Source organism: Bradyrhizobium sp. U531, from assembly GCF_051710265.1.
Classification (GTDB): domain Bacteria; phylum Pseudomonadota; class Alphaproteobacteria; order Rhizobiales; family Xanthobacteraceae; genus Bradyrhizobium.
The window spans coordinates 720,408-829,826 of record NZ_JASVEN010000001.1; the positions used below are offsets into that span (position 1 = coordinate 720,408).

The window sequence follows — 109,419 nt, forward strand, 5'->3', positions numbered from 1 at the left end:
ATCGAGGACACGCTGCTGCCGGCTGCGTTCGGCGAAGCGAAGACGCAACTGATCTCGCTGGAGGAGGGCGTCGGCAAGATGAAGGCCGCGCTCGACGGCCGCAGCGATCCCTCGCTGGTCATCATGGGCCGCACCGGGGCTGCTTCGATCACCTCGATCGAGGACGCGGTGCGCCGCGCCAGGGCTTATGAAGCCGTCGGCGTCGATGCGCTGTTCTTCACCGGCATCAAGTCGCGCGCCGAGCTCGAGGCGATCGTTGCCGCGACGCGCCTGCCGATCGTGCTCGGCGGGGCGCCGGAGGAGCTAAGCGCGAACGATTACCTGGCGAGCCAGCGCGTCCGCATCGCGCTGCAGGGCCATGCACCGATCGCAGCCGCCACGCAGGCGGTTTACGAGACGCTGAAGGCGCTGCGCGAAGGTGCGCCGCCGAAAAGCCTCAAGGGGCTCGCATCTTCGGAGCTGACGGCCCGAATCATGCGCGAGGCCGACGTCAAGGCGCGCGGCGCCGACATGCTCGGGCTGAAAAAATGAGTCGGGCGATCCTCCAGGTCATGATCCGCGGGCGCGTGCAGGGCGTCGGCTATCGGGCCTGGGTCGAGTACCAGGCGACCGCGAGCGGCCTCGAGGGGTGGGTCCGCAACCGCCGCGACGGCAGCGTGGAAGCGCTGTTCGCGGGTGCGCCCAAGCACGTCGCCGACATGGTCGCGCTCTGCCGTCACGGTCCGCCGTCCGCGCGCGTCGACAACGTCACGAGCGAGACGGCGAGCGTGGATGAGCTGAATTTGCGGCGGGCAGGGGAAGCGTTTTCGGTATTGCCGACGGTGTAGCTTTGCAGGATATCGTCATGCCAGAGCTTGTCCCGGGCATCCACGTTCTTGTTGCCGTGCTGTTACGCGTGGATGGCCGGGGCGAGCCCGGCCATGACGCCGTGGAATAATTGGAGGTGAGAAATCACCTCGGCAGCTTGGCGATCGCCTCGCTCAGCTCGTGGATTTCGTACGGCTTGCGCAGGATCGGGAAGTCGCCGCGCACGTCGGCGGCGACTTCGCTGTAGCCGGTGGCGAGCAGGATCGGCAGGCCGGGGCGGATCTGGCGGAGATGATGGGCGAGGGTGAGGCCGTCCATCTTGCCGGGCATCACGATGTCCGAGAACACGAAGTCGACGCCGGCGGATTCGATCTCGCGCAAGGCGGCTTCGGCGTCGGCGACGCGGCGCACCTGGTAGCCGAGCTGCTCGAGCAGGCCGATGCTGACCAGGGCGACGTCCGGATTGTCCTCCACCAGCAGCACCGTGCCGCTGCCGTGGAATGCAGGTTCTGACGGCGCCTCGGTGATCGGCACCGCTTCTCCGCGCGGCAGGAGGATCGTGAAGGTCGTGCCCTTGCCGAGATCGCTGGCGACCCGCACCGTGCCGCCGGCCTGATGCGCGAAGCCGTGCACCTGGGACAGGCCGAGGCCCGTGCCCTTGCCGATCGGCTTGGTCGTGAAGAACGGCTCGAAGATCTTGTCGAGAACGTCGGAGGGAATGCCGAACCCGGTATCGGCGACGTCGATCGCGACGAAATCGCCGGCAAGCGGGGGCTCGTCCAGCGCGACGTTGCGCGCGCCGATCGTCACCGTGCCGCCGTCGGGCATCGCGTCACGGGCGTTGATCACGAGGTTGAGCAGCGCGGTCTCGAGCTCGGAGACGTCGGTCCTGATCGGCCAGACGTCGCGGCCGACGTCGAGGATCAGACGTACGGAGCTGCCGACGCCGGCGTCGAGCACCTCGCGGATCGCGGTGATGCGTTCGGCAAAGTCGATCGCCTGCGGATTGACACTCTGTCGCCGCGCGAAGGTGAGGAGCTGGTTGGTCAGCGCCGCGCCGCGCCTGGCGGCGGTCTCGATCGCCGAGATCGCGCGCTGAAGCTTGGCCGGGTCTTCGGCGCCTCGCTTCAGCATGTGCAGGCTGCCGCTGATGATCATCAGGAGGTTGTTGAAGTCGTGCGCGACCCCGCCGGTGAGTTGCCCGAGCGCGTCGAACTTCTGGGACTCGGCGAGCTGCTTGTGCATCGCCTCGAGCTTGACCTGCGCATTGCGGCGTTCGGTGATGTCGCGCGTGATCTTGGCGAATCCGACCAGCTGGCCGTCCTCATAGATCGGGTCGATCACGACGCTCGCCCAGAAGAAGGTGCCGTCCTTGCGGACCCGCCAGCCTTCCTCCTCATATCGGCCCTTTTCCCGGGCGATGCCGAGGGCACGGGCCGGCTTGCCGTTGGCGCGGTCGGTGTCGGTGTAGAACCGGGAAAAATGCTGTCCCAGGATCTCCTGCGGCGAGTAACCCTTGATGCGCTCGCCGCCGATGTTCCAGCTGGTGATGATCCCCGTGGGATCCAGCATGTAGAGCGCGTAGTCCGCGACTCCCTCAACCAACAGGCGGAAACTGCGTTCGCTTTCGAACAAGTCTCTCTGTTGACTGAACTTTTCGACCATTCCGGACCCCGCCTCAACGGGACAAACGCAAAGAGGGCGAATTGGTTCCCGGCGGCTGGGACATTTTTAGGCAGATTTTCCATCTCGTATGCCGGGCGCGCTACCGCTTGACAGCAGGCCATTAGTGTCAGATATTTCTGTCATGACAGAAATGACCGGAAAGAAGAAACTCCCAGCCGCCGTCGAGCGCTTCATCCTGCATTGGGGCGACATGGGGGACGAGTGGGGCGTCAATCGCTCGGTCAGCCAGATCCACGGACTGCTCTATCTCGCCGAAGCGCCGATGACGGCGGAGGACATCGCCGAGGTGCTCGGCATGGCGCGCTCCAACGTCTCCAATTCGCTCAAGGAGCTGCTCGCCTGGAACCTGATCCGGCGCGTCCCGATCCTGGGCGACCGCCGCGACCATTACGAGGCCGAGACCGACATCTGGGAGGTAGCCGCCAGGATCGCGGCCCGGCGCAAGGAGCGGGAGCTCGATCCGGCGATCACGGCGCTGCGGGCCTGCGTGTCCGACGCCGCCGGTGATCCCACCATCAATCCGGTCGCGAGCAAGCGGCTGAAGGAGATGCTCGCCTTCACCGAGCTCGCCGACCACTGGTTCATGCAGATGCTGAAAGTGCCGCGGCCGCGGCTGGTTGCCTTGATGCGGCTTGGCGAGAAGATCGTGAGCCTGCTGCCGCTGGGCAAGGTCAAATAGTGTCGAGGAGGGTGCGATGACGTCGGCTCGATTATCAGGCTCCAGCGCATCGACATCCGCTCACGTCAAACTGCTCGACGACCGCCGCTTCCGAGCCTTGCTGTCGGACGAGGATTGGGGCCGCCTGCCGCTCGCGACCTGGCGGCGCTTCTCCAAGCGCGTCGCCGACGGCGACAGCGTGGTCTATGTCGGCGTGGTCGACGAGATCTTCTTCAGCGAGATCGGCTGGTGGTTCGCGCAAGCCGTCCGCATGATCGGCGGGCCGCTGCCGACCGGCCGCGACATCGGCGTGCCCATGATCGTCAGCGTGACCGAGGACGCGGCGAGCGGCGGCCAGACCTGGACCCGCATCTGCGCGCGCAAGCGCGGCTTTCCGCAAGTGATCCATTCCGCCAAACGCTTCGCCGGCCCGACCGGGCTCGAGGAATATGTCGGCTTCGGCATTTCCATGGCGCTGCGCATCGCGGTCGAGGGCGAGGCGCTGACCTTCCGCAGTGCCGGCTATGGGCTCCAGCTCGGACGTCTCTGGGTCCCGCTGCCGCATTGGCTGACGCCGGGCGATCTCACCGTGACGCATGGCGACCTTGGCGCGGGCGCCTTCCGCTTCACCCTCGATGTCATTCATCCGCGTTACGGCGCGCTGCTCCACCAGTCTGCCGTGTTCAGGGAGGCCGTATCATGACCCCGCTGTTGTGGACGCTCATCGCCATCCAGATCGTGATGGGCGTGTTCGACACCTTCTATCACCATGAATTCACCGAGCGCCTGGCCTGGCGTCCGTCGCAGCGCTTCGAGCTGAAGCTGCACGGCATCCGCAACATGCTCTATGCGCTCTTGTTCCTGGTGCTCGGCTGGCTCGAGGTCTATGGACTGCTGGCGCTGCTGATCGTCGCGGTGCTGGTCGCCGAGATCGTCATCACCCTGATGGATTTCGTCGAGGAGGATCTGAGCCGGAAACTGCCGCCGAGCGAGCGCATCAACCACACGCTGCTCGCGATCAATTACGGTGCCATTCTCGTGCTGCTGCTGCCGGTGCTGATCGACTGGGCGATGCAGCCATTCGGCGTGACGGTCGTCTATCAGGGCCTGCTCAGCATCGCCGCAACCGCTTGCGCGGTTGGCGCGGCGCTGTGCGGCGTCAGGGATTTTGCCGCGATGCGCCGGCTCGGTCGCATGCGAAGCGTGCCGGCGGCCGGGCTCGTCGAAAAGCTGCCGGGCCGCAAGACCGTGCTGATCACGGGTGCCACCGGCTTCATCGGCAGCCGCCTTGCGGCAAGCCTCAGCGGAGCAGGGCACAACGTCATCGCGCTGATCCGCAATCCCGCCAAGGCCGAGATGCTGCCGCCGCCGGTCACGCTGATCACGGGCCTCGATCAGCTCGCCGCGAACACCCCGATTGACGCCATCGTCAATCTCGCGGGCGAGCCGATCGGCAACGGCCTTTGGACCGAGGCGAAGCGCGCGAAGATCATCGGCTCGCGCGTCGACATGACCGGCGAGGTGGTCAAGCTGATCGCGCGGCTCGACCGCAAGCCCGAGGTGCTGGTCAGCAACTCCGCGATCGGCTGGTACGGGTTGTGGGCCGACCAAGTGCTGACGGAATCGGCGAAGTCGCATGCCTGCTTCAGCCACGAGCTCTGCGCAGCCTGGGAGACGGCGGCGCGGCCGGCGGAGGAGCTTGGTGTCCGCGTGGTCAATTTGCGCATCGGCCTCGTGCTGGGCACCGAGGGCGGCTTCATCACGCGCCTACTGACGCCGTTCGAATTCGGCCTCGGCGGTCCCATCGGCACCGGCCGGCAGTGGATGTCCTGGATCGAGCGCGACGATCTCATTCGCCTGATCGCCTATGTGATGGCGACGCCTGATCTCATAGGGCCGGTCAACGCTACCGCGCCGATCCCCGTCACCAACGCAAAGTTTACCGAGGAGCTGGGCCGCCGCCTGCACCGGCCGGCAGTGTTCCGCATTCCCGGAGGCCTGTTGCGCCGGATCGGCGGCGGGTTTGCCGACGAGCTGCTGCTCGGCGGTCAGCGCGTGCTGCCCAACAAGGCGCTGAGCCGCGGCTTTGTGTTCCGGCACGAGACGCTGCGCAGCGCGTTCGAGGCGATTTTGTGAGACCTCACTTGGCGGCGACACTTCTGAACGTCGCCGCCACCGCACGCAGCGCCGCGAGCTTGGCGGGATCGCTGACCTTCGAATGCAGCATCACCTTCGAGCTGCCGAGCTTCGGCAGCTTGTGCGTCGGCCCGACGTCGACCAGTCCGGGCGGCGCGATCCGCCGCGCGAGCGGCGCGATCGCAAGCCCTGCGAGCGCGGCAGCGACAACCGCCGTGACGCCGCCGCCGACAAAGCGCTCGCGCCAGGAGATGTCGGCCTTGTCCAGCGCGCGCACGGCGACGGCGCGGACGCCGCAGGGCGGGGCGAGGGTCGCAAGCGGCAGCGCTTCGCCCTTCGGCAGCGTGAAGCGGCGCGATGCGAACCAGCAAAATTCGTCCTCGGCCAGCTTCTCGCCGCCGCGGCGGCTGCCTTCCTGACGGACGATCACGGCATCCAGATCGCCGGCATCATAGGCGTCCTGCATCTCGCGCGAGAAGCCGATGGTGACGGCGAGGGTGAGATTCGCCGACATCGCGTGCAGCCGTTCGAGCAAAGGCACCAGTTCGGGGCCTGCGGCGTGATCGGAAATGCCGAGCGAGAGCGACTGCGCGGTCGCCGTTTCGCCCGACAGCGCGCGATCATGCGCTGCCATCAGCGCGCGGGCGCGTTCGAGGAAGCTGGCGCCGTCGCTGGTGAGTCGGACCGCGCGCGGCGAGCGCTCGACGAGACGTTTTCCGAGGAGCGTCTCCAGCCGTTGCAGCTTGAGGCTGACCGCCGCCTGCGTGGTGCCGAGCGCCTCGGCCGCGCGCGTAAAGCTCTGGAGGTCGGCGACCAGAAGGAAGGCCTGGACGGTCGCGATGTCGAGGGTGGCTTTCATTATGGATCATTATCACTGGTATCAATATAGATAAGATACCAAAATGAGCAGGGAAGGTCTAGCTTCTCACCAACGCCGCGCAAACAGCGCGACATCCTGAGGAGAACCACCATGCCCCTGATCACCGTGTCCTACACCACCTCCCGCCAGTCACCGTCGCTGAAGGCCGACATCGCGCATGCCGTGTCCGAGCTGACCGCAAAGATTCTGCACAAGGATCCCAAGGTGACCGCCATCATCGTCAAGTCCGTCGATGCCGATGACTGGTTCGCCGGCGGCAAGTCGCTCGCCGAGCAGAAGCTCGCCAGCTACTGGATCGACATCCACGTCAGCGAAGGCACCAACACCAAGGACGAGAAGGCGGCCTATCTCGCCGCGATGTTCAAGCGCATGGCCGAGATTTTGGGCCCGCTGCATCCCGAGACCTATCTCCATGTCGACGAGGTCAAGAGTGATGCCTACGGTTTTGGCGGCCTCACGCAGGAGCGCCGCTACATCGCCGGCAAGCTCGAGGTGTCGCTGAAGGCGGCTTGAAGCTGCAAGCCGCGGGCGAGCCAGCTCGCCCGCGGCCAGGTCGTCAGCTCGCCGCGCGGAACTGCACTTCGGAATTGTTGATGAAGCAGGTCTTGTCGAACAGCTTCAGGTCCAGCGGGTTCGGCAACCTGATATCGCTGAGATCGGGGCAGGGCTTGAGGGCGGGATCATAGGATCGATCGATCTGCGAGATGAAGACGACGATCAGCCCCTTGTCGCGCGCGAACGATTTCAGCGCGCGTACCTGAACGGAGAGATCGGGGTTTTCGCGCCTCTGGTCCAGCAGTTGCAGATAGTCGATCACCACGAGCGTGCCGTGGGGCGCTGTGGCCATCTGCTTGACGACGTAATCGGCGCTGATGGCGTCGGAGCAATCGACCTCGAAGATTTCATCGAATTGCGCCGGCTCCACGCCGATGGCGCGCAAGCGATCCAGAACGTCTTTCTGGGTATATTCCAGCGAGAAGAACGCCGCGCGACGGCCCGACCGCATGGCTTCCACCGCAAGCTCGAGGCTCATCAGCGTCTTGCCCTGGCCGGGGCGTGCGCCGACCAGCACGAGATCGCCCGGCTGGAATTGCGGGAACAGCCTGCTGGCGGGCGTCAACGCGGCAGCTTTCGCTGCGAGCATGCTCCAGGCGGAAAACCCTTCCGTCGTGGCGATGCGGTCAAGCGCGTCGTGCAGGGGAATGCCCGCTTCGCGGGACAGGCGCTTCGCTTGTCGTTTCAGATGATAGATGGGCGCAGAGAGTCTCATCGTCCAAACCTCCCGTTGCGAGCTGAAACGCAATCCCTCCTTATGCCCAGCGCTCGAACAGTCGGTCCGATGGTTAGTCGCCCGGCATGAGGTGTGCTTTCCCGGCGGAGGGGGGAGGCGTGGGCGACGCCGGGATGGAGACTAGCCGATTCCGTATCGGTGGAGAACGCTGACGGCGCGTCTCCAACAACCATGTGTCAGGCGGCCGCTTCCGGCACCAGGGCTTTGGTTGGCCCGAACAGCTCTTCGAATGCCTGCCGAAGCGCGACGTCGACATCGGTCATGGTCACGAGCTGGCCGAGATCGACCAGCGAGGTGACGCCGTAGCGGGGATCGACGACGCCGCACGGCACGATGCCGGCGAAATGCGACAGCTCCGGCTCGACATTGATCGCGATGCCGTGGAACGAGACCCAGCGCTTCAGCCGCACGCCGATCGCCGCGATCTTGTCCTCGAAGCCTTCGCCCTTGTCGGGCCGCTTGACCCAGACGCCGACCCGGTCCTCGCGCCGCTCGCCGCGGACGTTGAAGGCGGCGAGCGTCTTCAGGATCAGCTCCTCCAGGCTTGCGACATAGGCCCGGACGTCCGGCCGGCGTCGCTTCAGGTCGAGCATGACGTAGGCTACGCGCTGGCCGGGCCCGTGATAGGTGAGCTGGCCGCCGCGCCCCGTGGCGAAGATCGGGAAGCGGGGATCGCGCAGGTCGTCTTCCTTGCCCGACGTGCCCGAGGTGTAGAGCGGGGGGTGTTCGAGCAGCCAGACCAGCTCGGGGGCCTCGCCCGCCGAGATCGCCGCGACCCGGGCCTCCATGGCAGCCACCGCCTCCGGATAAGGCACCGGCGAGTCCGAGATTCGCCACTCGACCGGCGCGCCGTGTCGGGCGGAAAACGACGTCAAATCGAGCTGATGACGGGGGTTTTGAGGCGAATTAACCATTGGCTAACCATAACGTGGTGATCATCTCCGGAGCAAATGCCAAGTACCCTTGGTTCAAGTCCCAAGTTGCGGCGGTCCTGACAGTGCCCACCCTCGATAAAGTCACCGTGGATCTCATGGTCGTCCTCGGGACGACCACCATGCCGATCCATCAAGTATTACGTCTTTCCCGCGGCGCCATCATCGAGCTCGACGCAACCGAGGCCGACGAGGTCAAGGTGCTCGCCAACAACCTGCCGGTTGCCTCCGGCGTCGTGCTGGTCGACCGCAACCGGATCGCGGTCGAGGTCAAGCAGATGCTGCCGCGCTCGCCGGGGACGCGGTAAGCGCCCAGGTACGCGGTAGGCATCTCTGGCACCGGGCTGGGTCGATTCGGGCGAGGGGCCCGAACTTTCGTGCAAAGCTTGTGGAATTCAGGGCCTTTGCAGGCTTGTACCCCTCTGATGGATTTGTTAGATCGGCGCCGTTGATCCGGTCGGCCTTCAAGCCTCAAGCCGGCATCCCCAAAAGCGCTCGTGGCGGAATTGGTAGACGCGCTGCCTTGAGGTGGCAGTGAGTAAAATCGTGGGGGTTCGAGTCCCTCCGAGCGCACCAAAATCTCCCTTTACCATTGAAATAGCTGGCCTTTTCATCGGGTCCCATCGGGCTTGCCCATGTGCCGCACGGCAGTCGTCCGCGGCGGTCTCAGGCGCCCGCCCGGAGGTCTGGCATCGTGAACCCTGACCAAGCGGGCTCGAGGCAGCCTCGTTTCCACTGACGTCATGTCGGCCCTCGATTCGCCTGTAAGGCTGCTGTCGGCGAAAGAGCTAGGGCGATCCACGCCGCGAAGGCTGCACGCGCCGGGAACGGGTTAGATGTCGGCGCGTACCGATGCGCTGATGTCGTGGGCAGAAACCGGAAAAATGCGCGCCACGTCCATCGTCCCCGTTGCGTCCGGTTGTCACCCGGCGGTGCGGATCGTCAACCCCGCTTCGCGGCTTTGGTTCGGCCTCGCGTGTCACGCGGCGCAAAACCGCGCGGCGTTAACTTATTGAAATGCTGGAACCGTCGGTTGCGACGGAAGCTGCGAGCATCGTGGACGATGCCGTCCGCTCGAACCGCTGTGAAAGTCCAGATGACCGCCAAACGTAGCCGCAGGAAACAGACCCAGTCGCTTCAGGAGCGGCTGGCCGCCTTCGCCGAAAACGCCCGCGAGCGTGCGAGCAGCCTGCCGCCCGGCAGGGAGCGCGAGATGCTGCTGCAGCGTGCCAAGCAGAACGAAGTGACGTCGAACCTGACGGACTGGCTGAGCGTGCCGGTTGTTCCGAAACGAGGACCGTCAACGGCAGAATAGATTTCAGTACGCTGGTCAGGTGATCGCGGGATCGGTTGCGGGCGGGTCTCAGGTTGCCGCCTCAGCCATATTCCTCGCCGATGCCGTATTCCCGGTAGATCTCCAGCGGATCGAGATCGGGAAACAGCCGGCATTTGGCCTGGGCGAGGTGCAGGCTCACCGCCGCCGGCTCCTTGCCGCTCGAGAGCATCTTGCGGATGTCGTCCATATGCGCGTTCGGCTGATGCCTGGGTTCGAGCTGCTCCAGCGCGACCAGGGCGGTCGCCAGCGCTTCGGTCAGAACCCATTCGTCGTGGCCGGTGATTCCCTTCTTCGGCATCGGCAGACCCCGGATGTGGCGGCAGGACGATAGTCTATCGTGACTTCCGCCAAATCGCCATTGAGCCGTGGCGGGCGGAAGTGTCCTTGCATTATGTCGGCGCGTGGCTAAAAGGCGGCAAGTTGCGGGGCCGTGGTATCCTTATTGAAATAATGTTGGCGTAGACGGACGCCCGAAGAGATCCGGCCCGGCAGTTCCGGTCCCTGATCGCCTGATCCCGCATGTGGCAACACGATCCCGGTTGCGCCCGCTCAAGGCTCCAGACAGCATGGTTTTTCTCAGCTTCGTCTACCGCTTCATCACCAATTTCGTGTTCATGGCGGTGGTCTATTTCAGCCTGAACTTCCTGGAGAAATATCCGAACCGGGCGATCCTTGCGATCCTGGTGCTGGTCTATGCCGCGATGCGCGCGGTCTCCACGCTGCGTGCCTTCTACTTCTTCCAGAAGATCGAGAAGCTCGAAGGCGAGACGCGGCGTCTTCAGGGCCCGATCAATGACGGCTCCGGAGGAACGAATGCGCGGAAGCAGGTCGTTGCCGACGTCGCCCGGCTGCGGCGCGACGGCGAGCTCAAATCCTATATGGACCTGTTCTTCCTCGCGCTGATCGTGCTGCTCTGCGTCGCCGCCATCCTGCGGCAGTGACGGCCCGCGACCCGAGCGCGCTTTAAGCGCGCTTCTTCACGCTGGTCGCAACGCGGGTCGGGTGGGGGGCCGCGCCCTTGGGCGTAGCACTCTTCGCCTGCGCCGTATGCTTGGGGGCACCAGGCGCCGCATGAGCGGTCCGGTGAGCATGTGCTTTGCCGGCCTTGCCCTTTGCGACCTTGTCCTTGGCCGCGCGAGGCGTTTGAGCCGCCATCGCCAGCCGTGTCGCGGCGCGCCGCGACAATGTCGTCGACAGCAACACCTCGATCGAGCCTTCCGGGATCGCAAACAGCGCGGGGCCGGGCACGGGCAGGGTGGATGCGAGATCCATCTGGCCCCTGGTCCGGCGCGGCAGCAGCGATTGATGCGAAGCTTCCGCATTGAGGTCGGCGAGCGAGGGCGCCGGGAGCGTCTTGGTCTCGGTGAACACGAAGTGCGGGACTGCCGGCCAGCGCGCGATCGGCACGGTCTCGGTCGGCGGATGCAGCAGCCATTCCACCGGCGTGGTCGGCGTCGCCGGCCGGTCGGGGGTCGCCGGCACCACATGCACGATGCGATAACCCTTAGCCTTGAGGTCGCGGATGATCTTCGGCAGCGCCGCCACCGTCCGCGCCTGGATGTCGTGCAGCAGCAAGATACCCTTGCCCTTGGCTTCCAGCCGCTGCATCGCGAGCTGGTAGACGCGGTCTGACGACACGTGGCGCCAGTCGTCGGCCGGGAAGTCGGCGCTCCAGACCTGGATGCCGCGCGAGGTCAGATAGTTCTCGACGGCTTCGGCGCGCATCAGGCCGGGAATGCGGAAGAAGGGCGCGAGCTTGGTCGGATCGGTCATGGCCGCCGAGGTCCACTCGATGCCGCCGTTGATCTGGGGCTCGAATTTCTCGACCGGCATCCGGTCGAAGGTCAGCGGATGGTTCATGCTGTGCGTGCCGACGGTGTGGCCCGCGGCAATCAGCTTGCGCACGCCTTCAGGGTTCGCCTTGGCCTGCTCGCCGATGATGAAGAAGGTCGCCTTGATGCACTCGTCGTCGAGCATCTTGAGGACCTGATACGAATATTTCGGCAACGGACCATCGTCGAAGGTGAGGACGACCTCATGGTCTTTCAGCGGCAGCGTCTCGCGATACTGCATCGTGCCGATCAGCGGATGCTCGCGCGGATCGACCACGAGGGTGCGGGAGGTGCCGAGCGCGTCGGGATGGCCCGGGCAGTCGGCCGCAAGCGCCGCGGGCGATCCGATGGACGAGACTCCAAGGAACCCACCGAGGCAAAGGACGATCCACGATCGCGTCCGCGAAACAACGCTACTTCCGATCATGAACCCCGTCTGCCCTCATACGCGATTGCCGCCATAGTAGGTCGGAGACGCCAGGAAACGGTTCAGGCGCAATCAGCCTTTCCCGTCGCCAGGTCCCCATCCATTTGCAGGGCGTAGCATGAACAGAGTGTTAATAGGACCCAAATCACCCCATTTTGCGCTGGCGTGACATTCCGGCATCAGCGCGCATCGGCGTTCTTCTGCACGCCCGCCGGTACGATGTGGACCACGCGAAAACCGTTCTCCCTCAGATACCTCAGGAAGGCCGGCATGATCGCGGCGGTGCGCGCCTTGGGGTCGTGGAACAGGATGATGCCCTTGCCGCTGGCTGCGAGGCGCTCGGTGACGAGCTTCAATTCCTGCTCCGGCGTCATCTCGTTCCAGTCGCTGGCCCAGAGGTCGGCCCCGAACACGACGATGCCGCGCGACTGCAGCAGGTCGAGCTCGGCCTGGGTGGCCTCGAAATAAGGGAAGCGGAAGAACGGCGTCGAGGGCGTCGTCGTCGCCGTGCCATGCAGCGCCGTCTCGACGGCCGCGATGCCGCGGTCGATCTCGCCCTTCGCCTTCTCGAACGGGATCCGCGCCATGAACGGATGCGAGAAGGTGTGGTGGGCGATGGTGTGGCCTTCGCGGGCGATGCGCTTGACCATATCGGGATGCTGGGAGGCGTGCAGGCCGATCAGGAAGAAGGTCGCGCGCACGCATTCCTGCGCCAGCGCCGCCAGCACCTTCGACGTCGTCGGCGGGTTCGGTCCGTCGTCGAAGGTCAGCACGACCTCGCGATCGGCGAGCGCCAGCGTCTGCGGGAAGCTCTTCAGGCCGACGCGCGGCGTGGTCTTCGCATCGACGCTCAGGATGCGCGAAGTGCCGAGCGCATCCTTGCGCGGGCATTCGGCAGCCTCGGTTGAGGCGATGCCGATGAGGCCCGCGAGCACAGCGCCCAGCGAGATCGAGGTCCATTTCAACCGAAGCATCTTTGTCATTGCGCTCGGAGTTGCCTTGTGGGTATTGCCTGAACCATCGGCTTCAGGCGCCGCTCATTCCAACCTGTCAAACGGCGAGGCACACCATGGATGAACATATGGACGGTGCCCAGCTTGCTGCGGATTCGGTACTCGACCACGTGCCGATGCGCAATGAAGACGGCGAAATTCGTCACGAATTCGTCGAGGAAATCGCGCATGCGATCGAGGCCGGCGACAGCGCGTCCCTGCGTGCCTGCGTCGCCGAGCTGCACGAGGCCGACCTCGGCGATCTCATCGGCGCGCTCGCGCCCGACGACCGCGTCCGCCTGGTCGAGCTGACCGGGGCCGATTTCGACTTCTCCGCGCTGAACGAGGTCGACGAGACCGTCCGCGAGGAGATCCTGGAGGAACTGCTGCCGGAGACGGTCGCGGAGGGTGTCCGCGAGCTGGAATCCGACGACGCGGTCGAGCTGCTCGAGACCCTCGACGAGGCCGAGCAGGAGGAGATCCTCGAGAAGCTGCCGCTGAAGGAGCGCGTCGCGCTGGAGCGCAGCCTGCTGTATCCGGAGAATTCCGCCGGACGCCGCATGCAGACCGAGTTCATCGCGGTGCCCCAGGATTTCACCGTGGGGCAGGCGATCGACTACATGCGAGAGACGCCGGATCTGCCCGACCGCTTCTACGAGATCTACGTCGTCGACAAGGACCAGCACTGGCAGGGCGCGGTTCCCCTCGACGTGCTGCTCCGCGCGCGCCGTCCGGTTGCGCTGACCGAGCTGACCGACGAGGATCGCCGCCGCGTCTCCGTCCTGGAGGACCAGGAGGAGGTGGCGCGCATGTTCGGCAAGTACAATCTCGTCGCGGCCCCCGTGCTCGACACCCAGGACCGCCTCGTCGGCGTCATCACCGTCGACGACGTCGTCGACGTCATCGAGGAAGAGGCGGACGAGGACCTCAAGGCGCTCGGCGGCGTCACCAGCGACGAAGAGCTGTCGGACACCTTCCTGACGATTGCGCGTGGCCGCTTCAACTGGCTGCTCGTGAACCTCGCCACAGCCTTCCTCGCGTCCTCCGTGCTCGGCCTGTTCGAGGGCCAGCTCGAGAAGATGGTCGCGCTCGCCGTGCTGGCGCCGATCGTGGCGAGCCAGGGCGGCAATGCCGCGACCCAGACCATGACGGTGGCGGTGCGGGCGCTGGCGACGCGCGAGCTCGGCTCCTCAAATGCCTGGCGCGTGGTGATGCGCGAATTGCTGGTCGGCATGATCAACGGTCTCGCCTTCGCGGTGATCACCGGCATCGCGGCGGTGGCCTGGTTCAGGATTCCAGGCCTTGGCATCGTCATCGGTCTCGCCATGATCTGCAATCTCATCGCCGGCGCGCTCGGCGGGATCCTGATCCCGATGGCACTGGAGCGCGTCAGGGCCGATCCGGCGGTGGCGTCAGGGACGTTCGTGACGACGGTGACCGACGTGGTCGGGTTCTTCTCCTTCCTCGGCATTGCGACCTTGTGGTTCGGGCTGAGGTAGGGGGGCGAGGCCAAGCTCCCTCCACGTCATTGCGAGCGCAGCGAAGCAATCCAGAAATCCTTCCGCGGTGGCAGTCCTGGATTGCTTCGTCGCAAGAGCTCCGCGCAATGACGGGGTAGGCAGCGGGCGCACCCTCACTCTCGTGTCCCGGGCGCGCTGCAACGCCCTTCGCGTTGCTGCGCAGAACCGGGACCCAGCAGGCGGCATGCTCCGGCGAGATGCGCCCGGCTCAGCAGCGCATCGCACCGGACGATGCTTCGCATCGCCGGGCGTGATGCGCAGCGTCCGGGGCACGAGACTATCTTTAATCCCACCTTAAGCGACCTGCCGCATCATCGCCCGCGCTTGGGGGAATGGGCATGCGTGTGCGATTAAAGGCGGACGGACGGATCGTCGAAGTGCGGGACGGGCAGGAGTTTCCGGTCCAGCCGTCTGCGATCGAGACCACGGCCACTGCCGCGCCTGGCGAGACCTCGTCGCTCGCGGTGCGCGATCTGCGCCGCCGCGCCTGCCTGACCCAGATGGAGTTCGCCGCCAAGCTCGGCGTTCCCGTCGAGACCATCCGCAACTGGGAGCAGGGCAAGCGGGCTCCGCGGGGGCCGGCACGCGCGCTGCTCGCGGTGATCGCGCATGCGCCCGATACCGTCTTCCAGGCGCTCGCCAAGGCCTGATACCCGAGCCTGATACCAAGGCCTGACCTCGAGGCCTGAACCTACCGTTGGCATTGCGCCAATTATCCCGGCCGAACGGACGCTGCCTCCGTTGGCAGCGTCATGGACCGGGTCCATAATGACGGCCTGATGACGTCAGGGGCTGCCGTAACGGAAGAGGACTCCTCATGCTGTTCGTCGAGGCCAATGGCGCAAGAATTCCGGCGATCGGGCTCGGGACCTGGGAGCTGAGCGGAAGACCTGCCGCGCGGGTGGTCGAGCAGGCGCTGCGGCTCGGCTACCGCCACATCGACACCGCGCAGGTCTACGAGAACGAGCGCGAGGTCGGCGACGGTATGCGCTCCTCGGGCGTGCGCCGCGACGACGTCTTCCTCACCACCAAGGTCTGGACCAACCATTTCGCGCCCCATGATCTGGAGCGCTCGGTCAAGGAGAGCCTGGCGCGCTTGCGGCTTCCCTCCGTCGATCTGTTGCTGCTGCACTGGCCCAATCCGCATGTGCCGCTGGCGGAGACGCTGGGCGCGCTGTCGCATGCGAAGACGATGGGGCTGACCCGCCACATCGGCGTTTCCAATTTCACCGTGGCGCTGCTCGAGCAGGCGGTGGCGCTGTCGCCGGAGCCGCTCGTCTGCAACCAGGTCGAGTATCACCCTTATCTCGACCAGGCGAAGGTGAGGGCAGCCTGCGACCAGCATGGCCTTGCCCTCGTCGCCTACAGCCCGATCGCCAAGGGGCGCATCAAGACCGATCAGACGCTGGCCGAGATAGGGCGCGCCCACCACAAATCGCCGGCCCAAATCTGTCTGCGCTGGCTGGTGCAGCAGAATGTCGCTGCGATCCCGCGCACCTCACGCATCGAGCGCCTGTCTGAAAACATCGAGATCTTCGATTTCGAGCTGTCAGCCGACGAGATGAGCCAGATCGCCGCGCTTGCCAATCCGAAGGGTCGCCTGACCGATTTCGGCTTCGCCCCGAAATGGGATTGAGGGGAGACCGCGGTATGCTAACAGCAGGGCGGCAATCCAAGATCGGGCGATGGAACTGCGGACTTTCATACGGACGGACATTGCAGCCTCAGTGCTCGCGCATCTGACGCTGGTCGCGCTGATCGTCGTGATCAGCGAAGTCCATCCGTTTCGCACCCAGCAGCCGGAGACGGTGACGGTCGACATCGTCACGCCGGAGCAGGTGAAGCAGGAAGAGGAGAAGGCGGAGGAGGCCAAGGAAAAGCCCAAGGAGAAACCGCCGGAACCCGACTTCAAGCTGCCGAAGCTCGATATCACCGACAAGGCCGACCCGGCGGCGAAGCCCGCGGACAAGTCGCAGACCTCGCCGCAATCGTCACAGCCGCCTGCGCAGCAGAAGCAATCCCCGCAGGCGCCGAAGCCGCGCGAGGCCAACGCGCAGCCGCAGCAGCCCCCGCCGCAACAACAGCCGCCGGAGCAACCCCAACCTCAGCCGACGCAGCCAACGTCGCCTCAGGCGATGCCCCAGCCACCGCAGTCTCAGCCACCGCAGCCGCAGGCACAGCAACCGCCACCACAGGCACAGCAACCGCCGCCACAGGTCGCGCCGCCGCCGGCCTATCCGGCTCCGCAACCTGATGTCACCGTCAAATACGGCGTCATGCTCGGCCTGCCGCCTGAACTGCCGGCGCCGCTGCCGAAGGACGCCCCCAAGGACGATGGCGGCGATGCCAAGGATTCGATCGGAGCCAAGCTGCCGCCCGAAATCGTCGCCGAGCTGCGCCGCCATTTGCGGGCTTGCGCGAAATTGCCGGCCGGACTGAGCCCTACCGACAACGTTCACATCAAGCTGCGCACGGTGTTCGCGACCGACGGCACGCTGGCGCGTGAGCCGATCCTCATCGAGGCCCCGCCGTCGGCGAAGGGCGTGGCGCTCATGAAGTCCGCGATGAGCGCGATCCAGAACTGCCAGCCCTACAAGATGCTGCCGCCCAATCTGTACGAGGAATGGAAGGTGCTGGACCTGCCGTTCAGCCCGCGGGATCTGGGCGGGTAGTTCGTAGCCCGGATGAGCAGCCGCGAGGTTGCGAAGGTCTGTCTGCAAGCGGGATGGTGCCGGAAGAGCGATGCCGTCGCGCCATACTCCGTCATTGCGAGCGCAGCGAAGCAATCCAGAATCCCTCCGCGGAAAGATTCTGGATTGCTTCGCTGCGCTCGCAATGACGTGGAGAGGGCGTGCCCTACACTCCGCTCTCGTGCCCGGGACGCAGCGCAGCGTCCCTTCGACGGTGCGCTGCAGAGCGGGGGCCCATCTCTCCGCATTGTACCTTGTCGCCCTGGGTCCCGGCTCTGTGCAGCAGCGTTTCACGCTGCAGCGCGTCCGGGACACGCACCTCAATGACCGCGCCTGATCCCCTCGTCACCTTCCACCACCTCCGGCGCCATCGCGCTCCAGGCACTCGACGCGAACTGCCGTCGCCAGGTCACGATCACCACGGCCGCGGTGGTCACGAACAGCACCCAGGGACTGACGAACCAGCCGAGATAGCCGAGCGCGAAGAAGAAGGCGCGCTGGCCGCGGTTGAAATGGCGGCCGGCGGATTCGAACAGGCGCGAGGTGCGGATGACATGGGCTTCCGCCTCCGGCGTGTCGCGCCGGTCGGCGGGCGGCATGCCGCCGAACAGGATCGCGACATAGTTGAACAGCCGATAGGCCCAGGCGAATTTGAAGAACGCATAGACGCAGATCAGCACGAGGCCGACGCATTTCAGCTCCCACATCGCGGGCGAGGTGGAGAGGTCGATCGGCAGCTTGCTCAGGATCGTGATGGCGTCGTTGGTAGCGTGCAGCAGCGCCAGCGCGCCGCCGAGCGCGATCAGGCTGGTGGAGGCGAAGAAGGCCGTGCCGTTCTGCAGCGACGTCATGATCTGCATGTCCACCATGCGCGCATCGCGGTCGAGCAGCCGGCGCACCCAGACCTCGCGATAGCGGTTCATGCGCGCCGACAGGCTGTCGCGGCCGTAGGCCGACCGCTCCAGCGTCAGGGCATAGACCAGCCATTCGACGATGAAGAAGCCGACCGCGGTGATGTCGACCCAATGCCTGCTCATGTCTGTCTCCTCGGAAGCCGCCACGATTGCCACGCGTGGCAGGATGCGGCAACGATTGATTGGCGGCAGGCGATGGCGTTAAAAGCGGCTCGCTCGAGGGCGTCTCGGAAGGACTGGTAACATGGCTGCGCTGAAACTCGCGATCGGCAACAAGAACTACTCGTCATGGTCGATGCGGCCCTGGCTCGCGCTTCGCGCCAACGACATCCCGTTCGTGGAGACGCTGATCCCGCTCTACACCGACAACCCCGCGGACAAGGAGCAGATCCTGTCCTTCAGCCGCGCCGGCAAGGTGCCGGTGCTGGTCGACGGCGATGTCACGGTGTGGGATTCGCTCGCCATCATCGAATACATCGCCGACCGCTATCCGGAAGTGAAGCTGTGGCCCGACGATGTCGCCGCGCGCGCACATGCCCGCTCGGTGTGCGCCGAGATGCATTCCGGCTTCGTGGCGCTGCGCAACGAATGCGGCATGAACCTGCATCGGCCCGTGCGCGCAATCGCGCTGTCGGCGGATGCCAAGGCTAATGTCGCGCGCATCGAGGAGATCTGGCGCGGGTGCCGCACGCGTTACGGCGCGCAGGGGCCGTTCCTGTTCGGCCGCTTCGGCGCGGCGGACGCGATGTACGCGCCGGTCGTGCACCGCTTCCGCACCTACGCGATCGACGTCGCTGCGGACACCAAGGTCTATATGGAGACGATGATGGCGCTGCCCGCGTTCCAGGAATGGACCCGCGACGGGCTGGCCGAAACGCTCCTCATCGCCAAGTTCGAGGACGCCTGATCGCCTGGTCGGAACGAGGCCGCTTGCATTGTGCCGGCCGGCGGCCTCGCAACCGGGGCCATGGACCCGCCCCAGGCTGCGACCGGGCCTGCGACATGCTGCCCAAAAATGCGGCGCCCGACGGTATCATCGGCCGCCGGTTCCATCTCTATCGTTATGAAAAGACTGCAGGATTTGCGCGTTTGCCATGTTGGCATGGCGCTGGCCAAAATGGCCGGTCGCGTGCTATACAGCACGCGGGTTTCCGGCCGGCCGTCGCAGTGGGACCATGGGCGACGCAGGCGCTGTTTGAGTGATGGAGAGGGTGTTGAAGCACAAATTCCCGATTGGAACGCGCGTATTGTTCACGGCCAGCAACGTTGCGCGTCCGGCTGCCAGCGGCTCGTACGAGGTCATCCGTCTGCTGCCGACCGACGGCGACGACTGCCAATACCGGATCAAGAGTTCGACTGAAGCCTTCGAGCGCGTCGCCAAGGAAAGCCAGCTCGCGCTGTCTTGAAGACTGCCGCGCCAATGCATTGGCGCTCCACGCGGAATTGTGTCCTGCCGCCGTCAAAAGGCCCGCATCACCTTCACAAGGTGGGCCGGGGGCAGTTTCCGACTCGCGGTGCTCGCTTGACCATTCGCTCTTTGCTCGCGTGAGGGGACGTCGCGCATGAACTGGGCATGGGCCACTTCGCTCGACCAAATCTGGCGCTCGCCGGCCTTTCCGATGTGGATGACGTTGGCCGCGGCCGGATTCTTCGGATTGATCCTGCTGATCACGCTGCTGCGTGCCGATCGATCGGTCGCCAACGGCGCGCTGACGGTGATCACGCTGCTGTCCATCGCGATCGCAGGGGCCGCGACCGTGCGCGTCTATGGGCCGGCGGGGCTGGAGGCGCCGACCGAGACGCGCGCACAAGCTTCCGTCGTCGCGAGCCTGCCTGCGCTGTCCTGCCTCGACGATTTCGCCGGTGATGCCGTGGCCGCCGGCTGCGAGAAGGCGTTGTTCGGCTCGCCCGACGCTGCCGCTGCGGCCGTGTCCTACACCGCGGCGCGGATCGACCGCCTGACGGCGCTCGGTGACGTCGCGACCGCCGAGAAGAGCCTGACGGTGGACATCAAGGCGCTGCGCAAGGCGCTCGAGCGCGATCGCTACGGCCTGGTGGCGCAGGTGCTGGTCGCGCGCGACGGCTGCACCCAGTTCGACTGCGCCGCGTTCCGCTCGCTGACCGACCAGCAGCAGGTCGCCGCCAACATGGATTCCCATCTCTACGACATGCTGGTCGCGCGCCATGCGCCGAGCTGGAACGTGCCCGCGACCGCGATGGCGACGACAGCTCTGCCGCCGACTGCGGCGCTCGTTGGCCTGCCGCCCGCGATGCCCACGGGCAAGCCGACCAGCGCCGAGTTCCCGAGCGCGTCGTCGACCCCGCCGGTGAGCATCATGAGTCCGGAGCCGACGGCGACGACGCGGCAGGCCGCGCCGGCCGCGAACCCTGCGGCAGCGCCGCGCGCGCCAGCCTCGGGACAGGCCGCAGCTCCTGCGGCGCCACCGGCCGCGAAGAAGCAGCCGGCGCCGAAAGCGGCCGCTCGCGCTCCGGCGGCGGCACCGGTTCCGCTCGCGCCTCCGCCGGCGTCGGTGGCTGCTCCCGCGGCTGCGGATAACGAGTAGATCGGCATTTCAAATGCGGTGCTGCCCGGCTAATGCTGGGCCATGCCCCTCCATTTGATCAAGCTCGCCGTCGGCTGCGACTCCGTCAAGGAATTGAAGGGTTGGGTCGCCGAACGGATGCAGACCGCCAAGAAGAAGGGTCTGCCGCAACACCACATCCACATCACCCGCATGGTGCCCAAGCGCGATGCCGAGATCCTCGCGGGCGGGTCGCTCTATTGGGTGATCAAGGGCGAGGTCGCCGCGCGGGAAAAGATCATCGGCATCGAGCCGTTCCGCGACAAGGACGGTATCGGGCGCTGCCGCATCGTGATGCAGCCGAAGGTGATCTCGGTGTCGCCGCGGCCGATGCGCCCGTTCCAGGGCTGGCGCTATCTCGCCGATGATTCCGTGCCGCCCGATCTCGGCAAGTCCGCCGCCGGCTCGATCGCGGCGATGCCGGAGCCGATGCGGCGCGAATTGCGCGATCTCGGGCTGCTCTAAACCGCGATGTTGTCGATCAGCCGGGTGTTGCCGAGCTTGGCCGCGACCAGGATCCGCAGCGGGCCGTCCTTGCGTGAGGTGACCTCCGCAAGCGTCTCGGCGTGGCGGGCCTCGAAATAGTCGAGCGCAAAACCGGCTGCCTTGATCGTCGCCGCGCCGCGCGCCATCGCCGGTGCGATGGCTTCTCCCGAGCGGATGCGTCCGGCGCTGTCCTTCATGGCGCGGTAGAGGACGGTGGCGGTCTGACGCTCCTCGGCCGAGAGGTAGACGTTGCGCGAGGACATCGCGAGCCCGTCGCGTTCGCGCACGGTGCGCGAGCCGATCACCTTGACGCCGAGGTCGAGATCGCGCGCCATCCGCGTCACCACCCGCAATTGCTGAAAGTCCTTTTCGCCAAAGATCGCAAAGTCCGGCCGGCATTGCGTGAACAGCTTGCCGACGACGGTGGCGACGCCGCCGAAGAAATGCGGGCGGAAGCGATCCTCGAGGCCGGCGAGCGCCGGTCCCTCCGGCACGATGCGGGTGGCGAAGCCGTCCGGATACATGGCCTTGACGTCGGGATGCCAGACGATGTCGACGTCCTCGGCCGCAAGCTTGGCGATGTCGGCCTTCCAGGTGCGCGGATAGGCGCCAAAGTCCTCGGTCGGGGCGAATTGGGTCGGGTTGACGAAGATCGAGACGACGACACGGCTGGCGCGTCGCTTGGCGAGGCGGACGAGAGACACATGCCCGTCATGGAGGGCCCCCATGGTCGGGACCAGCGCGACCGTGGCCTTTCGCTTGCGGAGATTGTCGACGGCGCGGCGCAGGGCCGGGACCGTGCGGGCGATCAGGGGACTTGAAGACATCGGGACTCGACAGGGTTGGGGATTTGGCGCGGCGTGATCCGTCGCCCGGGGCGACTAACCTTAACAAGCGGCGGGCGTGGACGCCATGCATCCGGATGCGGCACAGCATCCCGCGCAGCGTCGCGCACGACATCGCGACATTGTGGGCTGGATCACAGACGAAGATTGGTGCCGCGATTCATGATGAAGAACGGCGCAGTACGATTTGCATTTCCTGTCACGCATTTCACTTGACCGCAGACGCGGCCAACTCGAAGATATTCATCAGGGGTGTTGAGGATCGCCATGCTTGTGCAGGCTAGCCAAGGCCAATCCGGCGCGGCGCATGTGGTCGTGCTCGGCAACGAGAAGGGCGGCTCCGGCAAGTCGACCACCGCTCTGCACATCGCGGTCGCGCTCCTGAAGGCCGGCCAGCGCGTCGCCACCATCGACCTCGACTGCCGCCAGCAGAGCTTCACCCACTACATCAACAACCGTTCCGCCTGGGCCCGCCGCACCAAGCTCGACCTCGAGCTGCCGGTGCATCGCTGCATCAAGCTCGGCGAGACCATGCAGATCGCCGAGAACGAGAATTCCGAGTTCCAGCAGTTCATGGAGGCGGTCTCGGCGGTCGAGAGCAGCTTCGACTTCATCGTGATCGACACGCCCGGCACCGACAGCTACCTGATGCGGCTCGCGCACTCGATGGCCGACACGCTGGTCACGCCGATCAACGACAGCTTCCTCGACTTCGATGTGCTCGGCACCGTCGATCCCGCCAGCTACGCGGTGACGGGCGAGAGCCATTATGCCGAGATGGTGCGCGACGTTCGCCGCAAGCGCCGCCAGCTCGACGGCTCCTCGACCGACTGGATCGTCGTGCGCAACCGCCTGTCGATGCTCGGCTCCCGCAACAAGCAGCTGGTCGCCGAGGGGCTGAAGGATCTGTCGCTGCGGCTCGGCTTCCGCTACGTCGACGGCTTCGCCGAACGCGTCGTCTATCGCGAATTCTTCCCGCGCGGCCTGACCGCCCTCGACGAGATCGACGAGGCCACGCTCGGCATGCGGCCCAATCTCGGCCATCTCACCGCGCGGGAGGAGGTGACGAGCCTGCTCCGCCAGCTCAAGCTGCCGCTCGACGAGCGCGGCCGTCGCCGCGCCGCCAACCGGGCCGAGTGGTTCAACCAGGTCGACAAGCCGCTCGAAGTCCACGACATCCTAGGCGCCTAAAGGCGGTATATCGCTACTTCCGATCGATCAAAGCGCTGGGTTCCCACGGGAACGCCGGGCGCTTTCGGCCGTTTTCATCCTGCGTTTACCGAGAAATTGAACCCAATCGAGATCGGTTGCGTCGGATGGTGACATGCAGCCTGACGTCGCTACCGAAGTACAGGATGCCCAGAAAACGTGTGCGACGCACAATGAAAGGGCTGCCGGTTCACAATATTTGGCCTTCCTGTCACGCGCCTGTGACATATATTAGCGAATAGGCGACCAGGGGACGAAGAGCCCCGGAAGAACACGATTTTCAACAGGGATTCAGGCCGCAAGAGCCTGAGGCTGAGGACGAAAATGAAGCGTGGAATTGCCGTTCTGGTTTCGGTCAGTGCCCTCTGCGGCATCGCTTATTTCACGGCGAGCAAGTGGGCGATCAAGCACGAGACCATTACCTTCTACGACGCCTCGCGCGACAATCGTCCCGTGCCCGTCCAGATCGCGGTACGCCGCGACAAGGAAATGCAGGCCAATGCCGGCATGATCACGCTGCCGGTCGCCGTGATCAACCACGGCAATACCGTCAAGAACACCGAGTACGGCTTCCTCGCCAACATCTTCGCGGCGCGCGGCTACATGGTCGTGAGCCCGCAGCATGATCTGCCGACCGATCCTCCGATGGTCACCAAGCCGGGCGAACTTTATGTCGGCCGCCTGCCGCAGATTCTGCGCGGCGTCGCCAACATCCATCTCGCGATGCAGGAGATGAAGAGGGTTCAGCCCAACGCCGATTACGAGAAGGTGACGATGGTCGGCCATTCCATGGGCGGCGACATCACCATGTACTTCGCCAAGCAGTATCCGGATGAGGTCAAGAAGGTTGTCACGCTGGACAATCTGCGCGTGCCCTTCGTCACTGCCGGCAAGTTCAAGATCCTGTCGTTCCGCTCGCAGGATCCGCAGTTCAAGACCGATGCCGGCGTGCTCCCGACCGACGAGGAGTGCGAGAAGGCGGGCATTCAGGTCGTGAAGACCGAATTCCAGCATAACGACATGCGCGATACCGGTCCGGATGCCGCCAAGAACTCGATCCAGGGCATGCTCGATAAATTCCTGAGCGCAACCGACAGCGAGATCGCGCCGGTCGACACGCAATCCTCGCCGCCCAACATCCTGGAGCCTGGCCCGGTTGCGCTGATGGCGCCTGCCAAGAGCTGACGTCTAAGAGCTAACGCCCAACAGCCGCCTGTCCTGAATTCCAAAGCCCTCGCCAGCTTCCGCCGGCGGGGGCTTTGCACATTGACCGGGCTGCCTGCGCTGACCACATTAGCCGCTCACGCAAGGGGCAGAGGATGCCGAGCGAACCCATCAAGACGCGTGGCGGCGACGCCGTTACGGCGCAGGCCGGCGGCACCGTGCCACAGGCGGGAACATCGACCGCGGACGACATCGCCGCCTTCGTCGCCAAGGCGCGGTCGCTGTCACCGCATGCGCCGGGCGCGAAGGGGCGGCTGATCTTCGCGCTGGATGCGACGATGAGCCGTCAGCCGACCTGGGACATGGCCTGCGCGCTGCAGGCCGACATGTTTCGCGAGACCGCGTCGCTCGGCAGCCTCGACATCAGGCTGGTCTATTATCGCGGCTTCAACGAATGCCGCGCGACGGGGTGGATCTCCGACAGCGCCAGGCTCGCGACGCTGATGAGCAAGATCGATTGCCGCGGCGGCGATACCCAGATCGGCAAGGTGCTGACGGAGGCGCGGCGCGAAGCGGTCGCATCCGGCGTGCGGGCCGTCGTGTTCGTCGGCGATGCCATGGAGGAGAAGGTCGACGAGCTCTGCGCCAAGGCCGGCGAGCTCGGCATGCTCAAGGTGCCCGTGTTCGTGTTCCAGGAAGGTCATGACGCCGTCGCCGAGCAGGCCTTTCGCGAGATCGCGCGGTTGACCGGCGGAGCCTGGTGCCGGTTCGATCCGGGCGCGGCGGCGCAGTTGCGCGAGCTGCTGCGGGCGGCCGCAGCCTATGCCGCCGGCGGCCGCGAGGCGCTGCTCAAGCTGGCTGGAAGCATGAACGGCGCGGCAACGTTGATCGGCCAGATGAAGTGAGGGATCAGGCCGGCGCAGCTTGCGTTGGCTGTGGCGCTGCGACCGGCAGCAGGCGCCCTTGCAGGATCAGGCGCAGCGTGCCGAGCACGATCAACCCGACGACGATGTTGGCGGCGGCAAACAGCCATGGCGCGATCTGCGCGATCGCACCGGTGTCGCCGTGTCCGGCCATGCGGATCGGTGCAATCGCAAGCGCGGTGGCGCCGAACGTGAAGCTCCAATAGGACACCGAGAACGGCTGCTCCATGATCCAGGGCAGCAGGCGCAGCAGCAGCAACGCCATCATCAGGCCGTAACCGACCATGATGTGCGCGACCATATCGGGCAAACCGCCATTGATGGCGAGATAGGCGACCGCGCCCACCGTGGGCGGTGCAAGCTGGATGCCGAGCGTCGGCCGCAGCGCGACCGGAAGCGTCGCGGCAGTGTAGAGCCGGTGCAGCAGAACGGATTCGATCGCAAGCCAGGAGAACAGCGCGACACCGAAGGCGAGCTGGCCCCAATCGGGATAGCCGAGCGCGGCGGAGACCGCAGCGGTGACGAAGCCGCCGGCAACGGTTGGCAAGTACAGGACCGGCGTCGTCGCGGTGTGATCACGGTCGCCGCGCCACAACAGGCCAGTCCGCCACAGCGCAAAACCCAGCGTGAAGGCAGCACCGGCGCCGAACAGCACGATGGCGGCGAGATGCGAATGGGGCTCCGCGGCAATCGCGATCAGCATGGTGGAGACGCCGGCGAGCCCGATGAAGCAGCACTGCACGGGGTGGTGGGCTTCGCCGAGCGATTCCGTGCGTGCGAAAATCCAGCGCAGGATGAAGAGGACGAGCAGCAAGGCCCAGACGAGCGCCGCGAGCGCGAGCAAGGTCTCGCCGACGATCGCCGGCAGATGCCAGACCTGGTGCGCGGCGCGCCAGGCGTTGCCCAGACCTGCAAGCCCGAGCACGATGCCGAAGAAGGCGGCCGGCACGATCGGCGGCTTGAATCCGTTGCTCATGGTCTCCTCCGAACCCTGACCACACTCCGATGCTGCCGAAGCGGCTTCAATGACCGCGGCGCGTGCTGGAATGATCGGGCCGGTCGCTTATCGGCAAACACAATTCTCGTGTCACCCTTCAATCGGGGATGCACGGAAAGGACGCCATGCTTTTTGACAAGAGGGCGCCTATATTCCGGCCATGACCCTGATTGCCGGCGCCATCGCTGTTATCACGCTTTACCTGCTGCTCCAGATGTTCCGCGCCGCCAATCCGGCGGTGCTGGCGCGCGCCATCAGGTTCGGCGGCGGGGTGCTGGCGCTGGCGGTCGCAGCCTTCACCGGCTTGCGCGGCGAGTTAATGGTGGCGATCCCGCTCGGGTTTTTCGGGGCCGGGCTGCTGGGCTGGACGCCGCTGGCCAACGCCGGCTTGGGCAATATCGGCGGGCTGTTCGGCGGCAAAGGTGCGGCGCCCGCGTCGGGGCAGACCTCGCGCGTGCGTTCGCAATGTCTGGATATGCGGCTCGATCACGATTCCGGCCAGCTCGGCGGGCAGATCGTCGCCGGGCCTCACGCCGGGCGCGATCTCGGCGAATTCGATCTTCCGAGCTTGCTGGCGATGGTCCCGACGTTCGACGCCGAGAGCGTGGCCTTACTTGAAAGCTATCTGGACCGCCGGTTTCCCGCTTGGCGTCAAAACGCGCAGGGCGACGCGGCAGGGGGGCAGCGCCGCACGGCGGCGAGCAGCAAAATGACGGCGGAGGAGGCCTATCAGATCCTTGGCCTGCAGCCGGGAGCGGGGCGTGACGACATCAGCCGGGCGCACAAGTCCCTGATGAAGAAACTCCATCCCGACCAGGGGGGCTCGAACTATCTCGCTGCCCGGGTAAACGAGGCCAAGGATACTCTGCTTCGTACGCATAACGGCTAACTCCGGCACCACGCTACAAACGCCCGTACCGCGTGAGCTCCGCTTGCTCTGTTTGCCGTCGCCCCGATGCCCGCCATTTCCGGCGTGGTCGATCCCTTGAGCAAAGTTTTAACCGTAAATTCTTGACGAGAGGTTGTCGCGGAACAGCCTTGTCGTGACTGTGCCCGCTTCGCCACATCCCCAAAACGAAAATGCCCGCGCAAGGCGCGGGCATTTCGCTTGAGACGGGGAAGGAGATCAGTTGCGGACGGTGATGCAGGAGATCTCGGCGCGCTTCAGGGTGCGGCAGACCGCTTCGGCCTGGTCGCGCTCGAGGCCGGCGAAACGGGCGCGGTAGAGCTTGCGATTGTCCTTGGCGACGACCTCGGTGAACGGATCGGCCTTGCTGAGCAGGCCACGGGCCGAGCTGCGCGCGGCGTCGATGCGCTGCTGGGCTTCGTTCTCGCTCTCGAGCGCGCCGACCTGGACGATCCAGCCGCTGTGGGTGACGGTCGGCCTGGTCGTGGCGCTCATCTGGATCGGGGTCGGATCGGCGGAGGCAAGCTTCGGCGCAGCCGGGGCGGGCGCGGCGGCGGTCGCGGCCGGCAGCACGCCGAGGATGCCGTTGCCGGTGCCGAAGCCCGCGGGCTGCCGCGGCAGCTCGGCGCGGGCCATCTCGGCCCTGGGCGCGTCCGGCTGGCTGGCGATCTCGGGCTTGTTGATGAGATCAGCCCGGGCGACGACGGCGCCGGAGGTTTCCGCGACCTCGGAACGGGACGGAATGGCGTTGGTGACGGGCGGGGCGACCTGCGCGGGAGCGGCGGAGGCGACCCTCACGGCGCCGGCCTTGACCTGAACCGTCTTGACCCGAACCGGCTTCATCGGCTCGGACGAGCCGGGAATGATCGAGAGCGGCTGGCTCGAGATCACGCCATTGGTGAGCGGCGCCGGCTCGATCTTGGACTCCATCGGCCGAACTTCGGGCCTGCTGGCTTCCGGCTTGACCGGGGCCGGCGGCACCGCGGCGGTGGCCGCAGCCAGCGTCGACAGGCGGGCAGCGAGACGCGACGGGGCGGGTTCGGGGGCGGGGGCAGCGGCCTGAACCGGCGCCGCGGGCCGGGCCGGGGTATCCGATGCGTCGGCGACCTCGACATTGGCGTCGGCGCCGTTGCGCTCGGTGACGGCGGCGACGGTGTGCGTGGTCGCGCCCTTCTCGAGATTTTCCGCGAGCAGGTTGCGCATGATGGCATCGCGCGAGCCGCCGCTGCGGCCGCCGAGCACGACGCCGATCAGGTGGCGGTTGCCGCGGCGCATCGAGCTCACGAGGTTGAAGCCGGAGGCGCGGGTATAACCGGTCTTGATGCCGTCCACGCCTTCCACGCTGCCGAGCAGGTGATTGTGGTTGCGGATCGACTGGCCGCGCCAGTTGAACGTCGAGGTCGCGAAATAGCGATAGTAGCGCGGGAAGCGCTCCTGGATGGCGCGGCCGAGGGTGGCCTGGTCGCGCGCGGTCGTGACCTGCTCGTCGTTTGGAAGGCCGTTGGCGTTGCGATACACCGTCCTGGACATGCCGAGCGAGCGCGCCTTGCGCGTCATCATCTGGGCGAAATCGTCCTCGTCGCCGGCGATCGCTTCGGCGATCACGACGGCGGCGTCGTTGGCGGAGCGGGTGACGAGACCCTTGATCGCGTCCTCGACGCGAATGGTCTGGCCGGCACGCAGGTTCAGCTTGGTCGGATCCTGATCGGCAGCGTGCTGGGACACCGGCATCTCGGTGTCGAGCTTCATCTTGCCGGACTCGAGGCGCTCGAACAGAAGATAGAGCGTCATGATCTTGGTGAGCGAGGCGGGGTGGCGGATGCCGTCGGGAGCGTTCGACTGAAGCACCGCGCCCGAATTGCCATCGACGATGATGGACGCGAATTTCGGGCTGGAGCTGTCGGACACATCACGCTGCACGCGGTGGTGCGCGTAATGGCGACGATGGCGCCGCGCCTCGGCGGCATCGGTGGTGAAGATGACCGCGGTGGTGACCGTCAGAAGCCCGAAAACGCCAACCCGCGCCAAGCGCGAGGAAGACAAGCTTTTACGAAGCATGGAACCCCGTCCCCGTTTCTCAACTGATCACCGGCTCGTGAGGCGAAATTGTGCCCAATGGACCCGGGATCATTACCTGCTCAGGCTGTCCCTCCGCTTGTGTTCGCTGCGGGAGACGTTGGGCCTGAGCCGCTATTCTGGCTAAGGTTATGTTCTCAAACGGCTTTTGACCGTCTGCGGAAGCTGAACACGTCCAGGGAATCAGGGTAGGGGGCCGGGGTTTCCAAAAGCTTAAGGAACCCTTGCGGGAAACCCCGGGAATCACCGCGATTTGCGTCCTTTTACGACGTCTTTTGTGCGTCGCACAAGATTCTTGACTTTTTTGTGCGTTGCACTAATTGTGGGCATAGTCAGGGAGCCGGGGCTTCCGACGAGAGCCAGGAAAAGGGATTCCGAAATGTTCAAGGTTGAAGACTTTCAGAGCTACGGGAAAGAGCACTTCGAGCAGTACGTCGCCTCCGCGACCTCGGTGCAGCACGGCCTCCAGGCGATCGCCAGCGCGTATGGCGACTACACGAAGAAGTCGTTCGAAGACACCAAGTCCTTCGTCGAGAAGCTCTCCGGCGTGAAGTCGCTGGACAAGGCCATGGAAGCGCAGACCGATTTCGCCCGCTCCGCCTACGAGACCTTCGTTGCGGAATCGCAGAAGATTGCCGGCCTTTACGGCGACCTCGCCAAGCAGGCGTTCAAGCCGGTCGAGACCATCGTGTCGAAGTTCACCCCGGCTCAGTAATCTCTTCAGGACATCCTGGAATCGAAAAGCCCGGCTGAAACAGCCGGGCTTTTTGTTTGGGGCGGTCGCTGGCTCAGCGCGCCACGCGCAGCTTCGACAGCGAGGTGCCGATGTCCTTGAACACCGAGACGGTCTGACTGGCCGAGGTGACGAGATAGAACTTGTCGGTGCTGCTGGCGCAATATTGCAGCACGCTTGAGGTCGGATCGCTGCCGGTGTTCACCTGCACCGTGTAGATCGTGATGTTCTCGGCCTTGGCGTTGTCGCACAGCTTCTTCTGTCGCGCGTCGATCTGCGCGGCGTTGCTGTACCAGCGGTTCTGGGTGTTCAGGCCGTCGGAGAGCAGAACGATCGCTTCCTTGTAGGTGTAGTTGGTGTCCTTGACCGGCGCGTTCATGGGATTGCCGGTCGACAGCGTCATCCAGCCCCAGGCGAGGCCAATGCCCTGGTTGGTGTTGCCGGTCGGCTTCATGGCGTCGATGCGGGTCTTGAGCGAGCTCCAATCGTAGCTCAGCGGCATGACCGGCTGCAGATAGGACGAGCTGCCGGAGGCGCAGTAGGAATACTGCTCGGCGGGGAAAAGCGTCCCCACATTGCCGCTCGTCGGCGTGGTGTTCTTGGTGTCGTAGTCCTGATCGCGATCGACCACGCAACCGGTCCAGCCGCTGTGATTGGCCGGCACCCATTTCCAGTTGTTGCAATTCCAGTTGTTGCCCGCGGTGCAAGTCCAGTTGCCGTTGACGGCATCCCAATCGCTGAAATCGACCCAGTCCTTGCTGTAGTTGCTGGCGCCGACGTTGACGTCCTTGGCGAATGGGACGATCGAGATGTAGACGTCGCCATCGGCCTTTGCGAGCGTGCTGAGCTGGTCGACGAGGTTCTTCGCCGCCGTCTGCATCGCCTCCATCTTGCCGTCCTGGGCCATGGAGCCGGTGTTGTCGAGCACCATGGCCACGCGCATGCGGACGTTGCCCCAGGCGCTGGTGGACGTGGTGCCGATGCCGAGCTTCGGGAAGCCGGCGATCTTCATGAAGCTCGTCGTGTAGGTGCCGGTGCCCGTGAGCTGGATCGTCGAGCCCATGCTGGTGCTCGCCGTATAGGTGGCGGCGACCGTGACCGAGGGCAGGGTGGAGGTGCCGGTGAACAGCGCGTTGAAATAGGCCTGCGCCTTCGTGCTGATCTGCGACGTCGTGATGGTGCCGGACGACAGATCCTTGGACAGCATCAGGGCGGCGGAATCGAGGGCCGCCTGCATGGAGGTGCGGGCCTGGATGGCGCGGCTGTAATCCACGGCGGCACCGACGAGGCTCAGCACCGGGACCAGCGCGATGGCGAAGATCACGGCGATATTGCCTTGTTCGGCCGCTGCGAAGCGGGCGAGCCGTCGACCGATCAAGCTGACAAGCGGCGAGCGAAACATGACGATCCCCCGAAATCCCAGGATTTGCCCGTTTTCGCGCCATGCCATTGAATGCTTGGTAAATTGGACCGTAGAAGTCCGGGGTATTTCGGGCGAAACGTCGCAATCGCATCAAATGACCGGGTTCCTGGTGAACAGGGCCTCACCGGCGGGGCATAAATTTTTGTCAAATCGGTCCGGATTGATTAACCTTGGCCAGATCGCCCGGACCGGGAATCGGGACCGCCCTGTCGCCGCATAGGCCTGACCTTTGCGCGCTTGCGGCGGGCCGGAGGCAGGCCCATATTGCTGGCGAACAATCCGGCTCTGACCGGATTTGTCGGGAGCGGCGATCCAACGAGGCGGCGCGCCTGCGCCAGGCTCCGAAGGCGGAGTCGCGCGGCGACCGCCATTCGCTTCCGTGGGGAATTTGAACGCCTGAGCCATGCCGCAATTGACTTCCAGACTCGACCTGTCCGCGCCAGCCGCTGCCTACGCTCCTCGCATGAGCAATGACGAGAACCGTTCGGGCAATCCCTCGGGTCCGAACACTTCGGTCATCACCAAGGTCAAGCCCAAGACCAAACGACCGAACCTCTACCGCGTGCTGATCCTGAACGACGACTACACGCCGATGGAATTCGTCGTCCACGTGCTCGAGAAGTTCTTCAACAAGGACATCGAGGCCGCGACCAAGATCATGCTGCACGTCCATCATCACGGCATCGGGGAGTGCGGCGTGTTCACCTACGAGATCGCCGAGACCAAGGTGACGCAGGTGATGGATTTCGCCCGCAAGCACCAGCATCCGTTACAATGCGTGATGGAAAAGAAGTAGTCGCCGTTCGCGTTCTTTAGAGTGGTTCTGTTCGCGTGGTGTGTGGTGGCAGCACATCCTGCCGCATGATTCCGGTGAACATCGGCGCCGGCGTCAACCCTGCCCAGATGGGTAGTTCTGCCCAAATCGGAACGGGTTTTGCATCGAAAATACCGTGGGTGTGTCGCCGCCGAGTCGCGGAACCGGTCTTTTGCCGCGGCTTTGTATAACTATATGTGACAAAGGTTGTTGTTGCCTGACCGGGCGATCACGACCATGATGATGGGGGCCATAGAGGACGCGAATGCCGACTTTTTCTCAAAGCCTTGAACAATCCCTGCATCGTGCGCTGGCGATCGCAAACGAGCGTCATCACCAATACGCGACGCTCGAGCATCTCTTGCTCTCTTTGATCGACGACTCCGACGCAGCCGCCGTGATGCGTGCCTGCAGCGTCGATCTCGACAAGCTCCGCACGAGCCTCGTGAATTATCTTGAGACCGAATTCGAGAATCTGGTGACGGATGGCGCCGACGATGCCAAGCCGACCGCCGGCTTCCAGCGCGTGATCCAGCGCGCGGTGATCCACGTGCAGTCGTCGGGTCGCGAAGAGGTGACCGGCGCCAACGTGCTGATCGCGATCTTCGCCGAGCGCGAGAGCCATGCCGCGTACTTCCTGCAGGAGCAGGATATGACGCGCTATGACGCCGTCAACTACATCAGCCACGGCATCGCCAAGCGGCCGGGCGTCTCCGAGGCGCGGCCCGTGCGCGGCGTCGACGAGGAAACCGAAGCCAAGGGGACCGAGGACGCCAAGAAGAAGGGCGAGGCGCTCGAGACCTATTGCGTCAACCTCAACAAGAAGGCGCGTGACGGCAAGATCGACCCGGTGATCGGACGCAATTCCGAGATCAACCGCGCGATCCAGGTGCTGTGCCGCCGGCAGAAGAACAATCCGCTGTTCGTGGGTGAGGCCGGCGTCGGCAAGACCGCGATCGCGGAGGGCCTCGCCAAGCGCATCGTCGACAGCGAGGTGCCGGAAGTTCTGGCAGCTGCCACCGTGTTCTCGCTGGACATGGGCACGCTGCTCGCCGGCACGCGCTATCGCGGCGACTTCGAAGAGCGCCTCAAGCAGGTGCTCAAGGAGCTCGAGGCGCATCCCAACGCGATCCTGTTCATCGACGAGATCCACACCGTGATCGGTGCGGGCGCGACGTCGGGCGGGGCGATGGATGCCTCGAACCTGCTCAAGCCCGCGCTTGCCTCGGGCACGATCCGCTGCATGGGCTCGACCACCTACAAGGAGTACCGTCAGCACTTCGAGAAGGACCGCGCCCTGGTGCGGCGCTTCCAGAAGATCGACATCAACGAGCCGACGGTCGAGGACGCCATCGCGATCCTCAAGGGCCTCAAGCCGTACTTCGAGGACTACCATCGCCTGAAGTACACCAATGAGGCGATCGAGGCTGCGGTGCAGCTCTCCTCGCGCTACATCCACGACCGCAAGCTGCCGGACAAGGCGATCGACGTGATCGACGAATCCGGTGCGGCGCAGATGCTGGTGGCCGAGAACAAGCGCAAGAAGACCATCGGCATCAAGGAGATCGAGACCACGATCGCCTCGATGGCCCGCATTCCGCCGAAGAGCGTGTCGAAGGACGATGCCGAGGTGCTCAAGCATCTCGAGACGACCCTGAAGCGCACCGTGTTCGGCCAGGACAAGGCGATCGAGTCGCTCGCCGCCTCGATCAAGCTGGCACGTGCCGGCCTGCGCGAGCCGGAGAAGCCGATCGGCTGCTACCTGTTCTCGGGCCCGACCGGCGTCGGCAAGACGGAAGTGGCAAAACAGCTCGCGGCGTCGCTCGGCGTCGAGTTGCTGCGCTTCGACATGTCCGAATACATGGAGCGGCACACCGTGTCGCGCCTGATCGGCGCGCCTCCCGGCTATGTCGGCTTCGACCAGGGCGGTCTGCTGACCGACGGCGTCGATCAGCATCCGCATTGCGTGGTGCTGCTCGACGAAATCGAGAAGGCGCATCCCGATCTCTACAACGTGCTGCTCCAGATCATGGACCACGGCCGGCTCACCGACCACAACGGCAAGCAGGTCAACTTCCGCAACGTGATCCTGATCATGACTACGAATGCGGGTGCTTCGGATCTGGCCAAGCAGGCGTTCGGCTTCACGCGCTCGAAGCGGGAAGGCGACGACCACGAGGCGATCAACCGGCAGTTCGCGCCGGAATTCCGCAACCGTCTCGATGCCATCGTCTCGTTCGGCCATCTCAGCGTCGAGGTGATCGGCACCGTGGTCGAGAAGTTCGTGCTTCAGCTCGAGGCGCAGCTCGGCGACCGCGACGTCACCATCGAGCTATCGGAGCCTGCCAAGACCTGGCTGGTCCAGCACGGTTACGACGAGCAGATGGGCGCGCGTCCCATGGCCCGCGTGATCCAGGAGCACATCAAGAAGCCGCTGGCCGACGAGGTGCTGTTCGGCAAGCTCAAGGGCGGTGGCCACGTTCGCGTCGTTCTCGTCAAGGACGAGGCCGACGAGACCAAGGAGAAGATCGGCTTCGAGTTCGTCGAGGGCCCGGTCACGCCGAAGCAGGAGAAGCTGCCCGGCGCCCGCAAGCGCCCGCCGGGCAAGTCCAAGCCGGGCGGCCCCGGCGGCTCGAAGGGGCCGACCTCCAAGGGTCCGCTGGTCAAGGCTTGATCCAGCGCGCATCATGAATCGAAAGGCCGGCTGAAAAGCCGGCCTTTTTGTTTCGGAGATGGTTGTGATCCTTACGTCCCGGTATCGGGCGGCGGTGCCGCCGGTGCCCGCGGCTTCTTCGGCGCGGCTGGTCGCGCGCTACGAGGAGGGGCCGATGGCTGCATCGTCACGATGACCGGATTGGGCTTGTGATCGGTGGCCGCACCCGTCGCGGCATCGACACCCATGCCGATGACACCGCCGGCGAGGAGATTGCCGGCGAAGCCGGCGGCGCCCGTGCCCGACACTTCCTTGGTGAGTTGCACCGTCTGGGATTGATAGCCTTCCTTTTCGAAGGTGATCGTGATGTCGGCGCTACGCTTGGCGACGATGGCGCAAGGTGTCGTGCAGGTTGTCGGCACCTCAAGCCCGGTGACCACGGCCTCCACACCAGAGGGTGACGATGAGATGCTGATATTCTCGGTCGTGCCGCGCGTGACGGACGCGCAGCCGCCCAGCATGACGCCGAGCGCCAAAATTCCCACTAAACGCATGGATGCCCCTTTATTTCCCCGACGCCAATCAATCGCAACCGGAGCGCGAGGGCAAGTAGTCATTAGTCCGGATAGTTAAGCCACGCAGGGGTTGTGCACGGGAACGGTGGTACCGGAGGGCGGGAGCTTCGTCAGTCGCCGCGCAGGCGCTGATCGTCCTTGACGCGGACGTGCTCGGCGCCGCGCGCGCCGGCCGGAGACAGCCGCAGCATGCTGAGGACGGCGCCGCAGAGCGCAAATCCGACGCCCACGAAAAGTGCCAGCCGGGTCCCCTCAACTGGATACCGTCCGAGCAGCAGCGCCACCAGCGCCGCGCCCGTGGTCTGGCCGAGCAGGCGCGCCGTGCCCAGCATGCCGCTGGCGCCGCCGGCGCGCTCGCGCGGGGCGGCTGCGATCATGGTGCGGTTGTTGGGGGTCTGGAACAGGCCGAAGCCGGCGCCCGCCAGCGCCATGCGCCAGATCACGTCGAACGGCGTCGGGGCCGCCGGCAGCAGGGCGAGCGCGGCAAGGCCGCAGGCGAACAGCGTCAGCCCGATGCCGCCGAGCAGGCCGGCCGGATAATGCTCGACCAGGCGACCCGCCAGCGGCGCGGCGAACGCCACCGCGATCGGCCATGGCGTGATCAGCAGGCCCATATGCACCGCCGAATAGCCGAAGCGGCTCTGCAGGTAGAAGGGGATCGCGACGAAGGCGAGCATCTGCCCGCAGAACGAGGCGATCGAGGTCGCAATCGACAGCGCGAACACCGGGATGCGCAACAGATCGACGGGGAGGAGCGGCGAGGCCATGTGGGTCTCGCGATAGATCAGCATCGCGCCCGCGACGAGCGCGACGGCGAACTGGATCAGGCAGGTGATCGCCGCCTCGCCATGACCGACGCTGTCGACCGCGGCGATGCCGACGCCGAAGGTGATCGCGGACAGCCCCGCGCTCTGCCAGTCGAAGGAATGGCTGGCCGGCTTGGTGTGCGGCAGGCTGCGCAGGCCGACCAGCAGCGTCACCGCGCCGAGCGGCACGTTGATGGCGAACAGCCAGGGCCAGCTTCCGACCGCCAGGATGCCTGCGGCGAGCGTTGGGCCGACGGCGGCGGAGAAAGCGACGACGAGCGCGTTGAGGCCGATGCCGCGGCCGAGCTGGCTGCGCGGATAGGTGAAGCGCACCAGCGCCGAATTGACGCTCATGATGCCGGCGGCGCCAAAGCCCTGCAGGATGCGCGCGACCGTCAGCAGCGGCAGCGTATGCGCCAGCGCGCAGAAGGCCGAGGCCAGCGTGAACAGCACGAGCCCGGCCAGATAGACGCGGCGATAGCCGACGATCTCGCCGAGCGAGGCCAGCGGCAGCAGCGAGATCGTGATCGCGAGCTGGTAGCCGTTGACGATCCAGATCGAGAAAGCAGGGCTCGCGTCGAGGTCGGCCGCGATCGTCGGCAGCGCGACATTGGCGATGGCGCTGTCGACCACGGCCATGACGATGCCGAGCGCGATCGTCAGCACCGCCTGGTTGCGCTGCGGCTGCGGCAGGCCGTCGGCATGTTCGATGGGAGCGGACGACATGATGGAGGCGCGGTTGATTCGGGCCGTGATTGGTCTCCGCATAGGAAATTGCAGGATGGACGGCAACCCGTCAGGATACGTGCAGTTCCCGTAGCAGCGCGGCAAACAGGCGCCTGGACGGCCTCCGAAGGCCTACCAGCGAGCTGTCGACTTTCCGAAGATGTAGAGCGCGACGAGGCCGAACGTCACCGCTGTCGAAGCGATGATGACGATGCGATCCCAATCGATCCGCTCCCGCTCGGCGCGGTTGAAGTTGAGGACCATGAACAGGGCCTTCATGGCAAATCGGCGCATCGGGGGCCTCGCGACGGCCGCAGAATGTCACGGCCGACGCAAGCGGGCTTGATGCAGCTCAAGGGTCCTAGACCGCGGGCGGGTTCCGGTCGGTGAAGGTCGTGCGCTGGTGCCAGTAGGGATAGGGCAGCGTCACCTTGCTCGCCGCATCGAGCTTTGCGATCTGCTCCGGGCTCAGCGACCATCCGACCGCGCCGAGATTTTCGCGCAGCTGCGCCTCGTTGCGCGCGCCGATGATCAGCGTCGACACCGTCGGGCGCTGCAGCAGCCAGTTCAGCGCGATCTGCGTGACGCTCTTGCCGGTGTCCTTCGCGACCTCGTCGATAGCATCGACGACGCGATAGACGTGCTCATCCGGCACCGGCGGGCCGAACTCGGCCGTCTTCGGCAGCCGGCTCACCTCGGGCTTCGGTTGCCCCCGGCGAATCTTGCCGGTGAGGCGGCCCCAACCGAGCGGCGACCAGACCACGGCGCCGAGCCCCTGGTCGAGGCCGAGCGGCATCAGCTCCCATTCATAGTCGCGCCCGATCAGGGAGTAGTAGGTCTGGTTGGCGACGTAGCGCGGAAAGCCGTGCTTGTCGGCGACGGCGAGCGACTTCATCACGTGCCAGCCCGAGAAATTCGAGACGCCGACGTAGCGGATCTTGCCGGCGCGCACGAGCACGTCGAGCGTCGAGAGCACCTCCTCGGGCGGGGTGAAGGCGTCGAAGCCGTGAAGCTGGAACAGATCGATGTAGTCGGTGCCGAGCCGGCTCAACGACGCATCGATAGCCCTGAGCAGATTCTGCCGCGACGATCCGATGTCGTTGGGGCCATCGCCGAGGCGGAATGTGGCCTTGGTCGAGACCAGCACCTTGTCGCGGCGGCCCTTGATGGCCTCGCCGAGCACGCGTTCGGATTCGCCGAGCGAATAGACGTTCGCGGTGTCGAACATCGACACGCCGGCCTCGAGACAGATGTCGAGCAGCCGCCGCGCTTCGGTCGCATCCGTCGTGCCCCACGCCGCGAGGCGGCCGACGCCGCCGAACGTGCCGGTCCCGAGACTCAAGGCGGGCACCATGAGGCCGGACCGGCCCAAGCGTCGGTATTCCATCGATGTGCTCCTCGGCTGGCCGCTGGTTGATGGTTACGGCCTTGGCACCAAGGTTAGCGCAAGCGAGCGCCTTGTCCTATCACGCGGCCACATAGCGGCCTTGCTTGGGAACGCCCTAATCGTGCCGAAGCATATCGTCGAGCGCGGCATCGACGATGCGCGGGCTGGCGGTCTTTTCCGCGCGTGTCGCGCCGTTGCTTGCGACGGACAAGGCAGCGCAGCCGGGCTCACGATTGCGCGCCTGCTGCGGCAGCAAGGTCAAACCCCATCCCACCACGACCAGTACCGCGAGACGGATCGCGATGACGCCCAGCAACAGCTCCGTTCCGCGGATCGTCGTCTCAGTTCTCATGCGCGCCAGCCTGATGCAGGCCGCGCGACTAGACAATCTGGAATTGGCGAGCACAGCCTTCGTCCAGGGCGAAGGCTTGGAGAGATAGCTGCCTCAATGCCGCAGCTGGCTCTGCCGGAAGTCGCGCGGTGACATGCCGAAATGCTCGCGGAAGACGCGGCCGAAATGCGAGAGGTCGTTGAAGCCCCAGGCGAAGGCGATCTCGCTGATATGGCGGTGTGTGAGCAGCGGCGAGGCGAGGTCGCGCCGGCATTGCGCGAGGCGCTCGGCGAGGACGAAGCGCTGGAACGAGGTCTCCTCGTCGGCGAGAAGGTCGTTGACGTAACGCGAGGAGATGCCGAGCGCGGCGGCGGTCTCGGCGAGCGAGAGGTCGGGATCGGCGAGGTGGGCGCGGACGTGCGCCTTGAGCCGGTAGAGCAGCGCCGAGCGGTGGGTCGAGGACGGCAGCGAGGCCTTGCCGAGCCGCTCGCTCAGCGCCATCGCGAGCAGGTCGACGGCCTGCTCCGACAGGGCCGCCGCGTTGTCGGGGGCGAGCCGGTCGGCGCTCTGGCAAAGCCGGAAGATGAAATCATAGGCGAGCCGCTCGAGCGGAGCCTCTGCGCCGAACGACATCGCGGTCAGCGTCTCGGTGGCACCCAACCGGCGCTGCAGCATCTCGCGCGGCACCTTGAAGATGGACTGCGTGAAGGGGTCGTTGAACTTCAGCTCATAGGGACGCGTGGTGTCGTAAAGCGCGAATTCGCCGGGATGGATCACGGTCTCGCGGCCGTCCTGTACCACGCCGCCATCGCCGCGATGACCGAGTGCGACGAGAACAAAATCCTGATCCGAACGAGCGATGCGGGAGGGCGTTCGGAAGACATGCTGGCGATCGGAGCAGACCTCGGAGCAGACGGCCTTGCCGAGCTGCGCCTGCGTCACCGAACCGCGAAAGGCGCTGCCGAGATCGGACTTGCAGTCGAGCCCGACGAAGACGTCGCAGACGATGTCCTGCCACAGCGCCAGCCGGCGATAGCCCGGGCTATCGTCTGTCGTGAACTGGACTGGCATTTGGACAGCCTCCCTTTCACATCCGCAAAGATCGCTAGTCGGCCCAAGGCCAGCCAGAACGCAGGCAAGTTCCGTACCGGGCGGCGATCCCTTCCAGTCGAGTTTTTGTTCCGCCGCGGTCGAGCGCCCGGCCGCCCGCTTTGGCCCAATAGACTGCATCGGAGACGGCTTCCGATCAACCGGCAATGGAGGCGGCAATGGGCATCGAACATCCGAAATACAAGGTTGCGGTGGTGCAGGCGGCGCCCGCCTGGCTCGATCTCGACGCCTCCATCGACAAGTCGATCGCACTGATCAGGGAAGCCGCCGAGAAGGGCGCCAGGCTGATCGCCTTCCCGGAGGCCTTCATCCCCGGCTACCCCTGGCATATCTGGATGGATTCGCCGGCCTGGGCGATCGGGCGCGGCTTCGTGCAGCGCTATTTCGACAATTCGCTGGCCTATGACAGCCCGCAGGCCGAACGGCTGCGCGATGCCGTGCGCAAGGCGAAGCTCACCGCCGTGATCGGCCTGTCCGAGCGCGACGGCGGCAGCCTCTATCTAGCGCAATGGCTGATCGGCCCCGACGGCGAGACCATCGCCAAGCGCCGCAAGCTGCGGCCGACCCATGCCGAGCGCACCGTCTATGGCGAGGGCGACGGCAGCGATCTTGCCGTGCATGCGCGGGCCGACATCGGCCGTCTCGGCGCGCTGTGCTGCTGGGAGCATCTCCAGCCGCTGTCGAAATACGCGATGTACGCCCAGAACGAGCAGGTGCATGTCGCGGCCTGGCCGAGCTTCTCGCTCTATGATCCCTTCGCGCCGGCGCTGGGCGCCGAGGTCAACAACGCCGCCTCGCGGGTCTATGCGGTGGAGGGCTCGTGCTTCGTGCTGGCGCCTTGCGCGACGGTCTCGCAGGCCATGATCGACGAGCTCTGCGACCGGCCGGACAAGCACGCGCTGCTGCATGCCGGCGGCGGCTTCGCCGCGATCTACGGCCCCGACGGCAGCCAGATCGGCGACAAGCTCGCGCCGGACCAGGAGGGTCTGCTGATCGCCGAGATCGATCTCGGCGCCATCGGCGTCGCCAAGAATGCTGCCGACCCGGCCGGACATTATTCGCGTCCCGACGTGACGCGGCTGCTGCTCAACAAGAAGCGATACCAGCGCGTCGAGCAGTTCGCGTTGCCAGTAGACACAGTCGAGCCGGCGGACATTGCCGCGGCGGCGAGTTGATCAGGGTGATCGAGGGGAGGGCATGATCATGGAGTCAGCAATTCCTGTGCATCTCGAAACCCCGCGCACGCGCCACAAGCGGGTGCCGGACGACTACCAGCCGCCATACCCGTCCTTCGTCGCGCGCTATAAGCCCGGCGTGAGCCGCGTCGTGATGGCTTATTTCGGCGTGCAGCATCGCGGCGCGGCGCCGGTGGCGGCGACCGAGGCACTCGTCGACATCGCACGCCTATTCGCGGCGGCGGGCGGGCCTTCGCACTGGGATCGCGCGCACCATGTCGATCAGGCCGGGTACGAGACCATCGTCTCGGTGGGCTATTGGGACGACATCGCGCGCTTTGATGGCTGGTTCGAGGCGGCGCGCGAGGCCTGGACCGGACGGCAGCGCGAGGGCATCGGCACCTTCATCGAGGTGCTGCGCCCCACCGTGGCGCGGCATGAGACGTTGTTCTCATCGGCCGACCGCAGCGAGGGCGTCGCGGCCATCGCCGCGGGCATGAGCGGCGAAGTTCAGGAGCACGCCTATTGGGGCGGCATGCGCGATCGCATCCCGCTGTCGCAGGTCGATCCGATGTCGCCGGGTGGTAATCCCGAGCTGATCCGCGACGGCGCGCGGCTGCGCGTGAAGGCGCACGACAATCTCTGCCTGATCCGGTCCGGGCAGGACTGGAGCGATACCGAGGCAGCAGAGCGGAAGCTTTACCTCGACGATGTCGAGCCGGTGCTGCGGGAGGGCATGGATTTCCTGCGCGACGACGGCCTTGCGATCGGCTGCTATGCCAATCGCTACATGAATGTGCTCGCGGCCGACGGCAGCGCCAGCGAAAAGTCCTACGGTCAGAGCTGGTGGAAAAGCCTTGCGGCGCTGGAGCGCTGGGCGGAGTCACATCCGAGCCATGTCCGGATTTTTGGTGCGGCGATGAAATACCTGTCCACGCTCGGACCGTCAGCGAAGCTGCGGCTCTATCACGAGGTTACGGTGGCGGCCGCGGACGAGCAATTCTTCGAATATCTGAACTGTCACCCGAAGACGGGGATGCTTGCGTCCGTGGAGACCGTCAGCGGCTAGGCTTATTGCTTGAGCGTGATCTTTTCGGAAAACCGCTGCACACTTTTCCGGATCACGCTCTGCAATGGCCGAGCAGCTCGGGATGCGCGGCGCAGATGTGATGCGCGCCGGCGTCCCGCAGCTCGGTCTCGCTGCCATAGCCATAGAGCACGCCGATCGCGGTCATGCCGTTGGTGCGTGCGCCGACCACGTCGTGGCTGCGGTCGCCGATCATGATCGCGCTGCCGGCATCGGCCCCGGTCTCGTCGAGCGCGTAGCGCAGCAGGTCGCGCTTGTCGACGCGGGTGCCGTCGAGCTCGGAGCCGAACACGCGCTCGAAATACGGCTTCAGGCCGAAATGATCGACGATGCGCGTGGCGTAGACCGCGGGCTTGCTGGTCGCGACGAACATCCGCTGGTTGGTCGTGGCGATCGTCGTCAGCGTGTCCACGATGCCGGCATAGGCCTCGTTCTCGAACAGGCCGACATCGCTGAAGCGCTCGCGATAGAGCAGCAGCGCACGGTCGGCGAGCTCGTCGGTTCCGGTGAGCTTCTTCAGGCTGGCATGCAGCGGCGGGCCGATGCACCAGGTCAGCTCGTCCTCGCTCGGGACCGCGACGTCCAGCCGTTCCAGCGCGTACTGGATCGAGCGCGTAATTCCCGGCTTCGGGTTGGTCAGGGTGCCGTCGAGGTCGAAGAAGATCGTCGCCATGCCGCCGGGTCCACGGTTGATACCGCCCGTTGCTAGTTGGATCGGCCTTCAAGTCAAGAGCAGATAGCTCATTGCTGTCGGGTCCACGCGACGATCCCGGCGGCATCCGCGCCGGCCTGCGCCTCCCAGGCGGTCACCGTGGCCGTGGCCGCCTTCCGCAGGGCGGCGAGTAGGGATGGCGGTGCCGGCTCGGCGATGGCGACGCCGTTGTCGCGCATACGCGCATAATTCTCGGAGGTGCGGTGGGCCAGGAGCGCGAATTGGCTTTGCTCGGTCTCGGAAGCGGCGGCCATCACCTCGCGCTGCATCGGCTCGGGCAGTCCGGCAAAGGCGTCGCTGCGGACGAATGCGATCGAGACCGGCATCGCATAGTTGATGGCGGTGAAGTGCGGCAGGAAGTCCCAGAGCTTGCGCCCCGCGCCGCCGTCGCCGGAGGTGAGGAAGGCGTTCAGACGATGCTCCTTCAATCCTGCGAGCGCGGCATCCATCGGCAGGAACTGCGCATTGGCGCCAGCCGAGCGCATCACCTCGCTGGAATTGGCGTCGTAGGCCCGCAAGTTCAGCGTGGGGAGATCGTCGGCGCCCTGCAGCGCACGCTCCGACCAAAGCCCCGTGGCGGGCCAGATCGTGAGATAAAGCAGCTTGAGGCCGCGTGCCGCCAGCGCCTTCTCGTAAAGCGGGCGTGCCCGCAGATTGGTGGCGCGGGCAAGCTCGACCGACTGCACCAGGAAGGGAAGGGTGGACAGGCCGAGCGCCGGATCGACGCCGGAAAGCGCGCCGGCGAAGGCATCGCCGCCGGCGATCCGGCCATCGAGCGCGGCGCGCGGCATCTCGCCGGAATTGATCTTGAGCTTGTTGTCGAAGGCATTGGTCACGGTCACGAAGCCGTGGGTGCGTTCGGACACGCGGCTGGCAAAGGTCGCAAGCCCGATCCCGGAGATGTTATTCTCGGGGTATTCCGTGGTCATCTGCCAGATGATCTGAGAGGTGACTTGAGCGGCCCCCTGAGCGAGGGCCGGTGCGACGTTCAGGACCAGCGCGATCCAGGCGACGACGGCGAGAATGGAGCGGATCCGTTTGGCGGGGGAGCGCATTGGAAAAGGCAGGTCAGGCAACATCAATTGGCAACTCGTCGAACCATGGCACCATGCCCCAGCATGGCAGATCATCTTGTCGCACGCCGCGCCCGCGGGCGCCACCGCCATGCCTGCACGCAATGGCTGCAGATTGCGTCCAGCATCGTCATCATGCTGCTCGTCTTGACGTCACCGGCTATGGCTTCGGACGGCGATCCTCCCAAGGCCGATGCCCCCTTGCCGGGTGCCGAGGGACCTACGAAGCCGCCGGAGAAGCTTGAGGCGCGCGAAAGCGATACGCGGGAGTCGATCTGCCTGATCGTGGAGGCGGCCGCGCGTGACAACAATCTGCCGCTGGAGTTCTTTGCGCGCGTGATCTGGCAGGAGAGCCGTTTCCAGGCCGATGCGGTCGGTCCCACCACGCGCAGCGGCGAGCATGCGCAGGGGATCGCGCAGTTCATGCCGGGCACGGCGAGCGAGCGCGGGCTGCTCGATCCGTTCAATCCGGTGCAGGCGCTGCCGAAATCGGCGGAGTTCTTGAACGAGCTGCGCCAGCAATTCGGCAATCTCGGCCTCGCGGCCGCTGCCTACAACGCCGGGCCACGCCGGGTGCAGGAATGGCTCGCCGGAACCGGCGGAATGCCGGAGCAGACCCGCAACTACGTCTACGCCATCACGGGCACGGGCGTCGATGCCTGGGCCAAGGCGGGAGCGACCGGCAGCGGACCGCCAAGCTCGCCGCCGACGAGCTGCAGCGATCTGATGGCGTTGCTCAAGCGCGCGCCGAATGCGTTCGTCGCCGAGCTCGAGCAGCATGTCGAGCTCGCGGCCGCAAAGGCCTGGGGCGTGCAGCTTGCCGCCGGCTTCGACCGCAACAGGGCGCTGGCGATGTATTCCCGCGCCGTCACGCGTCTCAGCACGGTGATCGGTGACCACGATCCCAGCCTCTTGAGCTCGGTGATGCGCAGCCGCGGCACGCGCGCGTTTTACCAGGTGCGCATCGGCACCGAGACGCGCAGCGAGGCCGATGATCTATGCAACCGGATCCGGAAAGCAGGCGGCGCGTGCTTCGTGCTGAAAAACAAGGGTGTTGCGGGGTAGGTGAGCTGTCATTCCGGGGCGCGCCACTTGGCGCGAGCCCGGAATCCATCTCTCCGCGGTCCGTATCGCTCAATGGATTCCGGGTTCGCGCTTCGCGCGCCCCGGAATGACGGCGGTGGGTGTGCCACGCATGCCAGCCCCGCCGCGCGTTTCCTTGACGGCAGACGCCGCGTCGCCCGTTATGCAGCCACGATTCCTCACCAGCCAAAGCACCCGTGGCGCTTCCTCCGCTCGATTCACCGCAATGGAATAGTTCCTGGCTTGCCTTCGGGTGGGGCCTGCGCTCGGTCACGCAGACGATCCTCACGCTCGTCCTGTTCGCAACCTATCTCGGCATCGGCGCGCTGGCACACGACACCCATTTCAGCCTGCTCTGGGCGCTCTGCTCGACGCTGTTCGTTTGGGCCGGCCCGGCGCAGATCATCCTGATCACCACGCTCGGTTCCGGCGCCACCATCATCCAGTCGGCGATTGCGGTCACGGTCAGCGCGATCCGGCTGTTTCCGATGGTGGTCTCGGTGCTGCCCTTGATGCGCACGCCGACCACCAAGCGGCGTGAACTGTTCTTCGCGGCGCATCTCACGGCCGTGACGCTGTGGGTCGAATGCCATCGCTTCCTGCCGCAGGTGCCGCGCGAGCGGCGGATCGCCTTCGTCAATGGACTCGGCTTCGGTCTGGTCTCGGTGTGCCTCACCGCCAACACCGTGGGCTACTTCCTCGCCGCGAACCTGACGCAGACGCTCGGTGCCGCGATCCTGATGCTGACGCCGCTGTCCTTCCTGTTCTCGACCGCGCGCAACAGCCGCGAGGCCTCCGACGTGGTCGCACTGGCGCTCGGCGTCCTGCTCTATCCGCTCGCCGCGAAGATGAACTCCGGCCTCGACATCCTCGTCAGCGGGCTCGTTGCCGGCACGATCGCCTATGGCGTGCATTGGTGGCGGGAGGTGCGCGCATGAATTACGCGCAGCTCATCGGCGACTGGCAGGCGCTCGTCGTGCTGTTCGTGGCCGGCGTCGTTCCCAACCAGATCTGGCGCATGCTGGGCCTGTGGTTCGGCGGCGGCATCGACGAAGGCTCCGAATTGCTGGTCTGGGTGAGGGCGGTCGCCACCGCGATCCTCGCCGGTGTCATCGCCCAGATCGTGGTCCAGCCGCCGGGCGCACTCGCCAGCGTGCCTGATGGCTTACGCTACGGCGCGGTCGGCGCCGGCCTCGTCGTGTTCCTGCTCGCCCGCCGCTCGATCTTCGCGGGCGTCGTGGCCGGCGAAGTCTTCATGCTGGCCGGCAAGTATTGGTTGGGCTAAAACTCCCGGCGAACAGCCAGGGAATAGGAATTATGGTTCGCGAACAGGAGCTCCGCGAGGGCGAGGTCGCCATCGAGCTGCCGCCGACGCAAGACGCCGGTCTCATCTTCATTGGCCGCATCCGCACGCCCTGGACGTCGCGGCTGGAGACGCCGCGGCAGGGGCGTCAGGACGGCCCGATCTGCCGGCTCGAGATCTTCGAGCCGTTCGTGCCGGCCATCAAGGGGGTCGATTTCTACAGCAACCTCGAAGTGCTCTACTGGCTGGACCAGTCGCGCCGCGACATCATCTTGCAGAGCCCGAAGAACAACGAGAAGACCCGCGGCACCTTTTCGCTGCGCTCGCCGGTGCGGCCCAATCCGATCGGCACGTCGATCGTGAAGCTGGTCGCCATCGAGGCCAGCACCATCCTGGTGCGCGGGCTCGACTGCATCGACAACACGCCGCTGATCGACATCAAGCCGGACCGCTGCGAGTTCACGCCACTGGCCGCGCCGCAGGCCGGGGACTTTCAGACGGAGTAACGTCTCTCCACGTCGTCATTGCGAGCGTAGCGAAGCAATCCAGAGTGCCTCTGCGGAGGCAGCCTGGATTGCTTCGTCGCAAGGGCTCCTCGCAATGACGCGGACAGATTGTAGCCCGCATGGAGCGAAGCGGAATGCGGGAACAGTCCCCCGGATTGCGCTGCGCTCCATCCGGGCTACGGGGCTACCCCGCCTTCAGCGCCGCGATCAGCTTGGTCGCGTTCTCTTCCAGCACCTTGACGTCTTCCTTGCGGCTTGCCGGCGGAAGCATGGCGACGCCGTCGTGGCGCGGCATGACGTGCATGTGCAGGTGAAACACCACCTGTCCGCCGGCCGCCTCGTTGAACTGCTGCACGGTGATGCCGTCGGCCTTGAACGCCGTCATTGCAGCGAGAGCGATCTTCTTCGCGCCGCGTGCGACGTGGGCGTAGTCGTCGGGCGCTATGTCGAGGATGTTGCGGGCAGGGGCCTTCGGGATCACCAGCGTGTGGCCGGGGACGCGCGGCATGATGTCGAGGAAGGCGAAGACGTGCTCGTCCTCGTAGACCTTGTGGCAGGGCAGCTCGCCGCGCAGGATTTTTGCGAAGATGTTGTTGATGTCGTAGGCGGTCATGACGGCGGCTCCCGAGAGTTTGCCCTACTGTCACCAGCCACGGCGGGTCGTCAAGGCGCCTCGTCGGCGCCTTTCCGGAACGGGCCGAGCTCGGCGAGCTCCCGCCCGGCCTCGGCGACATAGGCGCGCTCGCGCTTGAGATAATCGGCGATGGCGCGGCGCAAGCCGGGATCGGCGATGAAGTGCGCGGAATGGGTGGTGCGCGGCAGGTAGCCGCGCGCGATCTTGTGCTCGCCTTGCGCGCCGGCCTCGACATGGCGAAGGCCGCGTTTGATGGCGAAGTCGATCGCCTGGTAGTAGCAGACCTCGAAATGCAGGAACGGGTGATGCTCGACCGCGCCCCAGTTGCGGCCGAACAGCGTGTCCGAGCCGATGAAGTTGATGGCGCCCGCGATCCAGCGATCGTTGCGGCGGGCCATCACCAGCAGCACGTCCTCCGCCATGGTCTCACCGATCAGCGAGAAGAATTCCCGCGTGAGATAAGGCCGGCCCCATTTGCGCGAGCCGGTCTCCATGTAGAACATGAAAAAGGCGTCCCAGGCGTCCTCGGTGATGTCCTTGCCGGTGAGCCAGTGGATGGTGATGCCGGCGGCCAGCGCATCACGCCGCTCGCGCTTGATCGATTTGCGGTGGCGCGAGTTCAGCGTGGCCAGGAAGTCGTCGAAGCCGGTAAAGCCCTCATTGTGCCAGTGGAACTGCTGGTCGGTGCGCTGCAGGAAGCCGTGCTCGCCGAGCAGCTTCCATTCGGTTTCCCGAGCGAAGGTGACGTGGACCGAGGAGGCCTTGCTGACACCGCACAGTGCCATGAGGCCGCTCACCAGCGCCTCCATGATGCGCTCGCGATCGACGCCGTCGCGGACGAGGAGGCGCGGTCCGGTCGCCGGGGTGAAGGGAACCGAGACCTGGAGCTTGGGATAATACCGCCCGCCGGCGCGCTCATAGGCGTCCGCCCAGCCACGGTCGAAGACATATTCGCCCTGGGAATGCGATTTCAGATAGCAGGGCACGATTCCGACGACGCGGCCGTCGAGCTTGGCCACCAGATGCCGCGGGCCCCAGCCGGTGCGGATCGTCGCCGAACCTGATTTCTCAGCCGCCGACAGAAATGCATGGGAGACGAAGGGGTTATAGGCGGGCTTTAACAGGCCGAGGGAATCGCCTGGGAGGGCGGATGAGGTTTCGTGGCCAATCCCAAGGCACCGTCCGCCGGGATTGGCGCAGGCGTCCCAATCCTCCGGTGACACATTGTCGATCGAAGGTACGGCCTCGAGCGTGATTTCGGATGATGCCATCGTGCCCAAGATCGTGCATTGCAGCAGCGACTTCAAGGGGTGGGGAGGGAGTCTGGCGCCCCCACCGCGTCATTGCGAGAAGCCCTTGCGACGAAGCAATCCAGAGTCTCTCCGCTGAGGGATCCTGGATTGCTTCGCTGCGCTCGCAATGACGTGGAGAGAGCGGTGGCCGGCCCCCTACGGCACGAACCCCTCGAAGATCATCTGATCTGCATACTGCGCCACCCGGGTCCGCTGCTCCGCCGTCCGCACGGTCCATCCCAGCAGGGCGCAGCCGAACACATTGCGGGCGATCCAGGGGGCTGGGGCCGGCAGATGGTCGACCTTGAAGGCGACGAAGTGCGGCTGGGTCTGGAGGCCGTGGCGCAGGTACAGCATGCTGTCGCGCTGCGCCTGGGTGAGCTTGGCCCAGTAATCGTCCTCATAGCTGCGCTGCGCGACGATGCCGCGCGGGCGGGTGGGCAACAGCTCGCGCAGCGCCAGCACCTGGTCGGGATCGAAGGACATGCCGACGGCACGCCCCTGATAGGACGAGAGCACCTCGGCCATCCGCTTCACCAGCTTGCGGTCGCCGTCAAAATGGCTCTTCACCTCGATCACCAGCGGAACGCGGCCGGCCACCATGGCGCAGAGGTCGGACAGCGACATCATTCGCTCGTCCGTATCCCTGAAGCTGACGGCCTTCAGCTCCGCCGCCGTCTTCGAGACGACGTCGCCGGTGGCCTCGGTCAGGCGGCCCAGCGCATGGTCGTGATGCACCATGGCTTCGCCGTCGGCGGAGAGCTGGATATCGACCTCGATCGAGAAATTGCCGGCGACCGCAGCTTGCACTGCGCCCGGCATGTTTTCGACGATGCCGCGAGAGATGTCATGCAGGCCGCGATGGGCGACCGGCCGGGCTGTCAGCCAATCCGGAGCGCGCATTGTCCGTCAGGCGACCTCGAACACGCCTTCGACCTCGACCGCCGCATCGGCAGGCAGCGAGGCGACGCCGACGGTGGTGCGGGCATGGCGGCCCTTGTCACCGAAGGCCGCGACCATGAGGTCGGAGGCACCGTTCAGCACCTTCGGCCCGTCGAGGAAGTCCGGCGCCGAATTGATGAAGCCGCCGAGGCGCACCACGCGCACCACCTTGTCGAGGTCGCCGAGCGCTGCCTTGACCTGGGCCAGCAAATTGACCGCACAGCCGCGCGCGGCGGCGGCGCCGTCCTCGATCGACACGCCGGCGCCCAGCTTGCCCTTGGCGATCAGCTTGCCCGCGGGATCGAAGCAGACCTGGCCGGAGACGAACAGCAGATTGCCGGTACGGACGAACGGGACGTAGTTGGCGACGGGGGTGGGGGCCTCGTGCAGCTTGATGCCCTGTTCCGCCAGCTTCTGCTCGACCGTGCCCGCCATGTCCGACCTCGTTGTCCAAAAATCAATCGCCCCGGCGCGTTCGCAAAAGGGCCGGGCGCGCCCTGTTTCGCCCATCGGGCCGCCGCATGCAAGCAATCCGCGCGGCGCCGTCCCATGTCGAGCCGAGGCGGCCGGTTCAATGGCAGGGCCGCAACTTTACGTGAAACGGCCTCAGTTGCGACGCAATGGAACGGTCATTAAAATGTCGAATCTGCGCTTCCCCAAGGAGGCGTCCCCAAGGATGAGACATGGTGCACCTTTTCCGGACTTCGCTCGGTGTGATGGCGCTCGCGGCGGCCGGTTTCGGCCTTGGCGAAAGCGCAAATGCCGCCAACGGTCCGTTCCTGTCGCATCAGGCGCTCTATGACCTCAGCCTCGTGAAATCGCGCTCCAACTCGGTCAACAACGCGCGCGGCCGCATCCTCTACAACTTCGCCGGAAGCTCGTGCGAGGGCTACACCTCCGAATTCCGCCAAGTGTCCGAGCTCGACAGCGGCGAGGGCAAGGTCACGCTCAGCGATCTCCGCTCCAATTCCTGGGAAGACGCCGCGGGAAAAAGCTACCGCTTCAAGATCGAGACGCGGATGAACGAGGCGGATGCCGGCCGGGTCGATGGCACGGCCGAGCGCGACGGCGACCACATCAACGTCAAGCTGAAGCTGCCGTCGCCGAAGAGCTTCACCCTCGACGGCAAGATCGTGTTCCCGACCGAGCAGATCCAGCGCATCATCGCCGCCGCCAAGGACGGCAAGTCGCTGCTTGAGCTCTCGGTCTATGACGGCTCCGACGATGGCCAGAAGGTCTACAATACGCTGACCGTGATCGGCCAGCCGATCTCCGCCGAACGCACCGCCGCGCCGGATGCATCGACCTCCGACGAGCACATGAAATCGCTCAAGCGCTGGCCCGTCACCGTCAGCTATTTCGACCGCGACGCCCAGCAGAAGGAAGGCGAGCAGACGCCGGTCTATGCGATGGCGTTCGAGCTGTATGAGAACGGCGTCTCGCGCCAGCTCGTGCTCGATTACAACGACTTCGTCATCTCCGGCGCGATGGGCAAGTTCGACGTCAAGGACAGCAAGCCCTGTAATTGAGCTCCAGCCGTCGTTCCGGGGCTCGCGGAGCGAGAACTACGGCGCGCAATTGCGCGCCTGAGAATCTCGAGATTCCGGGTTCGGTCCTGCGGACCGCCCCGGAATGACAGCGAAAGTTGTTCTGCCAATCTCCTCCGTCATTGCGAGCGTAGCGAAGCAATCCAGAGTCTTTCCGCGGAAGGATTCTGGATTGCTTCGTCGCAAGAGCTCCTCGCAATGACGGGCTAGCCGTCAGCGCGCTCTCCAGCTACGCTCGCTCCCAACCAAAAACCTAAGGGAGCCGTCCATGCCCAAGCTCGATCATCTCCGCCCCAGCGGCCTGCATCACAATCCCGCTTATTCCCACGTCGTCACCGCCTCGGGCGCGCGCACGATCTACATCTCGGGGCAGGTCTCGACCGACGAGGAGGGGCGGATCGTCGGCGAGGGCGATATCGCCGCGCAGACCACGCAGGTGATGCAAAATCTCGGGCACGCGCTGAAAGCGGCGGGCGCGAGCTATTCCAACATCGTGAAGATCACGACCTTCGTCGTGAACTACAGGCCTGAGCTGCGCCCGATCATCGGCAAGGCCCGCTCGGCCTTCTTCGAAGGCATGGAGCCGCCGGCCTCGACGCTGGTCGGCGTTTCCGCGCTCGCCGCGCCCGAATGGCTGATTGAGATCGAGGCGATCGCAGTCGCGGATTGAGGTTGTGTAAGATGGGTAGAGCGCAGCGAAACCCATCGCTATTGCTGCGCGGAAAGAGCTTGATGGGTTTCGCTGCGCTCTACCCATCCTACTCGGCTGCAGACATTCCGCGCAGAACTGCCATCGCTTCGTCCGCCTTTTCGGCGGGTACGAGGAGATGATCATGATAGAACGCCGACACGGCATTCACGCTGATGCCGGCGTCGGCAAGGCCCGCCGTGATCGCCGCCAGGAAGCCAACCGCATCGAGCGCCGAGTGAACCGTCAGCGTGATCAGGCGCGAGGAGAATGCGTGGCGTAGCCCTGCTGCTTCGGCCTCCTCGCGAGAGACCACGAGCGTCGTGCCTTCCTGCTCGCGAAAAACCATGAGCGGATTGAGCGCCGCGGGAATGGTCTCGCCCGCCGAGATCGTGCAGAACACGAATATGCTTGGCCGCAGTTCCGGCTTCATTTGCCTCAGCAGCGCGGCGAGATCGCGTTCACCCGTCATCACTCCTGCGCCTTCTCCGGGCCTTCATAGGCGATGCCGCGAATGACGGCGGCGCTGCCGAATTTCTTGCGCAGGCTGTCCACCGCGCGCTCGGCATGGGCGGCGCGGCGGTCGAGCATGTCGGTGTCGTCGGCAGGCGAGCCGTCGCGCAGCGCGCTGACGCCGGCGCCCATCAGGCGGAAGGCGGTGCCATCGATCTCCTTCGCCAGCATCTCGCGGCAGATCGCGAAGATTTTTGCGGCGAGCTGTGTCGGCGCGGCGATCGACTGCGAGCGGGTGCGCTGGCGGAAATCGGCGGTCTTCAGCTTCAGCGTCACGGTGGAGCCCGCAAGCTCGCTGCTCTTGAGCCGCGACGAGGTCTTCTCGCACAGCCGCCACAGGATCTTCTCCAGCGTCGCGAAATCGCGGATGTCGGTCTCGAAGGTGGTCTCGCTGGAGATCGTCTTGGCGCCGCGATCGGGTTCGACGCGGCGGTCGTCGATGCCGCGGGCGAGCCGCCACAGCCTGCGGCCGTCGCTCGGAAACTGCCGCATCATCTCGATCTCGTCGGCCTTCTGCAGATCGGCGATGACGCGGAAGCCGCGCTGCACGAGGCGCTCCTGCGTGGCGGGGCCGACGCCGAAGATGAAGCCGACCGGCTTCTCGGCCAGCATCGCGCGCGCTTCCTCCTGGTCGAGCGCGGCAAAGCCGCGCGGCTTGTCGAGATCGGAGGCGATCTTGGCCAGAAACTTGTTGCAGGACAGGCCGACCGAAACGGAGATGCCGATGTCGCGCTCGACCTCGCGGGCAAAGCGCGCCAGCACCTTCGCCGGGATCATGCCGTGCACCCGCTCGGTGCCGGAGAGGTCGAGGAAGGCCTCGTCGATCGAGAGCGGCTCGACCAGCGGCGTCAGCGCCTGCATGGCCTGGCGCACCTCGCGGCCGACGCGGACATATTTCGCCATGTCCGGAGGGATCACGGTCGCATGCGGGCAGGCCTCCAGCGCTTTGAACATCGGCATGGCCGAGCGCACGCCATAGGTGCGCGCGATGTAGCAGGCGGCCGACACCACGCCGCGCTTGCCCCCGCCGATGATGACGGGCTTGTCGGCGATGTCAGGACTGTCCCGCTTCTCGACGGTCGCGTAGAACGCGTCACAATCGATATGGGCGATGGTCAGCGCGGCAAGCGCGCGGTGGAGGACCAGGCGAGGGGAACCGCAGGCAGAGCAGCGCCGCACGCCCATGTCCAGATCGGCCAGACAATCCCGGCAGAAGCAGCGGGGCCCGGCCGGATCGGGGACGGTCACGGCACGTCGCGCTCCCAGGAGCGATCGCCCAGCGCATCGCCGAGGACCTGACGGGCCGCGGCGACATTGGTGGGGTGCAGTTCCGCGGAGCTGGCAAAAGCCTTCACGGTGGCGTCATCGCGCAGCACGAAATCGAGCACGCTGAGCAGGAAATTGGGGTCGGCGGCGGCATTGCGCAGGGTCTCGGGACCGACCCCTGTCTCGGCCAGGAACAGGCCCAGCCGCTCGGGCTCGCCCGCGACGAAGGACAATGCCTGAATCGCAACGATTTCAGCGACTTCGCGGGGGTTGTGAACAGGCTTTTTCACGGGCCCAGTTTGCCTTTCCGTTAACTTTCGGTGTCTACTTTGCATCATGCCCGAGTCTTGGGAGTGAGTCTTGGCCTTGAGTGTTGCGAGCCCGGGGCAAGCAACTGGAAACCACGTCGCAGGAAGTGGCCCCTCGGGTTTAACGAAACTCAAGCGAATCTGAGGCTAGTTTGAATCCAGTTTTCGAAGCGCCGACGAGCGGCGCCTGAGGCGTCACATGTATCCGGCTTCGTGCCAATCAGGAGGGCGGGATGGCTAAGACCGTCCTGATCGTGGAAGACAACGAGCTCAACATGAAGCTCTTCCGCGACCTGTTGGAGGCGCACGGCTACCAGACCTCCGGCACCAGCAACGGATATGAGGCGCTCGACCTGGTTCGCAAGATGCGGCCCGACCTCGTGCTGATGGATATCCAATTGCCGCAGGTCTCGGGCCTCGAGGTGACGCGCTGGATCAAGGACGATCCGGAGCTGCGTTCCATTCCCGTCGTCGCGGTCACGGCGTTCGCGATGAAGGGCGACGAAGAGCGCATCCGCGAGGGCGGCTGCGAGGCCTATTTGTCCAAGCCGATCTCGGTCGGCAAATTCATCGAGACGGTCCGGCGTTTTATCGGATAGGAAGTGAGTTCACAGTGTCCGCGCGTATCCTGGTCGTCGATGACGTTCCCGCCAACGTCAAACTGCTCGAAGCCCGACTGTCCGCCGAATATTTCGACGTGATGACCGCCGCGAACGGCACCGAGGCGCTGGCGATCTGCGCCCGCGCCGAATGCGACATCATCCTGCTCGACGTGATGATGCCCGATATCGACGGCTTCGAAGTCTGCCGTCGCCTCAAGACCGATCCCGCCACGCATCACATTCCCGTCGTCATGGTGACGGCGCTCGACAGCCCGTCCGACCGCAATCGCGGGCTCGAGGCGGGCGCCGACGACTTCCTGACAAAGCCCGTCTCCGACGTCGTGCTGATCGCGCGCGTGCGCTCGCTGACGCGGCTGAAGATGATGACCGACGAGCTGCGCATGCGCGCCATCACCTCGCTCGAGATCGGCATGCAGGCGCCCGAGCGCAGCGCCGTGACCGACACAGGCAAGGGCGGCCGCATCCTGCTGGTCGACGACCGCGAGTCCTCCTATGAGCGGCTGGCGACGATCCTCGCGGCCGAGCACACCATCGACGTCGAGCCGAACCCGACGGAGGCACTGTTCCACGCCGCCGAAGGCAATTACGACCTCCTGATCGTCTCGCTCGACCTCAACAATTTCGACGGCCTCAGGCTCTGCAGCCAGGCGCGCTCGCTGGAGCGGACGCGCCATGTGCCGATCCTGGCGATCGCCGACCCCGAGAACTCGACGCGGCTGCTGCGCGGCCTCGAGATCGGCGTGAACGACTATCTGCTGCGGCCGATCGACAAGAACGAGCTGCTCGCGCGCGCCCGCACGCAGATCCGCCGCCGCCGCTACACCGATCACCTGCGCGACAACGTGCAGAACTCGATCGAGATGGCGATCACCGACGCGCTCACCGGCCTGCACAATCGCCGCTACATGGAGAGCCATCTCGCGACGCTCGCCGATCAGGCCGCGGCCCGCGGCAAACCGCTGGCGCTGATGATCCTGGACATCGACTTCTTCAAGTCGATCAACGACAATTACGGTCACGATGCCGGCGACGACGTGCTGCGCGAGTTCGCGGTGCGGGTCCGCAAGTCGATCCGCGGCATTGATCTCGCCTGCCGCTACGGCGGCGAGGAATTCGTCATCGTGATGCCCGAGACCGATCTCCACGTCGCCGGCATGGTCGCCGAGCGCCTGCGCCGCTCGATCGCGGGCGAGCCGTTCGCGATCCACAAGGGCACCAAGCGCATCGAGGTCACGATCTCGATCGGCCTCACCACGCTGGAGCAGAAGGGCGAGGCGGTCGCCGACGTCCTCAAGCGCGCCGACACCGCGCTCTACCGCGCCAAGCACGACGGCCGCAACCGCGTGGTGTCGCAGGCGGCGTGACGGCCGCCGCGACATAAAAGCTGCAAAACAACCCCATGCACAGTAGCCGGCGTGAGCCGGATCAATGGGTTAGGCGGGTGCAAAAAGGCGTTTTGCTTGCGGTCGCGTCGTTGGACCCGTCGGGCAAAACAGGGGCATGTTGGTCGGATCGCCGCGATCCTCTGAACTCCGCTGTCATTCCCCGCGAAGGCGGGGAATCCAGTACGCCGCGGCTTCTCGGCTAGAACCTCACTGTCTTTGGAATACTGGATGCCCCGCCTCCGCGGGGCATGACACCGAAATTGCGGTGACAGCACTCACTGGGGCGGGCGCTTGCCCTTCACCGGCTTCGCTACTTCATCCCCCACATCCACCCCTGCATTCCGCAACAGCACCTTCGCCGCTTCCTTCGCCGCGCGCGCCATCGCGGGATCGTCGCGCACCAAGTCCTGCGCGATGGAGCCGTCGACCAGCAGCACCAGCTGCGTAGCCAGCGCCTCCGCATCGGCCACGCCGAGCTCGTTGAGCCGATCGCGAAACCAGATGCGGCGGCTTTCCTTGAAGGCGACCGCGATCTTCTTCACGGCGAGGTCGGCCGGGCCGAGCTCGGCGACTGCGTTCACGAAGGGGCAGCCGCGGAAGTCTTTCGCCGCAAAGCGCCGCTCCAGCGAATCGAACGTCGCAAGAATCTGCTCGGCCGGCGGCTTGTCGGAGGGGCGCGCGCTCACGAAGCGGCGCTCCAGATAGGCGGTGATCAGCGCGTCCTTGGACGGGAAATGATTGTACAGCGTGCGCTTGCTGATGCCGATCTCGGCCGCGATGGTGTCGACGCCGATGGCGCGAATTCCCTGCAGATAGAACAACTTGTCAGCGGTCTGAAGGATCCGCTCTTTCATCGTCTGTGGGGCGGGCGGGGGAGCCATGCAGCGGAATGCATCCTGTTCGCTTGACAGCAACAGCCATTCATAGCCTAAGTACACAGATCTGTGTAATCAAAATCAGCGGCAAAAGCAGACGACGGCCTTCGCGCCGTGCCCACGAGGGAGAAGAAAATGCCCCTGTTGCAGGTCCTGCGTCCGACATTGCCCATCCTGATCGGCGCCTCGATCATGCTGACGCTGAGCATGGGGCTGCGGCAGTCGCTCGGCATCTTCATGCAGCCGCTGACGCACGACATCCACTTGTCGATCTCGGATTTCACGCTGGCGCTGGCGGTTCAAAACCTCGCCTGGGGCTTCCTGCAGCCGCTCGCAGGCGCCATGACCGTGCGCTATGGCTTCCGTCCCATCATGATCGTGGGCTCGCTGATGTATATCGCGGGGCTCGTGCTGATGGCGACGGCGAACGGGCTGGTCAGCATCATGATCGGCGCCGGCGTGCTGATCGGGACGTCACTGGCCTGCACCGCGGCCGCGATCGCGATGTCGGTGGCGGCGCGCGCCGTCCCCGCAACGGTGCGCTCCACCGTGCTCGGCATCGTCTCAGGCGCGGGCTCGCTCGGTGCGCTGCTGTCGGCGCCGATCGGGCAGATGCTCAACGAGGGCTTTGGCTGGCGCGTCGGGCTTGCCGGTTTCGTCGTGATGTCGGTGCTGATGATCCCCGCGGCCTGGTATGCGGGCCGCGTCGATCAGGTCCCGCTGCCCAAGCCCGCCGCCGACGACATCGGCGATGCCAGCGCGGCGTCCGTGGCGAAGGCGGCATTCGGCAACGCCTCCTTCATGGTGATGACCTGCGCCTATCTCGTCTGCGGCATGCAGCTGGTGTTCCTCACCACGCATCTGCCGTCTTATCTCGCGATCTGCGGCCTCGACCCGATGCTCAGCGCGCAGACGCTCGGCATGATCGGCGGCTTCAACGTGCTGGGCTCGCTGTTCTTCGGCTGGGCCGGCCAGCGCTGGAACAAGCTGGCGCTTCTTGGAGGCATCTACGTGCTGCGCTCGCTGGCGCTCGCCTGGTACTTCATGCTGCCGGCGACGCCGTTCTCGACCCTGCTGTTCGGCGCGATCATGGGCTTCCTCTGGATGGGCGTCGGCCCGCTCGTTGCGGGCGCAGTCGCAGAGATGTTCGGTCTGCGCTGGCAGGCGATGATCCAGGGCCTCGCCTTCATGAGCCACCAGATCGGCAGCTTCCTCGGCGCATACGGAGGAGGCGTGCTCTACGACGCGCTGGGCTCCTACACCATGGCCTGGCGCATCGGCGTCGCGCTCGGTCTTGCCGGCGGCATCGTCCAGGTCGCGTTCGCGCTCCTCAGGCCCTCGCAGCCGCCAACGCCGGTGCTGCGGACGGCGTAGGGGGCGTGCGGTCGCGGGCCTATAATTCCAGCTCGCCGTCGCGAAGCTTTCTGTCACGCTCCGAAATTTCGGCCTCGCTGGCAGGAAATATCATTGCCATGCCCTCGGTGGCGGCCCGCTTTTGAACGTCATCGACGAAGGTGTGCAGATTGTCGTGATACTCCTGGAACGCGGCAGCGTGGTCGTCGCCGTGCCGCTCCAATGCTTCGGCAAGCCGTCCTGCGCCGATGATCGCCATTGAGCCGCCCATGCCTGCCACCGGGGACACGCAATACGCCGCGTCCCCCACCAGCGCGATCCGTCCTTTCGACCAAATCGGCATCCGAATCTGGTTGATCCTGTCGAAGTAAAAATCTTCGTCGGTGCCCATAAGGTTCAAGGCGGCCGGCACTTTCCAGCCTAGTCCGTCGAAACGGTCGTGAATCATCGCGCGCTGCTGCGCGCGGTTGCGATAGTCGTATTCGATTTCGCTTTCGGTGCGGAAAGCAAAGGCGATGTCGGTACGGTCGTCATAGCCGTTCAACATCGTTGTCAGACCGGGCACGCTGTATACCTGCGATACGTTGGGCGGCAGAAGTCCAGTCTCCGGCACGACCTTCAGGTAGACATAGCCTCCCATGAAGTAAGTGAAATTTTTCTCGTCGCCGAACACCAGCCTTCTGGTGTTGGAGCGGTTGCCATCGCAGCCAAACACGAGCGCAAAGGCATGCTGTGACCCATCGTCGAGTGTGACCATAACGCCGCCATGACTATCCTCCAGGCGCTTGATCGATCGGCCGAACCGAAGCTCGACCGACCCATCGATCCCCGCGAAGAGGATGTCCAACAGATCATCGCGGTGTATTTCGAAACGAGCAGGCGGCGCAGCATCCGGACCAGTCTCTACACCGAAGCCGCCAAGCGTGTGATCTTGGGCGTCCTTACATTCAAACGCGCGCGGGGGAAGCGTCTTGGCCCGAACGGCTTCGAACATGCCCATTCGTTCGAGAATGGTGATGGTCTCGCCTTCGATGTCGACCGGCGTTCCGCCTTTGCGAAGTCCGGGTGCAAGCTCGACAACCGTGACCCGGTAGCCCAAACGGTTGAGCCAGTAAGCTGTCGCCAGGCCCGCGAAACTTGCACCACTCACGAGGACGGGGCTGCCGGCGGGCGGGGTGGGGCTTTGGTCGGCATTGGATTGATTGAGCAAAAGGGCACCACGGAGATGAGAATAGTTATATATACTCAATACCAATATATACTAAGTACAATTAAAGGCAAGGGCTGATGGACGACAAGGACAACCGCCGAACCCGCAAGCGTTTGGCCACGCGTCAGAGCATCTCGGACGCAGCGACCCGACTGTTTATGGAACGGGGGTTCGACGCCGTGACGATCGACGACGTTGCTGCTGTCGCTGACGTCGGGCGCATGACGGTCTTCAATCATTTCCCTCGCAAAGAGGATATGTTCTTCGACCGCGAGGAAGAGATCCAGGCTTTGGCCTTCGGAGCCGTTCGCGGACGCAAGCCCGGCGTTTCGCCGATCGAAGCGGTCCGCATACTGGCGCATGACCTCGTTACGCGGGATCATGAGTTCATGCTGCTGTCCGACGACACGAGGCGGTTCGTCAAGACGGCCATGGACAGTGAAGCGCTCAAGGCGCGAGCGCGGGAAATGCGAGACGATTTTACCCGCGCACTTGCCATTGTGCTGGCCGAGACCAGCAACCAACCGACGGATGATCCGAACGCTCATCTTGCAGCCGGACTGATCGTATCGGTTTGGACCGTAGCCTTTGCCGAAGCGCAGAAGCTTTTTGATCGCACGCGGAACGCAAGCGAGGCCAAGCGCTGCTTCATTACGGTCATCGACCGCGGGATCACAGGCACCGCAGCAGCGCTCGCCGAGACCGCTTACGTTTGATGCGGCAGCAGTGGCAGAATGCCCGCTTCTAGCCCAAGGCGGACATCCGACAGACTGCGTTGAACGTCACCGTCTGCATGGAAAGCGGACTCGGCGAGCGGCAACTACGGCGATGCGGCTTTTGCAGTTCTCGGCGGCCGTGGCCAAGGACGATGCGAACGCTTCACGCCGCGAGCGACCTGGCCCGGCCGGCGGATTGGCCGCCTTAGTCGAAGCCGGTCCGGCAAAGTTCATCCGGTTCTGGAAAATTTCCCGGCTCGCCAGCCTTCGGATGCAAGCATAGGATCGCGCTCTCCGGGCGACGTGCTCCAGCTTCATCGATTCAATTCGAATTCCCGCTTTCTTGCCGAAGGCGGGAGCTGCTCGTCGAACCGCGAATAAAAAACACACGGGGAGGGATAATCATGTCCGAATTGTCGCGCCGCGATTTCCTGGCACTTTCGACATCAGCCGCAGCCGTCGGCCTTGCCTCGCCGGCGCGGGCCGCGATGGGGCCGAACGACAAATACGATCTGGTGATCCGCGGCGGCGAGGTGCTCGACCCCAGCCAGTCGCTGCGCGCGAGGCGCGATATCGGCATTCGCTGGGGCATGATCGAGACGGTGCAGGAGACGATCCCCGCCGAGCGCGCGCTCAAGAGCATCGACGCATCGGGCAAGCTCGTGATGCCCGGTCTCATCGACCTGCATAGTCACGTCTATCCCTATGGATCGGCGATCGGCATTCCCGCCGACGAGCTCGTGCAGTTCCAGAGCACGACGACCGTCGTGTCGGCGGGCGATGCCGGGGTCAACAATCTGGCGGCGTTGCGCCGGTTCATCGTGGCCCAGACGCGGGCGCGGATGTACGCCTTCGTCCATATCGCCAATAACGGCCTGTCGGCATTTCCGGTCGCCGAGCTCTACAACATCGACATCGCGCAGACCGAGGCTTGCGCGATGGCACTGGCCGAGAACCCCGACTTCCTGCTCGGGGTCAAGGTGCGCATGTCGGAGAACGTGATCTTCAAGCACGGGCTCGAGCCGCTCAAGCGGGCCATCCAGGCGTGCGAGATGTGCGGCTGGCCGGCAAAGATGATGGTGCATATCGGCGGCGTCGAGTCCAAGGAGCTGATGTCGCAGATTCTCGACTTGCTCCGCCCGGGTGACGTACTGACCCACGCCTATTCAGGCGCCCCGAACATGTCGAACGTCTTTACCAACATCGTCCAGGACGGCAAGCTGCTGCCCGCGGCCCTGGCAGCCAAGCAGCGTGGCGTCATGTTCGACGTCGGCCATGGCGGCGGCAGCTTCGATTTCACCGTGGCGGAGGTCGCGATCCCCGGCGGTTGCGCGCCGGATACGATCTCCTCCGATATCCATGTCTTCTCCGGCAATTCGCCGGGCATGCCGTTCCTGCCCAATGTGATGAGCAAGTTCATGATTCTGGGCTTTACGCTGGAGCAGGTGGTCGCAATGGCCACCACGGCGCCGGCGAAGATCATCGATCGCGCGCCGAAGATCGGCACCCTGCAGGTCGGCGCGCCCGGCGATGTCGCCATCATGGAGCTGGTGGAGGGGCCGGTCAGCTTCGTCGATACCCGCAACAACAAGCGGGACGGCAAGGCCTATCTCAAGCCGATCCAGACCGTCATCAACGGCGTGCCTTTCGGGCGGCCTTATCAAGCGCCGTTCGCAGTCAGATGAGACGGCCGAGATCGGCTAGGTCACCGCGACGTTCGCCCTGGCCGCGACGGGCCGCGGAAGGCGCAGCCCACGGGCCAACACTGAGCGACGCGGGGCCGGCAACCTCTTCGGGAGCGTTCCGAAATGCGCAAGGGCCTGCGTCAGCGTCAGCCTGACCGCCGGCTCGATCTTCGCGCAGATGAACCAGCAGACCAGGACAAGCAGGCCCAGCGCGATCCACAGGGCCGAGGTCGCATCCAGGCCCGCCTCGACCAGGGCGCGGATGATCGCCGTGCCGATGACGTTGTGGGTGAGATAGAGCGGGTAGGTGATCAGTCCCAGGGTTCGCAGATAGGCCGGCGCTTCGGAGGGCGTGGTGCCCGCCGAGTGCCTGTTTCGTCTCGCGGCAAGAGCGATGAGGAGCACAGCAAACGCCCAGACCATGATCGGCACCAGAGCCGATTGATCCGCGATGGCGGGGATCGAGGTCAGGAAGAACGAGGCGAAGAAATAGATCTCCGCGGCCCCCGAAACACAGGTGACGGCAAAGGCGATCTTTTCGAGCGCCGTCAGTTCCCTGTTCGCGGAGATGAACAGCCAGATGCCGAGCGCAAAGAAACAACCATGGCTCAGCAGGAAGGCCGCGCACGGCACCCGGAACATCAGGATGACGAGATAGGGCAGGTCGGATGGCGTCGTGCAGGCCAGCACCAGCAGCGCAACGGCATTGAAGATCGCGCTGTAGATGGTGAGGCCGAAGGCGAGGTGCCGCAGGGTGATCTTACGCGTCAGCATCGCGCAAAACACGAGGCCATAGAATGCCGTCTCGGCGGCCAGCGTCCAGTAGACCTCGTCGAGCCACTGGCCCGTGACGCCCTTGGGCACCATCAGCATCGCGTGGACGTAGGGCACGATCAGTTCGGACGCCGGGCCGCTGCCGAACAGCAGCAGAACGAGCAGGGTCGCGGTGGCGCAGACCCAGACCGCCGGATAAAGCCTGAGCGCGCGGCCGAGCAGGAACGCGCCCGGCGAAGACAGGGCCGCCGAATTGGCGATGACGAAACCGGAGATGACGAAGAAGATCTCGACGCCGACCCAGCCGAACCAGGTGAAGGGGGCGGCGGAGGGGTAGAGCACATCCGCGGCGACGGTGCGCTCAAAGCCGGGGACGCCGATCGAGGTCCAGGCCCACGACCAAAACATCTGGTGAAAGACGGCAACGCCGAGCGCGGCGGCGAAACGCAAGGGATCCAGCAGGGGCAAATGGCTCTTCACGGCAATGGACCAAGTTCATGCAACGATCCCGCTGGAGATAAAGAAGCCGCCGATGGCACTCTGCGAGGTTGGTCACACTTGGTCCATAGCCGCTCGAATGCTGGGGTATTCGGGGTGGATTACGTCAAGCCGCGCTTTCGTGCCCCAGACACAGGGCAAAGCGCCCGGCGATGCGAAGCATCGGCCGGTGCGCTGCACCGCGTCCAGGACAACAGAGAGCTGGAGCTCATCCGCAACAGACAGCCTGCGGAGAGAAAGAACTAGCGCGCGCGTCCCGACCGCTTGAGATCGGCGACCTTGAACCTGTTGCCGGCAGCCAAGCTGCTGCAGAACCAGTGGGCCCGGTTTCGATTTTCGCCCAGAAACACCTTGGTCTCGACGCAGTTCTCGTAGGATGCATGGGTGATGGTGTCCCGGCACGTCGGCGAGAACGGTCCATAGTTCACATTGCCGCCCGACTCGCTGCATCCGATCCACGGCTCGTTGCCGTGCCGGAAGCTGGATGCACAGCCGCCGTTGCAGCTGCTGGCGACTTTCTCAAGGCTGGCAAGCCGCGCCATGGGCGAGCCCGGCGCGTACGAAGGCGTGCGCGCGGTGACCGTTCGCGTGGTCGGCGTGGTCCGGCGCGGCGCCGTTGTGTTTGCTCCCCGGTCCGACACATTGGGCTTTGCCACCGGCTTCGGCGCATCGACCGTGATCGGGGGAAGCGTGGCGGCGGAGCCGTTCGGGATTTGCGACAACGCCGGGGCGCACAGTAGGGCGGTCGACAGGATGGCGATGGTAGAAGGCACGACAAGGCTAGATGAGATTCTCATGACCATGTCCTTCCAATGCCGGAACGGCAATTCCGCACCGGTAACTTCACGGTAACATACATTTGGAGTCGATCAACCGAAGGTTGAGACGGTCTCTGCCCAATGTTTGGCCTCGTGGTCCGCGGAAAGCGGAGCGCGTCAATTCGTTCTCGTGACACCGCGCAGCAGCGTTGCACGCTGCAGCGTGTCGAGGACACGTGGGGTCTCAAACGAAAACGGGGCCCGTGAGGGCCCCGCAAAACTCTTCAACGCTGATCCGTGATCTTACTTGATCTTGGCTTCGCGGAATTCGACGTGCTTGCGCGCGACCGGATCGTACTTCTTCTTGACCAGCTTGTCGGTCATGGTGCGCGAGTTCTTCTTGGCGACGTAGTAGAAGCCGGTGTCGGCCGAGGACACGAGCTTGACCTTGATGGTGACCGCTTTGGCCATGTTCTGAACCTCAGAATATTGGGGAATCTGGAGCCGGCCAAACGGCCCGCGTTGGCCGGCAACCTAGCCAGAAACCGCCTGATGTCAAGGTTTCGAAGCGTTTTCCAGCGAAGGGAGCACCGGTTCGCGTCAAGAAAACGCGCCAAAAACAACAGCCTAGAGCCCAAACGGGGCTCCAGGGGCGGAAAACCACTCAAATCGGCCCGATTACGCCTCGAAGAACCGGTTTTTCGGCCTGGGAAGGCCGAGATTCTCCCTCAGGGTGGCCCCTTCATACTCTTTCCGGAAGATTCCGCGCCTTTGCAGCTCCGGCACGACCTTGTCGACGAAATCGTCGAGGCCGGCGGGCAGGAACGGGAACATGATGTTGAAGCCGTCGGAGCCGCGCCCGACCAGCCATTCCTCCATCTGGTCGGCGATGGTCTTAGGCGTCCCGACGAAGGACAGACCGCCATAGCCGCCGACGCGCTGGGCGAGCTGGCGCACGGTGAGCTTGTCGCGGGCGGCAAGGTCCACCATGCGCTGGCGGCCGCTCTTGCTGGCATTGGTCTCGGGGATCTCGGGGAGCGGTCCGTCCGGGTCGAAGCCGGAGGCATCGGTGCCGAGGATGACGGAGAGCGAGGCGATGGCGCTCTCGTAGTGCACGCGGCTGTCGAGCAGCGCGCGCTTCTCCTTGGCCTCGTCGACACTGTCGCCGACCACGACGAAGGCGCCGGGCAGGATCTTGAGATGCTCGGGGTCGCGGCCGACCTTTTCCATCCGGCCCTTGATGTCGGCATAGAGCTTCTGTCCGTCGGCGAGGGTGCCGCCGCCGGTGAACACGGCTTCCGCCGTCTCGGCCGCGAGCTGCCTGCCGTCGTCCGACGCGCCGGCCTGCACGATGACGGGCCAGCCCTGCACGGGGCGGGCGATGTTGAGGGGGCCGCGCACTTTCAGATATTTGCCGTTGTGGTCGAGCGTGTGCATCTTGGCGGGATCGAAGAACAGTCCGCTCTCGACGTCGCGCACGAAGGCGTCATCGGCGAAGGAATCCCACAGGCCCGTGACGACGTCGTAGAACTCGCGAGCGCGCTTGTAGCGCTCGGCATGCTCCATGTGATCGTCGAGGCCGAAATTCAGCGCCGCGTCCGGGTTCGAGGTGGTGACGATATTCCACCCCGCGCGCCCGCCGCTGAGATGGTCGAGCGAGGCGAAACGCCGGGCGACGTGATAGGGCTCGTCGAACGTGGTCGAGCCCGTTGCGATCAGGCCGATCCGTTCGGTGACAGCAGAGAGCGCCGACAGCAGCGTGAACGGCTCGAACGAGGTCACGGTGTGGCTGCGCTTGAGCGCATTGACCGGCATGTTCAGCACGGCCAGGTGATCGGCCATGAAGAAGGCGTCGAACTTGCCGGCCTCGAGCTTCTGGATCAGCGTCTTGATATGCCCGAAATTGAAATTGGCGTCGGGCCAGGCTCCGGGATAGCGCCATGCGCCGGTGTGAATGCTGATCGGGCGCATGAACGCGCCGAGCTTGAGTTGCCGTTGTGCCATCGCCCCGTATCCGTTCTGGGTGTCGTTGGGGAAAGACATAGGCATGCCGCGGAGCTGCGCCATTGGGGGAGGCGGGAAGAATCTTTTGTTTTTCGCGGCTCTCTCAGCACAAACGCGTCATTCCGGGGCGCGCGCAGCGCGAGCCCGGAATCCATTGGGCCGCAGGGACGGCCGATGGATGGATTCCGGGCTCGCGCCAAGGGGCGCGCCCCGGAATGACGGGGGGCCTCATCGAACCAACCCGCCGCTCGCACCGACCAAGCCATGACCTTCGCTCCCAAGGAGACGCTTATGGCAGGCGCAATGACCGTGGATGGCGGCACCGTCCGCATCGACCGGTCCATGCCGTGGGTCGGCCGGCTGCTGTCGTTGCCGCTGCTGGCGGCGAGCTTCTATCTGCTGTGGAATGTCGCGCTCGGCCTGCGTCAGGACTTTTTCGGCTTCGGACGGCTTGCCGACGATCTCGTTCCGGTGCTGGTGTTCACGGCACTCGGGCTGCTCGTCGGCATCCCCGGACTGATCCTGCTCACCTTCCGCACCTTCGTCGTGCTCAACGAGACGCTGCGCCAGATCGTCATCACCAGGCAGTTCGGTCCGCTGAACATCCGCTCATTGCGTGATCTCGCCGACTATCACTTCATCAGTGTTACCGACGACTACGACACGGATCTGACGACGTACGACGTCAATCTCTGCGGCAACAAGGGCACAGAACCGATCACGCTCCAGAGCTTCACCAGGCGCGAGGAGGCGGACCAGCTCGCAAACGAGATCGGCCGCGTCCTCAAGCTGCCGGCGCGCGACTATGTCGGCACCGAGCCGGATGCCGCTTGATCAGCCCAAAATATCCTTCTGCATCTTGCCGCCGTAGAAATGGAAGAACGGCACCGGCGCATCGTGGCGCAGCGGGCCGGTGGCAAGGCGCGTGTCGAGCTCGTTGAGCACATTGCGTGTCATCGGATGCAGGTCGGCGAGCGGCTTCGAGCCGAGCTCGACCCAGACCAGTTCGACCAGCTCGGCATCGGCGTGGATCACACCATCGACGCGGTGGGCAATCGCGGAGGCATCGGCGGTGAAGAAGCGCGTGTCGAACCGCTTGACGCGGCCGGGCGGGGTGATCGCGCGGGCAATCAGGAACAGGCTCGAGGGATCGGGCAGCAGGCCTGCATCCGCAAACGGCTTCCAGGGACCTTCCAGCTTCGCCTTGCCCTCGGTCTTGCGGCCGAGACAGAGGCCGGTCTCCTCGCAGGCTTCGCGGATCGCGGCGATGGCGAGCGACTTGGCGCGCGAGGCTGGGGTCTTCGGGCTGCCCTTGGCGAGGTTGGCTTCGAGCTCGGTGGTGATGGGCGCCGCACAGGGCACGCGGTAGTCAGCCTTGTCGACACGTCCGCCCGGGAACACGAACTTGCCGGGCATGAACACCACCTTGTCGTGCCGCTTGCCGACCAAAACTTTTGGAATGGCATCGCTGCGATCGACAAGGATCAGGGTCGCCGCGTCCTTCGGGCGGAAATAGGGATGGTGATCCGCTTCCTTTTCCTCGTGAACCCTGGCTTTCTCCGTGGCCTGCGCCGTATCCGTCATGTCCTCACCCAGATCGTTCTTTTGCTTGCTTACACAGGCGGAATACCATCCGGAGGGTTCTCGTCAAACCCGTGCATGCGCAGAGCCCATTGCAAGCCGACCACAGCTCCCTTCACCGGCTGCAGCAGCGCGAGCGAGGCGACGAAGGTGAAGGGCAGATAGGCCGCGAAGCTGAGCCAGACCGGCGTCGAATAATTGGTCTCGATCCAGAGGATCGTCGGCACCACGATGTGTCCGACGATGACGATGACGAGATAGGCGGGCAGGTCGTCGGCGCGGTGCGGCGTGAAGTCGAGCCCGCATTTGGCGCAATTATCCGCCGTCTTCAGGAAGGCGCGGAACAGCTTTCCCTGGCCGCAGCGCGGGCAGCGGCTGCGAAAGCCGCGCTTCATCGCGGCAAAGACGTCGCGCTTCTCGACCAGACCGGTCTCGCGCGTCCAGGTTTTTGGGGCCGTGCTCATCGTCACCATGCCTTGCCCTTCTTGCCTTTACCCTTGTTCTTTCCCTTGGCCTTCCCTTTGCCAGGCTTTTGCTTCGCCGGCTTGCGTTTTTTGTCCGGGCTGCGTCCGGGATGGGCCTTGATGGAGGGACGGCGCTGCGGATGGGGGCGCCTGCGGTCGCGCGGTGCGGTTTCGCTTGCCGATCCCAGCAGCTCGAAGCGCAGTGCGCCCGCGATGGGAGCAGCTTCGATCAGGCGGACGTCGACGACATCGCCGAGCTGATACATGGTGCGGCTGCGCGTGCCGACGAGGGCGTGCCGGCTCTCGTCATAGTTGAAATATTCCGTGCCGAGGGATCGGATCGGGATCAGGCCGTCGGCACCGGTTTCAGCCAGCTTGACGAAGAGCCCGGCGCGGGTGACGCCGGAGACGCGGCCCTGGAAGCTCGCGCCGATGCGGTCGGCGAGGTGATGCGCGATCAAGCGGTCGACGGTCTCGCGCTCCGCCTTCATCGCGCGCCGTTCGGTGACCGAAATATGCGCGGCGACTTCGCTCAGGGTTTCCGGCGTCTCGCTGTCGGGCAGGGCGCCTTCGCCGAGGCCGAGCGCGCGCACCAGCGCACGGTGCACGACGAGGTCGGCATAGCGGCGGATCGGCGAGGTGAAATGCGCGTAGCGGCGCAGGTTCAGGCCGAAATGCCCGTAGTTCTCGGAGGAATATTCCGCCTGCGCCTGGGCGCGCAGCACGACCTCGCTGACCAGCGGGTAATAGTCGTGGCCTTCGAGCTGGGCCAGCACGCGGTTGAACAACGTCGGGCGCAGCGCGCCAGATTTGGCGAAGGGAACGTCGAGCGTCTCCAGAAACTCCGCGAGTGCGTGGACCTTCTCCAGCGTCGGCTCGTCATGCACGCGGTAGATCAGCGGGAGCGATTTCTTCTCCAGCATCTCGGCCGCCGCGACATTGGCGAGGATCATGAACTCCTCGATCAGCTTGTGCGCATCGAGCCTCTCGGGGACCACGACACGATCGACCGTGCCGTCGCTCTTGAGCAGGATCTTGCGCTCGGGCAGATCGAGATTGAGCGGATCGCGTTCGTCGCGTGCGCGCTTGGCGCAGGCATAGGCCGCATAGAGCGGCTTCAGGATCGGATCGAGCAGGGGGCCGGTGATGTCATCGGGCCGCCCATCGATCGCAGCCTGCGCCTGCGCGTAGCTGAGTTTTGCGGCCGAGCGCATCAGGATGCGGTGGAACGTATGCGAGCGTTTGCGGCCGTCGGGGCCGAGCACCATGCGCACCGCGAGCGCGCCGCGCGGCTCGCCCGGCACCAGCGAGCAGAGATTGTTGGAGATGCGCTCCGGCAGCATCGGCACGACGCGGTCGGGAAAATAGACCGAGTTGCCGCGGTCGAGCGCGTCGCGGTCGAGCGCCGAGCCCGGCCGGACGTAGAAGCTCACATCGGCGATGGCGACGTTGACGATGAAGCCGCCCTTGTTGTTCGGATCGGGGTCGGGCTCGGCGTGCACCGCGTCGTCGTGATCCTTGGCGTCGGGCGGATCGATGGTGAGAAGCGGCACGTCGCGCCAGTCCTCGCGCCCCTTCAGGTTCGCGGGCTCCGCGGCCTCCGCTTCGCGCTCGGCGGCGGGGGAGAATTGCAGCGGGATCTCGTGGGCGTAGATCGCGATCAGGCTGATCGCCTTCTCGGACTTGACCGAGCCGAGCTTTTCTTTGACGCGGCCGGAGGCGAGGCCGAAGCTGCGCGTGCGGACGATGTCGACGCTGATGAGATCGCCGTCCTGTGCGTCCTTGGTGTCGGCAGGGGCGATGTTCAGCTCGCGGTCCGCCATCTTCTTGTCGACGGGCACGAGCCGTCCGCCGCCTTCGGGCAGGCTGCGGAATACGCCGAGGATGCGGCTCTTCGCCTTGTCGAACACCTTGATGACGCGGCCGCGATAGGCCGGCCCTTCGGCCTCGTTGGTCGGCTCGACGCGCAGCAGCGCGCGGTCGCCGACGCCGGCGGCGGTGCCGGGCTTCGGCCGGCGCGGCATCTCGATGATGATCTTGGGCGGTTCGCCGTTCTCGACCTCGTCCCATTCGGTGGGGGAGGCGATCAGCTCGCCGTCGCGGTCGCGGCCGGTGATGTCGGCGACCAGGGTCGGCGGCAGCGCATCGGGCTCGGAGACCTTGTGGCGCTTCTTCTTGATGGTCCCGTCGTCGGCGAGCTCGCGCAGCATGCGCTTGAGCTCGACGCGATCGGCGTTCTTCAGGCCGAACTCGCGTGCAATTTCGCGGGTTCCGACCTTTCCTGGATTTGCCTTGATGAAGGCGACGATGGCTTGCCGGTCGGGAAAGCCACGGTCATTGTTGCGTTTCACTTAACCTCTAATTCTTGATCTCAAGTCTTGCCGGCACTCTTCTTGGCCGGAGCCTTGGTGGCGGCGGCCTTGGTCGGCGACGTCTTTGCGGTCGACGACACGGCGGCGCGCGCCTTGCTGGTGGATTCGGTTTTGGATTTGGCCGCGGCTTTCTTCGCGGCCGGTTTCTTCTTCTTCGGCGCGGCGTCGTCGCCGTCAGCCTTCTCTGAAGTCTTTTTCGCCTTGGCGGGCTTGGCTGCCTTTTTCGGCTTCTTGCCGCCGCCCTTGGCCGCGCGCTCGTCGATCAGTGTGATCGCCTGCGCCAGCGTGATGGCGTCCTTCTCGATGTCGGCCGGGATCGTCGCGTTGATGCCGCCGGCCGTGACATAGGCGCCGTAGCGGCCGCCCTTCACGGTGACGGTTCCGAGCGTCGGATGGTCGCCGATCGCCTTGCCGGGATCGGCGCCGAAGCGACGGCTCGGACCCTTGGCGATCTTTTCCGCAATCAGCGTGACGGCGCGGTTGATGCCGATGTCGAACACCTCGTCGCCGGCCTCCAGGCTGGCATAGGTCTTCTCGTGCTTCACGAACGGCCCGAAGCGGCCGAGGCCCGCCGTGATCGGCTCACCAGTCTCCGGATGTTTTCCAATTTCGCGCGGCAGCGACAACAGCTTCAGCGCAAGCTCAAGCTCGACATCGCCGGGCGAGGTGCCCTTCGGGATGCCCGCACGCTTCGGCTTCTCGCCTTCCTCGTAATCCTTCTGCTCGCCGAGCTGGATATAGGGCCCGAAGCGGCCGGCCTTGACCCAGACATCGCGGCCCGTGTCGGGGTCCTGGCCGAGCGAACGATCGGCCGTCGCCTCGCTGTCGGCTGCGAGCTGACGGGTGTAGCGGCACTCCGGATAGTTCGAGCAGCCGACGAAGGCGCCGAACTTGCCGGCCTTCAAATTGAGCCGGCCGTTGCCGCAACTCGGGCACTGCCTGATGTCGCCGCCATCCGCGCGGGGCGGATAGATGTGCTGGCCCAGCATGTCGTCGAGCACGTCCAGCACCTGCGCCACGCGCAGGTCCTTGATGTCGTCGACGGCGCCGATGAAGCCGGTCCAGAAATCCTTCAGCACCTGCTGCCAGGATATCTCGTTGTTGGAGACGCGGTCGAGCTGCTCTTCCAGATTGGCCGTGAAATCGTACTCGACATAGCGGGCGAAGAAGCTTTCGAGGAACGCGACCACGACGCGGCCCTTGTCCTCGCCGTGCAGACGCTTCTTCTCCAGCTTGACGTAGCCGCGGTCCTTCAGGACCTGAAGGATCGAGGCATAGGTCGAAGGCCGGCCGATGCCGAGCTCTTCCATGCGCTTGACCAGCGATGCTTCCGAGAAGCGCGGCGGCGGCTCGGTGAAATGCTGGGTGACGGAGAGCGACTGCCGCTTGAGCGCATCGTTCGGGCTCATCGCGGGTAGGCGGCGAGAGTCCTCGTCCTCCTCGTCGTCGCGGCCTTCCTGGTAGAGCGCGAGGAAACCGTCGAACTTCACGACCTGGCCGGTGGCGCGCAGCTCCAGCGTCCGGCCGCCGGCTTTCGCCGTGATGTCGACGGTGGTGCGCTCCAGCTCGGCCGATTCCATCTGGCTTGCGATGGTGCGCTTCCAGATCAGCTCATAGAGCCGCGCCTGGTCGGAATCGAGCTTGCGGCTCATGGCGTCGGGACGGCGCGAGAGGTCGGTCGGGCGGATCGCTTCGTGCGCTTCCTGGGCGTTCTTGGCCTTGGCCTGGTACTGGCGCGGGGCGTCCGGCACGTAGGCGTTGCCGTAATCCTCGCCGATCACCTTGCGCGCCTGGGTGATCGCGGACGGGTCGATCTGCACGCCGTCGGTACGCATATAAGTAATGAGTCCGGTGGTCTCGCCGCCGATGTCGATGCCTTCATAGAGGCGCTGCGCGATGCGCATCGTATGCGCCGGCGCAAAGCCGTATTTGCGGCTGGCTTCCTGCTGCAGGGTCGAGGTGGTAAAGGGCGCCTGCGGATTGCGCCGCGCGGGCTTTGCGTCGACCGCGGTCACCGCGTAGTTCGCGAGCTCCAGCGCCTTCTTGAAGTCTTCGGCTTCAGCGCCGCTGCCGACGTCGAGCCGCTGGATCTTCTTGCCGTCGGCGCCGACGAGGCGCGCCTCGAACGCATCGCCGCGCGGGGTGAGCAAGGTCGCGATCAGCGACCAATATTCGCGCGGCACGAACTTTTCGATCTCGAGCTCGCGGTCGCAGACGAGGCGCAGCGCCACCGACTGCACGCGGCCGGCCGAGCGGGCACCCGGCAGCTTGCGCCACAGCACGGGGGAGAGGGTGAAGCCGACGAGATAGTCCAGCGCACGGCGCGCCATATAGGCGTCGACCAGCGCGCCGTCGATCTCGCGCGGGTTCTTCATCGCGTCGGTGACGGCCTGCTTGGTGATGGCGTTGAACACCACGCGCTCGATCTTCTGGTCCTTGAGCGCGCGCTTCTCTTTCATCACCTCCAGCACGTGCCAGGAGATGGCCTCGCCCTCGCGATCAGGGTCGGTCGCCAGAATCAGGCGGTCCGCACCCTTGAGCGACTTGGCGATGTCGTTGAGCCTGGCGGCCGCCTTGGGATCGACCTCCCAGATCATCTTGAAATTGGCGTCGGGATCGACGGAACCGTTCTTCGCGGGGAGGTCGCGGACATGGCCGAACGAGGCCAGAACCTCGTAGGACGAGCCCAAATACTTGTTGATCGTCTTGGCTTTCGCCGGCGACTCCACAATGACGATATTCATGTAGTTCCAGTAACTTACGGGAAAATTTGGGGCCGAAAACGAAAAGATTCGGGTCGGCCGTTTCGACCCGAACATGGGTGGTGAGGCCTCCGCTGTCAAATCGAGGGCTGTTGAAGGCCCAGGGAATGGGAAAAGTTTCATATCGAGAAAGTTGCAAAATACCACCTTGGAGTTGCGGTTGCTATCGGCGTAATGTTTCCGCGGGGCATGGATTCGGGGTGGGCTGGTGACTAGGCCGGGAAAGAAACGGGCGCGCGCCGCATCAGGCGCGCCGGGAGGCTCGCGTCACGACGAACCGGGCGAAGGCGGCGTGGACGAGGCGGTCGCCTTCATCGCCGAGCAGGTCGGCGCGCTGCGCAAGCTCGCCGAGCGCCACAAGCTCGACGTGCTGCATTATCTCCTCGGCATGACCAAGCTCGAGGCCGACGAACATCTGCGGCTGCGGAGCAAGCGCAAGCTGTCGTGAGGTGGCGGTAGCCCGGATGAGCTTGTGGCCCGGATGGAGCGCAGCGAAATCCGGGGTGGTCGTGCCTCGGGGAAGGATTCCCGGATTGCGCTGCGCTCCATCCGGGCTACGACACTCGATGCTTCGGCACCTCGTCATTGCGAGCGGTCAGCCGTTGCGGCCTGCCAATTTCGCCAACCGCCCGCCGAGATATTCGGCCGTGACGAGGTCGCTCTGCGGCAACGCGCCGTCGATCAGGTGCGTCGCCAGTCCAAGCTGGCTGCCCAACCGATTGCGACCGGCTGGATCCTCTCCGCCCGGAATATCCAACCCGCACCAGAGCATGCCGTGCTGAGCGGCCAGAATGGAAAAGTAGGTCAGCGTGTGGAGTTGGTCGCCGCCTGCGCACGCGCCCGTCGTGAAGCCACCCGCGATCTTCTCGGCCCAGTGCTGCTGGCTCCATCGGTCACTTGAAGCGTCTGCAAAGGCTTTGAATTGGGCTGCCGCTCCGCCCATGTAGGTCGGGCTGCCGAATGCAACGGCGCCGGCGCGGTCGATCGTCTCCATCAATCGCTCGTTCTGGAAGCGGCCCGACACGATGTCGTCGCCGACGATCCGGCAAAGCGTGATCTCCGCCAACCCAGCGGCCCCGCGCGCAACCGCATGCGCCAGCTGGTCGGTGGTGCCGGAGATCGAGAAGTAGACGATGGCGAGCAGGGGCATTGTGGCGCCATTTTGGGATCCCTAGCCATCTTTGATGTTGCCAGGATTTTGCACAAGTCCCTCCATGTCGTCATTGCGAGCGCAGCGAAGCAATCCAGAGTCTTTCCGCGGTGGGATTCTGGATTGCTTCGCTGCGCTCGCAATGACGGTGTGGCGGCGTGCGTCCTCACGCCGACCGCCGCCGCGGCGCGGGTCGCGGCTTCAGCATGGTCTCCGCTGGCGAGAGCAGCCGCCCATCTTCAGCGCGCATCTCCAGCTTCTTCACCTGTCGGCCTTTTTCGCGATCCACCAAAATGGTGGCGATCTCCTCGGGGCGGTCGTCGAACTCCTCGCTCCATTGCCGCAGCGCGACCAGGATCGGGAAGGTGCCGCGGCCCTTCGGCGTCAGCACATATTCCTGATAAGAACTCCCGTCGGAAGCGGGGGCGGTTGCCAGAATGCCGTGATCGACCAGCGCGCGCAGCCGCGTCGCCAGGATGTTCTTGGCCATGCCGAGCTTGTTCTGGAACTCGCCGAACCGGCGCAGGCCGAACAGCGCCTCGCGGATGATCAGCAGCGACCACCAATCACCGAGCGCATCCAGCGATCGCGCGATCGGGCAGGCATCGCCCTCGAAGCTCGTCCGTTTCACCATGGTCGTCCGTCCTGTCGCGTTCGCACGGGTCTGTGAGCCGATCACGCGCTTGTGTGGTTGCATCATAAAACCAAATGGCCTAGATGGCAATCTAGTTTCATAATGCAACTACTGGAGGCGAGCGTGAGACTGACGAACAAGACGGCCTTGATCACCGGCGGCAACAGCGGCATCGGGCTTGCGACCGCAAAGCTGTTCGTGGCGGAAGGCGCCAAGGTGGTGATCACCGGGCGCAACAAGGAGACCCTGGCGGCCGCCGCAAGGGAGCTTGGTCCGAACGCGCTGGCGCTCGTCGCTGACGTCACCGACATCGCAGCGACGGACGCCGCGATCAGGCAGGGCGCCGAAAAATTCGGCAAGTACGACATCGTGTTCGCCAATGCCGGCATTCCCGGCGCCGGCGGCACGCCGCTGGGATCTGCGACGCTGGAGGTGTTCGAGAAGGTCATCAGCACCAACCTCACCGGCGTATTCTTCACGGTGCAGTCGGCGCTACCTCATCTCAACGACAATTCCTCGATCATCCTCAACGGTTCGGTGATCTCGGTGCTCGGCATTCCCGGCTATTCGGCCTACGGCGCGGCCAAGGCCGGCGTGCGCGCGATGGCGCGGATCATGGCGTCGGAGCTGTCGCCGCGCGGCATTCGCGTCAACGTGGTCGCGCCCGGAGCGATCCGCACGCCGATCTGGGGCGCGGCGGTCGCAACGCCCGAAGCGGAGAAGGCCTTCGAGAAGCGCATCGGGCTGATGACGCCGCTCGGCCGTCTTGGTGAACCAGATCACATCTCGAAGACGGTACTCTTCCTTGCTTCCGATGATGCCGCGCACATCCAGGGCCAGGAGATCTTCGTCGATGGCGGCGCGGTGGCCTCGCCGAGCGGCGCGCCGATCTATCGTGGTTGAGCGCGTGACGTGAAATTGAATCGGCCGGCGCAACGAGAATGGTTGCGCCGGCCGGTTCCCGCATCTCGGAAGATGTATTTGCTGAACCTTTGCGTGAGGCGTTGAACCTTGGCGCGAGCTGCGCAGACATTTTTACGGGCAGGGGGCACAGAAGACTCATTTTCAAGGGAGTCCGTTATGCCGAAAGCAGCTCGTATTTTTTCGTCGATTTCATCACCACGCGTTTTCACTGAAGACTCCGCCGTTCCCGCGAAGCGTTCCGACACCTCAGAGCTTGCAGCCGTCGCGATATTCTCCGGGATCGGCCTGTTCGTGTCGTTGATTGCCGTGATCCTGGGCATGCAGGGCGTCTGGTTTTAGCGCACCCGCATGCATCAGCCGCCGCGCAAGTCCGGCGGCGGCTGAGTTCACGCACGCCTTCAGGCCGCGCGCAGGCTCGTTGCCGATTGCAACGCGCCGGCGATCGCGTTTTCACGGTGCTCCGGCCCGACCTGGATGCCGTCTGCGAAAATGAATTCGGGGTCGGTGATGCCGATGAAGCCGAACACCCAGCGCAGATAGGTTTCGAGATGCTCGCCAGCGGCCATCGGCGTTTCCGCTGCGTAATAGCCGCCGCGTGAGATAGCCACGATCACGCGCTTGCCGCCGGCAAGCCCCTCGGGCCCGGCCGCGCCATACTTAAATGTCTTTCCCGCCACCATGATGCGGTCGATCCAGGCCTTGAGCTGGCTCGGAATGGTGAAATTGTACATGGGGGCGCCGATCACCACGATATCCGCAGCGAGGAACTCGTCGAGCGCGGCGGCGCTCGCGGCGAGGTCAGGTCCGAGTTCTGCCGGCGCGGGCGCGCCTTGCGCGGCGGCGAGGTGCGAGCCCGACAGGTGGGCGAGCGGCGTTTGCGTGAGGTCGCGATAAACGACCTCGACCGAAGGCGTCGCCTGCCTGAGACGATCGACGATGGCGGCGGAAACCTGCCGGGAGACGGAGTGGGGGCCGAGGACGCTGGAGTCGAGATGGAGGAGCTTCATTTGGGGTCACCCATGGTATAAGTTTGTAACCAGCGCTACATGAGTGACTGTCGAAATCCCCGCAAGAACGCACTTTTTTGAGCCATGGGCACATTCTTGAAACCTGAGAACACCGATTTGCCTGCACCGCCGCGGCCGGCTTCAGGCCCATTGCAGCGGCCTGATCCCATGCCGGACCCCAACCACGCGGACTGCCGCGGGGTCGCCTCCGTGCTGTCGCGCGTCGGCGACAAATGGAGCGTGTTCGTCATCATGATGCTGAGCGACGGGCCGAAGCGCTTCAACGAGCTGAAGCGCATGATCAACGGCATCTCGCAGCGGATGCTGACCCTGACGCTGCGCGGGCTGGAGCGCGACGGCCTCGTCACGCGCACGATCTTCCCGACCATCCCGCCGCGCGTGGACTACGAGCTGACCGATCTCGGCCGCGGGCTGACGCGCCCGGTGGAGGCGCTCGGGAGCTGGGCAAAGGACCATCTGGTGCAGATCGAGGCCGCGCGGACGAAGTTCGACCAGCGCAACGATCGCTAGATCAGCGACACCAATCCGCCGCCGTGACGCTCGAGCTTTCCGGCGAGCTCGAGCTCCAGCAGCACGGTTCGCACGATCGCGGGCGAGGCGCCGGACATCCGCACGAGATCGTCGATCGTGACAGGCGCGGGGCCGAGCAGGCCGGTGATCTGGTCGCGGTCATGGCCTTGCGGATCGCTCTCGAACGGCTCGCTGTCGGGCTCGTTCATCGGGTGCATCAGCGGCCGCTCCATGATCGGCTGAACCGCGTTGATGATGTCGGCAGCTTCGGTGACGAGCGTTGCGCCCTGCTTGATCAGGTCGTTGGCGCCGGCGGCGCGCGGATCGAGCGGCGAGCCGGGAACGGCGAACACCTCGCGGCCCTGTTCGGCCGCCATCCGCGCGGTGATCAGCGAGCCCGAGCGATGCGCCGCCTCGACTACGACGACGCCGAGCGACGCGCCCGAGATCAGGCGGTTGCGGCGGGGGAAGTCGCGGGCGCGCGGCTCGTGGCCGAGCGGCATCTCGGAGATAGCAGCGCCCTCGTGATCGAGGATCGCAGTGAGCAGATCGCCATGCTCGGGCGGATAGATGCAGTCGTGGCCGCCGGCCAGCACGGCGATGGTGCCGCTCGCGACGCTGGTGCGATGCGCGGCCTGATCGACACCGCGCGCCAGCCCGGAGATGACGACGAAGCCGGCCTCGCCGAGTTCGTGCGCGAGCTGGCCTGCGAATTTCAGCCCGGCCCCCGACGCGTTGCGCGAGCCGACGATCGCGATCATCGGCCGCATCAGGGTTTTCGTGTCGCCGCGCACCGCGAGCAAAGGCGGCGCATCGTCGATCATCGCCAGCCGCGACGGATAGCCGTCCTCGCCGGGCGCCAACCAGGCGATGCCGAACTTTCGGCTCGCGGCGAGCTCGGCCTTGGCCTCATCGGCGCTGCAGATGCGGCCCGACCGCTGCGCACCGCCGCGGCGTGCGAGATCAGGCAGCCGCTCCAGCGCGGCGCGCGCGCTGCCGAAATGATCGACCAGCGAGCGGAAGGTGCGCGGTCCAACATTGTCGGAACGGATCAGCCGCAAGCGGTCGATCCGCTCAGCCTCGGTCAGCTCCACGCTTGGATTGATGGCGTCCACGGCGTCTCCTTGTGGGGACAGCATGGAACAACCTGGGAGCGTATGGAAGAGGCTGGACCCGGCTGCGACACCCAAATAAACGGATGAAAGCCAAGTGGATCAGTTTCTGAGGCATTGGAATGCGTGTCGCACCGGTCGAGATTTTCGCCGACACCACGAATGCGGCGGTGATGCGCCACCCGGCACGGCAATTCCCCGGCGTGCTGGTCCAGGGGGATACTCTTCACTCGCTCTGCTGCATGGCAGATGATGTCTGTTCGGCTCTCGACCGCTCGTCGGAAGCGTACGAGAATGCCAATCAGCTCAGAAACCGGCTTTGGTCGTACCTCAATGACTACAAGGCCGTGCTGGATGAGCATGGCTTGCCTCTGCCATTCAGCGACCGTGGCACCTTCACCTAGGAATTCCCATGATCTCACTCGCCGACCTCCAGCGCCGCATCGAAGCCGGCGAGTTGTCGCCTGATGCCGCCATCGCCCAGTCGCATGCGGCGATCGAGGCCAAGGAGAAGGACGTCCGCGCCTTCGTCCGGCACGACAAGGCTGCGAAGGCGCAAGGCGCCGGCCCGCTGCGCGGCATCGCCGTCGGCATCAAGGACATCATCGACACCGCCGACATGCCGACCGAGATGGGCTCGGAGATCTATCGCGGCTGGCAGCCGCGCGCCGATGCGCCTGTCGTGATGATGCTGAAGCGGGCGGGTGCCACCATCATCGGCAAGACCACGACGACGGCGTTCGCCTCGCGTGATCCGACGCCGACGCTCAATCCGCACAATCTCGGCCACTCGCCCGGCGGCTCGTCCTCGGGCTCGGCGGCGGCCGTCGGCGCCGGCATGATTCCGCTGGCGCTGGGCACCCAGACCGGCGGCTCGGTGATCCGGCCCGCCGCCTATTGCGGGACCGCCGCCATCAAGCCGTCGTTCCGGATGCTGCCGACGGTCGGCGTGAAGTGCTATTCGTGGGCGCTCGATACGGTCGGCCTGTTCGGCGCGCGCGCGGAGGATCTCGCGCGCGGTCTCCTCGCCATGACCGGCCGCACCGAATTCTCCGGCATCGTGCCGGCGACGGCGCCGCGCATCGGCGTGGTCAGGCAGGAGTTCGCAGGCAGCGTCGAGCCGGCCGCGGAAGAGGGCCTGCTCGCCGCGGTCAAGGCGGCGGAGCGTGCCGGTGCCAGCGTGCAGACCATTGATCTGCCCGAGGCCGTGCAGGAAGCTTGGCGTATACACCCCATCGTCCAGGAGTTCGAGGCGCATCGCGCGCTCGCCTGGGAGTTTTCGGAACGTCACGACGAGATCGCGCCGATGCTGCGCGCCAGCCTCGATGCGTCGGTCGGACTGACGCCGAAGGACTATGACGAGGCGCGCCGGATCAGCCGCCGCGGCCGCCGCGAGCTCGGCGAGGTGTTCGAGGGCGTCGATGTGCTGCTGACCTATTCGGCGCCGGGCACGCCGCCGGCCAAGGAGCTCGCGACCACGGGCGATCCTCGCTACAACCGGCTGTGGACGCTGATGGGCAACCCGTGCGTCAACGTGCCGGTGTTGAAGGTGGGTGGCCTGCCGATCGGCGTGCAGGTGATCGCCCGTTTCGGCAATGACCCGCGCGCGCTCGCGACGGCGTGGTTCCTCGAGCAGGCGCTGGCGAAGTCAGGCTAGCGCGGGTTCGAAGGCGACGGGCGCGGAGAGCGGCGCGCCTGCTTTTGCATCTTGCCCGAGCCAGCGTTCGGCGGCCGCGCGGCCGCTCCGGTGCAGCAGCCGGATGAAGCCGCGGCCGAGATCGGTCGACGAGCGCTGCGCCAGGCCGTCCACGGAGTCCTCGGCCGCGATCCGGGTGAGCCGCAGCGAATTCGCAGTATGCGACTGCGCCCATGCGATCGCCGCGATCTCGGCATTGAGCGCGGCGTTGGCGGCGATCTGGTCGAGCCGGCGGTCGATTGCGGCAAGCGTGATCGGCACATAGCTGTCGCGCGCCGGCGTGACCTGGACGAGCAGGACGTCGGAGGTCGCCGTCTCCTGCGCCAGCCGCAGCAACGGCGGATTGCCGCCGAAGCCGCCGTCCCAATAGGCCTCGCCCTCGATCTCGACGGCACAATGAACCAGCGGCGGACAGGTCGAGGCCAGCGCGACGTCGGCGGTAAGGGCCTCGTTGTGAAAGATCTGCTGCTGCCCGTCGCGGATCCGCGTCGCGGCGATCAGAAGTCTTGGCGCGCCGGGATCGCTCAGCGCCGCGAAGTTGATGTCGCGCGACAGCGCCTGCCTGAGCGGATCGAGATCGACCGGATCGAACTGGCCGGAGCGCAGCGTTGGACCGAATGCGACCGAGCTTCCCGCCGGCGAGAAACCGCCGACCAGCATCAGCGAGCGGAACGAGGCCTCGTGCAGCAGGCGGAGCCAGAACCGGCTCAACCGGCTGCGCGCGGCCTCGCGGCCGCCTTCGGCAAGGCCGGAGGCGAGGAGGAGCGCATTGATCGCGCCGGCGCTGGCGCCGCTGATCGTGTCGATCTCGATCGGCTCTTCCAGCAGCCGCTCGAGCACGCCCCAGGTGAACGCGGCAAAGGTGCCACCGCCTTGCAGCGCGAGCGACAGCCGTCGGGGAGGCCATTGCTTGGCGCAAGCCGGCGCGGCTGCGGCCGGCGCAGCCTTTGTCATGACCTCGATCGTTGCAGGTGCTTGCGCAACCGGCGCGGCTGCCGGCGACGGAACACGAATGGGATCTGGTGCGGGAGGCGGCGAGGGCGCGTCGGACCAGATGTCGGTGGTCGAGAGCAGCCGGCTTGCCGCGGTGCGGACAGCACCCTGCGAACCAACCCCGTCATGCGCGCCGACAATCTTCTCGCTCATTTTGAGCAACCGCGTAACGCCATCTCGACTGTCAGGATGACAGGCATGGAACCGCTTCGCTACTGCCGGGCACGAACGCGCCGTCAGTTGCGAACAGGATTTGACATATAATGCAGAGAGGGTGCTTCGGTATCCGTAGATGCCCTGGCTTTGGACGCAGCTCGTAACGCGTCTACGCCTTCTCGCCGATTCGGCTTTCCCTGCCGGCTTGCAGCCGCTTGATGTTCTCGCGATGCGCGTAGAACATCAGCAGCGTCAGCACCGCGAACAGTGCTGCAAGCGCGAGATGGCCGAACCACCACAGGAACACCGGCGTGATGAACGCGGCCACCAGCGCAGAGAGCGACGAGTAGCGGGTGGTGAAGGCGGTCGCCAGCCAAAGCAGGCAGAACACCACCATGCCGGGCCAGAACAGGCCGAGCAGGACGCCGATATAGGTCGCGACGCCCTTGCCGCCTCTGAATTTCAGCCAGACCGGGAAGAGATGGCCGAGGAAGGCGCCGAGCCCGGCCACCATGGCGGCGTTGGGACCCGCGATGTAGCCAGCGATCACCACCGCGGCCGTACCCTTGAGCGCATCGAGCAGCAATGTGCCCGCGGCAAGGCCCTTGTTGCCGGTGCGCAGCACGTTGGTCGCGCCGATGCTGCCGGAGCCGATCGAACGGATATCCTGCGTGCCGGCGAGCCGGGTCAGGACCAGGCCGAACGGAATCGAGCCGAAGAGATAGCCGATGACGAAGGCCACCGGCAGAAATGCTTCAAGCCCCATGGCGGCAGCTCCCAAGGCTGGATTTCGCGAGGCTGGATTTCGCGTCAGACATGCTCGTACACCGTGCGGCCGCCGACAATGGTGCGCACCGCGCGGCCTGTAAAGCGGGCCTCGTCGAACGGGGTGTTCTTGCAGGGCGATTTGAGGTCGGCGGGATCGACCACCCAGGGCACATCGGGGTCGATCACGACGAGGTCGGCGGGGCTTCCCACGCGCAGGGTTCCGCCGGGCAGGCCGAGCAGCTCGGCCGGCCGGGTCGACATCGCGCGGATCAGCGTCTTCAGTTCCAGCTCGCCATTGTGCACGAGGCGAAGACCAGCCGGCAGCATGGTCTCCAGGCCCACGGCGCCGGGAGCAGCTTCCGCGAACGGCAGGCGCTTGCCCTCGACGTCCTGCGGGTTGTGGTCGGACATGATGACGTCGACGAGGCCGGAGGCCACCGCGGCCACCAGCGCGCGGCGGTCGTCCTCGGTGCGCAGCGGCGGCGACAGTTTCAGGAACGAGCGATAGGGGCCGATATCGTTCTCGTTCAGCGCCAGATGGTTGATCGAGACCGAGGCGCTGACGGCGAGCCCGGCATCGCGCGAACGCTGGAGGATCTCCAGCGAGTCGATGCAGGTCAGCGAGGCCGCGTGATAGCGGCCGCCGGTGAGCGCCACGAGGCGCATATCGCGTTCGAGGATCACCGCCTCGGCGGCATTGGGGATGCCCATCAGGCCGAGCCGCGAGGCGAACTCGCCTTCGTTCATCACGCCTTCGCCGACGAGATCGGGGTCCTCGGTGTAGTGCACGATCAGCGCGTCGAAATCGCGCGCATAGGTCAGCGCGCGGCGCATCACCTGTGCGTTGGTCACGCTTCTGGCGCCATCGCTGAAGGCGATGGCGCCCGCCGCCTTGAGCAGGCCGAACTCGGTCATCTCCTGGCCGTTCATGCCCTTGGTGAGCGCGGCCATCGGCTGGATGTTGACGATCGCGGTGTCGCGGGCGCGGCGCATCACGAAGTCGACGGTCGCCGAATTGTCGATCACCGGAGAGGTGTCGGGCTGGCAGATGATGGTGGTGATGCCGCCGGTCGCGGCCGCCTGGCTCGCGGTGGCAAAGGTTTCGCGGTGGCTGAAGCCGGGCTCGCCGACGAAGGCGCGCATGTCGATCAGGCCGGGCGCGACGATCTTGCCGGAGCAGTTGACGATGTCGGTCCCCTCGGGGACGCCGGCCGCGCCGATGCCGCGGCGGGTCTCGCGGATGGTGCCGTCGGCGATCAGGACGTCGGCGACCCCGTCGAAATCCCGGGAGGGATCGACGACGCGGGCATTGGCGAGCAGGATGGGGCGGCGATCGGTCAGCATTGGCATCACGCGTTCGGCAGGTTACGGGCGAGCGCTTCCAGCACCGCCATGCGCACGGCCACGCCCATCTCCACCTGTTCGCGGATCAGGGACTGCGCGCCGTCGGCGACCGCGGTGTCGATCTCGACGCCGCGGTTCATGGGGCCGGGATGCATCACGAGCGCGTCCGGCTTGGCGTAACCGAGCTTCTTCTGGTCGAGCCCGAAATAGTTGAAGTACTCGCTGGACGACGGCACGAAGGAGCCGTTCATGCGCTCGCGCTGCAGCCGCAGCATCATGACGATGTCGGCGCCGTTCAATCCCTCGCGCATGTCGCGCGCGACCTCGACGCCCATCCGCTCGATGCCGGGCGGCAGCAGCGTGGAGGGACCGACGACGCGGACGCGGGCGCCCATGGTGTTGAGCAGGATGATGTTGGAGCGGGCGACGCGCGAATGCAGCACGTCGCCGCAGATCGCGACCACGAGCCCTTCGATCCGGCCCTTGTTGCGGCGGATCGTCAGCGCGTCGAGCAGGGCCTGGGTCGGATGCTCGTGCGCGCCGTCGCCGGCATTGATCACGGAACCGTCAACCTTGCGGGCCAGCAGTTCCACCGCGCCCGAGGCGTGATGGCGCATCACCAGGATGTCCGGGTGCATCGCGTTGAGCGTCATCGCGGTGTCGATCAGCGTCTCGCCCTTCTTGATGGACGAGGAGGCGACCGACATGTTCATGACGTCCGCGCCGAGGCGCTTGCCGGCGAGCTCGAACGAGGATTGGGTCCGGGTGGAGGCCTCGAAGAAGAGGTTCACCTGCGTCCGTCCCCGCAGGACGGTGCGCTTCTTGTCAACCTGGCGGTTGAGCTCGACATATTCTTCGGACAGGTCGAGGAGGCCGGTGATGTCGGCCGCGGAAAGGCCCTCGATGCCCAGCAAATGCCGGTGGCCGAGGACGAAGGTCGATTTCGATGTCATTAAAACGAGAGCTATAGGCGTGGACGGCGGGGTGGGCAAGGGTCAAACCGCGGGACGGGAGTTATCCCCTGATCTGTCGGGGTGCTCTCTCCGTCATGCCCGGGCTTGTCCCGGGCATCCACGTTCTTGCACTGTGGCCGCAGAAAGGTCGTGGATGGCCGGGACAAGCCCGGCCATGACGTGTGGATGGATATTGTGAAATCAATTCGAATTGCGATCGTCGTGGTCTTTGCTGCCTCAGCCGCCCACGCCCAATCGCTCCCCGGCGGCTTCGTTTACTTGCGCGACGTCGATCCCGGCATCGTCCAGGACATCCGCTACGCCACCGCGAACAATTTCGTCGGCCGTCCGCTGGCCGGTTACAATGCCGGTGAATGCGTGGTGAAGCAGGAGGTGGGACTGCGGCTCAAGGCGGTCCAGCAGGAACTCGCCGCGCAAAATCTCTCGCTCAAGATGTTCGACTGCTACCGGCCGGCGCGGGCTTCGCTCGACATGGTCAAGTGGTCGCAGAACGGCCGCGAGACCGCGGCGGAGCGGCGCTACAATCCGAAAATTCCCAAGACCGAGCTGTTCCGCCTCGGCTACATCGCGAGCCGTTCGCAGCATTCGACGGGTGCGGCGCTCGACCTCACTTTGGTCGATCTGAAGGCCGACAATTCCGGCAAATACGACCCGGCCAAAACCTATGCCGACTGCACCGCGCCGGTCGAAGCGCGCGCCCCCGAAGGCAGCGTCGACATGGGCACCGGTTACGACTGCACCGACACCAAGGGCCATACTGCAGCACCGTCGATCACCGCGGAGCAGCGCGCCTGGCGCAAGCGGCTGGTTGCTGCGATGGCGAGGCAAGGCTTTGTGAACTATTCGAAGGAGTGGTGGCATTTTTCCCTGCCGGGGGCGGGTGGGGCAGCCTATGATTTCCCGATCCAGCCGCGCCGGAACTGATTCCGCGCCGAGGAAACCTGATGACGCAGCCGAGCTTTGCGACCCACGAGGTCTTCAACCAGTCGCCGCCTTTCGAGGACGTCGACCTGTTCACAGTGGATCTGCCGCTGGTCGATGCGGTGAAGGCCAATGGCGGCGCGGCGGCGGAACGCGAGCTGTCGACGTTCGGCAAGCTTTGGGGTTCGGCCGCGATGGCCGATCGCGGGCGCCTCGCGAACGAGAACACGCCGAAGCTGCGCACCTTCGACGCCAAGGGCAATCGCCGCGACCAGGTCGAGTTTCACCCGGCCTATCACGAGCTGATGGCGCACAGCGCTCAGGCCGGCGTGCACAACTCGACATGGACCGCGAGCGGCAAGCCGGCCGGCGATGCCGCCGAAGTCATTCGCGCGGCAAAATTCTACATGGCCGCCCAGGTCGAGACCGGCCATCTCTGCCCGATCACCATGACGCGCGCCTCCGTCGGTGCGCTGGCGATGCAGCCGGACCTGCAGGCGCGCGTGATGCCGGTATTGTCGACGAGGAGCTACGATTCCACCTTCGCGCCGTGGTGGGAGAAGCGCGGCATGACGCTCGGCATGGGCATGACCGAGAAGCAGGGCGGCACCGACGTGCGCTCCAACATGACGCGCGCCGTGCGCGACGGCGAGGCCTATCGCATCACCGGCCACAAATGGTTCATGTCGGCCCCGATGTGCGACGCGTTTCTGGTGCTGGCGCAGGCCGACGAGGGACTGACCTGCTTCTTCATGCCGCGCTTTGCGCCGGATGGCTCGATCAATGCGATCCAGTTCCAGCGCCTGAAGGACAAACTCGGCAATCGCTCCAATGCCTCGTCCGAGGTTGAGTTCGTCGGCGCCTATGCCGAAAGGATCGGCGAGGAGGGCAAGGGCATCCGCACCATCATCCAGATGGTGCAATTGACGCGGCAGGATTGCGCGATCGCGTCCGTCGGCCTGATGCGCTCGGGGCTTGCGCATGCGCTGCATCACGCCCGTCACCGCAGCGTGTTCCAGAAGCATCTGGCCGACCAGCCCTTGATGCAGGCGGTGCTCTCCGACATGGCGCTGCATGTCGAGGCGAGCACGGCGCTGGTCATGAGACTCTGCCGCGCCTTCGACCGCACGCCGCACGATACGGCGGAGGCTGCCTATATGCGGCTGCTGACGCCAGCGATCAAATACTGGACCTGCAAGAGCGCGCCGCCGTTCCTCTACGAGGCCATGGAGTGCCTCGGCGGCAATGGCTATGTCGAGGACGGCATTTTGGCGCGGCACTATCGGGAGTCGCCGGTCAACGCGATCTGGGAAGGCTCGGGCAACGTGATGTGCCTCGACGTGCTTCGCGCGCTTTCACGCGAGCCGGAGGCCGCCATGGCCGTGCTGCAATCGCTGGCGGCCGAGACGAAGGGCCTGCCGGGCGCAGGCGAGGCGGTCGCATTCATCGGCAAGACGTTCCGCCGCGCCGACGGCGAGCGCGTCGCTAGGCTTGCGGTCGAGAAGCTGGCGCTGCTGGCTGCCGCCGCCGCGCTGAACGGCGTGTCGCCGCGCCAAGCCGAGCTGTTCGCGAGCACGCGTCTTGCGGCCCGCCATGCCAGCATGTACGGCGCCGTCGAGCTCGAGAGCGTCGAGGCGCGCGCGCTGCTGGATCGGGCGCTGCCGTGAGTCTTCCCAACGAAAGCCTCCTGATGGATTCCCTCAATCCCGACAATCCGCCGCTGACCGTCACGCCGGCGACGCCGCGCGTCTGGATGTTCTGGGGCACGGCGCTATGGGGTCTTCTCATCTTCGTCGCGATGTTCGTCGGGCAGATCGGTGCCATCGTTCTGCTGGCGGGCGTGCGCGGCCTTCCCATGGATCTCGCTTCGGTCCAGGCGGTCGGGCACGAGCCGCAGGCGCTGGCGCTGTCGGTGATCATGGGCCTGCCGGCGACGCTTCTGGTGGTGTGGCTCGCGATTGCCATCAAGAAGGCCTCCTTCCTCGACTATCTCGCGCTGCATTGGCCGTCCTGGAAGCAGTTGCTGTTCGGTGCAGTCGGGCTGATCCTGGTGGTGCTGGTCTGGGAGACGATGTCGCGCGCGCTCGGCCGCGAGGCGACGCCGGGCTTCATGACCGATCTCTTGAAGTCGGGCCGCGACAAGGGCGCGGCGCTGTTGCTGCTGTTCGCCTTCAGCGTCGCCGCTCCGATGTCGGAAGAGATTCTGGCGCGCGGCTTCCTCTATCGCGGCTGGTCGGCGAGCTTCCTGCGCGTGCCCGGCGCGATCCTGCTGTCGTCACTGGTCTGGACGATTGTCCACCTGCAATACGACATGTACTTCCTCGCCGAGGTCTTCACCATCGGCCTGTGGTTCGGCTACATGCGCTATCGCGCCAATTCGCTTTGGCTTACCATCATCCTGCACGCGCTGAACAATCTGACGGCGGTGGTGCTGACGATGTGGCTGGGGAGCTAGGCGGACTGCGCCAGCGCGATCGCGATCGGCATCGTGATCGCCGCAAAGATCGTCTGCAGCGTGATGATCTGCGCCAGCAGCGGCGCGTCGCCGCCCATCTGGCGGGCCAGGACATAGGCGCTCGACGAGGTCGGGACCGCGGAACAGATCGCAACGATCGCCAGGCTGTCGCCCGATAGCCCGAACCAGACGGCGAGGGCGAGCGCAAGCGCCGGCATCAGCACCAGCTTGAAGACGACGCCGATGGCGGCGCCGGCACTCGGGCGCAGCAGGCCTTCGAGATGCAGGCCCGCGCCGGTGACGAGCAGGCCGATCGCGAGCGAGGAACGGCTCAGCGCGTCCGCCACCTCGTGCCACAGTTTCGGCAGGGGCAGGTGGGTGACATTGACGAAGAGCCCGATCGCGCAGGCCCAGATCAGGGGATTGCGGATTACCGTCATCACGATGGTCCGCGCCGACTGCTTTTCCGGCGCGGCGTAATGGGCGAGCACCACGACGCTCAGCACGTTGACGAGCGGGATGATCGCGACCATCGCCACCGAGGCGAGCGCCAGCCCGACATCGCCGAACATGTTGGCGCAGACCGACAGTCCGACAAAGGTCTGCCAGCGGGTCGCGCCCTGGAAGATCGAGGTGAAGGCGGGGCCGTCGATCCCAAGCCGCGCCAGGGCAGGGCGCAGCGCGAGGCACAGCAGCGACATCACCAGCGCCGACAGCAGCAGCGCGCCGCCGACGCCGGCGACCGGCACCTTGGAGAGGTCGGCCTTCACCAGCGTCTGGATCAGCAGCATCGGGAACAGCACGAAATAGGTCAGCCGCTCCAGCCCGTGCCACTGCGTGTCGAGCCGCATCAAGCTGCGCTTCAGCACGACGCCGAGCACGATGAGGATGAAGACCGGCAGCAGTGCCGCGATCACGACGGCCATCGGTCAGGTGGTCCCTGAACGGAGATTGGCGAGGCGGTCGAGCGCGCCCTGCAGGATGAAGATCGCGGCATGCTCGTCGATCACCTCGGCGCGCTTGGCGCGGCTGACATCCATGCCGATCAGCTCGCGTTCGACGGCGGCGGTCGAGAGGCGCTCGTCCCACAGGCCGATGGGGAGGGCGGTGAGGCCGGCGAGATTGCGGGCGAAGGCGCGTGTGGATTGCGCGCGCGGGCCCTCGCTGCCGTCCATGTTGATGGGCAGGCCGAGCACGAAGCCGACCACCCTGCGCTCGGCCGCAATCGCGAGCAGCCGGGCGGCATCCTGCTTGAACTGCTTGCGGTGGACCGTCTCGACGCCGGTCGCCAGCCGCCGATCGGGGTCGGACACGGCAACGCCGATGGTCTTGGTGCCGAGGTCAAGCCCGACCAGCGCGCCGCGCGCGGGCCAGTGGGTTGCAGCATCGACGAGAGGCAGGATAAGAGCCGGCATGGCGTAGCGCATATCACGCGTTGCGCTGCGGAGTGAACCCGGAACCATGGATGCGCTGACATTATTCGGCCTGTTCGCCGTCACGGCGATGCTGGTCACCTACGCCCTGGAAGATCGCAGCCATTGGTTCGTGCTGCTGTTCGCCGCCTCCTGCGCGCTCGGCTCGGCCTACGGCTTTCTCCAGGGCGCCTGGCCGTTCGGCGTGGTCGAAGCGATCTGGGCGGTCGTGGCGCTGCGGCGATGGTACCTGAAGCCGTAAACGATCCGGCGGCCGCTACGCGCGCGCGACATCGTGATGCACAAAGTCCCGCGATCATTTGTGGCAAATCTCACACGGGTGACCTCGCAGGCCATGGCATGATGCCGCGTCTGCAGCCCGTGCGCATCGATTGACGCTCTGGTTGCGTCGCCGTAAATTTACAGGCCTAAAGTAGTGGGGCGCTTGGCCCCGGATTTCCAGAACGATCGGCAGCGACCGGCCGTCCGGCCCGCGCTGCAACCTTTGGCGCAAATTTTTGCGGCGCCCCGACCACGTCCAGATTTCGCCCAGTCATTTGAGAGGTCACGATGCTCATCAAGCCAAGCCTGATCGCGGGCTCAGAAAGGCGATTCAAGCAAGCCGAGTTCTCACCCGAAGCCCTGAACCGGAAGCTGGGCGACGGTCCGATCGAGATGACCGTCGAGAAGATGCGCCTGCGCCAGCGCCAGTTGCTGGCCGAGACGCAGGACGTGGAGAAGGCCGAGATCGGCCTGGAGCGGATCATCCAGGGCAATGATCTCGACAGCATCAACTATCTCGCCAAGGGGACCGCCGCATCGCGCTCGGTCTGCCGCATTCAGCTCAGGGATCTCAAGTCGAACCTGCTCGGTTACGGCTCGGGCTTTCTGATCGGGCCGGGCCTGCTGATGACCAACCATCACGTGTTCGGCAAACCGGCCGAGGCGGCCAATTCGATCGCCGATTTCAGCTACGAGCTCGACGTCTCGGGACAGGAGCGCGTGCCGGTGCGGTTCGGCTTCGAGCCGAGCAAGTTCTTCTACACCAATGACAGGCTGGATTTTTCCATCGTCGCGGTGGCGCCGACCTCGCTGTCGGGCGGGGAGGAGCTGGAGGACTTCGGATGGCTGCCGCTCAGCGGCGCGCCGGGCAAGGCGGACCCCGGCGAGTACCTCACCATCATCCAGCATCCCAGCGGGCAGATGAAGCAGGTCTGCGTCCGCGAGAACAAGCTGCTCAAATATGTCGGCGACTTCCTCTGGTACAACACCGACACCACGGCGGGCTCGTCGGGCTCGCCAGTATACAACCGGTTCTGGCAGGTGGTCGCGCTGCATCACAGCGGCGTTCCGCGGAAGGATTCGCAAGGACGCACCCTGACCAAGGACGGCAAGGTGTGGAAGCCGGCGACAGACGAGTCCCAGATCGACTGGATTGCCAATGAAGGCATCCGGGTCAGCGCGATCGTCGCCGATCTCAAGGTTGCCGTCGGCTCGCATCCCATGATCAAGCCGGTGCTGGACGAGGAGGAGCCGCCGACCCGGCAGGAGATCGAGAGGGTCCGCGCGCCGGCCCCGGCGCCTGCCTTCGGCGCCAATGTCTGGGTCGAGCAGTCGCTCGACGGGACCTCGCTGGTGGTCCCGATCCGCGTGCCGCTGCCGATGTTCAGGAAGGACATTCCGTTCGCTCCGCTGCCGCCCGCGCCGGGCCCGGCGGGAGGCAATGGAGGAGCGCCGAACGGCGGCATGTCCAACGGCGGCATACCGAACGGCGGCATACCGCTGATCCCGCCGCCGGGGGGCCTGCTGTCCCACATCAGTGCGAATAACGGCCTGCCCATGGAGGCCGTGCACATCGACCAGACCACGCTGAAATCGCGCCCCGGCTACAAGCCGAATTTCCTCGGCACCGGCAAGTTTGCCGTGCCGCTGCCGAAGATTCCGGCCGCCCTGAAATCCCGGATCGCGACGCTCAAGGGCAGCTCCAAGCAGTCCGAGCTGAAATATTTCAACTACAGCGTGGTCATGAACAAGGAGCGCCGGCTCGCCTTCTTCAGCTGCGTCAATATCGACGGCGGCCAGCAGCAGGACGTCGGCAAGCGCGAGGGCGATTCCTGGCTGCGAGATCCGCGCATCGACGACGATGCCCAGATCGGCGACGAGTTCTACCGCAAGCAGGCGACCCTCGAGGCGGACCGCAGCAAGAATCCGTTCGACCGCGGTCATCTGGTGCGCCGCCTGGATGCGACCTGGGGCGACACCGTCGCCGCGGCCAAGCAGCATGGCGACGATTCCTTCCACTTCACCAACTGCTCGCCGCAATTCTTCTCGTTCAACCAGGGCAAGCAGCTCTGGGCGGGCCTGGAGGATTACACGCGTGACGTCCTGCTCGAAGGCGAGGAGAAGGGCATCGTCATGAACGGTCCGGTGTTCGACGGGCCGGACGCCGATGGTTCCGATTTGCCAAATCCCTCCGGGCGGCCGCACAAGGATCCGAGCTTCGGCGGCGTTCAGATCCCGAAATATTTCTGGAAGATACTGATCCGGCGCAATGAGGACGGCGACGCGCTCAAGGCGGCAGGCTTCCTGATGAGCCAGCGAAACCTGGTCCTGGGGATCGATCGCATCCAGGAGGCGGACCTGCGCGAGAAGATGTCGGAGGAGGACGTCAGCGTCTTCCAGGTCTCGATCGCGGACCTTGCGAAATTGACCAAGCTCGATTTCGGCGATCTCGGCGACGCGGATTCGCACGAGGCGACCTCGGTCGGCCCGCGCCGGATCGAGTCCTACGAGGACATTCGACTCTAGAGCCTCGATCCGGAAAGCGCGTGCCGCGATTTTCGGACCTCGCTTGCCGGAGCCAACGCAGCCTGACGCGGCGTCACCGCGTCAGGCTGCGATGACGTCCTCGTCGGGCTTCAGGCAGGCGGCAAAGCCGCTCAGCGCGCTGTACTGATGTCCGGCGCGGCGCTGGATGAAGAGCGTCTCGACGCGGGCATGCGCGGCGCTGAGCGTGTGGATCGAGACGCTGCCCGTCATCGCACTGCGTTCGACCACCGCGCGCGGCAGCAACGACACGCCCATGTCGGCGGCAACGCAGCCGATCATGCCGTCGAGCGTGCCGAGCTCGAAGCGTGCCGCCGACGGCCAGCCGAATTCGACGAAGATCTGTTCGAGCCGCTGGCGGTAGGTGCAGCCGGTGCGGAACACCAGCGCTGTCGGGCCGGATTCCTCCGTGCCGGCGCGCAGCTCGGCGAGCGAGCTCCAGCGCCGCGCGCTGACCAGCACCAGCTCCTCGCGGAAGGCGCTCGTCGCAACGAGATCGTCATGCATGATGGGGCCTGCCACGAAGGCGCCGTCGAGCGTGCCGTCGAGCACGCCGGCGACGAGGTCGGCGGTGGGCGCGGTCCGCAACGACAACCGCACGGCCGGGAAGCGGCGATGGAAGTTGGCGAGCAGGGGCGGCAGCCGCACCGCCGCCGTGGTCTCCATCGAGCCGATCGCGAGCGGTCCCTTCGGCTCGCCATCGTCACGCGCGGCCAGCACGGCTTCGCGCGAGAGCGCGGCCATCCGTTGCGCATAAGGCAACAGCCGCTTGCCGGCGCCGGTCAGCGTCATGCCGCGGCTGTGGCGTTCGAACAGCGGCGTGCCGATCTCCGCCTCCAGCGCCTTCACGCGCTGGGTGACGTTGGATTGCACGGTATTCAGCTCCTCCGCGGCGCGGGTGATGCCGCCGGTGCGGGCTACGGCGGCAAAGGTCTGGAGATCGCTCAGTTCCATCTCAGTTTCCTTGGCCGTTTCAAATTTATGATGGCTGCGTTCGGAAGAATTCAATTTTGGAGAATGTTATTTGCGCCTAGTCTTCCTGTCCAGAGTGGGAGGATTCATTGCCGATCGTCACGCCGCTGACGGAGCTTCTCGGGATCAGGCATCCGATCCTGTCGGCACCGATGGATACGATCGCCGGCAGCCGGCTGACCCGTGCCGTCAGCGAAGCCGGAGGCTTCGGCATCCTCGGTGGCGGCTATGGCGATCGCGCGCGGCTCGAGACGGAGGCGAGGGAGCTGAAGGGCTTTTCGCCGTTCGGGATCGGCTTCATCACCTGGAGCCTCGCCAGGCAACCCGATCTGCTCGATATCGCGCTCGAGGCGCGTCCGCAGGCGGTGATGCTCTCGTTCGGCGATGTCGCCCCGTTCGCGCCGCGGATCAAGGCCAGCGGCGCGCGATTGATCTGCCAGGTGCAAACCGAGGACATGGGCAAGCAAGCCCTCGATGCCGGCGCGGAGATCCTGATCGCGCAAGGCACGGAGGCGGGCGGTCACGGCGCATCGCGGACCACCGTCGACATCGTGCCCGCGATCGTCGATCTCGCTGCGGGACGTGTGCCCGTCGTCGCGGCAGGCGGTATCGCCGATGGCCGGGGCCTCGCCGCGATGATGATGCTGGGGGCATCGGGTGTGCTGGTCGGCACGCGCTTCTATGCGAGCGTGGAAGCCAACGGCGCGGAGGAGGCCAAGCGCCGCATCCGCGACGCCGGCAGCAACGACACGGTGCGTGGCGTCGTTCCCGACTGGTCGCGAAAACTGTTCTGGCCGGCTCCGTTCACCGCACGCACGCTGGTCAACGACCATATTAAGACCTGGACGGGCCGCGAGGTGGAGCTGATGCAGCGCGCCGACGAGATCGCCAGGGACTATGCCGCGGCCAAAATGGCAGGCGATTTCGAGATCGCGGCCGTTTTCGCCGGTGAGGCGGTCGGCCTGATCCATGATATTCCACCAGCGGCCGAGATCGTCGAACGCATCGCGACCGAAGCCGAGCAACTGCTGGCGGGCCGTCGCAACTCGATTTCTTCTTTTCCTTCTCCCCTTGTGGGAGAAGGTGGCGCGGATGCAATCCGCGCCGGATGAGGGGTATGTCTCCGCGGATACAAACCCCTCACCCGTCTCGCCGCTGCGCGGCGATCCACCCTCTCCCACAAGGGGAGAGGGACAGAGCGAGAGAACAACCATGTGGCCTGACCGTCGACTGATCGACCTCTTCAAGACCGAACTCCCGATCGTGCTGGCGCCGATGGCGGGCGTGATGGATGCGGAACTGGTGATTGCCGCCGCGCAAGGCGGGGCGCTGGGCTCGCTGCCCTGCGCGATGCTATCTCCGGAGAAGATCCGGGAGCAGGTCGCAACCATCCGCAAGGGCGTGACGGCGCCTGTCAATCTGAACTTCTTCTGCCACACCCCGGTCGACCTCACGCAGGAAGCGGAGGCGCGTTGGAAGCAGCGCCTTGCGGACTATTATCAGCAATATGGCCTCGACCCCGCAGCGCCGGTCAACGCGGCCAACCGGGCACCGTTCGATGAGGCGATGTGCGCGGTGGTGGAAGAATTGAAGCCGGAGGTCGTCAGTTTCCACTTCGGCCTACCGGAGAAGGCGCTGCTCGACCGGGTCAGAGCGGCCGGTTGCCTCGTGATCGCGTCGGCCACCACGGTGAAGGAAGCCGTCTGGCTCGATCAACGCGGTGTCGATGCCGTGATCGCGCAAGGTGCGGAGGCCGGTGGCCATCGCGGCATGTTCCTGACCGACAAGATCGCCGAGCAGCCCGGCAATCTTGCACTGGTGCCGCAGATCGTCGACGCCGTGAAGGTGCCTGTGATCGCCGCCGGCGGCATTGGCGACGGACGCGGCATTGCCGCGGCCTTCGCGTTGGGGGCCTCCGGCGTGCAGATCGGAAGCGCCTACCTGCGCTGTCCGGAATCCAAGGTGACCGCGGCGGGGCGCGCCGCGCTGGCCGAAGGACGCGACGATTCCACCGTGATCACCAATGTCATGACGGGGCGGCCGGCGCGGGGCGTCCAGAATCGCCTGATGCGCGAAGCCGGCCCGATCTCGCCGGATGCGCCGCCGTTTCCCCACGCCGCGACGGCTCTGGCGCCGCTCAAGGCGGCCGCCGAGAAGCAGGGGCGCGCGGATTTCACCAATCTCTGGGCCGGTCAGGCCATCGCCCTCGGCCGCGAGGTCCCGGCGGCCGAATTGACCCGGGATCTCGCCAAATCGGCGCTGGCCCGCATGAAAACGCTGGCTGGGTAAGGGGAAAGCGCCGGTTGCGGCGCAAAACCGGCCTCTGCTATACGGCACATAGGTTTTGCCCTGAGAGGCCTTATATAATGTCCGTCGACGCCGCTACCGTCCGCCGCATCGCGCATCTGGCGCGCATTGCGGTTTCCGAGGGCGAGGTTCCGCATCTGCAGGGCGAGCTCAACGCCATGCTCGCTTTTGTCGAGCAGCTCTCTGAGGTCAATGTCGAGGGCGTGGAGGCCATGACCTCGGTTACCCCGATGCAGATGAAGAAGCGGCAGGACGTGGTCAACGACGGCGAGATCGCCGACGATATCGTTGCCAACGCGCCCGCGACCGAAGGTCACTTCTTCCTGGTGCCGAAGGTGGTTGAGTAGCTTTTAGGACCAAGTCCGATGTGCATGCTGTGCGACGATGAGAAGGCCTATCAGGCCTACATGAACTACCTCGACAAGATGGAACGGCAGGGCAAGGCTGCCGATCCCAATGTCGCCGTCAATGCCGTGCTCGACGAAATGCAGGCCGCCGCGAATGCGGCCGACAAGAAAGACGACCCGGCCAACGACAAGACCCTGTCTCCGTTCTTCTGCAGCCCGATCAATAAATGACCGATTTGACATCGCTGACGCTCGCCGAGGCCCGCAAGGGTCTCGCCGACAAGACTTTCACGTCGCTCGAGCTGACCGACGCGCATCTTTCCGCGATCGAGAAAGCGCGCGTGCTCAATGCCTTCGTGATGGAGACGCCCGACCAGGCCCGCGCCATGGCGCGCGAGGCAGATGCGACGATCGCTAGGGGCGATGCCGGTCCGCTCGCCGGCATCCCGCTCGGCATCAAGGATCTGTTCGCAACCAAGGGCGTGCGCACCACGGCGTGCTCGAAGATCCTCGGCAATTTCGTGCCGACCTATGAGTCCACCGTCACCTCGCAGCTCTGGCGCGACGGTGCGGTGATGCTCGGCAAGCTCAACAATGACGAGTTCGCGATGGGCTCGGCCAACGAAACCTCGTGCTTCGGTCCCGTCGGCAATCCCTGGCGTCGCGAGGGCAGCAACACCACGCTGGTGCCGGGCGGCTCGTCCGGCGGGTCGGCCTCGGCCGTGGCGGCGCTCCTGTGCATGGGCGCGACCGCGACCGACACCGGCGGCTCGATCCGCCAGCCGGCGGCGTTCACCGCGACCGTCGGCATCAAGCCGACCTATGGCCGTTGCTCGCGTTGGGGCATCGTCGCCTTTGCGTCCTCGCTCGACCAGGCGGGGCCGATCGCGCGCAGCGTGCGCGATAGCGCGATGCTGTTGCGCTCGATGGCCGGCCACGATCCGAAGGACACCACCTCGGTCGACATCCCCGTGCCGGATTACGAAGCCGCGATCGGCAAGTCCGTGAAGGGCATGAAGATCGGCATCCCCCGGGAATATCGCCTCGACGGCATGCCGGCCGAGATCGAGAAGCTTTGGGAAGCGGGCGCGGCGTGGCTGAAGGCGGCGGGCGCCGAGCTCGTCGAGGTCTCGCTGCCGCATACGAAATACGCGCTGCCGGCCTATTACATCGTGGCGCCGGCGGAGGCGTCCTCCAACCTCGCGCGCTATGACGGCGTCCGCTACGGCCTGCGCGAGCAGGGCAAGAACATCACCGAGCTCTACGAGAACACTCGCGCCGAAGGTTTTGGCGCGGAGGTACGCCGCCGCATCATGATCGGCACCTATGTGCTCTCGGCCGGCTATTACGACGCCTATTATTTGCGCGCGCAGAAGGTGCGCACGCTGATCAAGAAGGATTTCGAGGATTGCTTCGCTAAGGGCGTCGACGCGATCCTCACCCCGGCGACGCCGTCCGCGGCCTTCGGCATCGGCGAGAAGGGCGGTGCCGACCCTGTCGAGATGTATCTCAACGACATCTTCACGGTGACCGTGAACATGGCGGGCCTGCCAGGCATCGCCGTGCCATCAGGCAAGGACAGCCAGGGCCTGCCGCTCGGCCTGCAGCTGATCGGCCGTCCGTTCGAGGAGGAGACGCTGTTCTCGCTTGGCGAGGTGATCGAGCAGGCCGCTGGCCGCTTCACGCCCGCGAGGTGGTGGTGAATGCCCCCGATTTCATCGCCAGCCTCGACGGCGCGGCACCTGCGCCGGGCCTGAGCGCGCCGCTGAGAGGTCTCTGGTGGGCCGCCAAGGGCAACTGGGACCAGGCGCACAAGATCGTCCAGGACGACGAGGGGCGCGAGGCGGCCTGGGTGCACGCCTACCTGCACCGCGTCGAAGGCGATCTCGGCAATGCCGGCTACTGGTACCGCCAGGCCGGCCAGGTCGCCGCGAAGGATTCATTGGAAGCGGAGTGGCAGCGGATCGTTGCCACGCTGCTTGGGAGCAAGACATGAGCACGGCCACGCACAAGCTTCTCAAAGGCGCAACCGGTGACTGGGAAGTGGTCATCGGCATGGAGATCCATGCCCAGGTGACGTCGAAGTCGAAACTGTTCTCCGGCGCGTCCACCGCGTTCGGAGGCGAGCCGAACGCGCAGGTGTCGCTGGTCGATGTCGCGATGCCGGGCATGCTGCCCGTCATCAACGAGGAATGCGTCAGACAGGCTGTCCGGACCGGGCTCGGCCTCAACGCACAGATCCACCTGCGCTCGGTGTTCGACCGCAAGAACTATTTCTATCCGGACCTGGCGCAGGGCTACCAGATCAGCCAGTACAAATCTCCGATCGTCGGCGAGGGCGAGGTGATCGTCGATCTCGACGGCGGCAAGACCGCCACGATCGGGATCGAGCGGCTGCATCTGGAGCAGGATCCCGGCAAGATGCTGCACGACCGGTCGCCGTCGCTGTCCTACATCGATTTCAATCGTAGTGGCGTGGCGCTGATGGAGATTGTCTCGAAACCGGACATCCGCGACGCCGAGCAGGCCAAGGCCTATGTGACCAAGCTGCGCTCGATCATGCGCTACCTCGGCACCTGCGACGGTGACATGGAGAAGGGAAGCCTGCGCGCCGACGTCAACGTGTCCGTGCGCAAGCCGGGGGCGCCGCTCGGCACCCGCTGCGAGATCAAGAACATGAACTCGATCACCTTCATCGGCCAGGCGATCGAGTATGAAGCGCGGCGCCAGATCGAGATCCTGGAGGATGGCGGGCAGATCGAGCAGGAGACGCGCCGGTTCGACCCCAACAAGGGCGAGACACGTTCGATGCGGTCCAAGGAAGAGGCGCACGACTATCGCTACTTCCCCGATCCCGACCTGCTGCCGCTGGAATTCAGCCAGACCTTCGTCGACGAGCTGAAGGCGAAGCTGCCGGAACTGCCCGACCAGAAGAAGACGCGCTTCGTCGCCGATTTCGGCCTGTCCGCCTATGATGCGAGCGTGCTGGTCGCGGAGCGCGAGAGCGCGCTGTTCTACGAGACGGTGCTCGACAAGCTCGGCAACCGCGCGCGCGACGGCAAGATGGCGGCGAACTGGGTGATCAACGAGCTGTTCGGCCGTCTCAACAAGGAAGGCCGGGATATTACGGGCTCTCCGGTGAGCGCGGAGCAGCTCTCGGGGATCGTCGACCTGATCGGCGAGGGCACGATCTCCGGCAAGATCGCCAAGGACCTGTTCGAGATCGTCTGGCAGGAAGGCGGAGACCCCCGCGCGCTGGTCGAAAGCCGCGGCATGAAGCAGGTGACGGATCTTTCGGCGATCGAAAAGGTTGTCGACGACATCATCGCGGCCAATCCCGACAAGGCCGCGCAGGTCAAGGACAAGCCGCAGTCGCTCGGCTGGTTCGTCGGCCAGGTGATGAAGGCGTCCGGTGGCAAAGCCAATCCGCAGAGCGTCAACGACCTGCTCAAGTCCAAGCTCGGCGTCTGACGTCGCGCATTCGAACGAGGTGACGGATACGTTTCGTCACCTCGATTTCGTTCCTCGGTGCGAGCTCGCGCGCATCCTCGGCATCAAACTTCATCCCGATCAGCAGCGACGCGGCGACCGAATCGCCGTCACGCGATTCGCGCAAAACGGCGGCTTGCACACGCTCGGACGAGCGCTCGCGCTGTTAAGCATGAAAATATTTTCGTTGCCAAAAGTCGCGACTCAGAGTCCGCGAAGCGCCTCCGCGAGGCGCTCGCGCGATCGTCGATGCATATTGCCGCGATGGTCGCGCGCGATGCGCGCGCACAGGAAAATACTTGCTGCATAGTGTTTTTGTGCAATCGCATCACTCGCGAACATCATCGATGCGCGCACTCTCCGCGATCGCAGCGACACGTCATGCGGAGCACTTGCATCGCGCTCGCCAAGCGCACGCGCGTTGCGTCGTCAACACTTCTTTAAGCGAGACGCTGTTTTTTTCTCTGTGTTGGTGTATTCGGAATGAGTGTGCACTCGATCCCCGAATGCATGCAGCGATTAAAAGCCATCTCACACATCGGAGGGCAACATGGCCAAGAAAGCTAAGAAGGCGAAGAAGGTAAAGAAGGCGAAGAGCGCAGTGAAGAAGACTGCGAAGAAGACCCGCAAGGTCGCCAAGAAGAAGTAACTTCGCTTCTGAAGTTGCCGGCTCCTCGAGAGCCGGCACGTCATCAGCGCCTCCCAGAGGTTCTGGTCGACGATAGAGGGTGTCGGCGAGACATCAGGTCAACGGTCGGATCGTTCTCTTTGACGGTCCGGCAGAAGAAACAAGTTTTCTTCGTTCGGTGCGGTTCTCCTTATCGAGCTCCGCAATTTCACAAGCGGCCTTCGGGCCAACGTGGAATCTGGTCCTGACGTGTTCGCCGACGCCCTCGTTCTCTTGAGGCCGGGGTATTGCCGGCATTCCCTTTCCCGACATTGCTGATCTGACACGACGCGGTCGCGCCGACTTTGCCGCCGTCGTTTGCCGCCTTGCTGTGGTCGAGGGCCGCAGCTTGCCTTGCGCGCTGTTCGCGGCCGCTGCTCTGGTCGCGGTGTCATCGTCCGGCTCCGACCGGGCGTCCAGCCCGCCGAGACGGCATTGGTTGCGCCGATGGGCCGCAGCGCGCACGTTTTTCCGCATGCGCGGGAAATGACAGGGCCAATTGCGGCCGAGATCGCGGTCCGCTCCGACAAATCGTAGCCACACGACACGCGCCACCGCTCGCGATGGTTATCGATGTCCCAAAATTCCAGGGTAAACCGAATCTGACCAATCGCAAAAGTCCCTGCAAATCGGGGACTTTTCGAAATCCTCGCGCGTGCGGGGTGCGCTCGCGTTTACGTCTGCTTCATCGCGATACTTAAACTGCCATTCAAATTTGACCGGCATCATTCCTCCAACAAGCCGGCAAACGGCAACGGGCCAAGAGCCCAGGGGATGAGTTGAACAGTGCACGATCCGGGGAAGGGTCATGCACATCAGAGTTGGACGGGAGCCGCGCTCGGTGGACCGAGGCGGCATAAGAAAAAAGGGGATGCGTTATGTTTCAGGGTACTTTCGATCTGGAGACCGCAACGCCGATCGACGCGAGCGCGCTGTCGGACGTGCTGTTCGAGCGCGGGATCTATTGGGCGAGCGGCCGCTCCGGGCTCGTCGATCTCGTCGCCGCGCACAAATGGTTCAACCTCGCTGCACTGAAGGGCCGCAAGGACGCCGTGGCGCTGCGCCAGGAAGTCGCCGGGCAGATGTCGGAAGCCGAGATCTCGGTCGCGCAGCGCGAGGCGAGGGCGTGGGTTTCCACCCACTGAACCGAAAAGCGCATCCGCACCCGTGTTCGCACGGGTGGCCCTGGTTGCGCTGAATCAAGTTTCTTCGTCGTGCCGCCACTTAGATCCGAGCGGCATGAGCAATTCCGACACGAACGGACGATGGCTGCCGATTCAGATCGCGCCCGATGAGTGCGACCTGGAACTCGGACGGCACCACAAGACGGGGATTCTGCCCTGGTCCTTCCCGTGCCGGCGCAGGTCAGGCGTCTGGTTCAACGTCTGGGCCGACGAGGCCGTGCTGATTTCGCCCTCGCATTGGCGGATCTGGCGGTTCCACCGCTAGACGTGCACGCACGCATATAAGGGCACGCGCAAACAGGGATGTGCGAATCGGTGGAATTCACCGCGCCGATCCCAACGCCAGGCTTTCGCACCGGCCGAACGATCGCTTTCAGGTGAAAGACCTCGCAGGTCTCGACGATTGATTCTGCCGCTGGGTGGCGGAGAGGGAGGGATTCGAACCCTCGATACAGCTTGAGACCGTATGACGCTTTAGCAAAGCGTTGCCTTCAGCCACTCGGCCACCTCTCCGGTGCGAGCCTTATGCATCTAATTGCTTGGACCGGTCAATTTGGAAGCGCGTGTTTTCGTTCGAATATTCCCAGCGATTTTCGAAACAGGCCCAATTTGCATTCGGCTGCCACCTTTGGGAGCGCTCTCTATATAGAGGCGCCTCTGCCGGGGCGCGGTCCGATGGAGCAGGACCTCTTCGGAGTGTGCGCCTCCGCCGCGAGTCCCGATCTGATTCTACGATTCGAGCTCGTCAGCGCCGCGGCAGCCAGACATCCGTTCCCCCGTGCCTCAAGTGGGAAATTTCGAGGGCAAATGGAACCGGCTCGAAAATTCCTTTAAAAACAATATGTTACAGGCGTCACACGATCACATCTGCGTGTTATTTGTGCAACACCCGTTGGAAAACAAGCTTCATCGGCCCGTTTCGGAGCGTTCTGTTGTTGTGTGTGCAAGGACGTTCGGTAATTGTGACTGCGCGACGGAGGGGGGCATCCCGAGGTCGTCCCGTTCAGGTCATTCGCTTAAGTCCCTCGCGTTCATGCGGGTGTGTCCGAAGACGCGAAGGAGCCCGAAGCGGTGATTTGAAGGGGGTTGGGGAATTGGCCGTCCGGTCAGTGACCTTCCCTGAAGAGCAACTTGGAGGTTTAACATGAAGTTGGTTAAGAGCCTTTTGCTCGGCTCAGCGGCGGGTCTGATCGCCGTGGGCGGAGCTCAAGCAGCCGATCTGCCCGTGAAGGCCAAGGCGGTCGAATACGTGAAGATCTGCTCGCTGTACGGCGCGGGCTTCTACTACATCCCGGGCACCGACACCTGCATCAAGCTGGGTGGTTATCTGCGCGCTGAAGTCGCGCTGAACACCAACTCGGACTTCAGCGGCCAGCTCACGTCGAACAACGGCGCGCGCAACCGTCTGACGAACTACTACACCATGCGCGCTCGTGAAGATCTCAACATCGACACGCGCACCGCGACCGAGTACGGCGTCGTCCGTACCTTCTTCGACGGCGTGTTCTCCTGGACCACCGGCAACTACGCCGGTACGGGCAGCGCGACCGGCACCACTGCCTACAGCAGCACGCTGGCTCTGAACACCTCCGGCGCCACCCCGGCTCTCGTTGGTTCGTCGATCAACGGCACCGACGGTGCGACCTCGGGCGGTTCGCTCGGCGTGTACTACGCCTTCATCCAGTTCGCTGGCTTCACCATGGGTAAGGCCGTGTCGCAGTTCGACGCGCCCTGGACCAACTATCCCGGCAACAACTTCGACAGCCTCGTCGGTGGTTCGGGCACGGTCACTGGTGTCAACCAGTTCACCTACACCGCTGACTTCGGTCAGGGCGTGACGGCGTCGTTCTCGGCTGAAGACGCGACCAACTACTACCAGGCCGGCAACCTGAACATGTCCGGCGCTTCGGCTGCTGGCATGATCGGCGGCTCCTATGGCTCCAACGCCATCGGTGGCTCGCGTTCGCCGAACCTCGTCGGTATGGTCCGTGTCGACCAGGCTTGGGGTCTCTTCCAGGCGTCGGTCGCTGCGCATGACAACCACGTCGCCTACTACGGCGCCACCGAGCCGACCGGTCATCCGGACGACAAGTGGGGTTGGGCTGTTCAGCTCGCTCTGTCGATCAAGAACATCCCGACTGGTGCGGGTGACGTGATCAACATCCAGGGCGTCTACACCGACGGTGCTTCCCGCTACAACTTCCAGAACCTCGCGGGCGGTTCCTACTCGATGTTCGGCAACTCGGGCGTTGCCTACCAGAGCGTCGGCTTCGCCATCGCTCCGGACACCGTGTTCATCACGGGCGGTGCACAGGAGACTGTGAAGACCTGGGGCTTCCGCGGCGCCTACACCCACAACTGGGATCCCTACTGGAACACCGCGATCTACGGTGCCTACGCTCAGGCGCAGTACGGTACGCTGGCTAAGACCACGCTTTGCGGCGCTGGTGGTGCTGGCGGCGTGTTCGGCGGTCTGGCCGGCGTCACGGGTTGTAACCCTGACTTCGCCATCGCCCAGCTGGGTCTCATCACCCGCTGGACGCCCGTCAAGAACCTCACGTTCTCGGCTGACGTGAACTGGACCCACCTCGACCAGAAGTACTCGGGTACGGTTGGTTACGCTGGTGCCGGCACGACTGCCAAGCCGGCCGCTGTGTACGAGCTCAAGGATCAGGACACCATCACCCTGCTCCTCCGCGCTCAGCGCAACTGGTAAGCTCGGTCTAACGACCTGATCTAGAGAGCCCCGGCGGGAAACCGCCGGGGCTTTTCTTTTGTGCGGTCACGAGGCGAGCGATCTTCGCCAGCCTGGCCGAGAGCGGAGAGGGCGGCGGCCACTCACGATACGAAAAAGGCCGCCCCAGGGGCGGCCTTTCGCATTCCGAACCGGACTATCGTTATTTCAGGTCCAAGGCCCGGCAATAATAGGAGCTCTCGACGCTGGTCCAGCCGCGCTCCATCCTGTTGCTCTGGCACTCGAAGAAGGTCTTGAAGCCGAGGACGTTTCTGCAGTTCTGGACTGCAGCGCCGGACAGGGAGCATCCGACCCACGAACCGCTGCCTGATCCATTGCCGGCCTGGGCTGCGACTCTGATCGGGGCGGCGCTTAACGGCACGATCGACATGGAGACGAGAGCAAGAGCAGACATCGTCAACGTCTTCATAGCTTTCCTCCTTTTTCTTCTTGTCCGGGGCGGCAGAGGCCGGTCCCGAACGGAGGATAGCGAAGCGGGTGAGAGATGTCTCGCTCAATCCAGAGATGCAGGGGCGGCATCGCGCGCTCTCGCCCCGGGGGACGAAGGCGCTATTCCACGCTGCCGGCGCCCCGGCGCAAATCGGCCTCGATCTGCAAGCGCGTGCCGCCGCCGAAGCGGGCACGGTAGACCTGAAGGTTCTCCATGATCCGCTGCACGTAATTGCGTGTCTCCGAGAACGGGATCAGCTCGACCCAGTCGACCGCGTCGACCTTGGGATCGCGCGGGTCGCCATAGCGGTCGATCCATTTCTTCACGCTGCCGCGGCCGGCGTTGTAAGCCGCGAAGGTCATGATGTAGGAGCCGCGGTAGTCCTCGAGCAGTCCGCCGAGCTCGGCCGAGCCGAGCGTGGCGTTGTAGACCGAATCGTTCTTCAGCCGGCCGAGGTCGTAGGTCGCGCCGTGCCGCTTGCAGACATAGCGCGCGGCGTCCGGCGTCACCTGCATCAGCCCGTAGGCCTGGGCCGGCGAGACCACCGCAGGGTTGAACGCGCTTTCCTGCCGGGCAATCGCGTAGACGATGCTGCGCTCGACCTCGGGGCCGATCGGCGTGAACTGCGGGATGCCGTTGACGGGGTAGGCGTAGAAGTCGAAGGGCAGGCCACGGTTGAGCGCGGCCTTGCCGAGCAGCAGCATGCCGCGCGCGTCGTTGTAACGCTGGGTGAGCTCGCCGAGGCCGGTTAGCGCCTCGGGATCGCCGTTCTCGCCCATGTCCGCCAGCAGCGGGATCGCCATCTCGCGCTCGTCGAGCTCGTAGAGCAGCTGTGCGGCGCGCACGATCTCGAGCCGTTCGGCGCCGCGCCCCCGCGGCTGGCTGTTCAGCTCGATCTGGGGCAGGCCGAGCTTGGCGCGCGCGAGCTGGCCGTAATAGCTGGTCGACTGTTCGGCTGCGCGCGCATAGGCGTTGCGCGCTTCCTGCTGGCGCCCGGCCGCCTCCGCGGCGCGGCCCTGCCAATAGCCGGCACGCGCCAGCGCGGTCGGATTGACGCTGCCGACGCCGATGCGGGCGAAATGCTGGCTGGCCGCCGCGGGGTCGTTGAGGAAGCGCAGCGCGATCCACCCGGCCGTGAACTCCTGCTCGGTCTTGTAGATGTCGCGCGAAGGCAGCGCGGCGTCGCGCGCGATCAGATAGGCGCTGCGGAATTCCTCGGTGTCGATCATCTTGCGCGCCAGCAGGCGCCGCTCGATCCACCATTCGTCGAGATTGTGGAGGCGGCCCGGATCCTTCGGCGCGGACAGCATCAACTGCGCCGCTTCCGCGAACTTCTCCTCGCGGCGCAAGAGCTGGATCTTGCTGAAGATGAAACCGGGATCGCTGTGCAGCTCGCGCGGCACCGCATCGAGCAGCGCGCGCGCGTTGGGCGCCTTCTTGACGGCGGCGATGCGGGCCTTGGCCAGCGCGACATAGCCGGCGCCGAGGCGCTTTGCAGCGCGCATCGCGGCCTCGTTCTCGCTGCCGTAGAGCAGGGTGTCCATCCGCGCCTTCTGGTCGCCCGCGGTCAGCAGCGCACCGAACTGGTCGAGCGCGTTGTTCTCGGTGTCCTCCGACATCGGATCGCTGCGCCAGGCCTCGCGCACCAGCCGCTCGGCGTTGGCGCGGTCGCCGCGCGCCAGCATCGCCCTGGCAAGCGTGAAGCGGCCCTTGGCGGAGATCGGGGACTCGCTTTCGAACCACGACCACGCGACGGACTCGTCGCGCCTGTCGTCCCACATCGCAGCTTCGAGGCGCCGGCGCAGGAAGGTCTGCGACGGCCAGCTCGGATTGGCGGAGAGGAAGGCGCGGTAGCGCTCCACGGTCGCGCCATTGTCTTCGCTGCGCAGGATGATCCATTCGGCGAGCTTGCGCGCGACCGGATCGGAGATGCCGGCCACTTCACTGCTGGCATCACCGCCCTTGCGCTTGCGCACCAGCTCGATGACGCTCTCCAGGGTCTGCTTGTCGCCTTGCGACGTCGACGACGTCGCGGCGACCGCGGCCGGGACGACCGGCTTGCGCGGCGCGGCATGCTGACGCGTCGCCGGCGCCAGCACGGGGGCTGCGAGGGGTTTCGGAGCAGGAGCGGTGGGTCTGACGGTGGCCGTCACCGCCGGTGCGGGAGCCGCTTTCGGTGGCGAAGCGCTGGCGGCCGGATGCGGCTTTGGCGCGGGCGCGGCGGCAGGCTTCGGCTTGTCCTTGGCGGCGGCGGGCTTGCCAGCCTCCTTGGCCGGCTTCTTCGCGTCCTTGGCCGGCGCGGCGGCCGCGCCCTTGCTCGTTTTGGCTGCGTCCTTGGCGGTGTCCTTGCCAGGCCCTTTGCTGGTTCCCTTGGATGAAGACCCCTTCGCGGCGTCCTTGGGGACGGGCTTGGCCGTGTCCTTGGCGGCCTCTGCGGTCGTTTCGCCGGATTTGGCCAAGGCGGCGCAGCCGATCGACAGCGCTGCCGTCAGGCACACGACGAGACCGGTGGATCGCCAGGCGGCGCGAGGGAATGAGGTCACGGGTTTCGTTGCCCCGAATCAGTCAAGTGGCTCAAGATCTAGCTGTATTTGATTGAATATGCGGACAAAATACCAACAGCCGCTTACCTCGGGCCGATTTGCACCACCACCGCGGCAAAATCGCGGCCTAAACGGTGCGTCACACGGCAGCGGGTCTTTTACCGGCGGGGTAGACCCGATATGAAAGGGGCTTGCTCGAGAGATAGCCGCGTACGGAGGAAGTCCATGGCAGCCAAGACGAAATTCCGGGGATCGTTCACCGCCTTGGTCACCCCTTTCAAGAACGGCTCGCTGGACGAGGCGGCGTTCCGCTCTCTGGTCAATTGGCAGATCTCCGAAGGCACCAACGGGCTCGTCCCGGTCGGCACTACCGGCGAGAGCCCGACGCTCAGCCATGACGAGCACAAGAAGGTCGTCGAATGGTGCATCGAGGAGGCCAAGGGCCGCGTGCCTGTGGTTGCCGGCGCCGGCTCCAACTCGACCAAGGAGGCGATCGAGCTCGCCCAGCACGCCGAGAAGGCGGGCGCGAACGCCGTGCTGGTGGTGACGCCGTACTACAACAAGCCGACCCAGGAAGGCATGTACCAGCACTTCAAGGCGATCAACGATTCCATCGGGATTCCGATCATCATCTACAACATCCCGCCGCGCTCGGTGATCGACATGTCGGTCGACACCATGACGCGGCTGTGGGAGCTGAAGAACATCGCCGGCGTCAAGGACGCCACCGCCAGCATGGTGCGCGTGTCGCAGCAGCGCGCGGCGATGGGCGAGGATTTCAACCAGCTCTCGGGCGAGGACGCGACGATTCTCGGCTACATGGCCCATGGCGGTCATGGCTGCATCTCGGTGACCTCGAACGTCGCCCCGCGCCTTTGCTCGGAGTTCCAGGCGGCCTGGGCCAAGGGCGACACCAAGGCGGCGCTCGCGATCCACGACAAGCTGATGCCGCTGCACAACAACCTCTTCATCGAGAGCAATCCGGCGCCGATCAAGTATGCGATGTCGCTGCTCGGCAAGCTGGACGAGACGCTGCGCCTGCCGATGGTGCCGGTTTCCGAGCCGACCCGTGTTGCGGTCCGCAGCGCCATGGTGCACGCTGGCCTGATCAACTGACGCGTCAGTTTTTCGGGGAGGCCGTTCATGAGCGTCGACGACAAGGGCAGGAAGATGCTCACGGAGTTCCGTGAGTTCGCCATGAAGGGCAACGTCGTCGATCTCGCGGTCGGCGTCATCATCGGCGCGGCCTTCGGCGCCATCGTCACTTCGCTGGTCGGCGACGTCATCATGCCGATCATCGGCGCCGCGACCGGTGGCCTCGACTTCTCGAACTACTTCGTCGCCTTGTCAAAGACGGTCACAGCCACCAACTTAGCGGATGCGAAAAAGCAAGGCGCCGTACTTGCTTACGGTAGCTTCCTGACGCTGACGATCAACTTCATCATCGTCGCTTTCGTGCTGTTCCTGGTGATCCGCGCCATGAACACGCTGAAGCGCAAGGAGGAGGCGGCACCGGCCGCGCCGGCCAAGCCGTCGGCCGAGGTCGTGCTGCTGACCGAGATCCGCGACCTCCTCAAGAAGTGACGCGCGCGCTTCATCCGAACTGTTAGCTTACGCGCGTATCTCGACCGGATTTCTCTCCCATGGCCGATAAAAACGAACGTCCTATCAAGGTCATGGCGGAAAATCGCAAGGCCCGCTTCAACTATGCGATCGAGGATACGATCGAGGCGGGCATTGCGCTGACGGGCACCGAGGTGAAGTCGATCCGCAACGGCAAGAGCACGATTGCGGAATCCTACGCCGATTCCAAGGACGGCGAGATCTGGCTGATCAACGCTACCATTCCCGAATATCTGCAGGGCAACCGCTTCAACCACGAGCCCAAGCGGCCGCGCAAACTGCTGCTGCATCGCCGGCAGATCAACAAGCTGATGGGTGCCGTCGACCGCGAGGGCATGACGCTGATCCCGCTCAAGCTCTATTTCAACGAGCGTGGTCGCGCAAAATTGCAGCTCGCGGTTGCAAAAGGCAAGAAGCTCCACGACAAGCGCGAGACCGAGAAGAAGCGCGACTGGAGCCGGGAGAAGGGCCGCCTGATGCGGGCGAGGGGCTGACGAGATGACCCAGCGAAACCTGCTCGAGGTCGATTGGACCCGGATTCCCGCGCCCGCCGATGACGGTGGGGCCGCGCATCTCGCCGGAATGATGTTGCCGCCGGTCAGCCTGCTCGCGACCAACGACACCTCGGTGATCCTTTCGGCCCTGCGCGGCCGGACCGTGGTGTTCGCCTATCCGCGTACGGGCGAGCCCGGCAAGATCGCGCTGGTGGATGATTGGGACATGATCCCGGGCGCGCGCGGCTGCACCCCGCAGACCTGTGCGTTTCGGGATCTGTTCGCCGAGCTGAAGGCCGCCGGCGCCGCCCAGGTGTTCGGTCTATCGACCCAGAGCAACGACTACCAGACCGAGATGGCCTCACGGCTGCATCTGCCGTTCCCCGTGCTGTCGGACGAGAAGCTGGCGCTGACGCATGCGCTGAAGCTGCCGACCATGGAGGTTGCGGGCCTGACGCTGATCAAGCGCCTCGCGCTCGTCATCGACGACGGCAGGATCACGCACGTGTTCTATCCCGTGTTTCCGCCCGACCGGAACGCCGGCGACGTGCTGGACTGGCTCAAGGCCAATCCGGTTCGCGGCTAATCCAGATCCGCCTTCACCTTCGCGAACACCGAGCGGAACATGTCCGGCGTCAGCACGCCGGTGTTCGTGTTGTAGCGCGAGC

The 109,419-nt window shown here is 65.3% G+C and carries 116 protein-coding genes and 2 tRNA genes (2 of these 118 running past the window's edge); 65 read left to right on the forward strand and 53 right to left on the reverse strand.

Annotated features, from left to right (window positions below; translation table 11 throughout):
* Both QRQ56_RS03620 and QRQ56_RS03625 read left to right on the forward strand, forming a co-directional pair.
* Positions 1-531 carry the 3' portion of an isocitrate lyase/PEP mutase family protein gene (locus QRQ56_RS03620; RefSeq protein ID WP_438737662.1) on the forward strand. 336 nt of this gene lie to the left of the window's left edge, so 531 of the gene's 867 nt are visible here — the last part of the coding sequence; its start codon lies beyond the left edge, outside the window; its stop codon occupies positions 529-531.
* Entirely contained in the window at positions 528-827 is a 300-nt protein-coding gene (locus QRQ56_RS03625; protein ID WP_438737663.1) for an acylphosphatase, read from the forward strand. The genes QRQ56_RS03620 and QRQ56_RS03625 overlap by 4 nt, the downstream gene beginning before the upstream one ends.
* 124 nt (positions 828-951) lie before the next feature.
* On the opposite strand, the gene QRQ56_RS03630 is transcribed toward QRQ56_RS03625, so the two are convergent.
* Entirely contained in the window at positions 952-2,472 is a 1,521-nt protein-coding gene (locus QRQ56_RS03630) for an ATP-binding protein (protein WP_438737664.1), read from the reverse strand.
* A 142-nt stretch (positions 2,473-2,614) separates the two neighbouring features.
* Between QRQ56_RS03630 and QRQ56_RS03635 the strand changes: the two genes are divergently transcribed.
* The 3 genes from QRQ56_RS03635 to QRQ56_RS03645 are packed head-to-tail and all read left to right on the forward strand — an operon-like array spanning position 2,615 to position 5,287.
* On the forward strand, positions 2,615-3,172 hold the full coding sequence (locus tag QRQ56_RS03635; protein ID WP_438737665.1) for a GbsR/MarR family transcriptional regulator: 558 nt from the start codon (positions 2,615-2,617) through the stop codon (positions 3,170-3,172).
* Positions 3,173-3,188: 16 nt separating this feature from the next.
* Positions 3,189-3,854 carry a DUF4166 domain-containing protein gene (locus QRQ56_RS03640; RefSeq protein ID WP_438737666.1) on the forward strand — a complete coding sequence of 222 codons (666 nt, stop codon included), beginning with the start codon at positions 3,189-3,191 and terminating at the stop codon, positions 3,852-3,854.
* On the forward strand, positions 3,851-5,287 hold the full coding sequence (locus tag QRQ56_RS03645) for a TIGR01777 family oxidoreductase (protein ID WP_438737667.1): 1,437 nt from the start codon (positions 3,851-3,853) through the stop codon (positions 5,285-5,287). Before QRQ56_RS03640 ends, QRQ56_RS03645 begins: the two co-directional genes overlap by 4 nt.
* Positions 5,288-5,291: 4 nt before the next feature.
* Here the strand turns inward: QRQ56_RS03645 and QRQ56_RS03650 are convergent, their stop codons facing one another.
* The gene (locus QRQ56_RS03650; RefSeq protein WP_438737668.1) at positions 5,292-6,146 is read right to left on the reverse strand and encodes a LysR family transcriptional regulator; all 855 of its coding nucleotides are present in this window, start codon (positions 6,144-6,146) and stop codon (positions 5,292-5,294) included.
* A gap of 111 nt (positions 6,147-6,257) precedes the next feature.
* Between QRQ56_RS03650 and QRQ56_RS03655 the strand changes: the two genes are divergently transcribed.
* Positions 6,258-6,680: a tautomerase family protein gene (locus QRQ56_RS03655; protein WP_438737669.1), complete on the forward strand. Its 423-nt coding sequence runs from the start codon at positions 6,258-6,260 to the stop codon at positions 6,678-6,680.
* 43 nt (positions 6,681-6,723) lie between these two features.
* On the opposite strand, the gene QRQ56_RS03660 is transcribed toward QRQ56_RS03655, so the two are convergent.
* The gene (locus QRQ56_RS03660; RefSeq protein WP_438737670.1) at positions 6,724-7,437 is read right to left on the reverse strand and encodes a DNA helicase; all 714 of its coding nucleotides are present in this window, start codon (positions 7,435-7,437) and stop codon (positions 6,724-6,726) included.
* 197 nt (positions 7,438-7,634) lie between these two features.
* Positions 7,635-8,372 (reverse strand): lipoyl(octanoyl) transferase LipB, encoded by a 738-nt coding sequence (lipB, locus tag QRQ56_RS03665; RefSeq protein WP_438737671.1) that lies wholly within the window; start codon positions 8,370-8,372, stop codon positions 7,635-7,637.
* A gap of 83 nt (positions 8,373-8,455) precedes the next feature.
* Here lipB and QRQ56_RS03670 point away from each other — a divergent pair, with 83 nt between their 5' ends.
* From QRQ56_RS03670 to QRQ56_RS03685, 4 genes are all read left to right on the forward strand, one after another.
* On the forward strand, positions 8,456-8,698 hold the full coding sequence (locus tag QRQ56_RS03670; protein WP_018647371.1) for a FliM/FliN family flagellar motor switch protein: 243 nt from the start codon (positions 8,456-8,458) through the stop codon (positions 8,696-8,698).
* A 183-nt stretch (positions 8,699-8,881) separates the two neighbouring features.
* Positions 8,882-8,966: transfer RNA gene (locus QRQ56_RS03675), tRNA-Leu, on the forward strand.
* A gap of 260 nt (positions 8,967-9,226) precedes the next feature.
* Entirely contained in the window at positions 9,227-9,406 is a 180-nt protein-coding gene (locus QRQ56_RS03680; protein WP_438737672.1) for a hypothetical protein, read from the forward strand.
* Positions 9,407-9,486: 80 nt separating this feature from the next.
* Positions 9,487-9,705 (forward strand): hypothetical protein, encoded by a 219-nt coding sequence (locus QRQ56_RS03685; protein ID WP_438737673.1) that lies wholly within the window; start codon positions 9,487-9,489, stop codon positions 9,703-9,705.
* A gap of 61 nt (positions 9,706-9,766) precedes the next feature.
* On the opposite strand, the gene QRQ56_RS03690 is transcribed toward QRQ56_RS03685, so the two are convergent.
* Positions 9,767-10,024, reverse strand: a complete 258-nt coding sequence (locus tag QRQ56_RS03690) for a hypothetical protein (protein ID WP_438737674.1) — start codon at positions 10,022-10,024, stop codon at positions 9,767-9,769.
* Between the two features lie 268 nt (positions 10,025-10,292).
* Between QRQ56_RS03690 and QRQ56_RS03695 the strand changes: the two genes are divergently transcribed.
* Entirely contained in the window at positions 10,293-10,667 is a 375-nt protein-coding gene (locus QRQ56_RS03695) for a hypothetical protein (RefSeq protein WP_438737675.1), read from the forward strand.
* Between the two features lie 22 nt (positions 10,668-10,689).
* Here the strand turns inward: QRQ56_RS03695 and QRQ56_RS03700 are convergent, their stop codons facing one another.
* Positions 10,690-11,985 carry a polysaccharide deacetylase family protein gene (locus QRQ56_RS03700; protein WP_438737676.1) on the reverse strand — a complete coding sequence of 432 codons (1,296 nt, stop codon included), beginning with the start codon at positions 11,983-11,985 and terminating at the stop codon, positions 10,690-10,692.
* Positions 11,986-12,164: 179 nt separating this feature from the next.
* A complete protein-coding gene (locus tag QRQ56_RS03705) occupies positions 12,165-12,968 on the reverse strand; it encodes a polysaccharide deacetylase family protein (protein WP_438737677.1) in 804 nt (267 codons plus the stop codon).
* 86 nt (positions 12,969-13,054) lie between these two features.
* Between QRQ56_RS03705 and mgtE the strand changes: the two genes are divergently transcribed.
* The 4 genes from mgtE (at position 13,055) to QRQ56_RS03725 (ending at position 17,169) form a co-directional block, all read left to right on the forward strand.
* Positions 13,055-14,476 carry a magnesium transporter gene (gene mgtE, locus QRQ56_RS03710; protein WP_438737678.1) on the forward strand — a complete coding sequence of 474 codons (1,422 nt, stop codon included), beginning with the start codon at positions 13,055-13,057 and terminating at the stop codon, positions 14,474-14,476.
* A gap of 353 nt (positions 14,477-14,829) precedes the next feature.
* Positions 14,830-15,147: a helix-turn-helix domain-containing protein gene (locus tag QRQ56_RS03715; protein WP_438737679.1), complete on the forward strand. Its 318-nt coding sequence runs from the start codon at positions 14,830-14,832 to the stop codon at positions 15,145-15,147.
* Positions 15,148-15,314: 167 nt separating this feature from the next.
* A complete protein-coding gene (locus QRQ56_RS03720) occupies positions 15,315-16,133 on the forward strand; it encodes an aldo/keto reductase (protein WP_438737680.1) in 819 nt (272 codons plus the stop codon).
* Positions 16,134-16,182: 49 nt separating this feature from the next.
* Positions 16,183-17,169, forward strand: a complete 987-nt coding sequence (locus QRQ56_RS03725; RefSeq protein ID WP_438737681.1) for a hypothetical protein — start codon at positions 16,183-16,185, stop codon at positions 17,167-17,169.
* Between the two features lie 338 nt (positions 17,170-17,507).
* Here QRQ56_RS03725 and QRQ56_RS03730 read toward each other — a convergent pair whose 3' ends face one another.
* Entirely contained in the window at positions 17,508-18,224 is a 717-nt protein-coding gene (locus tag QRQ56_RS03730; protein ID WP_438737682.1) for a DUF599 domain-containing protein, read from the reverse strand.
* Positions 18,225-18,345: 121 nt separating this feature from the next.
* Here QRQ56_RS03730 and QRQ56_RS03735 point away from each other — a divergent pair, with 121 nt between their 5' ends.
* The 4 genes from QRQ56_RS03735 (at position 18,346) to QRQ56_RS03750 (ending at position 21,148) form a co-directional block, all read left to right on the forward strand.
* Positions 18,346-19,008, forward strand: coding sequence for a glutathione S-transferase family protein (locus tag QRQ56_RS03735; RefSeq protein WP_438737683.1), 663 nt, complete (start codon positions 18,346-18,348; stop codon positions 19,006-19,008).
* A 295-nt stretch (positions 19,009-19,303) separates the two neighbouring features.
* The gene (locus tag QRQ56_RS03740) at positions 19,304-19,507 is read left to right on the forward strand and encodes a hypothetical protein (protein WP_018321158.1); all 204 of its coding nucleotides are present in this window, start codon (positions 19,304-19,306) and stop codon (positions 19,505-19,507) included.
* A gap of 156 nt (positions 19,508-19,663) precedes the next feature.
* Positions 19,664-20,665: a hypothetical protein gene (locus QRQ56_RS03745; protein ID WP_438737684.1), complete on the forward strand. Its 1,002-nt coding sequence runs from the start codon at positions 19,664-19,666 to the stop codon at positions 20,663-20,665.
* Between the two features lie 42 nt (positions 20,666-20,707).
* Positions 20,708-21,148, forward strand: coding sequence for a DUF1489 family protein (locus QRQ56_RS03750; RefSeq protein WP_438737685.1), 441 nt, complete (start codon positions 20,708-20,710; stop codon positions 21,146-21,148).
* On the opposite strand, the gene panC is transcribed toward QRQ56_RS03750, so the two are convergent.
* Entirely contained in the window at positions 21,145-21,996 is an 852-nt protein-coding gene (panC, locus tag QRQ56_RS03755) for a pantoate--beta-alanine ligase (RefSeq protein WP_438737686.1), read from the reverse strand. The genes QRQ56_RS03750 and panC overlap by 4 nt on opposite strands.
* 285 nt (positions 21,997-22,281) lie before the next feature.
* Between panC and QRQ56_RS03760 the strand changes: the two genes are divergently transcribed.
* The 3 genes from QRQ56_RS03760 (at position 22,282) to QRQ56_RS03770 (ending at position 25,292) form a co-directional block, all read left to right on the forward strand.
* Complete coding sequence (locus tag QRQ56_RS03760) at positions 22,282-23,205, forward strand: division plane positioning ATPase MipZ (RefSeq protein ID WP_438737687.1); 924 nt, start codon at positions 22,282-22,284, stop codon at positions 23,203-23,205.
* Positions 23,206-23,547: 342 nt separating this feature from the next.
* Entirely contained in the window at positions 23,548-24,408 is an 861-nt protein-coding gene (locus tag QRQ56_RS03765) for an alpha/beta fold hydrolase (protein WP_438737688.1), read from the forward strand.
* Positions 24,409-24,542: 134 nt separating this feature from the next.
* Positions 24,543-25,292, forward strand: coding sequence for a VWA domain-containing protein (locus QRQ56_RS03770; protein WP_438737689.1), 750 nt, complete (start codon positions 24,543-24,545; stop codon positions 25,290-25,292).
* 4 nt (positions 25,293-25,296) lie between these two features.
* Here QRQ56_RS03770 and tehA read toward each other — a convergent pair whose 3' ends face one another.
* A complete protein-coding gene (gene tehA, locus QRQ56_RS03775) occupies positions 25,297-26,286 on the reverse strand; it encodes a dicarboxylate transporter/tellurite-resistance protein TehA (protein ID WP_438737690.1) in 990 nt (329 codons plus the stop codon).
* A 181-nt stretch (positions 26,287-26,467) separates the two neighbouring features.
* On the opposite strand from tehA, the gene QRQ56_RS03780 reads away from it, so the two are divergent.
* Positions 26,468-27,196, forward strand: a complete 729-nt coding sequence (locus tag QRQ56_RS03780) for a DnaJ domain-containing protein (protein WP_438737691.1) — start codon at positions 26,468-26,470, stop codon at positions 27,194-27,196.
* A gap of 237 nt (positions 27,197-27,433) precedes the next feature.
* On the opposite strand, the gene QRQ56_RS03785 is transcribed toward QRQ56_RS03780, so the two are convergent.
* On the reverse strand, positions 27,434-29,272 hold the full coding sequence (locus QRQ56_RS03785; protein WP_438737692.1) for a serine hydrolase: 1,839 nt from the start codon (positions 29,270-29,272) through the stop codon (positions 27,434-27,436).
* Positions 29,273-29,669: 397 nt separating this feature from the next.
* Here QRQ56_RS03785 and QRQ56_RS03790 point away from each other — a divergent pair, with 397 nt between their 5' ends.
* Positions 29,670-30,005, forward strand: a complete 336-nt coding sequence (locus QRQ56_RS03790) for a phasin family protein (RefSeq protein WP_438737693.1) — start codon at positions 29,670-29,672, stop codon at positions 30,003-30,005.
* 73 nt (positions 30,006-30,078) lie between these two features.
* Here the strand turns inward: QRQ56_RS03790 and QRQ56_RS03795 are convergent, their stop codons facing one another.
* The gene (locus QRQ56_RS03795) at positions 30,079-31,425 is read right to left on the reverse strand and encodes a pilus assembly protein TadG-related protein (protein WP_438737694.1); all 1,347 of its coding nucleotides are present in this window, start codon (positions 31,423-31,425) and stop codon (positions 30,079-30,081) included.
* A 484-nt stretch (positions 31,426-31,909) separates the two neighbouring features.
* Between QRQ56_RS03795 and clpS the strand changes: the two genes are divergently transcribed.
* Positions 31,910-32,242: an ATP-dependent Clp protease adapter ClpS gene (gene clpS / locus QRQ56_RS03800; protein WP_026202494.1), complete on the forward strand. Its 333-nt coding sequence runs from the start codon at positions 31,910-31,912 to the stop codon at positions 32,240-32,242.
* A gap of 283 nt (positions 32,243-32,525) precedes the next feature.
* A complete protein-coding gene (clpA, locus tag QRQ56_RS03805; protein WP_438737695.1) occupies positions 32,526-34,934 on the forward strand; it encodes an ATP-dependent Clp protease ATP-binding subunit ClpA in 2,409 nt (802 codons plus the stop codon).
* A gap of 71 nt (positions 34,935-35,005) precedes the next feature.
* Here the strand turns inward: clpA and QRQ56_RS03810 are convergent, their stop codons facing one another.
* From QRQ56_RS03810 to QRQ56_RS03835, 6 genes are all read right to left on the reverse strand, one after another.
* The gene (locus QRQ56_RS03810) at positions 35,006-35,467 is read right to left on the reverse strand and encodes a translation initiation factor 2 (RefSeq protein ID WP_438737696.1); all 462 of its coding nucleotides are present in this window, start codon (positions 35,465-35,467) and stop codon (positions 35,006-35,008) included.
* A gap of 131 nt (positions 35,468-35,598) precedes the next feature.
* On the reverse strand, positions 35,599-37,020 hold the full coding sequence (locus tag QRQ56_RS03815; protein WP_438737697.1) for an MFS transporter: 1,422 nt from the start codon (positions 37,018-37,020) through the stop codon (positions 35,599-35,601).
* Between the two features lie 132 nt (positions 37,021-37,152).
* Positions 37,153-37,314, reverse strand: coding sequence for a hypothetical protein (locus QRQ56_RS03820; RefSeq protein ID WP_438737698.1), 162 nt, complete (start codon positions 37,312-37,314; stop codon positions 37,153-37,155).
* 67 nt (positions 37,315-37,381) lie between these two features.
* Positions 37,382-38,407: an aldo/keto reductase gene (locus QRQ56_RS03825; RefSeq protein ID WP_438737699.1), complete on the reverse strand. Its 1,026-nt coding sequence runs from the start codon at positions 38,405-38,407 to the stop codon at positions 37,382-37,384.
* A 115-nt stretch (positions 38,408-38,522) separates the two neighbouring features.
* Positions 38,523-38,813: a hypothetical protein gene (locus tag QRQ56_RS03830; protein ID WP_438737700.1), complete on the reverse strand. Its 291-nt coding sequence runs from the start codon at positions 38,811-38,813 to the stop codon at positions 38,523-38,525.
* 39 nt (positions 38,814-38,852) lie between these two features.
* Entirely contained in the window at positions 38,853-39,809 is a 957-nt protein-coding gene (locus QRQ56_RS03835) for a helix-turn-helix domain-containing protein (RefSeq protein ID WP_438737701.1), read from the reverse strand.
* Positions 39,810-40,006: 197 nt separating this feature from the next.
* Here QRQ56_RS03835 and QRQ56_RS03840 point away from each other — a divergent pair, with 197 nt between their 5' ends.
* Together QRQ56_RS03840 and QRQ56_RS03845 are read left to right on the forward strand one after the other, a co-directional pair.
* Complete coding sequence (locus QRQ56_RS03840; protein ID WP_438737702.1) at positions 40,007-41,023, forward strand: carbon-nitrogen hydrolase family protein; 1,017 nt, start codon at positions 40,007-40,009, stop codon at positions 41,021-41,023.
* A gap of 28 nt (positions 41,024-41,051) precedes the next feature.
* Positions 41,052-42,092: a phenylacetaldoxime dehydratase family protein gene (locus QRQ56_RS03845; RefSeq protein WP_438737703.1), complete on the forward strand. Its 1,041-nt coding sequence runs from the start codon at positions 41,052-41,054 to the stop codon at positions 42,090-42,092.
* A gap of 52 nt (positions 42,093-42,144) precedes the next feature.
* On the opposite strand, the gene QRQ56_RS03850 is transcribed toward QRQ56_RS03845, so the two are convergent.
* Together QRQ56_RS03850 and QRQ56_RS03855 are read right to left on the reverse strand one after the other, a co-directional pair.
* The gene (locus QRQ56_RS03850; RefSeq protein WP_438737704.1) at positions 42,145-42,783 is read right to left on the reverse strand and encodes an HAD family hydrolase; all 639 of its coding nucleotides are present in this window, start codon (positions 42,781-42,783) and stop codon (positions 42,145-42,147) included.
* 68 nt (positions 42,784-42,851) lie between these two features.
* Positions 42,852-43,901: a TRAP transporter substrate-binding protein gene (locus tag QRQ56_RS03855; RefSeq protein WP_438740056.1), complete on the reverse strand. Its 1,050-nt coding sequence runs from the start codon at positions 43,899-43,901 to the stop codon at positions 42,852-42,854.
* Positions 43,902-44,057: 156 nt separating this feature from the next.
* On the opposite strand from QRQ56_RS03855, the gene QRQ56_RS03860 reads away from it, so the two are divergent.
* The 4 genes from QRQ56_RS03860 to tsaA all read left to right on the forward strand — a co-directional run bounded on the left by QRQ56_RS03860 (position 44,058) and on the right by tsaA (position 46,787).
* Positions 44,058-44,960 carry a transglycosylase SLT domain-containing protein gene (locus QRQ56_RS03860; RefSeq protein WP_438740057.1) on the forward strand — a complete coding sequence of 301 codons (903 nt, stop codon included), beginning with the start codon at positions 44,058-44,060 and terminating at the stop codon, positions 44,958-44,960.
* Between the two features lie 215 nt (positions 44,961-45,175).
* Entirely contained in the window at positions 45,176-45,916 is a 741-nt protein-coding gene (locus tag QRQ56_RS03865; RefSeq protein WP_438737705.1) for an AzlC family ABC transporter permease, read from the forward strand.
* The gene (locus QRQ56_RS03870; RefSeq protein WP_438737707.1) at positions 45,913-46,263 is read left to right on the forward strand and encodes an AzlD domain-containing protein; all 351 of its coding nucleotides are present in this window, start codon (positions 45,913-45,915) and stop codon (positions 46,261-46,263) included. The genes QRQ56_RS03865 and QRQ56_RS03870 overlap by 4 nt, the downstream gene beginning before the upstream one ends.
* Positions 46,264-46,295: 32 nt before the next feature.
* A complete protein-coding gene (gene tsaA, locus QRQ56_RS03875; protein WP_438737708.1) occupies positions 46,296-46,787 on the forward strand; it encodes a tRNA (N6-threonylcarbamoyladenosine(37)-N6)-methyltransferase TrmO in 492 nt (163 codons plus the stop codon).
* 184 nt (positions 46,788-46,971) lie between these two features.
* Here the strand turns inward: tsaA and QRQ56_RS03880 are convergent, their stop codons facing one another.
* From QRQ56_RS03880 to QRQ56_RS03895, 4 genes are all read right to left on the reverse strand, one after another.
* Positions 46,972-47,400: an HIT family protein gene (locus tag QRQ56_RS03880; RefSeq protein WP_438737709.1), complete on the reverse strand. Its 429-nt coding sequence runs from the start codon at positions 47,398-47,400 to the stop codon at positions 46,972-46,974.
* A 50-nt stretch (positions 47,401-47,450) separates the two neighbouring features.
* Positions 47,451-48,692 carry a GNAT family N-acetyltransferase gene (locus tag QRQ56_RS03885; RefSeq protein ID WP_438737710.1) on the reverse strand — a complete coding sequence of 414 codons (1,242 nt, stop codon included), beginning with the start codon at positions 48,690-48,692 and terminating at the stop codon, positions 47,451-47,453.
* A gap of 177 nt (positions 48,693-48,869) precedes the next feature.
* Entirely contained in the window at positions 48,870-49,616 is a 747-nt protein-coding gene (locus QRQ56_RS03890) for a glycerophosphodiester phosphodiesterase (RefSeq protein ID WP_438737711.1), read from the reverse strand.
* 6 nt (positions 49,617-49,622) lie between these two features.
* The gene (locus QRQ56_RS03895; protein WP_014494672.1) at positions 49,623-50,090 is read right to left on the reverse strand and encodes a RidA family protein; all 468 of its coding nucleotides are present in this window, start codon (positions 50,088-50,090) and stop codon (positions 49,623-49,625) included.
* A gap of 248 nt (positions 50,091-50,338) precedes the next feature.
* On the opposite strand from QRQ56_RS03895, the gene QRQ56_RS03900 reads away from it, so the two are divergent.
* Both QRQ56_RS03900 and QRQ56_RS03905 read left to right on the forward strand, forming a co-directional pair.
* A complete protein-coding gene (locus tag QRQ56_RS03900; protein WP_438737712.1) occupies positions 50,339-51,184 on the forward strand; it encodes a cell envelope integrity EipB family protein in 846 nt (281 codons plus the stop codon).
* 286 nt (positions 51,185-51,470) lie between these two features.
* Positions 51,471-51,872 (forward strand): RidA family protein, encoded by a 402-nt coding sequence (locus QRQ56_RS03905; protein WP_438737713.1) that lies wholly within the window; start codon positions 51,471-51,473, stop codon positions 51,870-51,872.
* Positions 51,873-51,960: 88 nt separating this feature from the next.
* Here QRQ56_RS03905 and QRQ56_RS03910 read toward each other — a convergent pair whose 3' ends face one another.
* Genes QRQ56_RS03910 through QRQ56_RS03920 form a run of 3 tightly spaced genes read right to left on the reverse strand, consistent with a single transcriptional unit; the run spans position 51,961 to position 53,959 of the window.
* Positions 51,961-52,362: an ACT domain-containing protein gene (locus tag QRQ56_RS03910; RefSeq protein WP_438737714.1), complete on the reverse strand. Its 402-nt coding sequence runs from the start codon at positions 52,360-52,362 to the stop codon at positions 51,961-51,963.
* On the reverse strand, positions 52,362-53,651 hold the full coding sequence (locus tag QRQ56_RS03915) for a DNA polymerase IV (protein ID WP_438737715.1): 1,290 nt from the start codon (positions 53,649-53,651) through the stop codon (positions 52,362-52,364). Before QRQ56_RS03915 ends, QRQ56_RS03910 begins: the two co-directional genes overlap by 1 nt.
* Positions 53,648-53,959 (reverse strand): DUF3572 domain-containing protein, encoded by a 312-nt coding sequence (locus QRQ56_RS03920; RefSeq protein WP_438737716.1) that lies wholly within the window; start codon positions 53,957-53,959, stop codon positions 53,648-53,650. The genes QRQ56_RS03915 and QRQ56_RS03920 overlap by 4 nt, the downstream gene beginning before the upstream one ends.
* 251 nt (positions 53,960-54,210) lie before the next feature.
* On the opposite strand from QRQ56_RS03920, the gene QRQ56_RS03925 reads away from it, so the two are divergent.
* Positions 54,211-54,576: a response regulator gene (locus QRQ56_RS03925; protein ID WP_008130064.1), complete on the forward strand. Its 366-nt coding sequence runs from the start codon at positions 54,211-54,213 to the stop codon at positions 54,574-54,576.
* A gap of 14 nt (positions 54,577-54,590) precedes the next feature.
* A complete protein-coding gene (locus QRQ56_RS03930; protein ID WP_438737717.1) occupies positions 54,591-55,964 on the forward strand; it encodes a PleD family two-component system response regulator in 1,374 nt (457 codons plus the stop codon).
* A gap of 296 nt (positions 55,965-56,260) precedes the next feature.
* Here QRQ56_RS03930 and QRQ56_RS03935 read toward each other — a convergent pair whose 3' ends face one another.
* Complete coding sequence (locus QRQ56_RS03935; RefSeq protein ID WP_438737718.1) at positions 56,261-56,866, reverse strand: TetR/AcrR family transcriptional regulator; 606 nt, start codon at positions 56,864-56,866, stop codon at positions 56,261-56,263.
* Positions 56,867-56,995: 129 nt separating this feature from the next.
* On the opposite strand from QRQ56_RS03935, the gene QRQ56_RS03940 reads away from it, so the two are divergent.
* On the forward strand, positions 56,996-58,234 hold the full coding sequence (locus QRQ56_RS03940; RefSeq protein ID WP_438737719.1) for an MFS transporter: 1,239 nt from the start codon (positions 56,996-56,998) through the stop codon (positions 58,232-58,234).
* Positions 58,235-58,253: 19 nt separating this feature from the next.
* Here the strand turns inward: QRQ56_RS03940 and QRQ56_RS03945 are convergent, their stop codons facing one another.
* Entirely contained in the window at positions 58,254-59,423 is a 1,170-nt protein-coding gene (locus QRQ56_RS03945) for an FAD-dependent monooxygenase (RefSeq protein WP_438737720.1), read from the reverse strand.
* Between the two features lie 77 nt (positions 59,424-59,500).
* Here QRQ56_RS03945 and QRQ56_RS03950 point away from each other — a divergent pair, with 77 nt between their 5' ends.
* Together QRQ56_RS03950 and QRQ56_RS03955 are read left to right on the forward strand one after the other, a co-directional pair.
* Positions 59,501-60,139: a TetR/AcrR family transcriptional regulator gene (locus tag QRQ56_RS03950; protein WP_438737721.1), complete on the forward strand. Its 639-nt coding sequence runs from the start codon at positions 59,501-59,503 to the stop codon at positions 60,137-60,139.
* Between the two features lie 404 nt (positions 60,140-60,543).
* The gene (locus tag QRQ56_RS03955) at positions 60,544-61,824 is read left to right on the forward strand and encodes an amidohydrolase family protein (protein WP_438737722.1); all 1,281 of its coding nucleotides are present in this window, start codon (positions 60,544-60,546) and stop codon (positions 61,822-61,824) included.
* Positions 61,825-61,839: 15 nt separating this feature from the next.
* Here QRQ56_RS03955 and QRQ56_RS03960 read toward each other — a convergent pair whose 3' ends face one another.
* The 4 genes from QRQ56_RS03960 to QRQ56_RS03975 all read right to left on the reverse strand — a co-directional run bounded on the left by QRQ56_RS03960 (position 61,840) and on the right by QRQ56_RS03975 (position 65,858).
* Positions 61,840-63,078: an acyltransferase family protein gene (locus QRQ56_RS03960; RefSeq protein ID WP_438737723.1), complete on the reverse strand. Its 1,239-nt coding sequence runs from the start codon at positions 63,076-63,078 to the stop codon at positions 61,840-61,842.
* Between the two features lie 260 nt (positions 63,079-63,338).
* Entirely contained in the window at positions 63,339-63,899 is a 561-nt protein-coding gene (locus QRQ56_RS03965) for a hypothetical protein (protein WP_438737724.1), read from the reverse strand.
* A gap of 258 nt (positions 63,900-64,157) precedes the next feature.
* Positions 64,158-64,325, reverse strand: a complete 168-nt coding sequence (gene rpmG / locus QRQ56_RS03970; protein WP_007603295.1) for a 50S ribosomal protein L33 — start codon at positions 64,323-64,325, stop codon at positions 64,158-64,160.
* A 207-nt stretch (positions 64,326-64,532) separates the two neighbouring features.
* Complete coding sequence (locus QRQ56_RS03975; RefSeq protein WP_438737725.1) at positions 64,533-65,858, reverse strand: LLM class flavin-dependent oxidoreductase; 1,326 nt, start codon at positions 65,856-65,858, stop codon at positions 64,533-64,535.
* A gap of 291 nt (positions 65,859-66,149) precedes the next feature.
* Here QRQ56_RS03975 and QRQ56_RS03980 point away from each other — a divergent pair, with 291 nt between their 5' ends.
* A complete protein-coding gene (locus QRQ56_RS03980) occupies positions 66,150-66,692 on the forward strand; it encodes a hypothetical protein (RefSeq protein WP_438737726.1) in 543 nt (180 codons plus the stop codon).
* Here QRQ56_RS03980 and QRQ56_RS03985 read toward each other — a convergent pair whose 3' ends face one another.
* The 4 genes from QRQ56_RS03985 to topA are packed head-to-tail and all read right to left on the reverse strand — an operon-like array spanning position 66,693 to position 73,019.
* Positions 66,693-67,442 (reverse strand): NUDIX hydrolase, encoded by a 750-nt coding sequence (locus tag QRQ56_RS03985; protein WP_438737727.1) that lies wholly within the window; start codon positions 67,440-67,442, stop codon positions 66,693-66,695.
* A 29-nt stretch (positions 67,443-67,471) separates the two neighbouring features.
* Entirely contained in the window at positions 67,472-67,912 is a 441-nt protein-coding gene (locus tag QRQ56_RS03990) for a DUF983 domain-containing protein (protein WP_438737728.1), read from the reverse strand.
* Positions 67,906-70,254, reverse strand: coding sequence for a ribonuclease R (gene rnr, locus QRQ56_RS03995; RefSeq protein WP_438737729.1), 2,349 nt, complete (start codon positions 70,252-70,254; stop codon positions 67,906-67,908). Before rnr ends, QRQ56_RS03990 begins: the two co-directional genes overlap by 7 nt.
* A 20-nt stretch (positions 70,255-70,274) precedes the next feature.
* Positions 70,275-73,019 (reverse strand): type I DNA topoisomerase, encoded by a 2,745-nt coding sequence (topA, locus tag QRQ56_RS04000; protein WP_438737730.1) that lies wholly within the window; start codon positions 73,017-73,019, stop codon positions 70,275-70,277.
* 226 nt (positions 73,020-73,245) lie between these two features.
* Between topA and QRQ56_RS04005 the strand changes: the two genes are divergently transcribed.
* Complete coding sequence (locus QRQ56_RS04005) at positions 73,246-73,485, forward strand: hypothetical protein (RefSeq protein WP_438737731.1); 240 nt, start codon at positions 73,246-73,248, stop codon at positions 73,483-73,485.
* Between the two features lie 147 nt (positions 73,486-73,632).
* Here QRQ56_RS04005 and QRQ56_RS04010 read toward each other — a convergent pair whose 3' ends face one another.
* Entirely contained in the window at positions 73,633-74,187 is a 555-nt protein-coding gene (locus tag QRQ56_RS04010) for a flavodoxin family protein (RefSeq protein WP_438737732.1), read from the reverse strand.
* 166 nt (positions 74,188-74,353) lie between these two features.
* Positions 74,354-74,821 (reverse strand): winged helix-turn-helix transcriptional regulator, encoded by a 468-nt coding sequence (locus QRQ56_RS04015; protein ID WP_438737733.1) that lies wholly within the window; start codon positions 74,819-74,821, stop codon positions 74,354-74,356.
* Between the two features lie 123 nt (positions 74,822-74,944).
* Between QRQ56_RS04015 and QRQ56_RS04020 the strand changes: the two genes are divergently transcribed.
* Entirely contained in the window at positions 74,945-75,724 is a 780-nt protein-coding gene (locus tag QRQ56_RS04020) for an SDR family NAD(P)-dependent oxidoreductase (protein ID WP_438737734.1), read from the forward strand.
* A gap of 177 nt (positions 75,725-75,901) precedes the next feature.
* Positions 75,902-76,084 (forward strand): hypothetical protein, encoded by a 183-nt coding sequence (locus QRQ56_RS04025; protein WP_438737735.1) that lies wholly within the window; start codon positions 75,902-75,904, stop codon positions 76,082-76,084.
* Between the two features lie 59 nt (positions 76,085-76,143).
* On the opposite strand, the gene QRQ56_RS04030 is transcribed toward QRQ56_RS04025, so the two are convergent.
* Positions 76,144-76,752: an FMN-dependent NADH-azoreductase gene (locus tag QRQ56_RS04030; protein WP_438737736.1), complete on the reverse strand. Its 609-nt coding sequence runs from the start codon at positions 76,750-76,752 to the stop codon at positions 76,144-76,146.
* Between the two features lie 84 nt (positions 76,753-76,836).
* Here QRQ56_RS04030 and QRQ56_RS04035 point away from each other — a divergent pair, with 84 nt between their 5' ends.
* Entirely contained in the window at positions 76,837-77,283 is a 447-nt protein-coding gene (locus tag QRQ56_RS04035; RefSeq protein ID WP_438737737.1) for a winged helix-turn-helix transcriptional regulator, read from the forward strand.
* Here the strand turns inward: QRQ56_RS04035 and dprA are convergent.
* On the reverse strand, positions 77,280-78,422 hold the full coding sequence (dprA, locus tag QRQ56_RS04040; protein WP_438737738.1) for a DNA-processing protein DprA: 1,143 nt from the start codon (positions 78,420-78,422) through the stop codon (positions 77,280-77,282). The genes QRQ56_RS04035 and dprA overlap by 4 nt on opposite strands.
* 95 nt (positions 78,423-78,517) lie before the next feature.
* On the opposite strand from dprA, the gene QRQ56_RS04045 reads away from it, so the two are divergent.
* Both QRQ56_RS04045 and QRQ56_RS04050 read left to right on the forward strand, forming a co-directional pair.
* Complete coding sequence (locus tag QRQ56_RS04045) at positions 78,518-78,799, forward strand: DUF6959 family protein (RefSeq protein WP_438737739.1); 282 nt, start codon at positions 78,518-78,520, stop codon at positions 78,797-78,799.
* A gap of 8 nt (positions 78,800-78,807) precedes the next feature.
* Positions 78,808-80,052, forward strand: a complete 1,245-nt coding sequence (locus QRQ56_RS04050; RefSeq protein ID WP_438737740.1) for an amidase — start codon at positions 78,808-78,810, stop codon at positions 80,050-80,052.
* On the opposite strand, the gene QRQ56_RS04055 is transcribed toward QRQ56_RS04050, so the two are convergent.
* From QRQ56_RS04055 to QRQ56_RS04070, 4 genes are all read right to left on the reverse strand, one after another.
* Complete coding sequence (locus QRQ56_RS04055; protein WP_438737741.1) at positions 80,044-81,237, reverse strand: patatin-like phospholipase family protein; 1,194 nt, start codon at positions 81,235-81,237, stop codon at positions 80,044-80,046. The genes QRQ56_RS04050 and QRQ56_RS04055 overlap by 9 nt on opposite strands.
* Positions 81,238-81,409: 172 nt before the next feature.
* Complete coding sequence (plsY, locus tag QRQ56_RS04060) at positions 81,410-82,006, reverse strand: glycerol-3-phosphate 1-O-acyltransferase PlsY (RefSeq protein WP_438737742.1); 597 nt, start codon at positions 82,004-82,006, stop codon at positions 81,410-81,412.
* 44 nt (positions 82,007-82,050) lie between these two features.
* Complete coding sequence (locus tag QRQ56_RS04065; RefSeq protein ID WP_438740058.1) at positions 82,051-83,352, reverse strand: dihydroorotase; 1,302 nt, start codon at positions 83,350-83,352, stop codon at positions 82,051-82,053.
* Positions 83,353-83,357: 5 nt separating this feature from the next.
* Positions 83,358-84,305 carry an aspartate carbamoyltransferase catalytic subunit gene (locus QRQ56_RS04070; protein ID WP_438737743.1) on the reverse strand — a complete coding sequence of 316 codons (948 nt, stop codon included), beginning with the start codon at positions 84,303-84,305 and terminating at the stop codon, positions 83,358-83,360.
* A 186-nt stretch (positions 84,306-84,491) separates the two neighbouring features.
* Between QRQ56_RS04070 and QRQ56_RS04075 the strand changes: the two genes are divergently transcribed.
* From QRQ56_RS04075 to QRQ56_RS04085, 3 genes are read left to right on the forward strand one after another with little or no spacing between them, the layout of a single operon-like run.
* On the forward strand, positions 84,492-85,250 hold the full coding sequence (locus QRQ56_RS04075; RefSeq protein ID WP_438737744.1) for a M15 family metallopeptidase: 759 nt from the start codon (positions 84,492-84,494) through the stop codon (positions 85,248-85,250).
* A 20-nt stretch (positions 85,251-85,270) separates the two neighbouring features.
* Positions 85,271-86,914 (forward strand): isovaleryl-CoA dehydrogenase, encoded by a 1,644-nt coding sequence (locus QRQ56_RS04080; protein WP_438737745.1) that lies wholly within the window; start codon positions 85,271-85,273, stop codon positions 86,912-86,914.
* Positions 86,915-86,937: 23 nt separating this feature from the next.
* Entirely contained in the window at positions 86,938-87,702 is a 765-nt protein-coding gene (locus tag QRQ56_RS04085) for a lysostaphin resistance A-like protein (RefSeq protein ID WP_438737746.1), read from the forward strand.
* Here the strand turns inward: QRQ56_RS04085 and QRQ56_RS04090 are convergent.
* Entirely contained in the window at positions 87,699-88,628 is a 930-nt protein-coding gene (locus QRQ56_RS04090; protein WP_438737747.1) for an AEC family transporter, read from the reverse strand. The two genes, QRQ56_RS04085 and QRQ56_RS04090, sit on opposite strands and share 4 nt — an antisense overlap.
* Positions 88,629-88,631: 3 nt before the next feature.
* A complete protein-coding gene (ruvX, locus tag QRQ56_RS04095; protein ID WP_438737748.1) occupies positions 88,632-89,117 on the reverse strand; it encodes a Holliday junction resolvase RuvX in 486 nt (161 codons plus the stop codon).
* Positions 89,118-89,163: 46 nt separating this feature from the next.
* Here ruvX and QRQ56_RS04100 point away from each other — a divergent pair, with 46 nt between their 5' ends.
* Positions 89,164-89,376 (forward strand): hypothetical protein, encoded by a 213-nt coding sequence (locus QRQ56_RS04100; RefSeq protein WP_438737749.1) that lies wholly within the window; start codon positions 89,164-89,166, stop codon positions 89,374-89,376.
* A 308-nt stretch (positions 89,377-89,684) separates the two neighbouring features.
* On the forward strand, positions 89,685-91,922 hold the full coding sequence (locus tag QRQ56_RS04105) for a DNA/RNA non-specific endonuclease (protein WP_438737750.1): 2,238 nt from the start codon (positions 89,685-89,687) through the stop codon (positions 91,920-91,922).
* An 81-nt stretch (positions 91,923-92,003) separates the two neighbouring features.
* Here QRQ56_RS04105 and QRQ56_RS04110 read toward each other — a convergent pair whose 3' ends face one another.
* A complete protein-coding gene (locus QRQ56_RS04110) occupies positions 92,004-92,894 on the reverse strand; it encodes a LysR substrate-binding domain-containing protein (protein WP_438737751.1) in 891 nt (296 codons plus the stop codon).
* A gap of 107 nt (positions 92,895-93,001) precedes the next feature.
* On the opposite strand from QRQ56_RS04110, the gene QRQ56_RS04115 reads away from it, so the two are divergent.
* From QRQ56_RS04115 to gatB, 7 genes are all read left to right on the forward strand, one after another.
* Positions 93,002-94,024 (forward strand): NAD(P)H-dependent flavin oxidoreductase, encoded by a 1,023-nt coding sequence (locus tag QRQ56_RS04115; RefSeq protein WP_438737753.1) that lies wholly within the window; start codon positions 93,002-93,004, stop codon positions 94,022-94,024.
* Between the two features lie 100 nt (positions 94,025-94,124).
* Complete coding sequence (locus QRQ56_RS04120) at positions 94,125-95,201, forward strand: NAD(P)H-dependent flavin oxidoreductase (protein WP_438737756.1); 1,077 nt, start codon at positions 94,125-94,127, stop codon at positions 95,199-95,201.
* Positions 95,202-95,278: 77 nt separating this feature from the next.
* Entirely contained in the window at positions 95,279-95,566 is a 288-nt protein-coding gene (gatC, locus tag QRQ56_RS04125; protein ID WP_011087850.1) for an Asp-tRNA(Asn)/Glu-tRNA(Gln) amidotransferase subunit GatC, read from the forward strand.
* Between the two features lie 18 nt (positions 95,567-95,584).
* Positions 95,585-95,797: a hypothetical protein gene (locus tag QRQ56_RS04130; RefSeq protein ID WP_438737757.1), complete on the forward strand. Its 213-nt coding sequence runs from the start codon at positions 95,585-95,587 to the stop codon at positions 95,795-95,797.
* Positions 95,794-97,269: an Asp-tRNA(Asn)/Glu-tRNA(Gln) amidotransferase subunit GatA gene (gene gatA, locus QRQ56_RS04135; RefSeq protein ID WP_438737759.1), complete on the forward strand. Its 1,476-nt coding sequence runs from the start codon at positions 95,794-95,796 to the stop codon at positions 97,267-97,269. The genes QRQ56_RS04130 and gatA overlap by 4 nt, the downstream gene beginning before the upstream one ends.
* On the forward strand, positions 97,260-97,562 hold the full coding sequence (locus tag QRQ56_RS04140) for a hypothetical protein (protein ID WP_438737760.1): 303 nt from the start codon (positions 97,260-97,262) through the stop codon (positions 97,560-97,562). Before gatA ends, QRQ56_RS04140 begins: the two co-directional genes overlap by 10 nt.
* Positions 97,559-99,037, forward strand: a complete 1,479-nt coding sequence (gene gatB / locus QRQ56_RS04145; RefSeq protein WP_438737763.1) for an Asp-tRNA(Asn)/Glu-tRNA(Gln) amidotransferase subunit GatB — start codon at positions 97,559-97,561, stop codon at positions 99,035-99,037. Before QRQ56_RS04140 ends, gatB begins: the two co-directional genes overlap by 4 nt.
* 222 nt (positions 99,038-99,259) lie before the next feature.
* Here the strand turns inward: gatB and QRQ56_RS04150 are convergent, their stop codons facing one another.
* A complete protein-coding gene (locus tag QRQ56_RS04150) occupies positions 99,260-99,400 on the reverse strand; it encodes a hypothetical protein (RefSeq protein ID WP_438737765.1) in 141 nt (46 codons plus the stop codon).
* A 1,200-nt stretch (positions 99,401-100,600) separates the two neighbouring features.
* Here QRQ56_RS04150 and QRQ56_RS04155 point away from each other — a divergent pair.
* Entirely contained in the window at positions 100,601-100,867 is a 267-nt protein-coding gene (locus QRQ56_RS04155; RefSeq protein WP_298244765.1) for a hypothetical protein, read from the forward strand.
* A 94-nt stretch (positions 100,868-100,961) separates the two neighbouring features.
* Entirely contained in the window at positions 100,962-101,171 is a 210-nt protein-coding gene (locus QRQ56_RS04160; RefSeq protein WP_438737767.1) for a hypothetical protein, read from the forward strand.
* 155 nt (positions 101,172-101,326) lie between these two features.
* Here QRQ56_RS04160 and QRQ56_RS04165 read toward each other — a convergent pair.
* Positions 101,327-101,419, reverse strand: a tRNA-Ser gene (locus tag QRQ56_RS04165).
* 631 nt (positions 101,420-102,050) lie between these two features.
* On the opposite strand from QRQ56_RS04165, the gene QRQ56_RS04170 reads away from it, so the two are divergent.
* Positions 102,051-103,622, forward strand: a complete 1,572-nt coding sequence (locus QRQ56_RS04170) for a porin (RefSeq protein ID WP_438737769.1) — start codon at positions 102,051-102,053, stop codon at positions 103,620-103,622.
* A 181-nt stretch (positions 103,623-103,803) separates the two neighbouring features.
* On the opposite strand, the gene QRQ56_RS04175 is transcribed toward QRQ56_RS04170, so the two are convergent.
* Positions 103,804-104,070: a hypothetical protein gene (locus QRQ56_RS04175; protein ID WP_438737770.1), complete on the reverse strand. Its 267-nt coding sequence runs from the start codon at positions 104,068-104,070 to the stop codon at positions 103,804-103,806.
* A gap of 140 nt (positions 104,071-104,210) precedes the next feature.
* A complete protein-coding gene (locus QRQ56_RS04180; RefSeq protein WP_438737772.1) occupies positions 104,211-106,634 on the reverse strand; it encodes a lytic transglycosylase domain-containing protein in 2,424 nt (807 codons plus the stop codon).
* A 225-nt stretch (positions 106,635-106,859) separates the two neighbouring features.
* On the opposite strand from QRQ56_RS04180, the gene dapA reads away from it, so the two are divergent.
* From dapA to QRQ56_RS04200, 4 genes are read left to right on the forward strand one after another with little or no spacing between them, the layout of a single operon-like run.
* Complete coding sequence (dapA, locus tag QRQ56_RS04185; protein WP_438737774.1) at positions 106,860-107,750, forward strand: 4-hydroxy-tetrahydrodipicolinate synthase; 891 nt, start codon at positions 106,860-106,862, stop codon at positions 107,748-107,750.
* 54 nt (positions 107,751-107,804) lie between these two features.
* Positions 107,805-108,218: a large conductance mechanosensitive channel protein MscL gene (mscL, locus tag QRQ56_RS04190; RefSeq protein WP_438740060.1), complete on the forward strand. Its 414-nt coding sequence runs from the start codon at positions 107,805-107,807 to the stop codon at positions 108,216-108,218.
* Between the two features lie 59 nt (positions 108,219-108,277).
* Complete coding sequence (gene smpB / locus QRQ56_RS04195; RefSeq protein WP_027530006.1) at positions 108,278-108,751, forward strand: SsrA-binding protein SmpB; 474 nt, start codon at positions 108,278-108,280, stop codon at positions 108,749-108,751.
* Positions 108,752-108,755: 4 nt separating this feature from the next.
* Entirely contained in the window at positions 108,756-109,337 is a 582-nt protein-coding gene (locus QRQ56_RS04200) for a peroxiredoxin (RefSeq protein WP_438737776.1), read from the forward strand.
* Here QRQ56_RS04200 and QRQ56_RS04205 read toward each other — a convergent pair.
* On the reverse strand, positions 109,334-109,419 hold the final stretch of the coding sequence (locus QRQ56_RS04205; protein ID WP_438737777.1) for a uracil-DNA glycosylase. The gene runs 589 nt beyond the window's last position; only the last 86 of its 675 coding nucleotides appear in the window; its start codon lies off the right edge, out of view — the gene reads right to left on this strand; it ends in the stop codon at positions 109,334-109,336. The two genes, QRQ56_RS04200 and QRQ56_RS04205, sit on opposite strands and share 4 nt — an antisense overlap.

Coding starts and splice junctions, on each gene's coding strand:
- QRQ56_RS03895 (WP_014494672.1), bottom strand. CDS start 50,090: ATGGCGGGCACGGTCGAGCAGAAGCTGGCGGAACAGGGCATCAAGCTG.
- clpS (WP_026202494.1), top strand. CDS start 31,910: ATGAGCAATGACGAGAACCGTTCGGGCAATCCCTCGGGTCCGAACACT.
- gatA (WP_438737759.1), top strand. CDS start 95,794: ATGACCGATTTGACATCGCTGACGCTCGCCGAGGCCCGCAAGGGTCTC.
- smpB (WP_027530006.1), top strand. CDS start 108,278: ATGGCCGATAAAAACGAACGTCCTATCAAGGTCATGGCGGAAAATCGC.
- topA (WP_438737730.1), bottom strand. CDS start 73,019: ATGAATATCGTCATTGTGGAGTCGCCGGCGAAAGCCAAGACGATCAAC.
- QRQ56_RS03695 (WP_438737675.1), top strand. CDS start 10,293: ATGGTTTTTCTCAGCTTCGTCTACCGCTTCATCACCAATTTCGTGTTC.
- QRQ56_RS03870 (WP_438737707.1), top strand. CDS start 45,913: ATGAATTACGCGCAGCTCATCGGCGACTGGCAGGCGCTCGTCGTGCTG.
- panC (WP_438737686.1), bottom strand. CDS start 21,996: ATGTCTTCAAGTCCCCTGATCGCCCGCACGGTCCCGGCCCTGCGCCGC.
- QRQ56_RS04100 (WP_438737749.1), top strand. CDS start 89,164: ATGGATGCGCTGACATTATTCGGCCTGTTCGCCGTCACGGCGATGCTG.
- QRQ56_RS03705 (WP_438737677.1), bottom strand. CDS start 12,968: ATGACAAAGATGCTTCGGTTGAAATGGACCTCGATCTCGCTGGGCGCT.
- QRQ56_RS03910 (WP_438737714.1), bottom strand. CDS start 52,362: ATGACGGGTGAACGCGATCTCGCCGCGCTGCTGAGGCAAATGAAGCCG.
- QRQ56_RS03630 (WP_438737664.1), bottom strand. CDS start 2,472: ATGGTCGAAAAGTTCAGTCAACAGAGAGACTTGTTCGAAAGCGAACGC.
- QRQ56_RS03990 (WP_438737728.1), bottom strand. CDS start 67,912: ATGGTGACGATGAGCACGGCCCCAAAAACCTGGACGCGCGAGACCGGT.
- QRQ56_RS03770 (WP_438737689.1), top strand. CDS start 24,543: ATGCCGAGCGAACCCATCAAGACGCGTGGCGGCGACGCCGTTACGGCG.
- QRQ56_RS03645 (WP_438737667.1), top strand. CDS start 3,851: ATGACCCCGCTGTTGTGGACGCTCATCGCCATCCAGATCGTGATGGGC.
- QRQ56_RS03640 (WP_438737666.1), top strand. CDS start 3,189: ATGACGTCGGCTCGATTATCAGGCTCCAGCGCATCGACATCCGCTCAC.
- QRQ56_RS04050 (WP_438737740.1), top strand. CDS start 78,808: ATGATCTCACTCGCCGACCTCCAGCGCCGCATCGAAGCCGGCGAGTTG.
- QRQ56_RS03715 (WP_438737679.1), top strand. CDS start 14,830: ATGGGCATGCGTGTGCGATTAAAGGCGGACGGACGGATCGTCGAAGTG.
- ruvX (WP_438737748.1), bottom strand. CDS start 89,117: ATGCCGGCTCTTATCCTGCCTCTCGTCGATGCTGCAACCCACTGGCCC.
- QRQ56_RS03680 (WP_438737672.1), top strand. CDS start 9,227: ATGTCGGCGCGTACCGATGCGCTGATGTCGTGGGCAGAAACCGGAAAA.
- QRQ56_RS03840 (WP_438737702.1), top strand. CDS start 40,007: ATGGGCATCGAACATCCGAAATACAAGGTTGCGGTGGTGCAGGCGGCG.
- QRQ56_RS03690 (WP_438737674.1), bottom strand. CDS start 10,024: ATGCCGAAGAAGGGAATCACCGGCCACGACGAATGGGTTCTGACCGAA.
- QRQ56_RS04075 (WP_438737744.1), top strand. CDS start 84,492: ATGGATATTGTGAAATCAATTCGAATTGCGATCGTCGTGGTCTTTGCT.
- QRQ56_RS03650 (WP_438737668.1), bottom strand. CDS start 6,146: ATGAAAGCCACCCTCGACATCGCGACCGTCCAGGCCTTCCTTCTGGTC.
- gatC (WP_011087850.1), top strand. CDS start 95,279: ATGTCCGTCGACGCCGCTACCGTCCGCCGCATCGCGCATCTGGCGCGC.
- mscL (WP_438740060.1), top strand. CDS start 107,805: ATGCTCACGGAGTTCCGTGAGTTCGCCATGAAGGGCAACGTCGTCGAT.
- QRQ56_RS03745 (WP_438737684.1), top strand. CDS start 19,664: ATGAACTGGGCATGGGCCACTTCGCTCGACCAAATCTGGCGCTCGCCG.
- QRQ56_RS03980 (WP_438737726.1), top strand. CDS start 66,150: ATGGCAGGCGCAATGACCGTGGATGGCGGCACCGTCCGCATCGACCGG.
- dprA (WP_438737738.1), bottom strand. CDS start 78,422: ATGCTGTCCCCACAAGGAGACGCCGTGGACGCCATCAATCCAAGCGTG.
- QRQ56_RS03965 (WP_438737724.1), bottom strand. CDS start 63,899: ATGGTCATGAGAATCTCATCTAGCCTTGTCGTGCCTTCTACCATCGCC.
- QRQ56_RS03850 (WP_438737704.1), bottom strand. CDS start 42,783: ATGGCGACGATCTTCTTCGACCTCGACGGCACCCTGACCAACCCGAAG.
- QRQ56_RS04170 (WP_438737769.1), top strand. CDS start 102,051: ATGAAGTTGGTTAAGAGCCTTTTGCTCGGCTCAGCGGCGGGTCTGATC.
- plsY (WP_438737742.1), bottom strand. CDS start 82,006: ATGGGGCTTGAAGCATTTCTGCCGGTGGCCTTCGTCATCGGCTATCTC.
- QRQ56_RS03880 (WP_438737709.1), bottom strand. CDS start 47,400: ATGACCGCCTACGACATCAACAACATCTTCGCAAAAATCCTGCGCGGC.
- QRQ56_RS03985 (WP_438737727.1), bottom strand. CDS start 67,442: ATGACGGATACGGCGCAGGCCACGGAGAAAGCCAGGGTTCACGAGGAA.
- QRQ56_RS04200 (WP_438737776.1), top strand. CDS start 108,756: ATGACCCAGCGAAACCTGCTCGAGGTCGATTGGACCCGGATTCCCGCG.
- QRQ56_RS03835 (WP_438737701.1), bottom strand. CDS start 39,809: ATGCCAGTCCAGTTCACGACAGACGATAGCCCGGGCTATCGCCGGCTG.
- QRQ56_RS03890 (WP_438737711.1), bottom strand. CDS start 49,616: ATGCGCGCTCCGGATTGGCTGACAGCCCGGCCGGTCGCCCATCGCGGC.
- QRQ56_RS03790 (WP_438737693.1), top strand. CDS start 29,670: ATGTTCAAGGTTGAAGACTTTCAGAGCTACGGGAAAGAGCACTTCGAG.
- QRQ56_RS04130 (WP_438737757.1), top strand. CDS start 95,585: ATGTGCATGCTGTGCGACGATGAGAAGGCCTATCAGGCCTACATGAAC.
- QRQ56_RS03815 (WP_438737697.1), bottom strand. CDS start 37,020: ATGTCGTCCGCTCCCATCGAACATGCCGACGGCCTGCCGCAGCCGCAG.
- QRQ56_RS04160 (WP_438737767.1), top strand. CDS start 100,962: ATGAGCAATTCCGACACGAACGGACGATGGCTGCCGATTCAGATCGCG.
- QRQ56_RS04155 (WP_298244765.1), top strand. CDS start 100,601: ATGTTTCAGGGTACTTTCGATCTGGAGACCGCAACGCCGATCGACGCG.
- QRQ56_RS03635 (WP_438737665.1), top strand. CDS start 2,615: ATGACAGAAATGACCGGAAAGAAGAAACTCCCAGCCGCCGTCGAGCGC.
- QRQ56_RS04110 (WP_438737751.1), bottom strand. CDS start 92,894: ATGGAACTGAGCGATCTCCAGACCTTTGCCGCCGTAGCCCGCACCGGC.
- QRQ56_RS04025 (WP_438737735.1), top strand. CDS start 75,902: ATGCCGAAAGCAGCTCGTATTTTTTCGTCGATTTCATCACCACGCGTT.
- rpmG (WP_007603295.1), bottom strand. CDS start 64,325: ATGGCCAAAGCGGTCACCATCAAGGTCAAGCTCGTGTCCTCGGCCGAC.
- QRQ56_RS04120 (WP_438737756.1), top strand. CDS start 94,125: ATGTGGCCTGACCGTCGACTGATCGACCTCTTCAAGACCGAACTCCCG.
- QRQ56_RS03940 (WP_438737719.1), top strand. CDS start 56,996: ATGCCCCTGTTGCAGGTCCTGCGTCCGACATTGCCCATCCTGATCGGC.
- QRQ56_RS03810 (WP_438737696.1), bottom strand. CDS start 35,467: ATGCGTTTAGTGGGAATTTTGGCGCTCGGCGTCATGCTGGGCGGCTGC.
- QRQ56_RS03925 (WP_008130064.1), top strand. CDS start 54,211: ATGGCTAAGACCGTCCTGATCGTGGAAGACAACGAGCTCAACATGAAG.
- QRQ56_RS03655 (WP_438737669.1), top strand. CDS start 6,258: ATGCCCCTGATCACCGTGTCCTACACCACCTCCCGCCAGTCACCGTCG.
- QRQ56_RS04055 (WP_438737741.1), bottom strand. CDS start 81,237: ATGAGCGAGAAGATTGTCGGCGCGCATGACGGGGTTGGTTCGCAGGGT.
- QRQ56_RS04150 (WP_438737765.1), bottom strand. CDS start 99,400: ATGATGTTCGCGAGTGATGCGATTGCACAAAAACACTATGCAGCAAGT.
- QRQ56_RS04175 (WP_438737770.1), bottom strand. CDS start 104,070: ATGAAGACGTTGACGATGTCTGCTCTTGCTCTCGTCTCCATGTCGATC.
- QRQ56_RS03845 (WP_438737703.1), top strand. CDS start 41,052: ATGGAGTCAGCAATTCCTGTGCATCTCGAAACCCCGCGCACGCGCCAC.
- QRQ56_RS03955 (WP_438737722.1), top strand. CDS start 60,544: ATGTCCGAATTGTCGCGCCGCGATTTCCTGGCACTTTCGACATCAGCC.
- clpA (WP_438737695.1), top strand. CDS start 32,526: ATGCCGACTTTTTCTCAAAGCCTTGAACAATCCCTGCATCGTGCGCTG.
- QRQ56_RS04080 (WP_438737745.1), top strand. CDS start 85,271: ATGACGCAGCCGAGCTTTGCGACCCACGAGGTCTTCAACCAGTCGCCG.
- QRQ56_RS03765 (WP_438737688.1), top strand. CDS start 23,548: ATGAAGCGTGGAATTGCCGTTCTGGTTTCGGTCAGTGCCCTCTGCGGC.
- QRQ56_RS03740 (WP_018321158.1), top strand. CDS start 19,304: ATGGAGAGGGTGTTGAAGCACAAATTCCCGATTGGAACGCGCGTATTG.
- QRQ56_RS03935 (WP_438737718.1), bottom strand. CDS start 56,866: ATGGCTCCCCCGCCCGCCCCACAGACGATGAAAGAGCGGATCCTTCAG.
- QRQ56_RS03825 (WP_438737699.1), bottom strand. CDS start 38,407: ATGGAATACCGACGCTTGGGCCGGTCCGGCCTCATGGTGCCCGCCTTG.
- QRQ56_RS04090 (WP_438737747.1), bottom strand. CDS start 88,628: ATGGCCGTCGTGATCGCGGCACTGCTGCCGGTCTTCATCCTCATCGTG.
- QRQ56_RS03725 (WP_438737681.1), top strand. CDS start 16,183: ATGGAACTGCGGACTTTCATACGGACGGACATTGCAGCCTCAGTGCTC.
- QRQ56_RS03855 (WP_438740056.1), bottom strand. CDS start 43,901: ATGTTGCCTGACCTGCCTTTTCCAATGCGCTCCCCCGCCAAACGGATC.
- QRQ56_RS03720 (WP_438737680.1), top strand. CDS start 15,315: ATGCTGTTCGTCGAGGCCAATGGCGCAAGAATTCCGGCGATCGGGCTC.
- lipB (WP_438737671.1), bottom strand. CDS start 8,372: ATGGTTAATTCGCCTCAAAACCCCCGTCATCAGCTCGATTTGACGTCG.
- QRQ56_RS04015 (WP_438737733.1), bottom strand. CDS start 74,821: ATGGTGAAACGGACGAGCTTCGAGGGCGATGCCTGCCCGATCGCGCGA.
- QRQ56_RS04070 (WP_438737743.1), bottom strand. CDS start 84,305: ATGACATCGAAATCGACCTTCGTCCTCGGCCACCGGCATTTGCTGGGC.
- QRQ56_RS03860 (WP_438740057.1), top strand. CDS start 44,058: ATGGCTTCGGACGGCGATCCTCCCAAGGCCGATGCCCCCTTGCCGGGT.
- QRQ56_RS03950 (WP_438737721.1), top strand. CDS start 59,501: ATGGACGACAAGGACAACCGCCGAACCCGCAAGCGTTTGGCCACGCGT.
- QRQ56_RS03760 (WP_438737687.1), top strand. CDS start 22,282: ATGCTTGTGCAGGCTAGCCAAGGCCAATCCGGCGCGGCGCATGTGGTC.
- QRQ56_RS04010 (WP_438737732.1), bottom strand. CDS start 74,187: ATGCCCCTGCTCGCCATCGTCTACTTCTCGATCTCCGGCACCACCGAC.
- QRQ56_RS03905 (WP_438737713.1), top strand. CDS start 51,471: ATGCCCAAGCTCGATCATCTCCGCCCCAGCGGCCTGCATCACAATCCC.
- QRQ56_RS03730 (WP_438737682.1), bottom strand. CDS start 18,224: ATGAGCAGGCATTGGGTCGACATCACCGCGGTCGGCTTCTTCATCGTC.
- QRQ56_RS03785 (WP_438737692.1), bottom strand. CDS start 29,272: ATGCTTCGTAAAAGCTTGTCTTCCTCGCGCTTGGCGCGGGTTGGCGTT.
- QRQ56_RS03820 (WP_438737698.1), bottom strand. CDS start 37,314: ATGCGCCGATTTGCCATGAAGGCCCTGTTCATGGTCCTCAACTTCAAC.
- QRQ56_RS03625 (WP_438737663.1), top strand. CDS start 528: ATGAGTCGGGCGATCCTCCAGGTCATGATCCGCGGGCGCGTGCAGGGC.
- tsaA (WP_438737708.1), top strand. CDS start 46,296: ATGGTTCGCGAACAGGAGCTCCGCGAGGGCGAGGTCGCCATCGAGCTG.
- QRQ56_RS03750 (WP_438737685.1), top strand. CDS start 20,708: ATGCCCCTCCATTTGATCAAGCTCGCCGTCGGCTGCGACTCCGTCAAG.
- QRQ56_RS03795 (WP_438737694.1), bottom strand. CDS start 31,425: ATGTTTCGCTCGCCGCTTGTCAGCTTGATCGGTCGACGGCTCGCCCGC.
- QRQ56_RS03735 (WP_438737683.1), top strand. CDS start 18,346: ATGGCTGCGCTGAAACTCGCGATCGGCAACAAGAACTACTCGTCATGG.
- mgtE (WP_438737678.1), top strand. CDS start 13,055: ATGGATGAACATATGGACGGTGCCCAGCTTGCTGCGGATTCGGTACTC.
- QRQ56_RS03660 (WP_438737670.1), bottom strand. CDS start 7,437: ATGAGACTCTCTGCGCCCATCTATCATCTGAAACGACAAGCGAAGCGC.
- QRQ56_RS04045 (WP_438737739.1), top strand. CDS start 78,518: ATGCGTGTCGCACCGGTCGAGATTTTCGCCGACACCACGAATGCGGCG.
- dapA (WP_438737774.1), top strand. CDS start 106,860: ATGGCAGCCAAGACGAAATTCCGGGGATCGTTCACCGCCTTGGTCACC.
- QRQ56_RS03685 (WP_438737673.1), top strand. CDS start 9,487: ATGACCGCCAAACGTAGCCGCAGGAAACAGACCCAGTCGCTTCAGGAG.
- gatB (WP_438737763.1), top strand. CDS start 97,559: ATGAGCACGGCCACGCACAAGCTTCTCAAAGGCGCAACCGGTGACTGG.
- QRQ56_RS03900 (WP_438737712.1), top strand. CDS start 50,339: ATGGTGCACCTTTTCCGGACTTCGCTCGGTGTGATGGCGCTCGCGGCG.
- QRQ56_RS03780 (WP_438737691.1), top strand. CDS start 26,468: ATGACCCTGATTGCCGGCGCCATCGCTGTTATCACGCTTTACCTGCTG.
- QRQ56_RS04065 (WP_438740058.1), bottom strand. CDS start 83,352: ATGCTGACCGATCGCCGCCCCATCCTGCTCGCCAATGCCCGCGTCGTC.
- QRQ56_RS04085 (WP_438737746.1), top strand. CDS start 86,938: ATGGATTCCCTCAATCCCGACAATCCGCCGCTGACCGTCACGCCGGCG.
- QRQ56_RS03885 (WP_438737710.1), bottom strand. CDS start 48,692: ATGGCATCATCCGAAATCACGCTCGAGGCCGTACCTTCGATCGACAAT.
- QRQ56_RS04035 (WP_438737737.1), top strand. CDS start 76,837: ATGGGCACATTCTTGAAACCTGAGAACACCGATTTGCCTGCACCGCCG.
- tehA (WP_438737690.1), bottom strand. CDS start 26,286: ATGAGCAACGGATTCAAGCCGCCGATCGTGCCGGCCGCCTTCTTCGGC.
- QRQ56_RS04030 (WP_438737736.1), bottom strand. CDS start 76,752: ATGAAGCTCCTCCATCTCGACTCCAGCGTCCTCGGCCCCCACTCCGTC.
- QRQ56_RS04105 (WP_438737750.1), top strand. CDS start 89,685: ATGCTCATCAAGCCAAGCCTGATCGCGGGCTCAGAAAGGCGATTCAAG.
- QRQ56_RS03700 (WP_438737676.1), bottom strand. CDS start 11,985: ATGATCGGAAGTAGCGTTGTTTCGCGGACGCGATCGTGGATCGTCCTT.
- QRQ56_RS03975 (WP_438737725.1), bottom strand. CDS start 65,858: ATGGCACAACGGCAACTCAAGCTCGGCGCGTTCATGCGCCCGATCAGC.